General features: G+C 56.0%; 119 protein-coding genes, 1 tRNA gene, 1 other RNA gene and 1 pseudogene (1 of these 122 running past the window's edge). 62 read left to right on the forward strand and 60 right to left on the reverse strand.

What is annotated here, in order from left to right:
- Positions 1–56 precede the first annotated feature (56 nt).
- From GOX66_RS05785 to GOX66_RS05800, 4 genes are all read left to right on the forward strand, one after another.
- Entirely contained in the window at positions 57–809 is a 753-nt protein-coding gene (locus tag GOX66_RS05785) for a cytochrome c biogenesis CcdA family protein (RefSeq protein WP_170760510.1), read from the forward strand.
- 63 nt (positions 810–872) lie between these two features.
- Positions 873–2,087, forward strand: a complete 1,215-nt coding sequence (locus GOX66_RS05790; RefSeq protein WP_170760512.1) for a hypothetical protein — start codon at positions 873–875, stop codon at positions 2,085–2,087.
- Complete coding sequence (locus GOX66_RS05795; RefSeq protein WP_170760514.1) at positions 2,084–3,433, forward strand: cytochrome P450; 1,350 nt, start codon at positions 2,084–2,086, stop codon at positions 3,431–3,433. Before GOX66_RS05790 ends, GOX66_RS05795 begins: the two co-directional genes overlap by 4 nt.
- A gap of 73 nt (positions 3,434–3,506) precedes the next feature.
- Complete coding sequence (locus GOX66_RS05800; RefSeq protein WP_170760516.1) at positions 3,507–4,388, forward strand: fructose bisphosphate aldolase; 882 nt, start codon at positions 3,507–3,509, stop codon at positions 4,386–4,388.
- A gap of 6 nt (positions 4,389–4,394) precedes the next feature.
- Here GOX66_RS05800 and GOX66_RS05805 read toward each other — a convergent pair whose 3' ends face one another.
- From GOX66_RS05805 to fumC, 4 genes are read right to left on the reverse strand one after another with little or no spacing between them, the layout of a single operon-like run.
- Entirely contained in the window at positions 4,395–4,997 is a 603-nt protein-coding gene (locus GOX66_RS05805; RefSeq protein WP_170760518.1) for a DNA-3-methyladenine glycosylase I, read from the reverse strand.
- 60 nt (positions 4,998–5,057) lie between these two features.
- The gene (locus tag GOX66_RS05810; RefSeq protein ID WP_170760520.1) at positions 5,058–5,279 is read right to left on the reverse strand and encodes a ribbon-helix-helix domain-containing protein; all 222 of its coding nucleotides are present in this window, start codon (positions 5,277–5,279) and stop codon (positions 5,058–5,060) included.
- Entirely contained in the window at positions 5,276–5,452 is a 177-nt protein-coding gene (locus tag GOX66_RS05815; protein ID WP_170760522.1) for a DUF4169 family protein, read from the reverse strand. The genes GOX66_RS05810 and GOX66_RS05815 overlap by 4 nt, the downstream gene beginning before the upstream one ends.
- On the reverse strand, positions 5,449–6,846 hold the full coding sequence (gene fumC, locus GOX66_RS05820; RefSeq protein WP_170760524.1) for a class II fumarate hydratase: 1,398 nt from the start codon (positions 6,844–6,846) through the stop codon (positions 5,449–5,451). Before fumC ends, GOX66_RS05815 begins: the two co-directional genes overlap by 4 nt.
- Positions 6,847–7,041: 195 nt before the next feature.
- On the opposite strand from fumC, the gene GOX66_RS05825 reads away from it, so the two are divergent.
- On the forward strand, positions 7,042–7,605 hold the full coding sequence (locus GOX66_RS05825) for a hypothetical protein (RefSeq protein ID WP_419555541.1): 564 nt from the start codon (positions 7,042–7,044) through the stop codon (positions 7,603–7,605).
- A 21-nt stretch (positions 7,606–7,626) separates the two neighbouring features.
- Here the strand turns inward: GOX66_RS05825 and GOX66_RS05830 are convergent, their stop codons facing one another.
- The 7 genes from GOX66_RS05830 to GOX66_RS05860 all read right to left on the reverse strand — a co-directional run bounded on the left by GOX66_RS05830 (position 7,627) and on the right by GOX66_RS05860 (position 12,402).
- A complete protein-coding gene (locus GOX66_RS05830) occupies positions 7,627–8,085 on the reverse strand; it encodes an SspB family protein (protein ID WP_170760526.1) in 459 nt (152 codons plus the stop codon).
- 76 nt (positions 8,086–8,161) lie between these two features.
- On the reverse strand, positions 8,162–9,415 hold the full coding sequence (gene chrA, locus GOX66_RS05835) for a chromate efflux transporter (RefSeq protein WP_170760528.1): 1,254 nt from the start codon (positions 9,413–9,415) through the stop codon (positions 8,162–8,164).
- Positions 9,412–10,227 (reverse strand): chromate resistance protein ChrB domain-containing protein, encoded by an 816-nt coding sequence (locus GOX66_RS05840; RefSeq protein ID WP_170760529.1) that lies wholly within the window; start codon positions 10,225–10,227, stop codon positions 9,412–9,414. The genes chrA and GOX66_RS05840 overlap by 4 nt, the downstream gene beginning before the upstream one ends.
- 130 nt (positions 10,228–10,357) lie before the next feature.
- Positions 10,358–10,789, reverse strand: coding sequence for an ester cyclase (locus GOX66_RS05845; RefSeq protein ID WP_170760531.1), 432 nt, complete (start codon positions 10,787–10,789; stop codon positions 10,358–10,360).
- Between the two features lie 100 nt (positions 10,790–10,889).
- Positions 10,890–11,261, reverse strand: a transfer-messenger RNA (tmRNA) gene (ssrA, locus tag GOX66_RS05850).
- A gap of 36 nt (positions 11,262–11,297) precedes the next feature.
- On the reverse strand, positions 11,298–11,660 hold the full coding sequence (locus GOX66_RS05855) for a DUF4345 family protein (RefSeq protein ID WP_170760533.1): 363 nt from the start codon (positions 11,658–11,660) through the stop codon (positions 11,298–11,300).
- Between the two features lie 10 nt (positions 11,661–11,670).
- A complete protein-coding gene (locus tag GOX66_RS05860; protein ID WP_170760535.1) occupies positions 11,671–12,402 on the reverse strand; it encodes a FadR/GntR family transcriptional regulator in 732 nt (243 codons plus the stop codon).
- 86 nt (positions 12,403–12,488) lie between these two features.
- Between GOX66_RS05860 and GOX66_RS05865 the strand changes: the two genes are divergently transcribed.
- The 18 genes from GOX66_RS05865 (at position 12,489) to GOX66_RS05945 (ending at position 28,660) form a co-directional block, all read left to right on the forward strand.
- Positions 12,489–13,280, forward strand: coding sequence for a DUF2182 domain-containing protein (locus GOX66_RS05865; protein ID WP_336509372.1), 792 nt, complete (start codon positions 12,489–12,491; stop codon positions 13,278–13,280).
- Positions 13,281–13,284: 4 nt separating this feature from the next.
- A complete protein-coding gene (locus GOX66_RS05870; protein ID WP_170760537.1) occupies positions 13,285–13,989 on the forward strand; it encodes a DUF1326 domain-containing protein in 705 nt (234 codons plus the stop codon).
- Positions 13,989–14,495: a DinB family protein gene (locus GOX66_RS05875; protein WP_170760539.1), complete on the forward strand. Its 507-nt coding sequence runs from the start codon at positions 13,989–13,991 to the stop codon at positions 14,493–14,495. Before GOX66_RS05870 ends, GOX66_RS05875 begins: the two co-directional genes overlap by 1 nt.
- The gene (locus tag GOX66_RS05880; RefSeq protein ID WP_170760541.1) at positions 14,496–15,599 is read left to right on the forward strand and encodes a dimethylsulfoniopropionate demethylase; all 1,104 of its coding nucleotides are present in this window, start codon (positions 14,496–14,498) and stop codon (positions 15,597–15,599) included.
- A gap of 102 nt (positions 15,600–15,701) precedes the next feature.
- The gene (gene acuI / locus GOX66_RS05885; protein ID WP_170760544.1) at positions 15,702–16,697 is read left to right on the forward strand and encodes an acryloyl-CoA reductase; all 996 of its coding nucleotides are present in this window, start codon (positions 15,702–15,704) and stop codon (positions 16,695–16,697) included.
- Positions 16,698–16,882: 185 nt separating this feature from the next.
- Positions 16,883–17,446 carry a ribosome recycling factor gene (gene frr, locus GOX66_RS05890; protein WP_170760546.1) on the forward strand — a complete coding sequence of 188 codons (564 nt, stop codon included), beginning with the start codon at positions 16,883–16,885 and terminating at the stop codon, positions 17,444–17,446.
- A 9-nt stretch (positions 17,447–17,455) separates the two neighbouring features.
- Positions 17,456–18,187: a polyprenyl diphosphate synthase gene (gene uppS, locus GOX66_RS05895; protein WP_170760548.1), complete on the forward strand. Its 732-nt coding sequence runs from the start codon at positions 17,456–17,458 to the stop codon at positions 18,185–18,187.
- Positions 18,184–18,966 (forward strand): phosphatidate cytidylyltransferase, encoded by a 783-nt coding sequence (locus tag GOX66_RS05900; protein ID WP_170760550.1) that lies wholly within the window; start codon positions 18,184–18,186, stop codon positions 18,964–18,966. Before uppS ends, GOX66_RS05900 begins: the two co-directional genes overlap by 4 nt.
- The gene (dxr, locus tag GOX66_RS05905; RefSeq protein ID WP_170760551.1) at positions 18,966–20,138 is read left to right on the forward strand and encodes a 1-deoxy-D-xylulose-5-phosphate reductoisomerase; all 1,173 of its coding nucleotides are present in this window, start codon (positions 18,966–18,968) and stop codon (positions 20,136–20,138) included. The genes GOX66_RS05900 and dxr overlap by 1 nt, the downstream gene beginning before the upstream one ends.
- A 4-nt stretch (positions 20,139–20,142) precedes the next feature.
- Positions 20,143–21,495, forward strand: coding sequence for an RIP metalloprotease RseP (gene rseP / locus GOX66_RS05910; protein ID WP_170760554.1), 1,353 nt, complete (start codon positions 20,143–20,145; stop codon positions 21,493–21,495).
- A gap of 93 nt (positions 21,496–21,588) precedes the next feature.
- Positions 21,589–21,717: a hypothetical protein gene (locus tag GOX66_RS26025; RefSeq protein WP_272871494.1), complete on the forward strand. Its 129-nt coding sequence runs from the start codon at positions 21,589–21,591 to the stop codon at positions 21,715–21,717.
- A gap of 126 nt (positions 21,718–21,843) precedes the next feature.
- The gene (bamA, locus tag GOX66_RS05915; protein ID WP_170760556.1) at positions 21,844–24,204 is read left to right on the forward strand and encodes an outer membrane protein assembly factor BamA; all 2,361 of its coding nucleotides are present in this window, start codon (positions 21,844–21,846) and stop codon (positions 24,202–24,204) included.
- Between the two features lie 123 nt (positions 24,205–24,327).
- Entirely contained in the window at positions 24,328–24,795 is a 468-nt protein-coding gene (locus GOX66_RS05920) for an OmpH/Skp family outer membrane protein (RefSeq protein WP_336509380.1), read from the forward strand.
- A gap of 72 nt (positions 24,796–24,867) precedes the next feature.
- Positions 24,868–25,341: a 3-hydroxyacyl-ACP dehydratase FabZ gene (gene fabZ / locus GOX66_RS05925; RefSeq protein WP_170760560.1), complete on the forward strand. Its 474-nt coding sequence runs from the start codon at positions 24,868–24,870 to the stop codon at positions 25,339–25,341.
- Positions 25,338–26,123, forward strand: coding sequence for an acyl-ACP--UDP-N-acetylglucosamine O-acyltransferase (gene lpxA / locus GOX66_RS05930; protein WP_170760562.1), 786 nt, complete (start codon positions 25,338–25,340; stop codon positions 26,121–26,123). Before fabZ ends, lpxA begins: the two co-directional genes overlap by 4 nt.
- Positions 26,124–26,127: 4 nt before the next feature.
- Positions 26,128–26,922 carry an LpxI family protein gene (locus tag GOX66_RS05935; protein ID WP_170760564.1) on the forward strand — a complete coding sequence of 265 codons (795 nt, stop codon included), beginning with the start codon at positions 26,128–26,130 and terminating at the stop codon, positions 26,920–26,922.
- Positions 26,922–28,079 carry a lipid-A-disaccharide synthase gene (gene lpxB / locus GOX66_RS05940; RefSeq protein WP_170760566.1) on the forward strand — a complete coding sequence of 386 codons (1,158 nt, stop codon included), beginning with the start codon at positions 26,922–26,924 and terminating at the stop codon, positions 28,077–28,079. Before GOX66_RS05935 ends, lpxB begins: the two co-directional genes overlap by 1 nt.
- Positions 28,079–28,660, forward strand: a complete 582-nt coding sequence (locus tag GOX66_RS05945) for a cadmium resistance transporter (RefSeq protein WP_170760568.1) — start codon at positions 28,079–28,081, stop codon at positions 28,658–28,660. The genes lpxB and GOX66_RS05945 overlap by 1 nt, the downstream gene beginning before the upstream one ends.
- Here the strand turns inward: GOX66_RS05945 and mnmA are convergent.
- Complete coding sequence (gene mnmA / locus GOX66_RS05950) at positions 28,657–29,802, reverse strand: tRNA 2-thiouridine(34) synthase MnmA (protein ID WP_170760570.1); 1,146 nt, start codon at positions 29,800–29,802, stop codon at positions 28,657–28,659. The genes GOX66_RS05945 and mnmA overlap by 4 nt on opposite strands.
- A gap of 129 nt (positions 29,803–29,931) precedes the next feature.
- On the opposite strand from mnmA, the gene sciP reads away from it, so the two are divergent.
- From sciP to GOX66_RS26030, 5 genes are all read left to right on the forward strand, one after another.
- Positions 29,932–30,225: a CtrA inhibitor SciP gene (gene sciP / locus GOX66_RS05955; protein WP_170760572.1), complete on the forward strand. Its 294-nt coding sequence runs from the start codon at positions 29,932–29,934 to the stop codon at positions 30,223–30,225.
- An 82-nt stretch (positions 30,226–30,307) separates the two neighbouring features.
- Complete coding sequence (gene ctrA, locus GOX66_RS05960; RefSeq protein WP_170760574.1) at positions 30,308–31,024, forward strand: response regulator transcription factor CtrA; 717 nt, start codon at positions 30,308–30,310, stop codon at positions 31,022–31,024.
- A 123-nt stretch (positions 31,025–31,147) separates the two neighbouring features.
- The gene (gene ligA / locus GOX66_RS05965; RefSeq protein ID WP_170760575.1) at positions 31,148–33,274 is read left to right on the forward strand and encodes an NAD-dependent DNA ligase LigA; all 2,127 of its coding nucleotides are present in this window, start codon (positions 31,148–31,150) and stop codon (positions 33,272–33,274) included.
- A complete protein-coding gene (gene recG, locus GOX66_RS05970) occupies positions 33,271–35,361 on the forward strand; it encodes an ATP-dependent DNA helicase RecG (RefSeq protein WP_170760576.1) in 2,091 nt (696 codons plus the stop codon). Before ligA ends, recG begins: the two co-directional genes overlap by 4 nt.
- A gap of 112 nt (positions 35,362–35,473) precedes the next feature.
- Positions 35,474–35,596 (forward strand): hypothetical protein, encoded by a 123-nt coding sequence (locus GOX66_RS26030; RefSeq protein WP_272871495.1) that lies wholly within the window; start codon positions 35,474–35,476, stop codon positions 35,594–35,596.
- Between the two features lie 184 nt (positions 35,597–35,780).
- Here GOX66_RS26030 and GOX66_RS05975 read toward each other — a convergent pair whose 3' ends face one another.
- Together GOX66_RS05975 and GOX66_RS05980 are read right to left on the reverse strand one after the other, a co-directional pair.
- The gene (locus tag GOX66_RS05975) at positions 35,781–36,419 is read right to left on the reverse strand and encodes a MarC family protein (protein WP_170760755.1); all 639 of its coding nucleotides are present in this window, start codon (positions 36,417–36,419) and stop codon (positions 35,781–35,783) included.
- A gap of 59 nt (positions 36,420–36,478) precedes the next feature.
- Positions 36,479–36,931: an iron-sulfur cluster assembly scaffold protein gene (locus tag GOX66_RS05980; RefSeq protein WP_170760577.1), complete on the reverse strand. Its 453-nt coding sequence runs from the start codon at positions 36,929–36,931 to the stop codon at positions 36,479–36,481.
- A gap of 48 nt (positions 36,932–36,979) precedes the next feature.
- On the opposite strand from GOX66_RS05980, the gene hisI reads away from it, so the two are divergent.
- Positions 36,980–37,369: a phosphoribosyl-AMP cyclohydrolase gene (hisI, locus tag GOX66_RS05985; RefSeq protein ID WP_170760578.1), complete on the forward strand. Its 390-nt coding sequence runs from the start codon at positions 36,980–36,982 to the stop codon at positions 37,367–37,369.
- A gap of 5 nt (positions 37,370–37,374) precedes the next feature.
- Here the strand turns inward: hisI and gluQRS are convergent, their stop codons facing one another.
- From gluQRS to GOX66_RS06005, 4 genes are all read right to left on the reverse strand, one after another.
- Complete coding sequence (gene gluQRS, locus GOX66_RS05990; protein WP_170760579.1) at positions 37,375–38,292, reverse strand: tRNA glutamyl-Q(34) synthetase GluQRS; 918 nt, start codon at positions 38,290–38,292, stop codon at positions 37,375–37,377.
- The gene (locus GOX66_RS05995) at positions 38,289–38,909 is read right to left on the reverse strand and encodes a class I SAM-dependent DNA methyltransferase (protein WP_170760580.1); all 621 of its coding nucleotides are present in this window, start codon (positions 38,907–38,909) and stop codon (positions 38,289–38,291) included. Before GOX66_RS05995 ends, gluQRS begins: the two co-directional genes overlap by 4 nt.
- A gap of 37 nt (positions 38,910–38,946) precedes the next feature.
- A complete protein-coding gene (gene trmFO, locus GOX66_RS06000; RefSeq protein WP_170760581.1) occupies positions 38,947–40,287 on the reverse strand; it encodes a methylenetetrahydrofolate--tRNA-(uracil(54)-C(5))-methyltransferase (FADH(2)-oxidizing) TrmFO in 1,341 nt (446 codons plus the stop codon).
- A gap of 262 nt (positions 40,288–40,549) precedes the next feature.
- Positions 40,550–41,335 carry an enoyl-CoA hydratase gene (locus GOX66_RS06005; protein WP_170760582.1) on the reverse strand — a complete coding sequence of 262 codons (786 nt, stop codon included), beginning with the start codon at positions 41,333–41,335 and terminating at the stop codon, positions 40,550–40,552.
- A 58-nt stretch (positions 41,336–41,393) separates the two neighbouring features.
- On the opposite strand from GOX66_RS06005, the gene GOX66_RS06010 reads away from it, so the two are divergent.
- Entirely contained in the window at positions 41,394–41,837 is a 444-nt protein-coding gene (locus tag GOX66_RS06010) for a PaaI family thioesterase (RefSeq protein ID WP_170760583.1), read from the forward strand.
- 60 nt (positions 41,838–41,897) lie between these two features.
- Here the strand turns inward: GOX66_RS06010 and GOX66_RS06015 are convergent, their stop codons facing one another.
- On the reverse strand, positions 41,898–42,125 hold the full coding sequence (locus GOX66_RS06015) for a DUF1127 domain-containing protein (protein ID WP_170760584.1): 228 nt from the start codon (positions 42,123–42,125) through the stop codon (positions 41,898–41,900).
- Positions 42,126–42,224: 99 nt separating this feature from the next.
- On the opposite strand from GOX66_RS06015, the gene GOX66_RS06020 reads away from it, so the two are divergent.
- The gene (locus GOX66_RS06020) at positions 42,225–43,628 is read left to right on the forward strand and encodes an aminotransferase-like domain-containing protein (protein WP_170760586.1); all 1,404 of its coding nucleotides are present in this window, start codon (positions 42,225–42,227) and stop codon (positions 43,626–43,628) included.
- Between the two features lie 4 nt (positions 43,629–43,632).
- Here the strand turns inward: GOX66_RS06020 and GOX66_RS06025 are convergent, their stop codons facing one another.
- Positions 43,633–43,998 carry a nuclear transport factor 2 family protein gene (locus tag GOX66_RS06025; RefSeq protein ID WP_170760588.1) on the reverse strand — a complete coding sequence of 122 codons (366 nt, stop codon included), beginning with the start codon at positions 43,996–43,998 and terminating at the stop codon, positions 43,633–43,635.
- 241 nt (positions 43,999–44,239) lie between these two features.
- Here GOX66_RS06025 and rplM point away from each other — a divergent pair, with 241 nt between their 5' ends.
- A complete protein-coding gene (gene rplM, locus GOX66_RS06030) occupies positions 44,240–44,698 on the forward strand; it encodes a 50S ribosomal protein L13 (protein WP_170748790.1) in 459 nt (152 codons plus the stop codon).
- Positions 44,699–44,704: 6 nt separating this feature from the next.
- The gene (gene rpsI, locus GOX66_RS06035) at positions 44,705–45,190 is read left to right on the forward strand and encodes a 30S ribosomal protein S9 (RefSeq protein WP_039535473.1); all 486 of its coding nucleotides are present in this window, start codon (positions 44,705–44,707) and stop codon (positions 45,188–45,190) included.
- Positions 45,191–45,238: 48 nt separating this feature from the next.
- Here rpsI and GOX66_RS06040 read toward each other — a convergent pair whose 3' ends face one another.
- From GOX66_RS06040 to GOX66_RS06105, 15 genes and pseudogenes are all read right to left on the reverse strand, one after another.
- Positions 45,239–46,399: an ABC transporter substrate-binding protein gene (locus GOX66_RS06040; RefSeq protein WP_170760590.1), complete on the reverse strand. Its 1,161-nt coding sequence runs from the start codon at positions 46,397–46,399 to the stop codon at positions 45,239–45,241.
- A gap of 30 nt (positions 46,400–46,429) precedes the next feature.
- The gene (locus GOX66_RS06045) at positions 46,430–48,316 is read right to left on the reverse strand and encodes an AMP-dependent synthetase/ligase (RefSeq protein WP_170760592.1); all 1,887 of its coding nucleotides are present in this window, start codon (positions 48,314–48,316) and stop codon (positions 46,430–46,432) included.
- 5 nt (positions 48,317–48,321) lie between these two features.
- On the reverse strand, positions 48,322–49,095 hold the full coding sequence (locus GOX66_RS06050) for an ABC transporter ATP-binding protein (RefSeq protein WP_170760594.1): 774 nt from the start codon (positions 49,093–49,095) through the stop codon (positions 48,322–48,324).
- Positions 49,092–49,856 carry an ABC transporter ATP-binding protein gene (locus tag GOX66_RS06055; RefSeq protein ID WP_170760596.1) on the reverse strand — a complete coding sequence of 255 codons (765 nt, stop codon included), beginning with the start codon at positions 49,854–49,856 and terminating at the stop codon, positions 49,092–49,094. Before GOX66_RS06055 ends, GOX66_RS06050 begins: the two co-directional genes overlap by 4 nt.
- Positions 49,853–50,950 carry a branched-chain amino acid ABC transporter permease gene (locus tag GOX66_RS06060; RefSeq protein ID WP_170760598.1) on the reverse strand — a complete coding sequence of 366 codons (1,098 nt, stop codon included), beginning with the start codon at positions 50,948–50,950 and terminating at the stop codon, positions 49,853–49,855. Before GOX66_RS06060 ends, GOX66_RS06055 begins: the two co-directional genes overlap by 4 nt.
- Before the next feature lie 4 nt (positions 50,951–50,954).
- Positions 50,955–51,830, reverse strand: coding sequence for a branched-chain amino acid ABC transporter permease (locus GOX66_RS06065; RefSeq protein ID WP_170760599.1), 876 nt, complete (start codon positions 51,828–51,830; stop codon positions 50,955–50,957).
- A 357-nt stretch (positions 51,831–52,187) separates the two neighbouring features.
- Complete coding sequence (locus GOX66_RS06070) at positions 52,188–52,733, reverse strand: hypothetical protein (RefSeq protein WP_170760601.1); 546 nt, start codon at positions 52,731–52,733, stop codon at positions 52,188–52,190.
- 757 nt (positions 52,734–53,490) lie between these two features.
- Positions 53,491–53,754, reverse strand: a complete 264-nt coding sequence (locus tag GOX66_RS25560) for a hypothetical protein (RefSeq protein WP_214652570.1) — start codon at positions 53,752–53,754, stop codon at positions 53,491–53,493.
- 14 nt (positions 53,755–53,768) lie between these two features.
- Positions 53,769–54,385, reverse strand: a pseudogene (locus tag GOX66_RS25760) (lyase family protein).
- 400 nt (positions 54,386–54,785) lie between these two features.
- Positions 54,786–55,748, reverse strand: coding sequence for a 2-hydroxyacid dehydrogenase (locus GOX66_RS06080; RefSeq protein WP_170760603.1), 963 nt, complete (start codon positions 55,746–55,748; stop codon positions 54,786–54,788).
- A 4-nt stretch (positions 55,749–55,752) separates the two neighbouring features.
- Positions 55,753–55,947, reverse strand: a complete 195-nt coding sequence (locus GOX66_RS06085; RefSeq protein ID WP_170760605.1) for a hypothetical protein — start codon at positions 55,945–55,947, stop codon at positions 55,753–55,755.
- A gap of 4 nt (positions 55,948–55,951) precedes the next feature.
- On the reverse strand, positions 55,952–57,307 hold the full coding sequence (locus tag GOX66_RS06090; RefSeq protein ID WP_170760607.1) for an amidase: 1,356 nt from the start codon (positions 57,305–57,307) through the stop codon (positions 55,952–55,954).
- The gene (locus GOX66_RS06095; RefSeq protein WP_170760609.1) at positions 57,304–58,668 is read right to left on the reverse strand and encodes a TRAP transporter large permease; all 1,365 of its coding nucleotides are present in this window, start codon (positions 58,666–58,668) and stop codon (positions 57,304–57,306) included. The genes GOX66_RS06090 and GOX66_RS06095 overlap by 4 nt, the downstream gene beginning before the upstream one ends.
- A complete protein-coding gene (locus GOX66_RS06100) occupies positions 58,661–59,269 on the reverse strand; it encodes a TRAP transporter small permease subunit (protein ID WP_170760611.1) in 609 nt (202 codons plus the stop codon). The genes GOX66_RS06095 and GOX66_RS06100 overlap by 8 nt, the downstream gene beginning before the upstream one ends.
- A gap of 78 nt (positions 59,270–59,347) precedes the next feature.
- Entirely contained in the window at positions 59,348–60,442 is a 1,095-nt protein-coding gene (locus GOX66_RS06105; RefSeq protein WP_170760613.1) for a TRAP transporter substrate-binding protein, read from the reverse strand.
- 231 nt (positions 60,443–60,673) lie between these two features.
- Between GOX66_RS06105 and GOX66_RS06110 the strand changes: the two genes are divergently transcribed.
- Both GOX66_RS06110 and GOX66_RS06115 read left to right on the forward strand, forming a co-directional pair.
- Entirely contained in the window at positions 60,674–61,522 is an 849-nt protein-coding gene (locus GOX66_RS06110; protein ID WP_170760615.1) for an IclR family transcriptional regulator, read from the forward strand.
- 239 nt (positions 61,523–61,761) lie between these two features.
- Positions 61,762–65,019, forward strand: a complete 3,258-nt coding sequence (locus GOX66_RS06115) for an AAA family ATPase (RefSeq protein WP_170760617.1) — start codon at positions 61,762–61,764, stop codon at positions 65,017–65,019.
- Between the two features lie 1,250 nt (positions 65,020–66,269).
- On the opposite strand, the gene GOX66_RS06120 is transcribed toward GOX66_RS06115, so the two are convergent.
- Positions 66,270–66,359: transfer RNA gene (locus tag GOX66_RS06120), tRNA-Ser, on the reverse strand.
- A gap of 123 nt (positions 66,360–66,482) precedes the next feature.
- On the opposite strand from GOX66_RS06120, the gene GOX66_RS06125 reads away from it, so the two are divergent.
- From GOX66_RS06125 to GOX66_RS06165, 9 genes are all read left to right on the forward strand, one after another.
- Positions 66,483–67,325 carry a DUF2059 domain-containing protein gene (locus tag GOX66_RS06125; protein WP_170760619.1) on the forward strand — a complete coding sequence of 281 codons (843 nt, stop codon included), beginning with the start codon at positions 66,483–66,485 and terminating at the stop codon, positions 67,323–67,325.
- Complete coding sequence (locus tag GOX66_RS06130; protein WP_170760621.1) at positions 67,325–68,125, forward strand: DUF2059 domain-containing protein; 801 nt, start codon at positions 67,325–67,327, stop codon at positions 68,123–68,125. The genes GOX66_RS06125 and GOX66_RS06130 overlap by 1 nt, the downstream gene beginning before the upstream one ends.
- Before the next feature lie 217 nt (positions 68,126–68,342).
- Complete coding sequence (locus tag GOX66_RS06135; RefSeq protein ID WP_170760623.1) at positions 68,343–68,960, forward strand: 50S ribosomal protein L21; 618 nt, start codon at positions 68,343–68,345, stop codon at positions 68,958–68,960.
- Positions 68,961–68,971: 11 nt separating this feature from the next.
- Positions 68,972–69,241 carry a 50S ribosomal protein L27 gene (gene rpmA, locus GOX66_RS06140; protein ID WP_050602452.1) on the forward strand — a complete coding sequence of 90 codons (270 nt, stop codon included), beginning with the start codon at positions 68,972–68,974 and terminating at the stop codon, positions 69,239–69,241.
- A 96-nt stretch (positions 69,242–69,337) separates the two neighbouring features.
- Complete coding sequence (locus GOX66_RS06145) at positions 69,338–69,946, forward strand: LysE family translocator (RefSeq protein WP_170760625.1); 609 nt, start codon at positions 69,338–69,340, stop codon at positions 69,944–69,946.
- A complete protein-coding gene (locus GOX66_RS06150) occupies positions 69,943–70,479 on the forward strand; it encodes a GNAT family N-acetyltransferase (RefSeq protein WP_170760627.1) in 537 nt (178 codons plus the stop codon). Before GOX66_RS06145 ends, GOX66_RS06150 begins: the two co-directional genes overlap by 4 nt.
- Before the next feature lie 37 nt (positions 70,480–70,516).
- Positions 70,517–71,551: a GTPase ObgE gene (gene obgE / locus GOX66_RS06155; RefSeq protein WP_170760629.1), complete on the forward strand. Its 1,035-nt coding sequence runs from the start codon at positions 70,517–70,519 to the stop codon at positions 71,549–71,551.
- On the forward strand, positions 71,539–72,645 hold the full coding sequence (gene proB, locus GOX66_RS06160) for a glutamate 5-kinase (protein WP_170760631.1): 1,107 nt from the start codon (positions 71,539–71,541) through the stop codon (positions 72,643–72,645). The genes obgE and proB overlap by 13 nt, the downstream gene beginning before the upstream one ends.
- Positions 72,646–72,690: 45 nt before the next feature.
- Entirely contained in the window at positions 72,691–73,953 is a 1,263-nt protein-coding gene (locus GOX66_RS06165) for a glutamate-5-semialdehyde dehydrogenase (protein ID WP_170760633.1), read from the forward strand.
- Here the strand turns inward: GOX66_RS06165 and GOX66_RS06170 are convergent.
- Entirely contained in the window at positions 73,950–74,546 is a 597-nt protein-coding gene (locus GOX66_RS06170) for a histidine phosphotransferase family protein (protein ID WP_170760635.1), read from the reverse strand. The genes GOX66_RS06165 and GOX66_RS06170 overlap by 4 nt on opposite strands.
- A 41-nt stretch (positions 74,547–74,587) precedes the next feature.
- Between GOX66_RS06170 and GOX66_RS06175 the strand changes: the two genes are divergently transcribed.
- From GOX66_RS06175 to tsf, 5 genes are all read left to right on the forward strand, one after another.
- Positions 74,588–74,770, forward strand: coding sequence for a DUF3553 domain-containing protein (locus GOX66_RS06175; protein WP_170760637.1), 183 nt, complete (start codon positions 74,588–74,590; stop codon positions 74,768–74,770).
- A gap of 98 nt (positions 74,771–74,868) precedes the next feature.
- A complete protein-coding gene (gene olsB, locus GOX66_RS06180) occupies positions 74,869–75,624 on the forward strand; it encodes an L-ornithine N(alpha)-acyltransferase (protein WP_170760639.1) in 756 nt (251 codons plus the stop codon).
- A complete protein-coding gene (gene olsA, locus GOX66_RS06185) occupies positions 75,611–76,465 on the forward strand; it encodes a lyso-ornithine lipid O-acyltransferase (RefSeq protein ID WP_170760641.1) in 855 nt (284 codons plus the stop codon). Before olsB ends, olsA begins: the two co-directional genes overlap by 14 nt.
- A 166-nt stretch (positions 76,466–76,631) precedes the next feature.
- Positions 76,632–77,435 carry a 30S ribosomal protein S2 gene (gene rpsB / locus GOX66_RS06190; RefSeq protein WP_170760642.1) on the forward strand — a complete coding sequence of 268 codons (804 nt, stop codon included), beginning with the start codon at positions 76,632–76,634 and terminating at the stop codon, positions 77,433–77,435.
- A 76-nt stretch (positions 77,436–77,511) separates the two neighbouring features.
- Positions 77,512–78,387 carry a translation elongation factor Ts gene (tsf, locus tag GOX66_RS06195; RefSeq protein ID WP_170760644.1) on the forward strand — a complete coding sequence of 292 codons (876 nt, stop codon included), beginning with the start codon at positions 77,512–77,514 and terminating at the stop codon, positions 78,385–78,387.
- A 385-nt stretch (positions 78,388–78,772) separates the two neighbouring features.
- On the opposite strand, the gene GOX66_RS06200 is transcribed toward tsf, so the two are convergent.
- The 5 genes from GOX66_RS06200 to GOX66_RS06220 all read right to left on the reverse strand — a co-directional run bounded on the left by GOX66_RS06200 (position 78,773) and on the right by GOX66_RS06220 (position 81,344).
- Positions 78,773–79,528 (reverse strand): helix-turn-helix transcriptional regulator, encoded by a 756-nt coding sequence (locus GOX66_RS06200; RefSeq protein WP_170760646.1) that lies wholly within the window; start codon positions 79,526–79,528, stop codon positions 78,773–78,775.
- A complete protein-coding gene (gene aroQ / locus GOX66_RS06205; RefSeq protein ID WP_170760648.1) occupies positions 79,525–79,974 on the reverse strand; it encodes a type II 3-dehydroquinate dehydratase in 450 nt (149 codons plus the stop codon). Before aroQ ends, GOX66_RS06200 begins: the two co-directional genes overlap by 4 nt.
- A gap of 99 nt (positions 79,975–80,073) precedes the next feature.
- Positions 80,074–80,271 carry a zinc-binding dehydrogenase gene (locus GOX66_RS26280; protein WP_419555543.1) on the reverse strand — a complete coding sequence of 66 codons (198 nt, stop codon included), beginning with the start codon at positions 80,269–80,271 and terminating at the stop codon, positions 80,074–80,076.
- Between the two features lie 112 nt (positions 80,272–80,383).
- Positions 80,384–80,620, reverse strand: coding sequence for a zinc-binding dehydrogenase (locus GOX66_RS06215; protein WP_419555545.1), 237 nt, complete (start codon positions 80,618–80,620; stop codon positions 80,384–80,386).
- A gap of 118 nt (positions 80,621–80,738) precedes the next feature.
- Positions 80,739–81,344, reverse strand: coding sequence for a 2-hydroxychromene-2-carboxylate isomerase (locus GOX66_RS06220; RefSeq protein ID WP_170760654.1), 606 nt, complete (start codon positions 81,342–81,344; stop codon positions 80,739–80,741).
- 196 nt (positions 81,345–81,540) lie between these two features.
- On the opposite strand from GOX66_RS06220, the gene GOX66_RS06225 reads away from it, so the two are divergent.
- Positions 81,541–82,758, forward strand: coding sequence for a serine hydrolase domain-containing protein (locus GOX66_RS06225; RefSeq protein ID WP_336509440.1), 1,218 nt, complete (start codon positions 81,541–81,543; stop codon positions 82,756–82,758).
- 50 nt (positions 82,759–82,808) lie between these two features.
- Positions 82,809–83,672, forward strand: coding sequence for an acyl-CoA thioesterase (locus tag GOX66_RS06230; protein WP_170760658.1), 864 nt, complete (start codon positions 82,809–82,811; stop codon positions 83,670–83,672).
- A gap of 284 nt (positions 83,673–83,956) precedes the next feature.
- Here the strand turns inward: GOX66_RS06230 and GOX66_RS06235 are convergent, their stop codons facing one another.
- The 11 genes from GOX66_RS06235 to GOX66_RS06285 all read right to left on the reverse strand — a co-directional run bounded on the left by GOX66_RS06235 (position 83,957) and on the right by GOX66_RS06285 (position 94,820).
- Positions 83,957–85,186, reverse strand: a complete 1,230-nt coding sequence (locus GOX66_RS06235; RefSeq protein WP_170760660.1) for an acyl-CoA dehydrogenase — start codon at positions 85,184–85,186, stop codon at positions 83,957–83,959.
- A 128-nt stretch (positions 85,187–85,314) separates the two neighbouring features.
- Positions 85,315–86,004, reverse strand: coding sequence for a phosphate regulon transcriptional regulator PhoB (phoB, locus tag GOX66_RS06240; RefSeq protein WP_170760662.1), 690 nt, complete (start codon positions 86,002–86,004; stop codon positions 85,315–85,317).
- A gap of 12 nt (positions 86,005–86,016) precedes the next feature.
- A complete protein-coding gene (gene phoU, locus GOX66_RS06245; RefSeq protein ID WP_170760663.1) occupies positions 86,017–86,718 on the reverse strand; it encodes a phosphate signaling complex protein PhoU in 702 nt (233 codons plus the stop codon).
- A 16-nt stretch (positions 86,719–86,734) separates the two neighbouring features.
- Positions 86,735–87,532: a phosphate ABC transporter ATP-binding protein PstB gene (gene pstB, locus GOX66_RS06250; protein ID WP_272871496.1), complete on the reverse strand. Its 798-nt coding sequence runs from the start codon at positions 87,530–87,532 to the stop codon at positions 86,735–86,737.
- 14 nt (positions 87,533–87,546) lie between these two features.
- Entirely contained in the window at positions 87,547–88,878 is a 1,332-nt protein-coding gene (pstA, locus tag GOX66_RS06255; RefSeq protein ID WP_170760667.1) for a phosphate ABC transporter permease PstA, read from the reverse strand.
- Positions 88,875–90,347, reverse strand: coding sequence for a phosphate ABC transporter permease subunit PstC (gene pstC, locus GOX66_RS06260; protein WP_170760669.1), 1,473 nt, complete (start codon positions 90,345–90,347; stop codon positions 88,875–88,877). Before pstC ends, pstA begins: the two co-directional genes overlap by 4 nt.
- A 91-nt stretch (positions 90,348–90,438) precedes the next feature.
- Positions 90,439–91,479 (reverse strand): substrate-binding domain-containing protein, encoded by a 1,041-nt coding sequence (locus tag GOX66_RS06265; protein ID WP_170760671.1) that lies wholly within the window; start codon positions 91,477–91,479, stop codon positions 90,439–90,441.
- Between the two features lie 204 nt (positions 91,480–91,683).
- Entirely contained in the window at positions 91,684–92,718 is a 1,035-nt protein-coding gene (locus tag GOX66_RS06270) for an ATP-binding protein (RefSeq protein WP_170760673.1), read from the reverse strand.
- Between the two features lie 31 nt (positions 92,719–92,749).
- Positions 92,750–93,274: a gamma carbonic anhydrase family protein gene (locus GOX66_RS06275; RefSeq protein ID WP_170760675.1), complete on the reverse strand. Its 525-nt coding sequence runs from the start codon at positions 93,272–93,274 to the stop codon at positions 92,750–92,752.
- Entirely contained in the window at positions 93,271–93,912 is a 642-nt protein-coding gene (gmk, locus tag GOX66_RS06280; protein ID WP_170760677.1) for a guanylate kinase, read from the reverse strand. Before gmk ends, GOX66_RS06275 begins: the two co-directional genes overlap by 4 nt.
- 17 nt (positions 93,913–93,929) lie before the next feature.
- On the reverse strand, positions 93,930–94,820 hold the full coding sequence (locus GOX66_RS06285; protein WP_170760679.1) for a YicC/YloC family endoribonuclease: 891 nt from the start codon (positions 94,818–94,820) through the stop codon (positions 93,930–93,932).
- 244 nt (positions 94,821–95,064) lie between these two features.
- Between GOX66_RS06285 and GOX66_RS06290 the strand changes: the two genes are divergently transcribed.
- Positions 95,065–95,739 (forward strand): PAS domain-containing protein, encoded by a 675-nt coding sequence (locus GOX66_RS06290; protein WP_170760681.1) that lies wholly within the window; start codon positions 95,065–95,067, stop codon positions 95,737–95,739.
- A gap of 55 nt (positions 95,740–95,794) precedes the next feature.
- On the opposite strand, the gene GOX66_RS06295 is transcribed toward GOX66_RS06290, so the two are convergent.
- Entirely contained in the window at positions 95,795–97,165 is a 1,371-nt protein-coding gene (locus GOX66_RS06295; RefSeq protein ID WP_170760683.1) for a class II 3-deoxy-7-phosphoheptulonate synthase, read from the reverse strand.
- Between the two features lie 169 nt (positions 97,166–97,334).
- Here GOX66_RS06295 and GOX66_RS06300 point away from each other — a divergent pair, with 169 nt between their 5' ends.
- A complete protein-coding gene (locus tag GOX66_RS06300; RefSeq protein WP_170760685.1) occupies positions 97,335–98,339 on the forward strand; it encodes a GlxA family transcriptional regulator in 1,005 nt (334 codons plus the stop codon).
- Positions 98,340–98,346: 7 nt separating this feature from the next.
- Here GOX66_RS06300 and GOX66_RS06305 read toward each other — a convergent pair whose 3' ends face one another.
- Positions 98,347–99,444: a PQQ-dependent sugar dehydrogenase gene (locus GOX66_RS06305; protein ID WP_170760687.1), complete on the reverse strand. Its 1,098-nt coding sequence runs from the start codon at positions 99,442–99,444 to the stop codon at positions 98,347–98,349.
- 167 nt (positions 99,445–99,611) lie between these two features.
- Between GOX66_RS06305 and GOX66_RS06310 the strand changes: the two genes are divergently transcribed.
- The 8 genes from GOX66_RS06310 (at position 99,612) to GOX66_RS06345 (ending at position 106,648) form a co-directional block, all read left to right on the forward strand.
- Entirely contained in the window at positions 99,612–100,793 is a 1,182-nt protein-coding gene (locus GOX66_RS06310) for an ABC transporter substrate-binding protein (RefSeq protein ID WP_170760689.1), read from the forward strand.
- Between the two features lie 131 nt (positions 100,794–100,924).
- Positions 100,925–101,713, forward strand: coding sequence for an ABC transporter ATP-binding protein (locus GOX66_RS06315; RefSeq protein WP_170760691.1), 789 nt, complete (start codon positions 100,925–100,927; stop codon positions 101,711–101,713).
- On the forward strand, positions 101,710–102,540 hold the full coding sequence (locus GOX66_RS06320; RefSeq protein WP_170760693.1) for an ABC transporter ATP-binding protein: 831 nt from the start codon (positions 101,710–101,712) through the stop codon (positions 102,538–102,540). Before GOX66_RS06315 ends, GOX66_RS06320 begins: the two co-directional genes overlap by 4 nt.
- 2 nt (positions 102,541–102,542) lie before the next feature.
- Complete coding sequence (locus tag GOX66_RS06325) at positions 102,543–102,965, forward strand: hypothetical protein (protein WP_170760695.1); 423 nt, start codon at positions 102,543–102,545, stop codon at positions 102,963–102,965.
- Positions 102,966–103,265: 300 nt separating this feature from the next.
- Entirely contained in the window at positions 103,266–103,643 is a 378-nt protein-coding gene (locus tag GOX66_RS06330) for a hypothetical protein (RefSeq protein ID WP_170760697.1), read from the forward strand.
- A 218-nt stretch (positions 103,644–103,861) separates the two neighbouring features.
- Positions 103,862–104,872, forward strand: coding sequence for a branched-chain amino acid ABC transporter permease (locus tag GOX66_RS06335; protein WP_170760698.1), 1,011 nt, complete (start codon positions 103,862–103,864; stop codon positions 104,870–104,872).
- Positions 104,869–106,209: a branched-chain amino acid ABC transporter permease gene (locus GOX66_RS06340; protein ID WP_170760700.1), complete on the forward strand. Its 1,341-nt coding sequence runs from the start codon at positions 104,869–104,871 to the stop codon at positions 106,207–106,209. The genes GOX66_RS06335 and GOX66_RS06340 overlap by 4 nt, the downstream gene beginning before the upstream one ends.
- 187 nt (positions 106,210–106,396) lie before the next feature.
- The gene (locus tag GOX66_RS06345; protein ID WP_170760702.1) at positions 106,397–106,648 is read left to right on the forward strand and encodes a hypothetical protein; all 252 of its coding nucleotides are present in this window, start codon (positions 106,397–106,399) and stop codon (positions 106,646–106,648) included.
- Between the two features lie 45 nt (positions 106,649–106,693).
- Here the strand turns inward: GOX66_RS06345 and GOX66_RS06350 are convergent, their stop codons facing one another.
- Positions 106,694–108,235, reverse strand: coding sequence for a helicase HerA-like domain-containing protein (locus GOX66_RS06350; RefSeq protein ID WP_170760704.1), 1,542 nt, complete (start codon positions 108,233–108,235; stop codon positions 106,694–106,696).
- A 437-nt stretch (positions 108,236–108,672) separates the two neighbouring features.
- On the opposite strand from GOX66_RS06350, the gene GOX66_RS06355 reads away from it, so the two are divergent.
- Positions 108,673–109,281 carry an invasion associated locus B family protein gene (locus tag GOX66_RS06355; RefSeq protein WP_170760705.1) on the forward strand — a complete coding sequence of 203 codons (609 nt, stop codon included), beginning with the start codon at positions 108,673–108,675 and terminating at the stop codon, positions 109,279–109,281.
- Positions 109,282–109,349: 68 nt separating this feature from the next.
- Here GOX66_RS06355 and GOX66_RS06360 read toward each other — a convergent pair whose 3' ends face one another.
- The 4 genes in view from GOX66_RS06360 to GOX66_RS06375 are tightly spaced (at most 35 nt apart) and all read right to left on the reverse strand, a layout consistent with a single transcriptional unit that may run on beyond the window.
- Positions 109,350–110,558 carry a beta-ketoacyl-[acyl-carrier-protein] synthase family protein gene (locus GOX66_RS06360; RefSeq protein ID WP_170760707.1) on the reverse strand — a complete coding sequence of 403 codons (1,209 nt, stop codon included), beginning with the start codon at positions 110,556–110,558 and terminating at the stop codon, positions 109,350–109,352.
- A 9-nt stretch (positions 110,559–110,567) separates the two neighbouring features.
- Entirely contained in the window at positions 110,568–110,825 is a 258-nt protein-coding gene (locus GOX66_RS06365; protein WP_170760709.1) for an acyl carrier protein, read from the reverse strand.
- A gap of 32 nt (positions 110,826–110,857) precedes the next feature.
- The gene (lpxD, locus tag GOX66_RS06370; RefSeq protein WP_170760711.1) at positions 110,858–111,949 is read right to left on the reverse strand and encodes a UDP-3-O-(3-hydroxymyristoyl)glucosamine N-acyltransferase; all 1,092 of its coding nucleotides are present in this window, start codon (positions 111,947–111,949) and stop codon (positions 110,858–110,860) included.
- Positions 111,950–111,984: 35 nt separating this feature from the next.
- On the reverse strand, positions 111,985–112,364 hold the final stretch of the coding sequence (locus GOX66_RS06375) for a L,D-transpeptidase family protein (protein WP_170760757.1). It continues 1,225 nt past the right edge of the window; only the last 380 of its 1,605 coding nucleotides appear in the window; the start codon falls outside the window, past its right edge — the gene reads right to left on this strand; it ends in the stop codon at positions 111,985–111,987.

Genomic DNA, 112,364 nt, shown 5'->3' on the forward strand with positions numbered 1-112,364 from the left:
GGATGTGACCGAATGGCCCGGTGACGCGGCGGGCTTGATACCATATGTGCTGATCCATGTTCGGAATAGAAATCATAGACGCGGGCCTGCTGCCTGCCATGTTCGTCGCGATGCTCGGCGGGTTGATCAGCTTTTTGTCGCCCTGCGTGCTGCCTATCGTTCCACCCTATCTGGCTTATATGAGCGGCGTAACGATAAACGAGATGCAGGATGAGGCACAGGCGCGACGAAAGGCGACTTTGTCGGCGCTGTTTTTCGTTCTGGGCCTTTCGACCGTGTTCTTGTTGCTTGGGTTCACAGCCTCGGCGTTTGGTGCGTTTGTGCTTACAAACCAGGTACTGTTTGCGAAACTGTCCGGCGCTGTCGTTATCGTCTTCGGACTGCATTTTCTGAACGTGTTCCGCATTCCTTTCCTTGATCGCGAGGCACGCATCGATGCGGGGGATTCCGGCGGGTCGGTTTTCGGAGCCTATATCCTTGGTCTGGCCTTCGCATTCGGCTGGACGCCATGCATCGGTCCTCAGTTGGGTGCGATCCTGTCGTTGGCCGCGTCAGAGGCCTCGGTGGCGCGTGGCACCTTGTTGCTGGGCGTGTACGCAGCGGGTCTTGGGATTCCGTTCCTGCTGGCAGCGATGTTCCTGAACCGGTCGATGTCTGTCATGAACCGCATCAAGCCGCATATGGGAATGATCGAAAAGGTCATGGGCGGTCTGCTGCTGTTCGTAGGGATCATGCTGATTACTGGTCTGTTCACCGAGTTCAGCTGGTGGCTGCTGGAAACCTTCCCCGCGCTTGCAAATTTCGGATGATGTGACGATCGGACTTACCATGAGGGTAAGGCTGCGCTAACCTGCGCGGCAGAAGGTAAGGCTATGAGCAGTCACACAAATCAGCCGCAGGTGCGCAGGCGTCGGGTGTTTTACATTCCCGGCTATGATCCGATTCACCCCCGGCGGTATCGTGAGTTGTATCGCAAGGAAAGCCAGGCTCAGGCCGAAATCTCGGGGTATGAGATTTCGATTTCGCCCAAAACGGGTGACGGACCGTACGGGTGGTGCGTTCGGTCGTGTCAGGACGGGGCTGAGGTTGAGGCGGATATCGATGTTTTGGTCTGGTCGGACATCGTGCGCGATAGTATGTCGAATTCGATCGCCGCGACCTATGTTCAGTTCATCCGCACGGCATGGATCTATATTGGCACAGGGACCCTTTGGCGCCTGATGAGACTGCGCAAGGGCCCTGTGATCGCGGCACTCTATCCGGTCGGAATGCTGGTTGTTCAGCTTGCCGTCGCGTTGGCAATCGGCTGGGCGATAGCAGCAATACTGTGGCCAATCGTGATCTGGTTGGCGCTGATGCCGGCAGTGGCCGCCGTATACGCCTTGCTGTATTGGTTTCGAAAGATCGACAACCGCCTGTTTGTCTACTACCTGATGCACGACTACGCTTACACCGCCGCGTTTCACGGCGCCCTTTCAACCGAACTACAAGCGCGGCTGTCCGAGTTCACCGCTCAAATCAGACAGTCTCTTGAGACGGATGTGGACGAGGTATTGGTGGTTGGGCATTCCTCGGGTGCACATCTGGGTGTCACTGTTCTGGCTGATGTACTCCGCGCAGACGCGCTTGTGGGAACCGGTCCAAAACTGTCTTTTTTGACATTGGGGCAGGTGGTGCCCATGGTGTCGTTCCTGCCCAGGGCTAAGGGTTTGCGCAAAGATTTGCAGTTTCTTTCTGAACGTACCGACCTCACCTGGGTCGATGTATCCGCACCGGGGGATGGGTGTGCGTTTGCGTTATGTGACCCGGTTGCAGTCTCCGGCGTTGCTACTGACGAAACGCGCTGGCCTTTGGTCCTGTCTGCCGCCTTTACCCAAACCCTGTCTTCTGATCGCTGGCAGGAGCTGCGCTGGCGCTTTTTCCGGCTTCATTTCCAATATCTTTGCGCGTTTGACCGACCGGGTGGTTACGATTATTTCCGCGTTACGGCCGGGCCTCAGACATTGGGCCAACGTTTCGCAGGGCGCGCTCCGTCAAAGTCCCGCATCGAAACACCTGTCTCGAAATACAGGTCGGTGCAGACATGATCCCGCCAAAGCCGACACCCCGCCCGGATAAAGTGTCTCTGTGGCGGTATTTGAAACTGTTCCGCAAAGATTTACTTTCTGCTCAGCCGCAACGTCTGTACCGAGCCTGGATGGCCGAATTTCGCACGCCGTTCTTCCGGTCTTACATGATCAACCAGCCGGAACTTGTTGATACTGTTCTTAAACAACGCTCGGACGATTTTCCAAAATCCGGCCGTATCAGCGAAGGGCTACGCCCGTTACTCGGGGACTCGGTCTTTTTGACCAATGGTGAAACCTGGAAGCGGCAGCGCAGGATCATTGATCCAGCCTTCGAAGGGGGGCGTCTGAAATCCACATATCCCGCCATGCTGGATGCGGCCAAGGCCTGCGTTGAAAGGCTGCGTGCTCACACCGGGACAGATATCGAGTGTGAAGAACTCACCAGCCACGCGGCAGCAGATGTGATTTTCCGGACTTTGTTCTCGGTCCCGATCGAGAATGAAGTGGCCGCTCAGGTGTTCGAGAAATTCAGGTCGTTCCAGCGCCAACAACCGTTGCTGAATCTGGCGGCGTTCGTGCCCGTGCCACGCTGGGTGCCACGCCTGCATTCCCGAAACACCCAAAGGAACGCGAAGGACATCAGGGCATTGATCGCGCGACTGACTGCTGAACGTGCGGAGTTGATTGCATTGGGGCGGGCACCTGACGATCTGGCCACCAAAATTATGACGACCCGGGATCCCGAAACAGGGCGCTGTTTCGACACGCAAGAGATGGTGGATCAGGTTGCCATCTTTTTCCTCGCTGGCCATGAAACCAGCGCGTCAGCTCTGGCCTGGACGTTGTACCTGATTGCCTTGTATCCCGAATGGCAGGACAAGATCGCATCTGAAGCGCAAGGTCTCGCCGACCCCAGCTTTGCGACGGTTTCCAAACTTAAGTTTAGCCGTGACGTGTTCCGCGAGGCTCTGCGCCTGTATCCTCCGGTGCCTATGATGGTTCGGGAGGCAACCTGTCCGGAAACGTTCCGGGGCAGGGGCATTCCCAAGGGCTCGCAGATTGTCGTCAGCCCCTGGCACCTGCACCGCCACGAGCGTCTTTGGGATCGACCGGATGAATTCGACCCCGAACGTTGGAGTACCGAGAACGGGAAAACCTGCCAACGGCAGGCCTATATCCCGTTTTCCACTGGCCCACGTGTGTGTACCGGAGCAGGGTTTGCCATGGTCGAAGGGCCACTCCTGCTTTCTATGCTGCTGAAAAACTACAGATTTCAGCTTGTAGAGGGTCAGGTGCCGGTACCAGTGGCGCATTTGACGGTCCGGTCCAGGGACGGCATCTGGTTGCGCGTTGTTGAGCGCTAACAACCTACCATCGCCCTTCGCCTTGCTGTATGCGATTGGAAATTGCGGAATCATTGTTGAATGGGAAAGTCTTATGTCCAAAGCAGAACAGCGCGAGCAGATGTCCAACGGCGCGGGTTTCATTGCAGCACTGGATCAAAGCGGCGGCTCGACGCCCAAAGCGCTTGCTCTTTATGGCGTTGAGGAGTCGGATTACAACTCGGACGAGGAGATGTTCGGCGAGATCCAGAAGATGCGTGCGCGTATCATTCTGGCCGACGATTTCACCAAGGCCAAAGTGATCGGCGCGATCCTGTTCGAACGCACACTTGGAGAACAGATCGATGGTCGCAAGGTTGCGGATTACCTTTGGTCCGTCAAGGGCATCGTACCCTTCCTGAAAATCGATAAAGGCTTGGAAGATCAGGCCAATGGCGTTCAGATGATGAAGCCGATCCCGGGCCTCGCTGACACTCTGGCCAAGGCGGATGGCGTTTTCGGCACTAAGGAACGTTCGGTGATCCATGAGGCAAACGCTGAAGGTATCGCCGCCGTTGTTGCTCAACAGTTCGATGTCGCCCGTGAGGTCGTCGCGGCGGGCATGGTTCCGATTGTCGAGCCCGAGGTCAACATCAACTCCGCCACCAAGGTTGAGGCTGAGGACATCCTGAAGGCCGAGATCCTGAAGAACCTCGACCAGCTGGATGAGGGACAGGACGTCATGCTGAAACTGACCATTCCCAGCAAGGCTAATCTGTTTGACGAACTTGCGGATCACCCGCGTGTTCTGCGCGTGGTGGCGCTGTCTGGTGGCTATTCGACCGAGCAGGCCTGCGATCTGCTGGACCAAAATGGCAAAATGATTGCGTCCTTCTCGCGCGCGCTGACCGAGGGGCTGTCCAAGCAGCAATCGGATGCCGAGTTCAATGCCGCGCTGGGTGGCAACATCGAAAAAATCTTCCGCGCCTCGGTTTAAGAGGCGCTATTCCGGCTTGGTGAATTCGCGGCGCAACTGCGCCGCTTTTTCGCGCATGCTGCAACCGACGGCGTGATCATTCACCAGGCCCATGGCCTGCATGAACGCGAACACCGTGGTCGGGCCGACAAACTTCCAGCCACGCTTTTTCAGGTCCTTCGACATGGCCACAGATTCTTCCGAGGTGGATGCGGTCTGCGGTTCCGGCGGGCTGTCCGCCTCAAATCTCCAGACATAAGCCGCCAGAGACCCTTCGGCTGCGACAAGCTCTTGTGCGCGGCAGGCGTTGTTGATGACGGCCTCGATTTTTCCACGGTGGCGCACGATGCCTTCATCCTGCAAAAGCCGCTCAATGTCGGCTTGATCAAACGCGGCTACTGCGTTGAAATCGAAGTGATTAAAGGCTTTCCTGAAGTTCTCGCGCTTGGACAGGATAGTGTGCCAGCTTAAACCCGACTGAAAACTCTCCAGACACAGTTTTTCGAACAGGCGCTGATCGTCGGCCACCGGGTAACCCCATTCCTGATCGTGGTAGTCAAAGAACTCGGGCGCGGCCTGACACCAGGCGCAACGCGGTTTGCCGTCGGGACCGGGAATGGTGTTGCTCATCAAATGTACCCTTTTTGTTCCTGCTCAGAATACGGGTTAACCTACATTCAAGGCAAGGGGTCAGTATTCAGTCTGATACCACTTCAGAATAAACACCCGAATGGCCGAGGCGAGGCCGACCTCGGGGTCGCGTGCAACATCAATTTCGGAGGCTAACGCGTTGATTGGCATATCTTTGGATTGTGCGATTTCCCGAAAGGCGCGCCAGAAATCATCCTCCAGCGACACCGAGGTCCGATGCCCTTTCAGCGTCAGGGAACGCTTTATCGGGCGACCACTCAATCTTCAATCTCGCGATTATCTAAATCGCGCTTCAACTTGTCCCGCTCGAATTTGGCTTCGAATTTTTCGGCCTTAGTGCGCCCGAATTTCACAGCGTTCTGGTCCGCGCGGGCCTTTTTCTCGGCCCGCGCTTTTTCTTTTCTGTACCGGTTCAGGTTGACCGGCTTGCTCATCTGTCCTTGGGACCGATCATATGTTCCGGACGGACGACCGCCTCAAAGGTTTCCTCGTCCACAAAGCCCAATGCGATCGCTTCTTCCTTGAGAGTCGTGCCGTTCTTGTGGGCGGTTTTGGCGACGGTGGTGGCGTTGTCATATCCGATGGTGGGCGCCAGCGCAGTTACAAGCATCAGCGATTCCTTCATCAGCTTGTCAATTCGCGGCTCATTGGCCTGAATGCCCAGCAACATCCGTTCGGTAAAGCTGTCGGTGGCGTCGCCCAGCAGCTGAATGGACTGCAGCAGGTTGTAGGACATCATCGGATTGTAGACGTTCAGCTGGAAATGCCCCTGCGAACCCGCGAACTTGATTGCGGCGTCGTTGCCCATCACATGCGCGGCCACCTGTGTCAGCGCTTCGGCCTGTGTCGGGTTAACTTTGCCGGGCATGATCGACGAGCCGGGCTCGTTTTCCGGCAGAATCAACTCACCCAGGCCCGACCGCGGTCCGGAGCCCAACAACCTGATATCGTTGGCGATCTTGTAACAAGACCCCGCGATGGTCGCCAATGCGCCGGACAGGAACACCATGGCATCATGGGCGGCCAAAGCTTCGAACTTGTTTGGCGCGGTGACAAAGGGCAGCCCGGTGATCTCGGCCATGTTGGCTGCCACGGCCTCATCCCAACCGTGGTGGGTGTTCAGGCCGGTACCAACGGCGGTGCCGCCTTGGGCCAGTTCGTATATGCCCGGCATTGCGGCTTCGACCCGGGCAATGCCCTGGCGGATTTGATGGGCGTAGGCGCCGAATTCCTGTTCCAGCGTCAGGGGTGTGGCGTCTTGTGTATGGGTTCGGCCAATTTTGATGATGCCCGCGAACTCGTCAGCCTTCTTTTCCAATCCCTCGGCCAGCTTGGTCAGGCCGGGCAGCAGGACGTCGCGCACGCTGACCGCTGTGGCGATATGCATGGCAGTGGGGAAAGTGTCATTCGACGACTGACCCATGTTGCAGTGGTCGTTCGGGTGTACGGGGTCTTTCGAGCCGATAACACCCCCCATAATCTCGATGGCGCGGTTCGCGATGACCTCGTTCGAGTTCATGTTCGACTGCGTACCCGATCCGGTTTGCCAGACAACCAGAGGGAAGTTGTCGTCCAGCTTACCTTCGATCACTTCGCCAGCGGCCTGAATAATCGCATCCGCGATTTTCGCGTCCAGCTTGCCGATGGCCTTGTTCTCAATGGCGCAAGCTTTTTTGATCACGCCCAGCGCACGTACGATGGCGACAGGTTGTTTTTCCCAACCAATGGGGAAGTTCATGATCGAACGCTGTGTCTGGGCGCCCCAATACTTGTCAGCAGGGACTTCCAACGGGCCAAAGCTGTCGGATTCGGTGCGGGTCTGAGACATCGGTCACTCCGTCTTGTATACAGTCGCATGCCGTTTACCCGTGACGGCGTCATCGTGCAATCGGCCAGTTGAGCGCACCATAAGCATAAGGCCACCAAAGGTATAGGCGGATGGGTGCGTCATTTTTTTGCGAAGTGCATTGTGCGCGCGTGTGACTGGGCTACAATAAAAACGAATACCGCATTGGAGGTTAAGGTGGGCACACTGGTTTGGACACGTCCCCTGAAATTTGCCGCATTTTCAATTGGCATTCTATTTCTTGTCGTAATTTCAAGCCTTCACGCCTATGCGGGGAATATCGCTCCTTTTGTCGGCGATTATGTCGGTTCCGCAAACCTGGTGGAGGATGATGGCACTGAAACACCACGTGACATGAGCGTTTCCATCCATGAAATAAGGAATGGCTTCAATGTCAGCTGGTCGACGACAACCTATAAGAGTGACGGCCGGGTCAAGGAGCAGAAGTTTTCGATAGATTTCAAACCGACTGAGCGGTCAGATGTGTACTCTGCCGCAATGAAGCGCAATGTGTTCGGACATGAGGTTCCGTTAGACCCGATGCAAGGCGAACCGTTTGTCTGGGGTCGGATCGAGGGTGAGACTTTGACCGTATTCTCCTTGTTTATTGGGGAATCCGGCGACTACGAACTTCAACAGTTCGACCGCACTCTGGCAGAGGGCGGTCTGAATCTTTCTTTCTCACGGTTCCGCGACGGCATGAAGTCGCGATCCGTCAGTACCTTTTTGGAAAAAAGGTAGGCTTCGCGCGAAGCGAGACAGTTATTTTCGGAAACTGTCCAGCGACACGACATCGGCGTCGTGATGGTCTTGTTCCTCTTCAACCTCAATCGATTCCTCGACAATGTGGCCGGACTCTTCCTCGTCTTCGGGGCTTTCAAAGCGCAATCCGAACTCGACGGAAGGGTCTACAAAGGTCTTGATCGATCCGTAGGGGATGTACAGCGGCTCCGGCGCATCTCCGAAGTTCAAAGTGATGGCGAATCCGTCGTCGCCGACCTCGAGATTTTCGAACCAATGCTGCATGACGATCGTCATTTCTTCGGGGTAACGCTCGCGCAACCAGTCAGCCAGCTCGACGCCTTCCTGGCGTGTGTCAAAGGTAATAAAGAAATGATGCGCCCCGGGCAGTCCGTTTTCAGAAACGCTGGTCAGAACGGACTTGATGAGCCCGCGCATGGCAGAGTGCATCAGGTTTCCATAGTCGATGTCTTGCGACATGTGTCATCCTCAAAAGTGGTCACTCTCAGCATAGGGGATTTCGAAGGAAACGAAAGACCGTGTATGCGGGGATTGTTCAAACGTAATGAAAACCCACTCCGATTGCGGCCACGATTACCAACGCTGTAGCCATTCCTAATTTAAATTTAAAAATCAGTATGCTAGCGATCGCAGTGAGGGCCAGCGCAGTCAAATCCAGGGTCGCCAATTCGGGTCGTGGAACCGTCACCGGGCCCCATGATAGCTCAGGAATATTCTTAAAAAGAACGTTAAGACCGAACCACACGGAAAGGTTAAGAATCACACCGACCACGGCGGCAGTAATTCCGTGCAGCGCAGCGGATAATCTGGGGCGGGCAGCGAGCTGGTCCAGATAGGGTGCCGCGAGGAAGATCCATAGAAAACAGGGAACAAAGGTAGCCCACAAGGCAACCGCTCCGGCGGCAATGGACAGCATCGCGCCACCTGTGATCTGGCCGGTCAGCATGGCCACGAATTGCGTCACCAAAATCAACGGCCCCGGAGTCGTCTCGGCCAGTCCAAGCGCATCGATCATCTGATCTGTACTGACCCATTGGTATTTGTCCACGACGGTCTGCGTCATATAGGCCAGAACTGCATAGGCCCCACCAAAAGTAACAACCGCAAGGCGGGCAAAAAACCACCCCAGGTCGCTCAGCAGCTTTTGACCCATCAGTGATAGCGTGAACAGTGGACCAAGCCACAAAACCAGCCACAGCGCGCCAGTTCGAAGTGCGCCGGTTGCTTTTGGGGCAGGGGGAAGCTCTGTCACCGGGGCTTCTCCCTGAAAACTGAAATATCCCCACACGGCGGCTGCCAGTATGATAAATGGGAATGGGAGGTTCAGTGCAAATATGGCAAGGAAACCCAGCCCGGCGATTGCGTGGTGTTCAATATCCGTCAGGGCTTTGCGTGACAGTTTTTTGAGCGCCTGCAGTACAATCACGATGACCGTCGCCTTGACCCCCAGAAAACCGGCCTGAACCAGCGGCAGGTCTCCGAAAGCGGCGTAAAGCCCGACTAGAAACGCGATGATGGCCGCTCCGGGCAGAACAAACAGCGCGCCGGCAATCAAACCGCCAGTGACGCCGCGCAGGCGCCAACCGGCATAAGTGGCCAATTGCATGGCTTCGGGGCCGGGCAGAAGCATGCAGAGCGACAGAGCCCTCAGATAGGTTTGCTCATCCAGCCAGGGGCGATTTTCGACCAGTTCCTGATGCATCAGCGAAATTTGCGCGGCTGGTCCTCCGAAAGAAAGCAGCCCAATACGCCCGAATACCCGGACTAAATCGGGAATCGTGGGCTTCATGATTTGCGATCCGTCGGCCAATCGTGCTGTTCTTCGAATCCGTCCCGAGCCCATCGGTACAGTGCATCATAAAGGTGCAGGCCCGCTGCAAGGTTCTGGTGATCGTCCCGGTATTGCCGCGACAATCCTACCGATACGGCCAATAGACCTGCGGCCTCGGGCGCCAGGCTATGGCGGTTGGTGTCTGCGGCCCGAATAACCGTTGCAAGACGGTCCAGAGCCGGTGTGTGCAGCTCAAATTCATCCAGCATGATATCAAAGGTGCAGCGGTCCTGTCGGTGCGACCAAAAGGTGTTTTCAATGTCAAACGGCGTCGCGCCAAAGACATTGGCAGCGTTTTCGACTTCTGATGGCGCCACGAACAGAAAACGCGCATTGGGGTCTACAAACCGTCGGATCAGCCATGGGCAGGCAATTCGGTCAATTTTTGGCCTGTGGCGTGTGACCCAGACTGAACGGCCGTCAATGAACTCTGGCAGAGCCGAGGCCGGAACGCGCGACGCGTCGGGCAAGTCTCGCCAGGCAAACATGCCACCGTCCAGAAACTCTGCATTACATCCTTCGCTGCGCAGCCATGACACCACGCCCTGACTGAGTTTTTTGCCTTTCTGACAAACAACGACTGCGGAACGGTCAGCGATCAATTTGGTCAGGCCTTCAAAGTCTTTTGCAGGATGTCGCACGGAGCTGGGTATTAGGTAAGGATCGGCGTCGAAATCTGTGTCGATGCAAACGTCAACAATAACCGGAGCCTGTGGCGTTCCAATCAATCGCAACAGTTGCTTTGGGGTAATTGAATTGGGCGCGGGCATGGCATGTCTCCTGGTTTGAACGGATACATGCGAAACTTGGGCTTGCGCCTCACGGGGCGTTCGCAATCTTACCCCATGGCCCTTGATTACGTCTTAGCGCCAAGGGGGTCAAGGTTGCGCGGGCCCTGTTTCAGGCCCAATCCAATCGTTGACCTGTCATGCAAACGGGTAAGGTGTCCTGCGGGAATTGGCCGAGTTGTTCAAACAGCGAGATGAAATCGAACTGATTGTATGCTTCGACCATGCGACCATCCCGAATCCGGGCAATGACGCTGCCAGCAGCCTCCAACGGGGCGCCGTTATCCGCTCGGGTTGTCTTCAGATGAATGATCGCAGACACCCAATCGCCGTCTTCCATGATTTTCGGCAATTCGACATGAATGTCCCCAAGGATATGACGAAATGCCATGACAAGATCGCGGAAATCATCGGCTCCGACCTGCATCTCGGGGATTAAACCCTCGGCCATCGTGTCCGGAGCAAAATACTGGTCAATCGCATCGGTATCCCCGTTTTCCCAAACTTCGGAATACCATTCTCTGAGTACATCGGCGTGTGACATCCCAGCCCTCCTTTTCCTGACAGGTCGAGCATGGAACGAAAGGGTGAAAAAACTCTGAACGTGAACAAGATCAGAGGTAAACCACAGACATTTATGGGGAAATGCAGGTTTCTGTTGCCAGGTACCTGCGAACCCCGCCTTACGCGGCTAGGCGTAAGGGCTTAAGTTTCGGTCTTGTTACTGCTTACGCAGCAACTGCAACCGGAGCACGATTGTCGTTTGCAATTGTACTATTTTCGCCGATAACGGTGGCAGACAGCCGAGACAAAGCTAACCCCTTTAGACGTTCGTCGATCCTATTTCGGCCCCCCGGTTCTGAAAGATTCCCCAAACGAAGGATACCTCCAGAAGGTTTATGGTGGAGCCGCCGGGTACCGCCCCCGGGTCCGATCCGTTTATTACGAGCGCGTTTATGTCCATAGTCCCGAAGGACACTACTTATATAGGTGAGCCAACACCGGGATGCAAACTCAGATTTCTTGATCTCAGATGTATTTAAAACAGATAGTTACGCAGCTCTATTCAAGTTGGCCAATATCAACCACAGCGCAAGAACCAGTTCGATTCCACCGAACGTCACCGCTTTGACCAATGGTGGGTTGTCCAGAATGACCGAGACAAACCGGCCAAGGGCTGCCCCTGCATAGACAATACCCAGCATGGCATAGGCCATCGGGTTGTTCAGCCAAAGCACGGCCAGCCCGGTGACCACGAACAGCCCGCCGACCGAGGCGCGTATCTCACTGAGCCCCATATTGCTGTCGGTCGGAGCCAGATCCAAGGAAGCAGCGGTGAAGTTGGGGGCCAGGAACCCAAACAGACCAAAGCCAATGGTCAGAATTGCGGCGATCACATTCAGGGTGGTCGTCATCATACCCTCCTCAGGCAGGCTTACGCCGCTGTTGGGCCACGTCCTGCGCGAGATTGCGTGTATAGTTTTCCAGCTCTGCCAAATTTGCATCCACCTTGACGGTGTCCCGGGCTTCCAGCGCGTCTGCGATCTGATTGTGCAGACCGATGATCTCTTCGCGCGACCGTGCGGTGAAAGTGATCATGTTCATCAGGGGTTGCATAGCCTCAACGGCACCGGCGAGTTGATAGGACAGGACCGGATTCCCCGCACCGTCAACAAGGGCTCGGTGAAACGCCACATCCGACGCGCAGAATGCCTCATCCGTGAGGCCGGGTTGCGCCTGGCGATGGATTTCAGCCCGCATTGTCGCCAGTTGATCTGCAGTTCGCCGCTTTGCGGACAAGGCGGCACAGGCGCGCTCCAGCGCAAAGCGCGCTTCGCAGGCGGTATCGAAACTGACTGCATTCATCGACAGCAGCAGTGTTGAGGTGGTGATCTGCTGTGAATACGCGTCCTCAAAGCTCAGCCGGTTAACAAATGCTCCGCCGCTGGCCCCGCGCTGCGTGCGGATCAATGATTGTGCTGCAAGCCGCTTTAACGCCTCACGAACGGTGGGGCGAGAGACACCAAACTGATCGGACAGTTCAGCTTCGGACGGCAAACGCTCATCCACGATCAGTTTGCCTGAGATGATGGCGTCGCGAATGGCCTGTGCGATCTGAGCAGACAGATCCGCAGGCTTCTGAGGGCTAATTTTCATAATTCAGAGACCATTGGTGAATTTTTATTTGTCTGACATTTAAAAGTCTGACATTTCAAAAGCAAGAACTGAGTCGGGAGGAACACGTGAGTCGTGCAGTTCTACGCAGCGGAGTGTGGCTGGGATTCTACATCCTGATCCTGTGGTCGTGGTGGATGATGTTCACCATGAGCCGGAACATGGACCTTGACTGGATCGGTCGCCCCGGCCCGATGGGAGAAGCCATGCGCGCCATGGATCCCCGCATGGACATGTATATGCCGATGGCCGAATTTGGCCCACTGTTCTGGATGTGGGCGATCATGATGGCGGCAATGATGCTGCCGACACTGGTGCCGACCCTGCGCAGCTATGACGACCTGATCCGCAGTGCCAACGGCACACGTGCGGGCTGGATTGGTGTTCTGACCGGATATTTCATCGTTTGGGTGGGATTCGCCGCGTTGATTACCGGCGTTCAATTGATTCTGCTTTTTGGCGGGATCGTTGACATGCTGGGCATAGCCAAGTCTGGTTTTGTTGCCGGCGGATTGATGATTGCAGTCGGGGTCTTTCAGTTCACCCGCGCGAAAGAGGTCTGCCACGGTGTCTGCCATGCTCCGATGACCTATTTTCTGGGGCACTGGAAAACCGGTTTTTTGGGCGGGCTGCGCATGGGACTGGGGCTGGGCGCATTCTGTGTTGGGTGCTGCTGGGGTTTCATGGCGCTTGGTTTTGTCGGCGGCGTCATGAGCCTGATGTGGATGGGTTTGGCGACCTTTTTCATGGTTCTGGAAAAACTGCCCCAAGTCGGACACGTGATAACGAGACCGCTTGGGTTTGCACTTATTGCAGGGGGACTCTTCCTGCTCGTCCACCCCTTTACTTTAGGAGGATAAGTAATTGGCGAAGAACAGAAAACCAGAAGCGGACAGGTTACCTATCTCCCAACGCATAGATAGCCGCATGCCAAACCCCAAACGACGCGAGATGAGTCCCACGGATTGGGCCATCAAGGGGGAACTGATCCTGAATTGTTCTTGCGATGTATTCTGCCCATGTGTTGTCTCTCTGGGCGCGCATCCTCCGACTGAGGGGCATTGTCACGCCTGGATGGGCGTCGTCATTGACGAAGGACATTACGAGGGCGAGGACCTGTCTGGCCTGAATGTCGGGCTTCTGGTCGATATCCCAGGGCGCATGGGCGAGGGCCAGTGGAAAGTAGCGGCCTACGTGGACGAACGCGCCAGCGGCAAGGCGTATAACGGTCTGCTGCAGATTTTCAGCGGGCAGGCGGGTGGCACCACTGGTCTGTTTACAATGCTTGTCAGTGAAATCATTGGGGCCGAACGTGCGCCGGTCCAGATTGAACGGGACGGCAACAAGCGCCGCATCGTGATTGGCCGCAAGATTCAGGGCGAGATCGAAATGCTGGCGGGCAAGGACCCTGAGCATCCTGTGATGGTGTCGAATTCGAAATACTGGATGGGACCGGATATCATCGTTGCTCGCGGCACCAAATCCAAGGTGCGCGATTATGGGCGAGTTTGGGATTTCGGCGGCAAATCCGCCGAGATTTGCCCGATCGACTGGCATGGGCCAAAGTGATGATTACCGGAGCATATGCGCGTGAGATGGCGCGCTATAGTCAATGGCAAAACAAACAGTTGTCTGAGTTTCTGAAAGCTCTGACTCCCGAAGAATTAACCCGTGAACGGGGCGCTTTCTTCGGCTCGATCTTGGGAACGGCAAACCATCTGCTTTGGGGCGACTGGATCTGGATGTCGCGGTTCGACAATGGTGAGGGACCCGGTGGCGGAATACCCGAAAGTACGTCCTTGTGCGCTGGATTGGATGAATGGCTGCCGTTGCGCGAGACCGTGGACACGCGGATTCTTGGTTGGGCCGACACACTGGGCGATGATCTCTTGACCGGGTCGTTCACCTGGTATTCGGCCGCGAAACTGGCCGATGTTACTTTGCCCTACGCGCAATGCATCGTACATTTTTTCAACCACCAGACCCATCACCGTGGCCAGTTGCACAAGATGCTGACGGAAACCGGATCGGCGGCTCCGGTCAGCGATCTGGTCTTCATGCCGCAGGAGGTTTGAATGCCGCAAATTTCTCTGTCTCGTCGCCTGCGCCGCACGCCTTTCTCTCAAGGGGTCGAAGCTGCGGGTGTGAAGGCATACACGGTTTATAACCGCATGTTATTGCCTACGGTTTTTGAAAGTGTAGAGGCAGATTACCGACATCTGAAAACCCATGTGCAGGTGTGGGATGTGTCCTGTGAACGGCAGGTGGAACTGCGCGGGCCGGATGCGTCTCGGCTGATGCAGATGCTTACGCCCCGGGACTTGCGGGGCATGCTGGCCGGCCAATGCTATTATGTGCCGATTGTTGATGAGACGGGAGGAATGCTGAACGATCCCGTTGCGGTCAAATTGTCCGACGATCGGTGGTGGATTTCGATTGCGGACAGTGACCTTCTGTTGTGGGTCAAAGGCATCGCCAACGGATACCGGCTGGACGTTTTGGTGGATGAGCCGGATGTATCGCCTCTGGCCGTTCAGGGACCAAAGGCCGACGCCCTGATGGCGCGCGTCTTCGGAGACCGGGTTCGCGACATTCGCTTCTTCAAATTTGATATGTTTGAATTTGAGGGCCGCGATCTGGCGGTGGCACGGTCGGGTTATTCCAAGCAGGGCGGGTTCGAGATTTACGTCGAGGGTTCAGACCTTGGAATGCCTCTGTGGAACGCGCTGTTTGCCGCGGGCGAAGACCTGCAGGTTCGGGCCGGTTGCCCCAACCTGATTGAGAGGATCGAAGGAGGGTTACTGTCCTACGGCAACGACATGACGGATGACAACACTCCGCATGAATGTGGTCTGGGCAAGTTCTGCAACACACATACTGCGATCGGGTGTATCGGTCGGGATGCCCTGCTGCGCGTCGCAAAGGAAGGGCCGGTGCAACAGATTCGCCCGATTGCAATTGATGGAGATGCTGTGCCTGCCTGCGACCGGCTCTGGCCAATCTACGCCTCCGGGAAGCGTGTGGGCCAGGTGACTTCATCCGTTTGGTCTCCGGACTTTGAAACCAATGTCTCTATTGGGATGCTGCGACTGAGCCATTGGGATGCCGGAACCGAAGTTGAGGTTGAAACGCCGGATGGCATGCGGCGCGCAACGGTAAAGGACCGGTTCTGGATTTAAGGTCGGCGAGGGCCTTTCCCCGCCATTCCACCAGACCCTGGGGATTTTTTACGCCGGGTGAAGAGCGGGGCCAAAAAATTGGAAAACGAAAGGAAAGATCAGATGTTCAATGCATTGGTGATGGATAAGGACGAAGAAAGCGGTTTGGCCAGCCCTTCGGTCAAACAGCTCTCCGTGGAAGACCTGCCACACGGCGAAGTCACGGTGGCCGTCGAGTATTCAACTGTGAATTACAAGGACGGTTTGTGCATGTCGCCAAAAGGCGGTGGGCTTGTGCGTAGCTATCCCCATGTCCCGGGCGTCGATTATGCCGGAACGGTCGAGTCTTCTTCGGACGACCGCTACAAGCCGGGCGACAGAGTTGTTCTGACAGGCTGGCGCGTTGGTGAGGCCCATTGGGGTGGATATTCGCAGAAAGCCAGTGCGTTGGCCGATTGGCTGGTTCCGCTGCCTGCGGGTCTGGATGCACGTCAGGCCATGGCTGTGGGTACGGCGGGGTTCACTGCAATGCTGGCGGTGACGGCGCTGGAGGATCACGGGTTGAAACCCGGTAACGGGCCGGTTCTGGTAACCGGGGCAGCCGGTGGCGTCGGGTCGGTTGCAACTGCAATTCTGGCCAATCTCGGGTATGAAGTCGGGGCGGTGACAGGGCGACCCGAAACCGCTGATTACCTGAAATCACTGGGTGCCACGACAATCGTTCCTCGGGAAGAGTTGAATGAAACCACCAAACGCCCGCTTGAAAGCGAATCCTGGGCCGGATGCGTTGACGCCGTTGGTGGTGAGATGCTGGCGCGTGTTCTTGGCCAGATGAAATACGGCAGTTCGGTCGCCGCCGTTGGTCTGGCGGGCGGGGCGGCATTGCCTGCCTCGGTCATTCCGTTCCTGCTGCGCGGTGTCAATCTGCTGGGCATCGACAGCGTGATGCAGCCCTACGACAACCGGGTAAGGGCGTGGCAGCGCATCGCCTCGGACCTACCTATGCAGAAACTTGAGGCCATGGTGCATCCCGCGACCCTCAGCGATCTGCCACAATTAGGGGCGGATATCCTGAACGGTCAGGTCAAAGGACGTGTGGTTGTCGACGTAAACGCTTGATACAAAAGATTTGAAAGCGACCGGCCAGCCGATACAGGGGTCGGTCCTTTTGTCCCGGAAAGTCCCAGAAAATGCCGGATTCACCTCTGGTCATTGGCGCAATTCCCGATCATCATTGCTATACATCCCAATTGCGATGGCTTAAGAGCCATGCAAACAGCACCTGAAGACGGGGAGTGAGCAGAATGTCTGACGATTTCGTATTGGATACCGATGATCTGAAACGGCGCATGGAAGGCGCAATGGCTAACCTCAGAACCGAATTTGCCTCACTGCGAACCGGGCGCGCATCGGCCTCGATGCTGGAGCCGGTCATGGTGGACGCCTATGGTTCGATGACTCCGATCAATCAGGTTGGCACGGTCAATGTACCCGAGCCACGTATGGTGACAGTCAACGTCTGGGATAAAGGTCTGGTCGGAAAGGTTGAAAAAGCGATCCGCGAAAGTGGCTTGGGAATCAACCCTCAGCTAAACGGCACGATCATTATGCTACCGATCCCTGAGTTGAACGAAGAGCGCCGCCGGGAACTGGGGAAAGTGGCTGGTCAATACGCGGAACACGCGCGCGTCTCGATCCGAAACGTACGTCGCGACGGCATGGATCAGATCAAAAAGGCGAAAGCGGACGGCATGTCGGAAGATGATCAGAAGCTCTGGGAAAGCGAAGTTCAGGACCTGACCGACGAGATGATCAAATCCGTAGACACTGCGCTTGAGACCAAGCAGGCAGAGATTATGCAGGTCTGAGAACGTATTATGCTCAACGCCCCACATACCGTGCCCGTTGCCGGGCCGCGCCATGTCGCTATCATTATGGACGGGAATGGTCGCTGGGCGCAGGCGCGCGGCAGGCCAAGGCTGTTTGGGCATCATGCCGGTGCACGCCGGGTGCGCGAGGTGGTCGAGGCGTGCCCGGGCCTGGGTGTCAAGTATTTGACGGTATTTGCGTTTTCGACAGAAAATTGGAAACGCACTCAGGCCGAGGTCGCGGGGCTGATGAGCTTGTTCCGGCGGTACATCATTAAGGAAACCCGGACGCTGAAGGAAAACGGCATCCGGGTTCGGTTCATCGGTGACAGGGTGCGTCTCGACGCCAAGCTGATTGCGCTGATGGACGCGTTGGAAGAGGAAACCAAGAATAACGACCTTGTTCACCTGACGGTCGCTCTGAACTACGGTGGTCGGGACGAGGTCGCGCGGGCAACCAAACGTCTGGCGCGAGATGTGGCCGAAGGGCGACTTCGACCGGAAGATGTGGGTGAAGAAACTCTTCCCAAGTATCTGGATACACGTGTTCTTCCCGATCCGGACCTGGTGATCCGGACAAGTGGTGAGGCCCGAATATCCAACTTTCTGCTCTGGCAATCGGCCTATTCGGAATATGAGTTCATCGACACTCTCTGGCCCGATTTTACGGCCGGTGAATTCGAACGGCTGTGCCGCAACTTTGGAACCCGCGAACGTCGTTTCGGGGCCGTTCTGGCATGAGCGATGGCCGATGGTCTGATCTGACCGCCCGAGTCCTGTCAGCTGCCGTGCTTATTGTAATTGGGGCCGTCGAAGTCTGGCTGGGCGGCTTGTGGTTCGAAACCTTCATCGGGATAGCATGCGGTCTAATGACGTGGGAACTGGTTCGGATGATCGACCCGGGCAGATCCGGCGTAGCCATCCAGCTGGGCATATTGACCGGTGTGGCTGTGATTCTAAGCTATCACCTGCCGCCACTTTATAAACTGCCATTTTTGCTGGCACCGGCTTTAGTCGGGGCAGGGCAGATCAATCGTAACAAAGGGACCTATGCCCTGTTTGCAATTTGGATTGCCGCAGCGGGGCTGGGCTTCATCTCGATCCGCGAAAATATGGGTTTTGGTTGGATGGTGTGGTTGATTTCGGTGGTCGTTGCCACGGATGTGGCTGGGTATTTTGTTGGCAAAACACTTGGCGGCCCTAAGTTCTGGCCTAAAGTCAGCCCGAAGAAAACGTGGTCCGGCACTGCCGGAGGATGGGTAGCAGCAGCCGTTGTCGGAGCCGTGTTTGCAGCGATGGCAGGTTTTGGCGTTTTGTTCGTCCTGATTTCCGTGTTGGCGTCGATGGCCAGTCAGGCGGGCGACATAGTGGAAAGCGCGACCAAGCGAAAATTCGGGGTCAAGGACAGCTCGAACCTGATACCGGGTCACGGCGGTTTTCTGGATCGCTTTGACGGCATGATGGGGGCGTCTCTATTCGTCCTCATCGCGGGGTTGCTCTACTCCCCTGGGGCCATGTGATGCGCAGAGTTTCAATTTTTGGCGCGACAGGATCGATCGGTCAGAACACCATTGATCTGATCGACCGCAATCCTTCGGCCTACAACGTAGTCGCGCTGACCGGCGGAGCGAATATTGAGAAGCTGGCCGAGGATGCCCGCCGCCTGAACGCAGATCTGGCCGTCACGGCGCACGAGGACCGGTTAGATGACCTTCGGAGTGCGCTGTGTGGCAGCAATGTCGAGGCCGCAGCAGGGCAGACCGCATTGACCGAAGCTGCTGCGCGGCCAGCGGATTGGGTTATGTCGGCCATTGTCGGTGCCGCCGGTCTGCCGCCCGGTATCGAGGCCTTGAAACAAGGTGCGACGCTGGCTTTGGCAAACAAGGAAACTCTGGTCTGTGCCGGTTCCTTGGTGTTGGAGACCGCGAGCGCGCATAATGCGCGACTGTTACCGGTGGACAGTGAACATTCAGCGGTGTTTCAGGCCTTGGTCGGTGAGGATATGGAAGCCGTCGAGCGCATCATAATTACCGCCAGTGGCGGCGCCTTCCGCGATTGGCCTATCGGCGATCTGGCTAACGCCACGGTTGAACAAGCGTCGAACCACCCAAACTGGAACATGGGTCAGCGGATCACTATCGATAGCGCATCGATGTTTAACAAGGCTCTTGAGGTTATTGAAACCAAAGAATTCTTCGGTGTCGATGCGGACCAGATCGAAGTCCTCGTGCACCCCGAGTCCATTGTGCACGCTCTGGTTGGCTTCAACGACGGGGCGGTCATGGCCCATATGGGTGCGCCGGACATGCGCCATGCAATTGGATTTGCATTGCATTGGCCAGACCGGCGCGATCTGCCGGTTGACCGTCTGAATTTGGCCAGGTTGGGCCAGCTTCGGTTTCATGAACCCGATGAGGCCCGTTATCCGGCTCTGCGCCTGGCGCGCAACGTGATGGAACGCGGAGGTCTCTCGGGCGCTGTTTTTAACGCTGCGAAAGAGCGTGCGCTGGATCACTTCATAAACCGTCAGATCGGATTTCTCGAAATGGCCGACATTGTCGAGGCCGTATTGGACAGGTTTGAGGCCGCGGACGGCCTAATTGATGCTCCGATGAACCTTGATAACGTGCTCCAAACAGACCATCTGGCACGTAAGTGGGCCGACGCTGCCGTAATCCAAAAAGCAGGATGAAAACTTGGACGTACTCTCTCTGATCCCTCAATTCGGCAACCTGCTTTACACTATTGTTGCCTTTGTGATCGCACTTTCCGCCATTGTCGCGGTGCATGAATACGGCCACTACATCGTTGGGCGCTGGTCCGGCATTCATGCCGAGGTTTTCTCGATCGGATTTGGCCCGGTTTTATGGAGCCGGGTCGACAAACACGGAACACGCTGGCAGGTCGCTGCTTTGCCGTTTGGTGGGTACGTCAAATTTCTGGGCGACGCCAACGCCGCCTCGGGCAAAGACGAAGCCGCCATGAACGAAATAACTGAGCAAAGCCCCGAAGAACTGCGCCGCACCATGCATGGCGCACCTCTTTGGGCGCGGGCCGCCACCGTAGCCGCGGGACCCGTTTTCAATTTCGTGATGTCCATTCTGATATTTGGTCTGATCTTCCTGTCTCAGGGCGTGACCAAGGATCCCCTGACAGTGGGAAAACTGTTTCCGTTGCCGGGTACTGTTCAGGAACTGCAGGACGGGGATGAGATCGTCGCCATTGCGGGCGTTCCCGTGCCGGAATTCGATCAGGCCGGCGCGTGGACTGACTTTACCGACGCTCTGCCCGTCGAGCCCGAACTGGACTATAGGGTGGTCCGGGACGGGCAAACGATGGACGTCACCGGGCCCTGGCTTTTTCCTCCGCTGATTCAGCAGGTTGCACCGCGCAGCGCTGCAATGGATATCGATCTACAGTCAGGCGATGTTATTACTTCTGTAAATGGCGAGCCGATTTTTGCCTTTGAGCAACTCAAAGACCATGTTGAAGGATCTGACGGTAAAGTCCTGCTGCTGAATGTCTGGCGGGACGGGGCCGAGTTGGATTTTGCACTGGCACCGCGCCGCACCGATGAGCCCCAGCCAGACGGCGGTTTCGTGACCCATTGGCGCATCGGAATTGTGGGTGGCATGCTGCTGGAACCGGCAACTGAACCGGCGGGACTTATGACGTCGCTATCCGGCGGCGTTCGGCAGACCCTTCGCATCATCGATGGGTCACTTTCGGGTATTTGGCATATGGTGACGGGCGCAATCAGCACCTGCAACATGTCGGGACCCATTGGAATTGCGGAAACTTCAGGTGCCATGGCCAGCCAGGGAGCTCAGAGTTTCATTTTCTTTATCGCGGTCTTGTCCACGGCGGTCGGTCTGCTGAACCTGTTCCCGATCCCAGCGTTGGATGGCGGGCATCTGGTTTTCTATGCCTACGAAGCGGTCACCGGTAGACCACCCAGCGACGCTGCATTGCGCATTTTGATGGGGGTGGGTGTGTCGCTCATCCTCGGGTTGATGATATTTTCTGTCACCAACGATCTGTTCTGTTAATTGTGGCGACCTTCTCACAGGGTCGCCGCATTTCCGCCGCAATTGAAGCGTAGTTTTATCGGGTAAAATTTTTCTACCGTGACAGAGGTTGCGATGACTAAGGCGCTGCGAAAATCCGTTAAAAGCTTTGGCTTCCTTTTCGTGTTGAACTGGGATTCGATCCTGTTCTTCGGCGCGACGGCTTTGGCAATGGCCGGATGGGCTTATCTCATCAGTATGTGATTCTGCTCTGTAATTGAAAACCGAAACTGGCGGTCCTCTGGGCCGCTTTGTTATTTGGTCTTTTGACAAGGGTAAATATTCTCGCTACTCAACGATAAAGTCCAAATTCATTGGGTAGAGCAGAATATGACTGATAGGCGAGGCGCGGGCACATCCTGCGGGGGACAAAAGCCGGAAAACAAGATTTTGTGGCGGTCACTAACGTTTTTTTTCCTTCTAACTCTCGTGAGTTTAGTGCCGTGGCCCCAGTCGGCATGGGCCCAGACTTATGTGATTAATTCGTTCGATGTCGAGGGAAACCGACGCATCGAAACCTCGACAATCATCGCGCGCACCGGAATCGAACCGGGCCAGACCGTAACGGCCGGTCAGCTAAACGATGCCTTTCAGCGTTTGCTTGACAGTGGTGTTTTTGAGACAGTCGAACTGACGCCGCGCGGCAACACCCTGCTGATCGAAGTTGAAGAATATCCGACAATCAACCAGATCAGCGTCGAGGGTAATCGCCGGGTAAAGGACGACGTCCTGCTCGACGCGATCTCATCCGAACCGCGGCGCGTCTTTACTCCGCAGGTTGCCGAAGCGGACGCGGATCTGATCGCTGAAATCTACTCCTCGCAGGGCCGTGTTTCGGCGACTGTCATTCCGCGTATCATCCGCCGCAGCGACAACCGCGTCGATCTGGTGTTCGAAGTCGCCGAAGGCACCACCATCGAGGTTGAGCGTGTCAGTTTTGTCGGCAACCGTGCGTATTCCGACCGTCGCCTGCGACGTGTTCTCCAGACCAAACAGGCGAACTTCCTGCGCACATTCCTGCGGAGTGATACTTTCATCGCGGACCGCATCGAATTCGACAAACAGGTCATCCGGGATTTTTATCTGTCCCGCGGTTACGTTGATTTCCGCGTCAACAGCGCAAATGTCGAATTCACCCGTGAGCGTGACGCGTTTTTCCTGGTGATGAACATCACCGAGGGGCAAAAGTTCTCGTTTGGCAAAATCTCTACTGTCAGCGAAATCCCCGGCGTGAACGCAGCGGACTATCAGGACGCGCTGAAGATCAGGCCGGGCGTAACGTATTCGCCGACGCTGGTCGAAAACTCGATCGCGCGGATGGAGCGCTTGGGCGTGAAGCAGGGCGTCGATTTCCTTCGGGTTGAGCCCCGGGTTACCCGTAACCCGCGTGACCTGACTCTGGATGTTCAGTTTGTTCTGACCCGGGGTCCCCGGATCTTTGTCGAACGGATTGACATCGAAGGGAACACAACAACACTGGACCGGGTGATCCGCCGTCAGTTTGACACCGTGGAAGGCGATCCGTTCAATCCGCGCGAAATCCGACAGGCCGCTGAACGTATTCGGGCTCTTGGGTTCTTTGCCGTGGCAGATGTCGAACCTCGCGAAGGGTCTTCGCCAAGTCAGGTTATTGTCGACGTGGACGTCGAAGAGCAACCTACCGGTTCGCTTAGCCTCGGTGGTAGCTACTCGGTGTCTGATGGTTTCGGGATCGCAATTGGTCTGAGCGAATCCAACTTCCTGGGCCGCGGTCAGACTGTCGGGCTTACGCTCTCGACTGCACAGGACGCGGAAGAATACTCGCTTAGTTTTACGGAACCATATCTGCTGGGCCGCAAACTGCGCTTTGATCTGGGACTGGGTCTTGCATCGACCAACTCGAGCTTTGCCAGCTATGACACACAGACTGTTTTCTTCAATCCTCAACTGAGCTACGCAATTGGAGAATTGTCTTCGCTGCGGTTGCGCTATGGCTGGAATCGAAGTGAGATGACCCAGCAGGACGATGAAATCAACGGCGCGGTCATTTCTTCGGAAATTGCTCAGGGCAAACGTACGACCAGTTCACTCGGCGTTTCCTATGTCTATGATAGCCGGATTGGGGGCCTGAACCCGAATGCCGGTGTTCTGTTCGAAGTCGGTGTAGATGCGGCTGGCCTTGGCGGCGATAACGAATACTACAAGTCGACCGCCCGTGGTATTGCTCAGACCAGAGTGTGGAACGAAGAAGTCGTACTGCGCGCGACCCTGGAACTGGGGGCACTGCATTGGCGCGGCGATGACTTTAGCCGCACCCTTGATCGTTTCGTTCTGGGCCCCAACACCTTCCGCGGGTTCGAGCCTGCCGGCATCGGCCCCCGCGACCTGTCGAATAATCAGGATGACGCAATTGGTGGTAACTATTACTGGGTAGCCCGGTTAGAGTCAGACTTCCCGCTGGGCTTGCCTGAGGAACTTGGTCTGCGCGGCGGCGTGTTCTACGACTTCGGCAACTTGTACAACATCGATAACGTAAACACGGCCGGGGCGAATATCGTTGGCGCCGACGGCTCGATTCGCCACGTCATCGGGGTATCGGTACTGTGGGAAACGCCATTTGGTCCTCTGCGCTTCAACTTCTCGCAAGCCTTGAAAAAAGAGGATTTCGACAAAGAGCAGAATTTCGACCTGACAGTTCAGGCTCGGTTCTGATCCTGAATGGCGAAACGTGTTTTAATGAAACTGCAGGGCCCCATTCGGGCCCTGTGTGTTTTTTTCCTTCTGGCGTTTGCAGTTCCAGTGGCAGCCCAACAGCTCGGCGTCCCGCAGAGCAGCGTGTTGACGTTGTCCAGTGAACGGCTGTTCGCAGAATCCGCTTTCGGTCAACGTATCCTGCGCGAGATTGAAGCAGAGGGCATATTGTTGGGCGAAGAAAATGAGCGGATCGTCGACGAACTGAGCAAAGAAGAAAAGGACCTGACAGAAAAGCGCGCGAATATGGCGGCTGATGAGTTCCGCCCCCTTGCCGAAGCCTTCGACAGAAAGGTTCAATCTCATCGGGAAGGGCAACGCGCTAAGCTGGACGCTCTGGCGCGACGTAGTGAAGAGGCACAACAGAAATTCTTTGAGCTTGTTCAGCCGGTATTGATTGATCTGCTGCGCGAAACTGGCGCCTCGGTGATCATCGAACGATCCAGCGTGTTCCTCAGTTCCGACCGAACCGATATTACTGACGCTGCCATTGCCCGGATCAACACGGCCATCGGTGATGGCGGCGAACTTGAGAACGGGGCCAGCGAATAGGTTTGCTTGCCCTTGGGGCGCGGTATTGCTAACCACGCGGCAAACAGAAATCCAGGACAGGACTACATCATCATGAGCACGGAAACCAAGAGCGCCGACATTCAGCTGATTCAGCGGATATTGCCGCATCGTTATCCGTTTCTGTTGGTCGACAAGGTTGTGGATATCTCGGGCTATGAGTCTGCGGTCGGCATCAAGAACGTCACCATGAACGAGCCCCATTTCCAGGGACATTTTCCGGGCACTCCGATCATGCCGGGCGTGACCATTGTCGAAGCTATGGCGCAGACGGCGGGTGTCATGCTGGGCGTGGGTATGGACGTGATTGACAGCGAATTGCTGATCTACTTCATGAACATCGACAAGTGTAAATTCCGCCGCAAAGTGGTTCCTGGCGACGTCCTGGAAATGCACGTTGAAACTGTACGCGGCAAAAAGGGCGGCAAGATTTTCAAGTTCAGCGGTCGCGCGACGGTAGAAGGTGAGGTCGCGGCCGAAGCCGAATTCTCGGCCTATGTTGACTGGGATATGGAAAAAACGACATGAGCGGTATCCACCCCAGCGCAATAATCGAAGATGGCGCCCAAATCGGTGAGGGCTGTGTCATCGGGCCATTTTGCTATGTGGGCGCTCAGGTTACATTGGGTGATCGGGTAGAGCTGAAATCGCATGTTGTCGTAACGGGCGATACTTCGGTCGGCGACGAAACCGTGATCTTCAACTTTTCGGTCATCGGTGAAATTCCGCAGGATTTGAAATTCGGCGGCGAAAATACCCGGCTGGAAATCGGCAAACGCAACCGAATTCGTGAACATGTCACGGTAAATACTGGCACGGAAGGTGGCGGCGGTGTCACTCGGATCGGTGATGATTGCCTTCTGATGGCCGGGGTGCATGTGGCGCATGACGTTCAGATCGGCAACCGTGTGATCATGGTAAACCATGCAGGGGCTGCAGGGCATTGTATCATCGAAGACGACGTAATCGTGGGCGGCATTTCCGGGTTGCACCAATGGGTCCGGGTGGGCCGCGGTGCCATAATCGGAGCACTGACCATGGTTCCCAACGACGTCATACCCTATGGGCTGGTTCAGGCACCTCGGGGTGAACTGGACGGGCTAAACCTGGTTGGCTTGAAACGTAAGGGCGTATCGCGCCAGGATATCTCGGCCCTGCGTGCTGCGTTCCGGGAGCTGTCGACAGGAGACGGCACTTTCATGGAGCGTGCTCATCGACTGAACGCCGATAACGAAAGCGAATACGTTCAGCGGATCATCGATTTTGTCACGGGCCATTCGGACCGTTCCTTCCTGACACCGGGGAAGTAAACTTATGTTGGCGCTGATAGCTGGAACGGGGGCTTTGCCTAACGAAGTCGTTGAGCATCTGCCGCAACGCCCCGTGGTCTGCGCCCTGGAGGGGTTTGTGCCCGATACACTGACAGCGGATGTTGTGTTTCCGCTGGAACAGCTTGGCACGTTTATTGCCGATTTGCAGGAGCGTGGCGTAACCGAGATTTGCATGGCCGGTGCGGTCCGGCGTCCGGCCATTGATCCTTCCCGGATCGATGCGGCCACAATGCCTTTGGTTCCGGTTCTGCAACGGGCCCTTATGTCCGGAGATGACGGGGCTCTGCGGGCGGTGATCGGAATTCTTGAAAATGCCGGCTTGTCGGTTCGCGCGGCGCATGAAATCGCTCCGTCTTTGCTGCCGCAACTTGGATGCCTGACAGACGCGCAACCTTCTGAGGGTGACCTTGCCGACGCAGACCGGGCGACCGGTATTCTTCATGCCATGGGTGCGGCGGATATCGGTCAGGCCTGTGTTGTTTCAAAAGGTCAGGCTTTGGCGGTCGAAAGCATATTTGGCACCGATTGGATGTTGCAGTCTCTGACCCAAAGGCCAGATGCTGGTGGCGGTGTTCTATTCAAGGCCCCGAAACCCAATCAGGATCGCCGAGCGGACCTGCCAACGATTGGTCCAAGCACCGTCTCAAGCGCGGTAGCCGCCGGGCTGAGCGGCATCGTGATCGAAAAAGGCGGTGTGATCGTACTTCAGCAAGAGCGTGTTATTGAAGAGTGTGACCGTCTGGGCCTGTTTCTCCAAGTCCGTGAGCGGGCCAGCTGATGCGAGTTTTTGTGGTCGCCGGAGAACCTTCGGGCGACCGCTTGGGCGGGGCGTTGATGGCCGGGCTGTGCAGCCTTGTGCCTGATGTAACGTTTGACGGGGTCGGCGGGCCTCTGATGCAGGCGCAAGGGTTGGAAAGCCGGTTTCCCATGGCCGAGCTGTCAGTGATGGGGCTGGTCGAGGTTCTGCCCAAGTTCTTTCACCTTAAACGCCGCATCGCCGAGACAGCGAAGGCGGTACTAGACACGCAGCCTGATGTTTTGATCACGATCGACAGTCCCGACTTTTCCCTGCGCGTTGCCAAGCTGGTGAAGGCGCAAAGCACGATCAGAACCGTACACTACGTCGCCCCCAGCGTCTGGGCATGGCGGCCGGGACGGGCGGACAAGATGGCGAAAGTCATCGACCACGTTCTGGCGCTGTTGCCGTTTGAGCCGCCCTACATGGAGCGCGCTGGTATGGAGTGCGATTTCGTCGGTCATCCTGTCGCAACCGAGCCGGAGACGAGTGAACAGGAAATAGCGGAATTCCGTTCGGCCTATGATCTCGGAGAGTCTCCGCTCGTTCTGGCTTTGCCAGGATCGCGTCGAGGCGAGATCGACCGTCTGGCCCCGGTTTTTGGTGAGGCGCTGCGCCTCTACCTGAACGACAAACCGGACGCGCGGGTAGTGGTTCCCGCTGTGGCGCATATGGTCGATACCGTGACCGAACATGTTCGAACCTGGCCAAGCAACGCAGTCGTGATAGACCCGCGCGATATACCGTCCGATCAGGCGGCCCGGCAAAAACGGGCGGCGTTTGCGACGGCTGAGCTGGCTCTGGCTGCTTCGGGGACGGTCTCTCTGGAGTTGGCTGCGCAATCCACGCCGATGGTGATCGCCTACAGGCTTAGTTGGCTGACCCAGAAGATGGCCGAGCGGATGGTCAAACTGGACACGGTAACACTGGTCAATCTGGTTTCGGAAACCCGTGCTGTGCCCGAATGCCTTTTGGATGACTGCCAACCCGACAAGATCGCAGCTGCGCTCAGGCAGGTCTCGGACACGCCGGATGCGCAGCGCGACGCGATGGCTGTGACGATGGAACGACTTGGACGCGGCGGTGAAGCGCCCGGTTTGCGTGCGGCCAAAGCGGTACTGGCACGGATGACCGCCTGATGCTCGATGTTGTTGTTTTCGGCCTGTCGGCGTTCATGGCTCAGATTCTGACCAACCTGGACAATCTGGCGGCCTTGCTGGCGCTCATGCTGGTCTCGGGGCCGAAACGTTCGATCTTTGGTTTCCTGTTGGCGCAATTTGCCATAATCGGCGCTTCACTTTTCGTGGCATTGGGCGTGGATGACGTCGTTCCTCATTGGGCCGGCTATTTGGGTGTCATACCGCTGGGCCTTGGCGTGCTTGCGCTTATCAGACGAAGGAAAGGCGCTGACGTCGAGGCAGACCCCCATCTGGAAACCGGAGCTTCCATAATAGTGGTCACGTTGCTTTTCATCAGCCTGTCGATGGACACGTTTGCGGTGCTTGCCCCGCTGCTGGCCGACTCGGCACCCGGGTTCAGAACCGCAGGCATCGTTGGCGCTTCGCTTGCCGCAGCAAGTTTGGCAACCGTGGCCATGTTCGGTTCAAAAGCGCCTTTCATGAGCGGCACTCTGGCCCGCAGGCTGGAGACGCTTGTGCCTTATGTGATGATTTGCGCCGGGCTGTATATCCTCAGCAATTCCTGGACTGACGCGATTTAATACCCGCGCCAGATCCAGCCACCGCCATAGATGCGGCTGCCTTCGGAAGCGTAGAACACGCAGGCCTGACCGGGCGAAACGCCTTCTTCCGGCGTTAGCAATTCGACCTCGGCTGTGGTTTCGGTCAACGGACGAATGATCGCCTCGCGCGGCGGGCGGGTCGAACGCACCTTGACCGATACAAGCCATTCTTTCCGGGACGTGAGGGGTTCATCCCCCAGCCAGTTGATTTCCCGAACCGGGATGGTCCGGGTGGCCAGCATCTCTTTCGGACCGACGACGACCTGTTTCTTATCGACGTCCAGCTTTACGACATACAAAGGCTCGCTGAGGCCACCGATCCCCAGTCCACGGCGCTGCCCGATTGTGTAGTGAATGACGCCATCATGCTGTGCCAGCACGCGGCCATCTGCATGAACGATCTCACCTGGTTCGGCGGCACCTGGCCGAAGCTTCTCGATGACGCTGGCGTAATTGCCGTTCGGCACGAAGCAGATGTCCTGACTGTCAGGCTTGTCCGCCACCGACAGACCATACTGCGCCGCCATTTCACGGGTCGCGTCCTTGGATGGCAGGTGACCCAAAGGAAAGCGCAGGAAGTTCAGTTGCTCGGGCGTGGTGGAGAACAGGAAATAGGACTGATCCCGGTTCGCATCCTCGGCACTGTGAAGTTCCGGGCCGTTCGGACCCATTTTGCGCTGGATATAATGACCGGTCGCCATGCAGTCGGCTTCAAGATCCTTGGCCGTTTCCAGCAGGTCCTTGAACTTTACTCGCTCATTGCAGCGAATGCAGGGCACAGGGGTCGCGCCGGCAAGATAGCTGTCGGCAAACTCGTCTATGACCGCATCTTTGAAGATGTTTTCGTAGTCCAGAACGTAATGCGGAAAGCCACGCTCTTCCGCCACGCGGCGCGCGTCATGGATGTCGATGCCCGCACAGCAGGCACCTTTCTTGGCCAGCGCCGCGCCGTGATCATATAGCTGCAGCGTCACGCCGACCACGTCATACCCCTGATCGGCCAGATAGGCGGCCACAACCGAGCTGTCCACGCCACCGGACATGGCAACGACCACCCGCGTTTCCGAGGGCGGTTTGGCGAAACCAAGTGAGTTTAGCGGGGTCTCGGTATCGAGGGCCATGACAGTTCCAGTGCGGGTTAAGAAAGACCGGCAGAATATAGGAAAATTCTACACACTCTCAAGAGGCGGTTTCACTCTGCATTAAGTAGGCTGGTGTCAGCTTTGTCGCAGCACGAAGAGGGTCGAAAAATGTTTTTGCACAAAGTTGAGGGTCCGAGGTCCGTAACCCTGCCGGATGGAACGGTTTTATCGCGCGCCGACCTACCGCCGGAGGAAACGACCAGATGGGTGGCGTCTCGCAAAGCGATTGTGGTGCGTGGTGTGGTTTATGGATTGATCACGCTGTCAGACGCCAAGAAACGTTATGGATTGAGCGATGAGGAATTCAATTCGTGGGTTTCGGCAGTTGCTGAACACGGAATGGACGCGTTGAAGGTCACCGCGTTAAAAAAATATCGACAACTTAAAGGAGAAAGTGAATAAATAATTCAACGGTAACGTCAGATTAACCATTTTTGAGCAGGTTCAATTTGAATTGGTAAATTGACCCGAATTGGAGCAGTAAATGCGTATACTTCTTGTCGAGGATGATCCGACCACGTCGAAAAGCATCGAACTGATGCTGACGCACGCAAACCTAAACGTCTACGCGACGGATCTTGGCGAAGAAGGCATCGATCTGGCAAAGCTGTATGACTATGACCTGATCCTGCTCGACCTGAACCTGCCGGACATGAACGGGCATGAGGTTCTGCGGCTGCTTCGGATTGCGCGGGTGGAAACGCCCATCCTGATCCTGTCGGGTGCGGATGATACCGAAAGCAAGATCAAGGGGTTTGGTTTCGGTGCAGATGACTACATGACCAAACCTTTCCACCGCGAGGAGCTGGTGGCGCGCATTCACGCCATCATTCGCCGGTCGAAAGGGCATTCGCAATCCATTATCCATACCGGTCGCGTGGCTGTTAATCTTGATGCCAAAACGGTCGAGGTCGAAGGCAAAGCGGTTCACCTGACTGGCAAGGAATACCAGATGCTTGAGCTTCTGAGCCTGCGCAAGGGAACAACTCTGACCAAGGAAATGTTCCTGAACCATCTTTATGGCGGCATGGACGAGCCGGAGCTGAAAATCATTGATGTTTTCATCTGCAAACTTCGCAAGAAACTCAGCAATGCGACCGGTGGCGAAAACTACATCGAGACCGTCTGGGGCAGGGGTTATGTCCTGCGAGACCCGCAAAGCAACAGTCTTGATGAGACGCGAATGGCAATTGGCGCCTGAACAGATCTGAAAACGGTCGCCGCTGGTCCGGGGCGACCCCCTTACTCACTGAACAGCACATCTGGACCTGGCCATGACCTCGCCCTATCACTGAAGCCCAAGAATACGTGACAGGGCGAGGCCATGAGCAAATCAATTCCGGTATCAGAGCTGACAGAAGACGCCGCGCGGGCAGAGCTGGCACGGCTTACAGAACAGCTTTCCCGGGCAAACAAACTGTATCACGTTGAAGACGCACCAGAGATTTCGGATGCGGATTACGATGCGCTCAAGCGTAGGAACGCCGAAATCGAAGAGCGTTTCCCGCATCTCAAGCGTGCGGACAGCCCCTCGGAGCAGGTCGGTGCACGTCCTGGCGACGGTTTTTCAAAAGTTACCCATGGCGTTCGCATGATGTCGTTGGGCAACGCGTTTGACGACGAAGATGTTCAGGACTTTGACCGCTCAATCCGAAAATACCTGGGGTTGGACAGCAATGCGCCGCTGTCCTTCACAGCGGAACCCAAGATCGACGGCTTGTCGCTTTCACTGCGGTATGAACAAGGCAAACTGGTTCAGGCTGCGACCCGCGGAGATGGCGAGGTTGGCGAGAATGTGACGGCGAACGCGCTGACAATCTCAGATATCCCGCAAACCATAGAAAACGCGCCGGATATTCTGGAGGTCCGCGGCGAAGTCTACATGTCCCATGACGACTTTGAAAAGCTGAACGCGCGGCAGGCGGACTCCGGTGACAAGACTTTTGCCAACCCGCGAAACGCGGCCGCTGGATCGCTTCGACAATTGGATTCCACAATTACTCGTTCGCGCCCGCTCAGGTTTTTTGCTTATGCTTGGGGGGAATTGTCGGAGGCCTTGGCAACCTCACAAATGGGCGCGATTGAACGGCTGAGTGCGTTTGGGTTTGCGACCAACCCGCTGACCCGGCTTTGCGAATCGACTAAGCAGATGCTAGCACACTACCGGGGGATTGAAGTCCAACGGTCGACCTTGGGCTACGATATCGACGGCGTCGTTTACAAAGTGAACGATCTTTCGCTGCAGGCGCGTCTGGGGTTCCGCTCCACGACGCCTCGATGGGCGATTGCGCACAAGTTCCCGGCAGAGCTGGCCTGGACGCGGCTTGAGGCGATCGACATACAGGTGGGCCGCACCGGCGCGCTCAGCCCGGTTGCTCGTCTGCATCCGGTGACCGTGGGTGGTGTCGTGGTGTCAAACGCGACTCTGCACAACGAGGACTATATCGCCGGTCTTGATGCCAAGGGGGGAACGATCCGAGACGGCAAGGATATCCGTGTAGGTGACTGGGTGCAGGTCTATCGTGCAGGCGATGTAATCCCCAAAATCGCAGATGTCGATCTTTCGAAACGTCCCGAAGGTGCGGAAACGTATGAGTTCCCCAAGACCTGCCCGGAATGCCAAAGCGACGCCGTGCGCGAAGAGGGCGATGCTGTCCGACGCTGTACCGGCGGGGTGATCTGTCCTGCTCAAGCGGTGGAAAAGCTGAAGCATTTTGTGTCTCGTAAAGCCTTCGACATTGAAGGTCTGGGCGCGAAGCAGATCGAGATGTTCTACGATGATCCCGATCTACCGGTCAGAACCCCGGTTGACATATTCACTCTGCAGGACCGCGACGCTGCGAACTTGAATAAACTGGCGAACCGCAAAGGGTGGGGTGCCCAAAGTGCAAGCAACCTGTGGGCTGCCGTTGACGAGAAACGTCAAATTCCCTTCGGCCGTCTTTTGTTCGCACTTGGGATCCGGCACATGGGTGAGGCCGCGTCGAACCTGATTGCGAACCACTATGGTACCTGGCCTGAATTCGAGAGCGCCGTTACCTCGGCGGCAACTTTTGAAGGACCCGAGTGGGAAGACCTGCTGGGTGTTGACGGCGTGGGTGAGGTTATGGCCCGTGCGCTTGTATCTGCCTTCGCTCAGGACGCTGAAAGGGCCAGCATAGACGCACTCGTGGCGCAGTTGGACGTTCAGGAGGCCAAGCGCCCGGACACTTCCGGCAGCCCGGTGGCGGGGAAAACCGTTGTCTTCACGGGGACATTGGAGAAGATGACCCGCGCAGAGGCCAAGGCCCGAGCCGAGGCTTTGGGGGCAAAAGTGTCAGGTTCGGTGAGTAAAAAGACCGATATCCTGGTCGCTGGACCGGGGGCAGGATCAAAGGCCAAGAAGGCCGCTGAACTTGGTATCGAAACACTGGATGAAGATGGCTGGCTTCAGCTAATTGGCAACACATGAGCGGCCGACCCGAAGTTCTGTTTCCGCTTTTCGCGGGTCTGGAAACGCTTGAGGGCGTAGGGCCGAAGACGGCTCAGGTCCTGACGCAGTCGGGCACGGAATCTCCGCGCGACGTGTTGTTCAGCCTACCTTATGCCGTCATTGACCGAAGGCGCCGCGATACGATTAAGGGCGTGGACCTGCCCGCGACTTTGACAGTCGAGGTTACAGTTGGTGCCCACAGGCCGCCGCGCAATAAGGGCGGTGCGTATCGGGTTCATGTCGAGGACAGTCAGGCTGATTTTCAGTTGGTCTTCTTTCACGCACGAGGAGACTATTTGAAACGGATTCTGCCTGAAGGCTCGCGCAGAGTGATTTCCGGAAAGCTCGAGCTGTTCGATGGAATGGCGCAGATGGTTCATCCCGATCACATGCTGCCGCCGGAGGACGCAAAGGAAATACCAGAATTTGAGCCGGTGTATCATCTGACGCAGGGGATCACCCAAAAGACCGCCTTTAAGGCAGCCCGCAGCGCTTTGACCAGAACTCCGGATCTAGCCGAATGGATCGACCCGGCGCTGATTGCCAGGCAAGACTGGCCGAATTGGGCAGTGGGTATTGCAACAGCTCATAATCCGCAGGGTGCGGATGATGTCGCGGCGCACGCACCGGCTAGGGAGCGTCTGGCCTATGATGAACTGTTTGCGCATCAGTTGACCTTGGCTCTGGCACGGCAGCGGGAGCGGAAAGCCAGAGGTGTCGTGAGTGTCGGAACCGGTAAGTTGCAGGTAAAAGTCCTAGCGAGCCTGCCATACAAGCCAACCAGCGCACAAATCCGAGCCATTGATGAGATCGCCGCTGACATGGGTTCTGACGCACGCATGAACCGTTTGCTTCAGGGGGATGTCGGCGCCGGTAAAACGCTTGTGGCCTTTATGGCTTTACTGATCGCAGTGGAGGCGGGCGGGCAGGGCGTCATGATGGCCCCGACCGAGATTCTGGCTAGGCAACATCTGGAGGGATTGCGCCCGCTGGCAGAAGAGGCCGGGGTCGTTCTGGAAATCCTGACCGGCCGGGACAAGGGCGCTGAACGGCGTGCAAAGCTGGCAGCGCTGAAAAATGGGGACATTCAAATTCTGGTCGGCACGCATGCGGTGTTCCAAAGCGACGTGGAATTCAAGGCACTTCGGCTTGCGATTGTAGACGAACAGCACCGGTTTGGCGTGCGACAACGGATGGAACTGTCGGAAAAAGGGCGGGGAGCGGATGTTTTGGTTATGACCGCCACACCGATCCCGCGCAGTCTGGCGCTGGCGCAATACGGTGACATGGATGTGTCTGTTCTGGATGAGAAGCCTCCCGGAAGAAAGCCCATCAAAACAGCCGTCATCAGCACCGAACGCATGGACGAGGTTATCGCCCATCTGCGCCGCGCGATTGAAGAAGGTCGCCAGTGCTATTGGGTGTGTCCACTGGTGGATGAATCCGAAGTCTCAGACCTTACTGCCGCCGAAGAACGATTCAAACGACTGCGCGCGATCTTGGGGGAAGGGACTGTGGGGCTGGTTCACGGTCAGATGCCGCCGTCGGACAAAGATGCTGCTATGAAGGCGTTCCAGGAGGGCCAAACAAAGGTTCTGGTGGCAACTACGGTCATCGAGGTTGGGGTCAACGTTCCCAACGCCTCCATCATGGTTATCGAGCGGGCTGAGATTTTTGGGCTGGCCCAATTGCACCAGCTTCGCGGCAGGGTCGGGCGCGGCGATGCGGATTCGACTTGCCTGCTGATGTATCAGCCGCCGCTCAGTGAAGGTGGACGAAAACGGCTGGAGGTGCTGCGTGAAACCGAGGACGGTTTTCGTATATCCGAGACTGATCTGCAAATGCGAGGCGCCGGAGATCTGATCGGTACAGCACAATCCGGGCTACCGAAATTCCGAATTGCAGATCTGGAATGGCAGGCCGGGCTGATGGCTATCGCTCAATCCGATGCGCGTGCTTTGCTGTCCGTCGACCCGCAACTCAGCTCGGATCGGGGGCAGGCAGCGCGGGTGCTATTGTGGCTGATGAAACAGGATCAGGCAATTCGTTTGATTTCAGTGGGTTAGTCTATTTGTTCCATTAAGTTCACAAATGTTCTCAAAAAGTTCTTTACCGACTCGACGAAATATGAGAACAAAAGGTCAACAAAGGATTAAAACCCTGACCGGAGGTGAGACCATGCTGACCCAGATCAAGACCGCCATTAGCCGCTCGCAATCAACGCTTTTGCAGGATGCAGTGGGCGCGGTGTCTCTGATCGTCATGCTGATGGTTGCCCTTCACCTGCCAGGGGCGTTCTGACCCTTTCTGCCTGCGATCTCGTGCCGATCATACCGCGCTGTCATCCCCATTTCAGTCAAGGGTGACCTGCCTGTCCCAATTCCCTTGAGGGGCCTTGCCTCGGCCCCGTGCGGCTATCCGGACCCCACACGAGAAACGCAATGCCTGCCGCCGCCCTTTCCGCCCGGAAGGTGCGGCGGCTTTTTTACAACTGACCGGTTTTCATTATCTCAAGCATGGCCGACAGAACGGAATTCACCGCGACAGAGGCCAGGATCATCCCCATGATGCGGCTGATAATCGCCGCCCCGGAATGTCCGATCAGCCGGATAATGGGCTCGGCCAGCAGCATCAAGACAAAGGCGATGGCAACAACAGACAGCATGACCAAGGCGGTGATCCCCTGATCTGCGGCACTGAAGCGGTTGTTATCAGTCAGAATGACAATCGCCAGCATTGCACCGGGCGACGCGAGTGAGGGCACGGCCAGAGGGAATATCGCTGGATTGTGAGTGTGAAACTTGTCTTCCTGATCGTCCTCGGCTGCACGCTGTTCAATGTCTTGCTTGCTTTCGCCAAAGATCATCGTCAGCGCGAAAAGGAACAGGATGATGCCTCCGGCGACCTGAAATGAATTGAGGCCAATATCCAGCGCCTCAATCAGCAACTGACCGAAAACCAGAAAGAACAGCAAAATCCCGGCACTAATCACCGAAGCCAGAAGTGCCATCTTGCGCCGGGCCGCAACCTGCATTCCTGCAGTCACGGCGATAAATACGGGGATTGTACCAATTGGATCAATTACGACCCACAGGGTCACGAAATGCTCGAGCAGGTTATCCAAACCAATCATTCCCCCCATTTTTCCCTGAGGCTAGACTGGTTTGCGTTGGAAAGCCACGCTCAGGCGCAATTGGCCCGTTCGGCTTGCTCCATTGCCTCGGCAGCGGCATCCAGCACCAGCATGATCGAGGCATGGCGGTTCTTGTAATCCCGTGCCGGTATCAGGACTTCCAAACCGTCAAACGGTGCCCCGGGTGCGGGTCCGTCCTTTTTCAGCATGGCCGAAAGTTGATCCCGCGCGGTTTCTACCTGAGCGCGGGTGGCGCCGACAATGGCGTTTCCGACAACCGAAGCCGACGCCTGACCCAGCGCGCAGGCTTTGACATCCTGCCCGAACCCTGTGACCTTTCCGTCTTGCATCTTGACGTCCACGGTCACGGTCGAACCGCATAGCGGCGAGCGCTTTTTCACCGTGGCGTCGGGGTTTTCAAGCCGGTCCAGATGCGGAATATCTGCCGCCAGCGCCAGAATGCGGCCGGAATAGAGCTTAATCAGATCGTTCTCGCCGGACATGGCTTTCCCTCGTTGTCTGTTCCCCATACATAGTGAGCATCCACAGGGATGCAAAAGGTTTTTCTCATGTCCGCAACGGCCGCGTTTGATCCGTCAGAACTGAAATACAATGAGGCCGGCCTGATCCCGGCTATTGCCCAGGATGAGGCGTCCGGCGAGGTTCTAATGATGGCCTGGATGAATGTCGAAGCCATTAAAAAGACACTTGAAACTGGCCGCGTCACCTATTGGTCGCGTTCACGGCAGTCGTTTTGGATAAAGGGCGAAAGCTCGGGCCATGTTCAGGAATTGGTGGATTTTCGTTTCGATTGTGACCGTGATTGTCTTCTGGTCCTGGTTCGGCAGACCGGTGCGGCGTGCCACACGAACCGGCGCAGTTGTTTTTACACCGCAGTACGGGATGGGAATGAGATCGAACTGATGTCACCTATGGAGTGACGCGGTCAGAGGCCCACCATCGACCTGACATCAGCCGTTGTGACCCCATCAGCCCGGTATTTGGCTATTGCACGCGCATCATCTCGTTTGGCGAGGCGCTTGCCAGCCTCGTCCCGTACTAGCTGGTGGTGGTAGTAAAGCGGCGTAGGAAGACCCAACAGAGCCTGCAACAACACATGTATGCGCGTCGCCTCGAACAAATCCTGTCCCCGAACAACATGGGTTATCTTCTGCGCGGCGTCATCCAAAACAACTGACAGGTGATAGGACGTTCCCATATTGCGCCGGGACAAAACGACATCGCCTATGGTGCTTTCAAGTTCTTCAGCCGTGAACTGGATGATACCCGTCTCACCATCTGGGCCTTGGCCGAGTTCTTGAAATCTGGCGACGCTTGAATTCGGTGCATCGGGGATAACTGCCGGATGAAACAGGCCTTGTGCCTGACGGGCGGCGGCTGCGATATCCAGCCTTAGCGGGATGTCCTTGGGTCTGGAATACCGGTCCGAACATATTTGTTCCCAACGACGCCGGCACGTACCTGGATAAATTATGCCATCCGGACCATGCAGGGGCGCGCCTTCTTGCGGTGCACTTGCCGCGACCGCGATATCCCTGCGGTTACAGGTGCATGGGTAAAGAAGGCCCTGTTCCCACAAAGTGTCGAGGGCTTTATCATAAACGGCCAAACGCTCTGATTGGCGCATAACAGGGACGGGCCACCGAAGGCCCAACCAGTTCAGATCGTCGTAAATCTGTTGCTCCCAATGCGATCGGGACCGCGAACGGTCGATGTCTTCTATCCGCAACAGGAATTGCCCATTTTCAGATACAGCAAGATCATGGGCAAACATCGCAGAATAAGCGTGCCCTAGATGCAGTGGACCGGTCGGGGAAGGAGCAAATCGAGTTCTGAAAATCACGCTTTTTCAACGATATATACGTCAGACTTCAGGTCCATGCCGGGCAAATGCGGCCCATGTTCGCGAAATAGCAGCCGGGCCGCTCCCATGTCCAGCCAATCATTTAGACGTGAAGTATAAGAGATTTCCGCAAGAGTGTGATCATTGAAGGAAAAACCCAGAAGGCCCCCCTTGGGCAATGCGTTCATCACCAAATCAAAAACTTCGGGCGGGGCTGCGCCGGTGCCGATGACGCCGATGGCGGTAATCGCTTTGTATGCGCCTTGCTCCAATGGATCGGGATCGGTGATTTCGAAGGTCGACAGCTTACGGTAAATCCCTTTAGCTTCGGCGCGTTCCAACATCTTGGGTGTTGGGTCAACCCCATCGATTACCTCGAAACCCGCCGCGCGAAGGGCCACACCGGACAGCCCGGTACCGCAACCATAGTCAAGGATCGGTGTCTGAGGTTCGGGCAATTTCGACCACAATGCATCGGCCACACGACCCGGCGAGGCATAGCCATGCGCACCGACCTCGGCATCATAAGACGAGGCCCATTTTTGGTAATGCGCGTGGGTGGCCTGAGGCGAGCCCAGGCCCAGACCGTAGGCGTCTTTAAGGAATTTTTCGCTCATATTCCGATGTTACGCCGCATCGCCCCAAGGCGTCCAGTCAGCACCGCGCCAACCAGCTCGTCCATTCGGCTTTGGCCCGGTCGGTGTAGGCTTTGTAGCGATCCTTCCGACCCCGGCGACCGCCTTTCAGACCATCAACCGGGCGGAACAGGCCGAAATTGACGTTCATCGGCTGGAAAGTTTTCGCCTCGGCGCCGCCGGTGATGTGGTGAATCAGAGCGCCCATGGCGCTGTCCTGCGGAACCTCGGGCAGTGTATGGCCCTGAACTTCAGCAGCGGCCAGGCGACCGGCCAGCAGCCCCATGGCTGCGCTTTCGACATAGCCCTCAACCCCGGTGATCTGACCGGCAAAGCGGATGTTCGGTTTAGATTTCAAACGCATCTGCGAGTCCAGCAATGTGGGTGAATTGATGAATGTGTTACGGTGAATACCGCCCAGCCGCGCGAAACTGGCGTTTTCCAGGCCGGGGATCATCCGGAACACTTCGGTCTGCGCGCCGTATTTCATCTTGGTCTGAAAGCCCACGATGTTGAACAACGTGCCCAGGGCGTTGTCGCGGCGCAATTGCACAACCGCATGCGACTTAACTTCCGGCTGATGCGGGTTGGTCAGTCCAACCGGTTTCATCGGGCCGTGACGCAGTGTCTCGCGCCCGCGTTCCGCCATCACCTCGATCGGCAGGCAACCATCGAAATAACCCGCGGTTTCGCCTTCGTGAAACTCGGTCTTGTCGGCAGCCAGCAGAGCGTCGATGAACGCCTCATACTGATCCCGGTCCATCGGGCAGTTCAGATAGGCGGTACGCTCTTCCTCAGTCTCGCCTTTGTCATAGCGCGACTGCATCCACGCTTTGCTCATGTCGATGCTGTCGGCGTAAACGATTGGGGCTATGGCATCGAAGAAGGCCAGAGACTCGGCGCCGGTCTCGATGCGAATGGCCTCACCCAGTGCCGCGGAGGTCAGCGGGCCGGTCGCAAAGATCCAGTGGCCGTCATCGGGCAGAGTGGAAACCTCTTCGCCGGTGATCTCAACACGCGGATGTGCATGCAGTTTTGCCGTAACAGATTCGGCGAACGGGTCGCGGTCCACGGCCAGTGCGCCACCGGCGGGCAGTCGGTGCGCGTCCGCGGTCGTCATAATCAGTCCATTGGCCGCACGCATTTCCCAGTGCAGCAGGCCGACCGCATTCTGCTCGTCATCGTCCGAACGGAATGAGTTCGAGCATACCATCTCGGCCAGACTCCCGGTCTGGTGCGCAAACGTGCCCACTTTGGGCCGCATTTCGTGGATCACGACATCCACGCCCATTTCCGCCGCCTGCCAGGCTGCCTCGGACCCGGCCATGCCGCCGCCCACGATATGCAATTTCTGTGTCATGCGCTGCCACATAGGGCAGAGCACCGCACAACGCAACACAGCCGCGCCATCGCAGCCTGGTTTAGTATTTCAAGGGAAACTTGGGGTCGCCGCTGCGGGAATGTCAACGCCGGTGAGAGAAACCAGCTTGGAGGGACCTTCCGCCCACGGCGACCCAAAAGTATGTTCAGGGCCTTTGCCCTGTCCCAGCTTTGCCACAGTGTTGCCCTTTTGAAAAGTGCAAAAATGAGAACAGTGGCGAAAAATGTTGATTACCTTCGCCTTATTGGTGCCAATTTGGCGATCTTTTTTCGATAAACGCAGATATTCCTTCTTCGGTATCCCGATGCAGCATATTCTGAGCCATTACTTCGCCGGTGTATTCGTAGGCCTGTTCAACCGGCAATTCCAGTTGTCTGTAAAACGCTTCTTTGCCAGTCTTAACAGCTGAGCCAAGCTTTCCTGCCAGTTGTTCGGCAAGTGCCATCGTCTCATGTTCCAACAGCATTTCAGGTACAGCGCGGTTGATCAGCCCAATCTCAGCTGCTTTCTCGGCAGAAATGAACTCTCCTGTTGTCAGCATCTCGAACGCCAGTTTGCGGGGGATATTCCGGCTTAGCGCGACCATGGGCGTAGAGCAGAACAACCCGATATTCACTCCGTTAACGCCAAACCGAGTGCCTTCGGCAGCAACGGCCAGATCGCAGGTCGCTACCAACTGACAGCCTGCAGCCGTCGCAATACCGTGCACCTGAGCGATCACAGGCTGGGGCAGGGACTGTATCGACAGCATCATCCTGGCGCATCTGGCAAACAAATCCTGGAAATAGGCCTTGCCGCCGTCGTCCGACTGACGCCCCGCAGTCATTTGTTTCAGGTCGTGTCCCGCACAGAATGCCTTGCCTTCGCCCGACAGAATCACCGCGCGGATCGAATTGTCGTCACGCAGCGCTTCAAGTTCGGTCTGAAGGGATGCCAGCATCTCATCGCTCAGGGCATTCAACCGCTCGGGCGTATTCATTATTAGGGTGGCAACTGCACCTGTGTCGTTACGTTCCAGAATTGCCATCTTGCCCTCCGATATGATGTTGGGCCAACTCTAGGTCGGCAAATCGAGGAGGGGAAGCATGACATTAGCGATGAACCGGGAAGAGCTGATGGAATACATGAAACAGATCTTTCCGCAGGTGCATCGGGACTTTGTTGTCGAAGAACTGGATGAAAACGAAATCGTCATGCGGCTGGTCGTTGAAGACAGGCATCTGCGTCCCGGCGGAACCGTGTCGGGGCCGTCGATGTTCGGGCTGGCTGACGTCTGTGTCTATGCGATCATTCTGGCGCGGAGAGGCCGGCAATCTCTTGCAGTGACAACCGGCTGCTCGATGGACTTCATGCGAAAACCCGAAGGGGGCAAGGACATGATTGCAAAATGCAGGTTGTTGAAACTTGGAAGATCGCTGGCCGTCGGGGACGTCCTGATGTTCTCTGAGGGCTCTGACAAACCCGCCGCGCGGGCAACGATGACATATTCTCTGCCGCCCGAGGGATCGGCTGCTGCGGCATTCGGATAAAAAATGGCCGGGCAAAAAACCCGGCCAAGGAAGAGGTCCCGTCAAGGGACTGGGGAATGGTTAGTCCTGCCAAAACCGACGGTGGATTTCCCTGTTGGCTTGATGGCGGGTCAGACCAACATCCTCCAAAAGTCTGTCATCCAGCTTTGACAAATTAATACGACTGCGGCGTTGACGCTCCCATTTTGTGACAATCGCCGCAAACCGCACGGCCAGCGCGGCGATCAGCGGCAGCCGGGGGCTGTCGTTCAGCAGCATGAGGGCGGGGTTGTGCATTGCGCGTGTCATCTTAGGTATCCTTTCAAATTGTATTGACACAAACGTAATATGTTCGGTATATAGGCTTGATACATTCAGGATTGTGTCAAAATCAAAGAAAGAATTGTAATGGATACAATTTGGCCGGAGGCGCTGCCGAAATCCAAGGGACCTAAGTACACCCTGGTTGCAGACACAATACGAAAAGCGATTGATAACAAGATGCTGGAGGTAGGAACGAAACTACCTCCAGTGCGTGAACTTGCGTATCGATTACAAATCACTCCGGGCACCGTTGCAAGGGCGTATACGATTCTCACAGACGAAGGCTTGCTACAAGCAGAGGTCGGACGTGGTACATTTGTAGCCCCGCCCAAATCACCCATTCTGGATGATGTCTGGGCAAGGCAGCTGCACCTGAGGGACGACAAGTACAACGCCAATGTCAGCTTGTTCAGCCCGCGTTTGGCTGATGTGGGGCAGGTAGCCCTGATCCGGGAATGCCTGCAGAAGGTTTCTCAGTCCGATCCGGGCATGTTTATGAACTATCCAACGCGTGACGCATACCAACCGACACGACAAGTTGTGGTCGATTGGCTTTCCGATCTGCCTCTGGGGGCACTGTCGCATGATGATATTGTACTGACACATGGTGGTCAGAACGGGCTTTGCCTTGTGTTTCAAACGATATTGCGGGGGGCTAAGCCGGTCGTACTGGTCGAAGACCTGTCTTACGCAGGCTTTCGCCGTGCCGGAGAGTTGATGCGCGCCGATGTGGTTGGCGTGAAGATGGACAAGTGGGGAGTCGATCCGGCTGCCATGGAACACGTCCTGCGCCAGACCCCCGCTCAAGCTGTCTGCGTCTCACCCGAAGTGCAAAACCCAACCGGATCGCATACACCTCTTGAGCGCCGAAAAGAGATCGTCGATGTCGCCCGCCGTTATGACGTCCAAATCATCGAAGACGATTGCTATCGCATGGGGGATGCTCGCGAACCCAGCTATCGTGCTCTGGCACCCGAAAGAGGGTGGCATGTGTCTTCGATTTCAAAAGTCCTGACGCCTGCATTGCGTATCGGTTTTGCCATCGCGCCAAGAGAAAGAAGCGGGGATCTGCGGCGTTCCGCTGAATATGGGTATTTCGGGTTGGCTCAGCCGCTGGCCGAACTGACCCGTTTGCTGCTTTCTGACCGAAGAACCCGGCAAATTGCCAAGGATGTCCGGGTGCGGATGGGTGAATATGTGCGGGTCGCCGTAAATGCATTGGGCGGGTTCGATCTGAACTGGGCGCCGGATGTGCCATTTGTCTGGCTGAACCTGCCGTCTGGCTGGCGCGCCGCGGCATTCAGCCGTGCAGCCGAGCGTGAGGGCATACAGTTGCGATCGGCCGATGAATTTGCGCTGCGCGACGGGCGTGCGCCAAACGCGGTGCGCATCGCGATGAACGGGCATGTGTCGCTGGAGCGGTTTGAGGACGCGATGCAGAGGCTGCGGACATTGCTGGACAATCCGCCCGAACAAATCAGTGTTTAATATTCTATGTAAGTGGCGCCGGATCTCCGAAGAACCCAGCCAGATGTGCTATCTTTCCCTGATCGTCCAGGCGAATGAAGTCATGACCGGCAACCATGATCGACCCATCTGGCGCGACCATACGCCAGGTAAAGTGAACCACATCATGGTGAGAGACAGGCGTGCTGGTGATATCAACGCGTCCGTTTGAGGTTTTCAAAATCTCTCCGATATGCTCGCTAAGCTGCGCTATGCCGCTGACATCTGCAGTAGGATCGACATACCGTCCGTTTTCCGAAAAGCACCGCGTCAGTTGTTCTTTTCGTTTATCAGGGTCCATTTCCTGCCACGCTGCGCCGTAATCTGAAATGACCTGATGTAAATCGTGCATGCGATCCTCCGGGCTCAACAAGTTCAGAATGGCAATGACGATAACAGAACAGGGATGCAGGCGCGAATTGCATGCTGAAATATGGGGTAAAATAATACCTAATTTGTAAGTATTTGGTTTTGCTACATTAAAACTAATTCACTGCGCTTGACCTGCGCGCGCGTGCCCCATAAAACCCGTCCATCGAATTCGGGCCGCTCCGTCGGGGGCGGTCTTTCACATCAAACAGGACTATCCTGCCATGAAAACCTTTTCTGCAACACCTGCAGACATCGACAAGAAGTGGATCCTGATCGACGCCGAGGGCGTTGTTCTGGGCCGTCTTGCCTCGATCGTCGCCATGCGCCTGCGTGGCAAGCACAAAGCGTCGTTTACCCCGAACATGGACATGGGCGACAATGTCATCGTGATCAACGCTGACAAAATCCAGATGACCGGCAAGAAGCGCGAAGAGAACTTCTACTGGCACACTGGCCACCCGGGCGGAATCAAATCGCGCACCAAGCAGCAGATTCTCGAGGGTGCACACCCCGAGCGCGTCGTGACCCAGGCGGTCAAGCGCATGCTGCCGGGCAACCGCCTGTCGCGTCAGGTTATGACCAACTTGCGCGTTTATGCAGGTGCCGAGCACCCGCATGAAGCCCAGTCGCCCGAAGTTCTGGACGTTAAGTCCATGAACAAGAAAAACACCCGGAGCTAATAACCGATGGCTGATCAGATCAATACTCTCGAAGAGCTGAGCGCCGTCGCAGGCGTTGAAACCGTGGCCGAAGAAGTCATCGTGCGTGAACCCGTACGTGACGAGCTGGGCCGCTCCTACGCCACCGGCAAGCGTAAAGACGCTGTTGCCCGCGTTTGGATCAAGCCGGGTTCCGGCAAAGTCACCGTGAACGGCAAAGATCAGGACAAGTACTTCGCTCGTCCCGTTCTGCAGTTGATCCTGCGCCAGCCGTTCCAGGTTGCTGGTGTTGAAGGTGAATTCGACGTTGTCGCAACCGTCAAAGGTGGTGGCCTGACCGGTCAGGCCGGTGCGGTCAAGCACGGCATCTCGAAAGCGCTGCAGCTGTACGATCCGTCGCTGCGTGGTGCTCTGAAAGCTGCAGGCTTCCTGACCCGCGACAGCCGCGTTGTGGAACGTAAGAAATACGGTAAGCGCAAAGCGCGTCGTTCGTTCCAGTTCTCGAAGCGTTAATCGCAGCGGATCGCAAAAGACAAAGGGCTCGCATCAGCGAGCCCTTTTTTATTCTTCGTAAACCAGTTTCCAGGCTCCGTTCTCGACCACATTGACATAAACCGCGTCCGCGCCCTGATGGTCGTCGGGACCGAACGTCATGTGGTTGCCGATAAGGTCGTCCTGGTAATCCAGCGACTCCATCGCGGCGATAAAACTTTCGTGGGTCAAATCCGGGCCGGCGGCGTCCAGCGCTTTGACCATCATCTCAGCTGCCGAATATCCCAGCATGGCAAAGCCGACAGGGTCTTCTCCGGTGGCGGCTTTGTATTCCTCGATAAAGGCGGCAGGGGCGGGTTCATCTGCACGGGCCCACAGGTCCTGCCATGAAGCGGCGGCATAGAACCCGTCGGTCACCCCGCCAGGCACCTGTGCCACAACGGTCAGGAAGCTGGCTGAGGTCCCAAGGAATTTCATATCCTCCAGTCCCATCTTTTTGGCGGTACCGACCACGGTGATCGCCTGACGCACGCCCAGAGCTATTGTGACGATGTCACAGCCTTCTTCCTTAAGCTTGCTTAACGAACCGACAAAGTCCGTCTCATCCGGCTTGTGCGTCGTCTCGGAGACAAATGCGATTCCTGCTTCTTCTGCGCCTGCTTTGCTGCCTTCCAGAATCTCTTCTCCGAAATCCGTGGGCAGATACATTGTGCAGACGCTCTGCGATCCGAACTCTCCAGCCAGGTATTTCACCCCGACGCGGCTCTGATCAAAATAGCTTGAGAAGGAGGTGAACTTATTGTCGATCGGTTCCTGCAACATCTGCCGCGCGGCGGACAGAGGGGCGACGTTTGGGATACCCTTGGGGTCCAAAAGTTTGAACCCAGCCAGGTTCATCGGCGTGCCCAACGACTGCAGCATGGCAAACACCTTGTCGCGGTTCAGCAGCTTGTTGTAGCCCTGCATCGCGCGCGGCATCTGATAGCCATTATCTTCGACCACATAACGGATGGTGCGACCATGTACGCCACCATCGGCATTGACACGGTCAAAGACGACGTTGGCCCCTTTGGTGGCCGGAACGCCAACGGCGGCGAAAATTCCACTCAGGTCGTTGACCGAGCCGATGACAATTTCGTCGTCGGTGACACCCTGTGTCTGCGCGCTGGCAATACTGGTTGTTACCGTCAACGCGGAGGCTGTCGCCAGCCGTTTGAATACGTTCCTCATAATTCTCCTCCCTTTGGGTAGCCCCATTAACTATTTGTACATGTCTTCAATGAGATGTCCGTGTTTCTTTTCGACAAAGCTGCGCCTTAATTTCATTGTCGCGGTCAGTTCGTCATCGTCGGCGGTCAGCAACACGTCAATCAAGCGGAAATCCTTGATCTGTTCCACGCGGGCGAATTCCTTGTTGGCGGCATCGACATCAGCCTGAATCTGGTCCCGGACTTCGGGCGCGGCACAGAGCGACGCAAAATTCGAGAACGGGATTTTTCTGTCCTGCGCAAATTTCTCGACATTATCCTGGTCGATCATGATCAGCGCGGTCAGGTATTTCCGCTTGTCGCCGATGAGGACGGCATCCGAGATATACTGGCTGACTTTCAACCGGCTTTCGAATTCGGCCGGGGTGATGTTCTTTCCGCCAGCGGTAATGATGATGTCCTTCAGGCGCCCGGTGATGGTTACATAGCCCTGATCGTCGATATGCCCCATGTCTCCGGTCCGCAGCCAGCCGTCGGCAGTAAAGGTGTCGGCGGTTTTGGCATTGTTGCGCCAATAGCCCTGAAAAATGTTCAGACCCTTAAGCTGAATTTCACCGTCTTCGGAAATACGGATGTCGTTGCTGGGAACCGCGCGTCCTATGGACCCGACTTTGTTGCATTCTGTGCTGTTCGCAGCCGCGAGACCAGAGGTTTCCGTCATACCGAACCCTTCGACCAGAGGCACACCGATAGCCCAGTACCATTTCAACAACTCAGCCGAGATTGGGGCGGCTCCGGTGCCGCCCCGGCGCAGCTTGTCCATACCCAGCATCCGGCGAAGATTGCGCAATACAAATCGGTCCCACAGCCAGAATTTTGCTGCAATGCCCACAGGTACAGGTTTTCCGGCAAGGATGAATTCGGCCCGCGCAAATCCCGCTTTCAACGCCATCCCGAACGCGGCGCGGCCCGTTGGCGTCGCCTCTTGCGCCATGACTTGCACATGGGAATAGATCTTTTCCCAAACCCGGGGCACGGCTGTGAAGGTGGTAGGAGAGACCTCTTGCAGGTTTGCAAAAACGGTCTCGGGACTTTCTGCGAAGTTCACAACGCACTTGGCGGCCAACGGGAAGTAAACCGAAACATCCCGTTCCAGGATGTGGCAGAGCGGCAGAAAGCAAAGTTGCTCGTCAGTTTCGTACGTGGGCAGGGCGTGCGCTCCGGCTTCAATGGTGGCCAAAATATTCTCGTGACTCAGCATGGCGCCCTTGGGCATGCCGGTCGTGCCTGACGTATAGACCAGCAGCGCCGTGTCCTGCGGAGCTGCCAGCGCTATTTCCGCATCGAACCGCCCCGGCTCCTCTGCGTCGGCCCGTTGCCCCAACGCATATAGGTCCTCGATCATCACACACTGTGGGTGGCTTAGATCGTGCAGGCCCTCGTCCTCAAGAATAACGACTTTCAGCAGGCCGGGAACCTCAGCTTCGATCTCAAGAAACTTGTCCAGTTGCTCTTCGTTCTCGACAATGAGAAATCGACTGTCGCTGTCATTGATCTGGTATTTCAACTGACTGGCCGAATCCGTGGTGTAGACGCCCGATGCGATACCCCCAACGCTCTGAATCGCCGTGTCGAACCAGGCCCATTCCTTGCGATCTTCGGACAGGATCGAAACGACCTCACCCCGTTGCAATCCCAACTTGCGCAAAGCGAGGCCAATCCATTTGGCGTGCTGCCAGTAGTCGGACCATGAATAGGACTTCCAGATTCCAAGCTCTTTTTCGCGGTGCGCGGTGCGCTCTCCAAGATCCGTGCAGCGTTTCTGAAACAGCTCGCAAATGGTGACGCAACCATCGACGCGCAGAGGCCGCTGGCCGGGGTTAGCATTGAAGCGGACGCCGTTGATCCTGGTCTGAGGGGGCAGGGAACTGATGTTCATCTGACTCACCTCCACGTTTTCTTGCGCTTCCAGCGGCGATTTTCACGTGCGCCTTCATCCTGAATGCCCAGGTAGAAGTTCTGAATATCCTCGGTTTTAATCAGCACATCCGCCGCATCATCCATCACAATGCGCCCGACCTCCATCACATACCCATGGTGAGCGAGTTCAAGGGCCGCGTTTGCGTTCTGTTCGACCAGCATCATGGTCATGTTCTGCTCGTCGTTCAGCCGTTTCAGAATATCGAAGATTTCCTGCACCAACATCGGCGACAGGCCCAGAGACGGCTCGTCCAGCAGCATGATCCTGGGGTTGGCCATCAGACCCCGACCGATTGCCAGCATCTGCTGTTGCCCACCGGAAAGGGTCCCGGCCTCCTGCGTGCGGCGCTCTTTGAGGATGGGGAAGTAGGAAAACACTAGATCACGGTCATGGTCGATCTGGCCCTTATCGTTCGAGGTAAAGGCCCCGAGGCTGAGATTTTCATCAACCGTCAGCAACGGAAATACTTCACGGCCTTCAGGCACGTGGACAATACCTTTTAGCACGATCTTGTGCGGCTCACTCCCTTGTATGTCATCACCGTCAAAAGTGATCTTACCCTTTTCGGGATCCATCACGCCCGAGATGGTTTTCAGCAGAGTTGTCTTGCCTGCGCCATTAGCCCCGAGGATTGAGACAATCTGACCCGGGATTACGTCAAGCGAAACGCCGCGAATGGCCATGATGGGGCCATAGAAACTCTCGACATTTCGGATGGTCAGAATGGGGTCACTCATGAAGCTTTCCCCAGATAAGCCGCGACCACCGCCGGGTGGGACTGCACATGAGAGGGTGTGCCAAGCGTCAGCTTTGCGCCGTCAGCCATAGCCAGAACCCGGTCGGAGACGCGCGTGACCAGCCCCATGTCGTGTTCGACCATCACCACCGTGATCCCCATCTGCCGCCGGATATCGTCGATCCACCAGCGCATATCGGTCGTTTCCTCGACCGAAAGCCCCGAGGCCGGTTCGTCCAACAGCAGCAATTTTGGATCGGTGGCGAGCGCACGCGCGACTTCGACGACTTTGCGGACGCCATAAGGCAGCCCGGAAATCAACTTGTCGCGGAAGGCTTGCAGGTCGAGAAAGTCGATGATCTCTTCCACCTTCTCGCGACTATCGATCTCTTGCCGACGGGTGGACGGCAAGAACAGGATTTCCGACAGGAGGTTTGTCCGGCGATGACGATGCCGTCCGACCAGCAGGTTTTGCAATACGGTGGCATGCTCAAACAGTTCGATATTTTGGAATGTCCGCGCTACGCCATATGCTGCCACGCCGGAAGGTTTGACCTGCAACAGATCATGCCCGTCAAATCGGATCATCCCGGCGAAGGGATCGTAGAACCGAGAAATCAAGTTGAAAACTGTGGATTTGCCCGCGCCGTTCGGCCCAACTATGGCGAAAACTTCACCTTTTTCGACAGTGAAGGACAGGTCATTCACTGCCGTCAAACCGCCGAATTTCAGCGTGACGCTCTCGAACTCAAGCAGGCTCATCTCAGCCGCTCCGTCTTGAGGTAGGATTTCTGCCGCTTGAACATGTCCTTGCGATAGAAGGGAAACAGCTCGAACCAGGTACGGATTTTCAGCCACCGACCGTACATTCCCATCGGCTCGAACAGGATGAAAGCAATCAGGATCATGCCGAAGACGCCAAACTCGAGGCCGGGAATTGCAACTGTATTACTGCCAAACAGTGCGCCCACATATTCCTTTGAGATCGACAGGAACTGCGGCAAGAACCCGATGATGATGGCGCCCAGAAACGCGCCATGGATCGAGCCCAGCCCGCCGATCACGATCATCATCAGCAACTGAATTGAGATTACAACGCTGAAAGTTTCGTTGTTGAACGCCCCGGCATACATCCCCATCAGCGCGCCGGCCCAGCCGGTCACTGCACAAGACAAAGCAAAAGAGATCATCTTGGTCCGCGCGATATCGACACCCATCGCTTGCGCCGAAACCTCGGAATCGCGCACGGCGATAAAGCTACGCCCCAGTGGCGCGCGCAGCAGGTTGATGTAGCCCAACGTAACCAGGACGGCCACGACCAATACAAGCCAGAAGAACTGATCCGGTGTCGCCCAGCGGTCGACCAGATGGCCGAATATCTCAATGCCGCCCAGGTATTTGCCCGCCACGCCGCCGGTGATGGGCTCGGCCAGTACGATGACGTCATCCATCAGAATCGACAGCGCCAGCGTAAAGATAGCCAGGTAAATACCATGCAGGCGCAGGGCAGGGACGGCGACCGTTACCCCGGCAACCCCGGTCAGGATGCCGGCCAGTGGGAAAGCGATCAGAAAGGGCACGCCAGCCTCTATCAGGATAACGTTGGCATAACAGCCAAAAGCCAGAAACGCCGCGTGACCCAGGCTGACCTGACCTGTATGGCCGGTCAGCACCATCAGGCCCAACCCGGCAATGGCCCAGATCAGAACGTTCGTAAGTTCGCCCAGATAGAAGTCGTCCAGCCACCAGGGGGCAGTGGCTACCACGACTAACAGGATCAGGTAGAAACACAGTTGGTACCTATCCTTCCAGGGCCGGATGTCCTGCATGTAGTCGGTTTTGAACACGATCCGCATGGGCCTAGACCTTCTTGACCAGAACCTGACTGAACAGCCCGTTTGGGCAGAAGATCAACACCGCGAGCAACAGGGCATAAGGCGCGATCTGGCTGTAACCTGCAGCGATATAGCGGCTGGCGAAAGGTTCGATCACGCCGACAATCAACCCTCCGGCCAACGCACCCGGTAAGCTGCCGAACCCTCCAATGACCGCAGCCGCGAATGCTTTGATCCCCAGCAGGCCGGTGGTCGGGTCAACAGTTCCCTTCGCCGCAAACAGGATCCCGGCTATGCCCGCAACAACACCGGCCAAAGCCCAGATAAACCCCTGAACGCGTTTGACCGGGATACCCATATAATAGGCCGCCAACTGGTTCTGAGACGCGCCTTGCATGGCAAGACCCAACTTTGTCCGGCTGAAAAAGACGTAAAGCCCCCAGGTCAGCAGCACGGTAACGACAATCACTGCCACATCCTCCATCCCCAGCACCAGCCCGCCGAAACGGACCTCTTTTCCCGCCAGAGGGTTCTGCAGCGTTTGCGGTTCATGCCCCCAGATCAGCCCGGCCGCGAACCGGATCACAAAGCCCAGAGCAATCGTCAGGATCACTACAGCAGTTTGGCTTTCTCCAAACAGCCGACGGATGATCAGGCGGTCCAGTAAATACCCAAGTGCCCCCATGATCCCCAGTGAAATGGGTAAAGCGAGCCAGAACGGGAGGCCCATATACTCAGTGTTCGTGAGACCGATAGAGACAAAGGCGCCCAACATCATGAAATCGCCTTGCGCGAAGTTCACCGCCTCAGTCGCCTTGTAAATCAATACAAATCCAAGAGCGATCAGGCCGTAGACACAGCCATTCGCCAGCCCGCTGATCAGCAGCTGCGCGTTATCCAAATCCACCCTCCCATGCCGGTAAACCCGGCTTTCAGCGCCCCCGGTGACCTCCGAACTCCGGGGCTTTGTTCTACTATGGCGCGATTAGCACCCGGTCGTCACTGTTTTTCGGCACCTCTGCCGGCTGCTCAGGGTATGGCGGACAAAGGAGCAATAGCTATCCCGAAACATTGTTTCGCATAAGAAGGCCCCGACCATGATTCGGGCAAAGCGGTAATTGACAAGATTTGTTGCTCTCAGTCCGTTAACTGAGAGACAAATTGGCAGAGACATAATCCGGTGACCGAAAATACTAATGGGACGGACCTTGCGGTACATGGATAGAGCGGGCCACCCAAAGCGGGCAGCCCGATTGACTTATTGCCCGGTCATCAGGTCCCGAAGTTCCTGAATTTTAACTGCAATCGTTTCCGGGGACGCCTTGATGTCATCCAGAATCTGAATGGCCTGAGTTTTCAGATCCTGCGCCAACGTGCTTTCCTGAACCGCAGCAACCATCGTGTCGTAGTCGAAGTTGTCCAGAGTCAGTGCTCCGTCCGCGATCCATGAATTGAACAAATCCTGACCCTGGTTTGCTAGTGAGGCGACTTCTTCACCAGCCTGGTTTGTCAGATCAGTTGCCGTTTGACCGGCCTGCTCAGCGGCGTCAGAGGCCTGATCGGCCAGGTCGGTCGCTGCCTGCCCGGCTTGCTCTGCAACATCGGATGCCTGTTCAGAGATCGACGAGGCCGCTTCGGCGGCCTGATCGGTTGCGGCATCAGCCGCTTCGCTCACGGCATCACCAGCGTCCTGCGCTGCCGACTGCAATTGTTCGGCCGGTGTGGGTTCGGGTTGACTAACGTAATAATATATACCGGCGCCAACGGCGGCGATGACTACAGCTAATAAGATAGTACGCGACATGTGTCTCTCCTTTGGGAATGTGTCGCCGAGATGGGTTAAGGCTAGCGGGATTCAAAGGGGAAATCGCGGAAGTTCTTTTCAAAACGGGGCATTGAGCCATGCTATGCCTATCCGCCGCAGGTAGATGGCAATATCACGCCGTCAGGTATCGGGCGTTAAGGCAATGCCTGTATCCTGCCCGACAAAACGTCAGTTTAAGGAAGCAACTTTGGAAAAATGTGGCGAAGAGACAGGGATTCGAACGCTGTGTGGGCTTGCATCTACATCGGTTCTCGAGACCGTTTTTAGCAGATTTTCAGAGAGCTTGACTCCTATAAAGCATGGGGTGGGGCGACTCTCTCAAAAGCAAATTCGACCTAGTTCCCAGCATGGGTTGGCATAGAAAGGAGTCATAATTTTTGGCTTAATCTGGTGTGCACTTTTTTGATATCCCGAGGATTCTTAACTTAGTATTCAAGCGTAGAGTGCCTTTGCATTTCACGAGGTTGCTTGCATCTAATAGTGAAGAACACCGCAACACCATCATTCTACAATGATGGTCGTGCAAAATGCTCTCAGGGCACCTGCTGGATTGGAGCAAACTTCGATCTTCGCTACGAGTTAGCACCCTGGACTCTAACTTCCCCAACGATTTAATTTGACCATTTTTTCAGGGTTTGATCACTTCCTCTTTGGACAGCAAATCCACCTCGATCAGGACGTCGACAAACTATTGTCCTTTCGCCTCGGATTCCTTGGCAATTTTCAGGAGTTTTTCCTAGCCGAATTTTGGCACGAAGACTATTGCGAGCGCCGAAGGCCCGATCGGATTTTCCAAACCCCGCTCTGCCAGAGCGACAATGCCCATGATCCATATGTCCGCAAAGACCAAGCTGCCGCGGGTCAAAAGCTTCATGCTATCGAACATACGCGAGGCGATCACCGGCTTAAAATGGTCTATCTCAAGCTTTCCGCCAAATGAGGCAAGCGACACGGCTGCATCCTTGCCTACCACAGCATAGGCTACCTGTTGCATCATCATCGGAAGGACCGGATTCACCTTGCCGGCATGAAAGAAGAACCGGGTTGGACAGCTGGCAATTTGATCTCACAAATGCCCGGTTTTGTTCCGGAAGACAGAATTATCAGATCAAGGCAGATATTTCCGATTACTTCGGCTGCAATGCGGAATTCCGATGAAACGCGCGCAATACTGTCTGAATTTTACATCCCGTCAAACATGTTCACTGCCGGGCGTAGCTCTTTTCCGATCTCGATTGAAAGATATTGGTAGACAGCTTTTTGTAGCCTGGCTGTCACCAACCCTGTGCCTATCGCCGTGCCTCCCAAAATCAGAACCTGCAAGTCTCTCACTGCAGCCTCAAGTTTGTCCTGCGCGCGTCTCACGGCTGCCGCGTAGCCACTAAACTCTTTTCCTAATGTCATCGGCTGAACCGCCTGCATCAGGTGTGGCCGATCTTCAGCACGAAAGCAAATTCATCCGCCTTCGCTTGCAGCACATCGGCCAAATGGCCAAGAGCCGCCACGAGGGCAGGGGCCTTCTCCAAAACCGCCAGTTTCACGACGGCTGGCACAACGTCGTTAGTGCTTTGCCCTGTGTTGACGTGGTCATTGGGACTTACGTGCTTACATTGTCCTGCTGTATGCCCCATGATCTGAAGGGCACGGGTGGCGCTGACTCCCAATAATCTCAACGCAAACGTGGGTGATGACCTCAGAGCGCCTGGGCGATACGAAGCCAATCTCGCCGTTGGCTTTTGCGGCAACCTTTTTGATTGTGGTCAACGCTCGAATAAAGACGGGTTCACTTCCGATCTTGAGAGGCGAGATGTCAATATTCTCGGTCGCACGTAACGTATTTTCACCATAGAGCACATTTTCGAGAAGCTCGCGCGGTCCAATGCTATCGATTTCTATACGGGGCACGTTTCAGGCTTCCTCAAATGTCAGGATTTCACAGTCCTTGTGCACTTGGGGAAGCGCGAGGAGCCGTTGGATACCCCACTACACCAAGGCCAAGAAATGCAACTTTTGCCATTTAAGGGTCCTTTTCTACAAAAGGTCCCTTGGTGTCTTACCAGCGAAGAACGCGTCTAAGTTGTCCAGTGCGCGAAAGCCCATGGCATCGCGGGTTTTGGACGTGGCGCTGCCGATGTGCGGAAGCATAAAGATGTTTTCGTGCGTCGCGAAATTGGGATTACCACCCGGTTCCGTCTTGAAACAATCAAGGCCGGCCGCAGCCAATTTCCTGGTTTCGATGGCGTGTAGCAACGCGTTCTCGTTCACAAGAGCGCCCCGGGCGGAGTTCACCAACACCGCCCCGTCGGGCAGTGCCGCGATCCGTTCGGCATTCATCAAATCCACAGTTTCCGGCGTTGCCGGGCAATGAAGCGACAAGAATTCAGCCAAAGGCAACAGACTGTCGATGCTTTCGTGGTAAATCGCGCCATTTTCCTGATCCGGCGACAAACGGGTCCGGTTGAAATAATGGACTTCCATATCGAAACCGCGCGCCTTTGCAGCAAATGCTTGACCCACGCGGCCCATGCCGACAATCCCAAGACGGGCACCCGTAACTTGCGTGCCGACCATGAAAGAGGGGCTCCAGCTATCCCATTCGCCCGTTCGCATAAGACGGTCGCCCCTGACAGCATGCCGCGCGGCGCCCAGCATCAACAGCATCGCCAGCTCTGCAGTGGCATCAGACAGGACATCTGGTGTATTCGTCACGGCAATGCCCTTGGCTGACAGAGCGGGCAAGTCGCAATGATCTACACCGACCGAGTGGTTTGCGACGATTTTCAGACGCGGATCGAGGCGTGAAACCACTTCAGCCGTGAAATGCTCGGAATGGCACGGCATCATCGCGTCGACACTGGCGCTCATCAAGATGATCTCATCCGCGGTGCCGGGCGTGTCCGCTTCGTTCAGGATAACCTCATAGTCCCGTCGTGCACGGGCGACAGTTGCGTCAGAGACCCGACGCGGGAGCCACAGGACTGGTTTCTCGGCCATGATGTCAGTCCTTTTTGATGGCGTCTTCCCAGAGGTTGTATAACGCCAAAGCAATCACGAAGACTGCGATCAACACGAACGGCAACCCGCCCCAGAAGCCGGCAAATCCGGTCGAAATGCTGTGCGCCAGACCCAGAACAAATACCATCATCAGGCCGGTGCCAATAATTCCCATGAGAATGTTTGTAAGTCGTGACATACGTTTACTCTCCTTTTTGTTCATGTGCGACAAGGCTGCGCTGGACCCATGACGCAGTGCGCAGAAGGCGGTCATCTTCTTCAATCGCGCCAATCATTTGCACACCAATTGGCAAGGCGTTCTTTCCAACCAACAAGGGCAGCGTCAGACACGGCAGGCCCGCCAGCGTCCATGGCAAACAAAAGACCGAGTCCCCGGTGTGCCCGGCGCTGAGCGGCACGGCCTCGCCAGTGGCGGCTGGGGCCAGGACTGCGTCGAAATCGTTGAAATAGCCTGCAAAAAAGCTTTGCGCGGAGGCCATGACCGCCAAAGCATCGTCATATTGCATCTCACTAATCTCCGCCCCACGAGTGATCGCGGATTGCATTTCCTGGCTGAGCTCGGCCCAATGCGTCGTCGATAAATCGGCCATGTTCTGACGCATTTCGTAATCGTAAATCGTTTTGTGAACGTTGATGAGATCAGCCAGTTGAGGTGACGCAGAAAAGCGTTCAACCCGTCCGTTCAAGCCTTCAATAACTGCATTGATCCCGTCAATTGTTTCCGCGTCCAGCCGGTCGTGAAACGGGAAATCCAACCATGCGATATTGGGTTCGATGGGAATCTCGGCCTGCGCGCCACTTAGCATGTTTGCTCGGGGCCTTGAAAAGCTGGCCGGGTCGGTTTGGTCGTAGCCAGATACAACGTCTGTCAACAACGCGATGTCTTCCAACGTATTTGCAAAACCGCCAACATGATCCAACGAGACAGATGTCCTGAAAACGCCGCTGCGCGATATCGTGCCGCGCGTAGGTTTGAAACCGTACACCCCGCAAAACGACGCCGGGCGGATGACCGATCCACCTGTCTGTGTCCCAATCGCAAGAGGGACATGCCGCGCCGCCACAGCCGCCGCCGAGCCACTGGATGACCCGCCCGGAGTTCGGTTTGGATCAAAAGGATTGGTGGTGTCGGTCGGATGCATGAAGGCAAACTCGGTGGTCTTGGTTTTGCCCATGATCACTGCACCAGCTTCGCGAAGGTGTTCGACCAATCTTGCATCCGAGGCTGGCTGCCGACCAGCAAAGATCGACGTTCCACATTGCGTCGGCATGTCTTTTGTATCGACAATGTCCTTGAGGCCGACAGGCACCCCATGCAGCGCCCCGGTTGCACGCCCGGCGTTGCGAATGCGGTCCATTTCACGGGCCTGGTCAAGCGCTACGCCGGCATCCAGATAGGTCCAGGCGTGTATGATGCTGTCGGTCCCTTCTATCCGTTTCAGACATGCCTCTACCAACGCCTCGGATGTGATGCGGCCTGTGCGGATGGCATCGGCGGATTGGACCGCCGAGAGTAAGGACAAATCATGTTTCGTCATGGGACCCACACTCCGAACAGATAATCAGGAAACCACAGCGCGATTCCCGGGAACTGGTACATCAGCACCATGCACAGGATCACAATGGCCAGATAAGGCATCAGACCTCTGAAAATTTCCATCAGTTGGATCTGATCTTTGAGAACCCCTTTCAGGTAATAGGCTGACATCGCCATGGGTGGTGTCAGGAAAGAGGTCTGCAGGTTCAGCGCCACCAGCATCGCGAAGAAGTACGGGTTCACTGAGAATGTATCCAGCATCGGCAAAAAGATGGGCACGAAGATGATCAGGATCTCAGACCATTCCAACGGCCAGCCCAGCAGGAAGATAATCAGCTGCGCAAGGATCAGGAACTGCCAGGGTTGCAGGTTCATACCCACCACCCAATGCTCGATCACATCATGTCCCCCAAGGTACGAAAAGACCGATGCAAAGGTCCATGAACCAACGAACAACCAACACACCATGGCAGTGGCCTTGGCCGTCAGAAAGACACTTTGCTTGACCTTGTCCCAGGTCAGCGACCGATAGAGCATTGCAAGCACCAGACCGCCCAAGGCCCCCATTGCCGCCGCTTCGGCAGGGGTCGCCAAGCCGCCCAGGATTGAGCCGAGAACCAACATGATCAACACGGTCAACGGCACAAAGGACACCAGCAGATCCATGTAAATTTGCCGTTTGGGCGGGATATCCTCCTCTTGCGGTTTGGGAGCCAGCGATGGGTTCAACCAGACGCGTATCATCACATAGACGATGTAGAGACCTGCCAACAGTAACCCGGGAAACACCGCCGCTGCGTACAGCCGGAGGGGCGAAAGCTCGGCAATCGCAGCGTAGACAATTAGCATGATCGACGGAGGAATGAGAATCCCCAAGGTTCCGCCAGCGCAGATAACTCCCGCGGCAAAGCTGCGCTGATACCCGGCATTCGCCATGGCCGGATACGCCAACAGACCCATCAAAGTGACAACCGCTCCGACAATTCCGGACGCAGTAGAAAACACTGCGCACGTCAGTAGTGCCGCAATGGCGAGCGAGCCCGGCAAGTTACGCGCTGCCATATAGAGAGAGAAGAAAAGCCGATCGACGATGTTGGCTCTTTCTACGACGTATCCCATGAACAAGAACAACGGGATAGCGACGAGCGTATCGTTCTCCATCACCGAATAAGTGTTCTGGTTCAGCAGGTAGAAGATGTTGTTGTTGAAAATGTCCGCGATGCTTTCCGGCGCGGACTGGTAGTAGGCGTAATACCCAAAGCCAACACCCATGGCCAACAGCGTGAACGCAATCGGAAATCCAAGAAGTACAAGGACAATGAAGAGGCTGAGCATCAAGATGGCGACTTGAGGATCAGTCATCGTTGCGGCCTCCATCGTCGGTACCGGTGGACCGGATCTTGTCGATGGTTTCTCCCATCAGCATGTCTTCGGTTTCGCGCACGTCGTCCAGGCGTTGCAGCCAGACACCGTCACGCATAGCCAGCCAGCATCGGGCCATTTCCGCAAAACCCTGTAACATCAGCAGAAAACCTGCGACCGGGATCAGAGTTTTGAAAAAGTAGATCTGAATGCGTGCGGGGCTGTTCCAGCTGACCTCTTCGTAACGCCAGCTGTCTTGGGCGATTTCCCACCCATACCAGAACAGGGCGAACATGCCCGGAAAGAAGAATAGAATGTAGAGGACAAAGTCCACGCGCGCCTGCCAACGAACAGAAAACAACCGATACAGCACATCCCCTCTGACATGCGCGTCTTGCGCCAGCGCATAGGCTCCGGCCATCAGGAACAATGCGCCATACATCTGAACCATCATATCGAACGCCCAGACGGTCGGCTTATTCAGCACGTAGCGGACGAACACTTCGTAGGACACGGATAGTGTCAGTATAAGGATGCACCAACCGAAGGCTTTGCCGACCCATTGGCTTAGCCCTTCGATGGCGTGAATTGTCTTGATCAAGGCCAGTTCCTCGCCTGTTCCGCCCGGAATTCAGGAAGCCGCGCCACGCGCGACTCCCCCTTTTGAAAACAGCAGACCTCAGCCGAAATAGTGCTTGTAAGCCAGCTTGTAGTCAGGCTGGTTCAGGTTGAGGTAGTTCATCACGGTCTTCGCATAGGCCTTCTGACTTTCGATAACCTTGGCGAAGAAGGGATCTTCGTTTGCGATCCGCCCGATCACAACGTCCCAGGCATCAAGCTGTGCCTGCATTACGCTGTCCGGCGTGCGATAAACATTGACGCCTTGCTCTTCCTCGAGCGTTACCAGGTCTTCGGAATAACGCTTGGTGTTGTTCCAGTAGAAGTTGGAGTTCTCGGCCTCGGACGCGTATTTCAGAATTGCCTGAAGTTCAGGGGCCAGCGCGTTATACTTGTCCTTGTTGAAGGTGACCTCAAAGAACTCCTGACTTTGGTGGAATGAGGCCAGATGATAATGTTTGGACACATCCTGCATGCCAAAGTCGCGGTCTGACGTTGGGTTGTTGAATTCGGCCGCGTCAATCAGACCTGATTTCATCGCTGGCTGGATTTCACCCCCCGGCAATTGCACGACCGACATACCCATCTCAAGCAGAACATCCGCGGCAAGACCGACAGTGCGATACTTCAGACCGTTCATCTGATCCGCGCTTGTGATCTGTTCCTTGAACCAACCAAGCGGCTGCGCCGGCATAGGCGAGTTAAAGAACGAAACAACGTTCAGGCCGAGTATCCCCATCAGCTCGTCGAACAGCTCCTGACCGCCGCCATAGTTCACCCAGCCCAGAACTTCCTGACTGGACCACCCAAAGCAGGGACCAGTGCCAAACAAAGACGCAGTCTTGGACTTGGAATACCAATAAGCCGGAACGTAATGCGCAGCATCCAGGACACCGCGATGAACCGCGTCCTGCATCTGACTTGTTTTTACGACCGAGTTGACAGGCAAAAGTTCAATCGTCAGTTTGCCGCCCGACATCTCGTTCACGCGGTTCACATATGACTGCGCATTCTCGAGAAAGATGCCCCCACCCCAAGCAGCCTGCATCTTCAGATTGGTTCCTTCCTGCGCATGGACTGCGGGTGCGGCAAGTGCCCCGGCACCCACAACGGCCGATCCACGCAGAAAACTTCTGCGGTTCAATGATTTTGTCATGTTTCCTCCCGTTTCTGGGCCGTCTCCGATATCGTTTCGGTATTGGCACCAATCCGCCCTCCAGCGGATAGGATTAACGATAAGTCAGAATTCCAAATTCTCAAAATTTTTTGGAATCGCCTTCGAATGAGGGGGCGAATTTCTGATAACATACTGAAAATATGACATTTATTAATTTTCATTTTTTCAAAGATACAGACAAGATAGAGTTTCAAAATAAGAAACTGAGCAATGGTTGCCCTGATTATGACCGAACAATCCACCACTGCACACCGGGGGCGCCCACGGCAGAAAAAGAGCGCTGCGAGGCCCGGCAACTCACCGGTTGTTGCACTTGATCGTGGAATTCGTGTCCTGATTTTTCTAGCGGATACCCGAGCTGCAAGCCTCGCTGAGATCGTTAAAGTCACGGCAATTCCAGCTGCAACTGCGCATAGAATACTTAGCACATTGCAGCGGCGTGGCATGGTCGTGCATGACGCGGATCGTGGCAAATGGCGGATTGGGCCTCAAGCCTACCGGGTCGGTTGCGCTTTTGAAGAAGGGTCAAGTCTGCTCGATGTCGCGCCATCCGTGATGAGAGCGCTTTCGAAAGAAACCGGCGAGACAGTAAATCTGGCCACCGAAGAAAATGGCAAGCTTCTGTACCTAATGCAGGTTGAGTCCGAAAACCCGATCAGAGCTTCTTTCAAGAACGGGACCGATGCTTTTTTTCATACATCCGGTGTCGGAAAGGCCATCATGGCATTTATGGAAGAAGCCGTGCTTGACAAATTCTTAGTTCCTCTGACGTTAGTTCGTCAGACGTCAAACTCCATTACAGACAAACAGCTACTGAAGGCGGAACTGAGAGTATCCCGGCAACGAGGATGGGCGCTGGACAATGAAGAGCGCTTTCCCGGCATGAGATGTATTGCGGCACCCGTCTTTGATACGTTGGAAAATGTGATTGCGGGTGTTTCAATTTCGGGTCCCACCAACAGGTTTCCCGATAACAAGCTTGAACGCCTTGCCGCGTCAGTCGTCAAAGCTGCGAATGAGATTACGGAACGACTTAGAAACACATCCGTCGGGATTTGATTGTTCCCAAGAAACGACGGGTTTCAATCTTCAAAGAAAGCTGTGCGCTACCTTGTTTCGAGCCCGTATCGACCTCGAAGAATTTGACGCAAAAAGTCCAATGGAGATTTTCTACCGCCGATCCTGAGGAACTTGTGCATGTGCGACACAATCCAAGCCAATGGATTGATCAACGAAAACGCCAGACAAATTACGAAGTTGTGATACAGTATTAGAGCAGATTTTGGCGGGAGGGCGTCGTGGATCAACGATTGCACGACTGGTTAAGCGCTATCGGCCTGGAGCGCTACGCGGTGTTGTTGGATGAAAATGACGTCGATCTGGAGACTCTGCGCCATCTGAACGACGAGGACCTGAGAGAGCTAGGTTTTAGCCTTGGCCACCGGCGTCGTTTGCTTGCAGCCTTATCGCCATCTGCGCAAGCGTTTGACAAAGGCTCAGTAACGGAGGCCGAGCCTGAGCGTCGTCTTCTCACTGTTCTGTTTGTGGACATTGTAGATTCCGTTGTTCTTTCCAGACAGCTCGATCCCGAAGAGATGCGGGACCTGATAAAGCGGTATCAATCGGCGATTGTGTCCGCTGTGCTGCGGTATCAAGGCTATGTAGCCAAGTTTCTCGGCGATGGGGTTTTGGCATATTTTGGTTGGCCCGAGGCGCACGAAGACGAAGCCGAGCGCGCGGTACGGGCAGCTAAGGACGCTTTTGCGGCTATTCAGGAAATTCGTTCGCGGGATGGACGGCAACTCCAGGCACGTGCCGGCGCGGCCAGTGGGGAAGTTGTAATTGGCACAATTGTGGGCGATGTCATGAATGACGATGCCGCTGTTATTGGTGCGACTCCTGGACTGGCCGACCGGCTTCAACGCCTGGCGCGGCCCAATGAGATTGTAGTCGGTCCATTGACGCGCCAACTCTTGGGGCGTCGTTTTGAAGTTGAAGACATTGGCCTGAATGAGTTGAAAGGGTTTGACGAGCCGGTACAAGCATGGCGTGTTGGAGAAGAGTCGGCAGCCGAAACGCGCTTCGAAGCTTCCCAGTTCGAAGGTTTCACACCATTGGTAGGCCGGTCCTCTGAGTTGCAGCTTATCCGCGACACATGGAGCCTCTCAAAAACGGGATCGGGACAGGTTATTACTTTGTCCGGAGACCCGGGAATCGGCAAATCCAGATTGGTCGAAGAATTGCGACACGAAATCGCCGGAGATCGGCGCTTTGGTTACCGTTATCAATGCTCCCCTCACCATACCAACAGCGCTCTTTTTCCAGTGATCACCGGTATGCGAAGGGCGGCGGGAATCGCAGATCAGGATTCTGATGCGGTACAGCTCGAAAAACTGGAGAATATCCTGGGGCTCACGGACTGCCCGCTTGTAAAAAGCATGCCTCTGATCTCATCACTGTTAAGAATTCCCACACAAGGGCGCTACAACGAACTGGATCTTCCACCAGTTCAGTTACGCCAGGCGACAATTGGTTGCTTGATAGACCAGGTGCTGCAAATGAGCCGTCAGCACCCTATCATCATTGTCTTTGAAGATGTTCATTGGGCTGATCCCACAACACTCGAACTGCTTCGCAATTTGATTGAGGCAATCGCCGAGGTGCCGATCATGTTGTTGTTGACACACCGCCCGGAGTTTTCACCTGACTGGCAGGACTGCAGCTATTGGCATGAAATATCATTGAGCCGGATCGGTCGCCGACAATCCCTGAGGATCATCAATGCCGTTTCGGGGGATGCCCTGAATGCAAAAGCGGCCAAACAAATCGTCGAACGCGCTGATGGAGTCCCCCTATTTGTCGAGGAGTTGACCAAGGCCTTTCAGGAAGCAGGTTCGGATGGTGGAAAAGCGCCTCCTGCCACGCTTCAGACGTCGCTTTCAGCGCGCTTGGACAGGCTTGGTGCGGCCAAGGCGATTGCACAGGTCGGATCTGTGATCGGGCGCGAATTTGACCATGAGGAAATTGTAGGCCTATCCAAAGAGATCAATCTCGACTGCAACCTTGAACTTGAGAACGTTGTGAATTCTGGTCTGGTCCTGCGGCGGGGAATTCCACCTGAGGCAAGCTACATGTTCAAGCACGCACTGGTCCAGGATGCTGCCTATTCGACAATGCTAAAAAGCCGACGTCAGGAATTGCATTGTGCATTTGCGGATTTACTTGAAAGCAAGCACTCCAATAGGAAAGGCGAGATTGCAGCTATCGTGGCTCATCACGCGTCTATGGGTGAAGACTGGCCACGTGCATTCAGAGAATTTCGGCGAGCTGGTGAAGATGCGGTGGGCCGTTCAGCCCTTCGAGAGGCGGCTGGCCAATTCCGAAGCGCGCTGGACGCGAGCAAAAATCTCGACATGGACGCCGAAGCAGCTATTGCCGCTATAGAAGTGAGATTTTCGTTACGGAACGTACTTTGGGCGCTTGGCCAATTCGGAGCCATTCTTGGGCCCCTCGACGAAGCCGAGAAACTGGCCATCGCGTTTGAAGACAATTTGTGTCTTGGTTGGGTTTCCGTTTACCGCGGAGCCAGTCTTTGGCAAGTTGGCCGCTCGGCCGAGTCGAAGGCGGCTGCCGAACGCGGGCGGGACATTGCGCAACACTTGGGTGACCGACCCCTCGAAGTAGCAGCCAACTTCTATCTGGGATGTGCTTACGTAACCTCCGGTGAACTTCGTACGGCCGAGAACTATTTCGAACGAGTTGTTTCCGCGCTACCTGGTGAGGCCGCCCTTGAGAAATGCGGTCTTCCGTTTGCACCCGCAATAATCGCCCGGTCGTGGCTGGTCTGGTCTTACGCCGAGCGTGGTGATTTCGGACAGGCCGCTCAACTCGCTGAACAAGCCGAGGCACTTGCCGACCGCCAAGACAACCCGTTCAACCGGGCACATATCGGCTATGACATTGGCTACTATCAGATTGTGCGCGGTGACATAGACGGTGCTATTGAAACGCTCAGCAATGCCAGCTCTGTCATTAATACCTGGGGGCTGACTTATCTTTCCCCATTCACAAACGGCTTTCTTGGATTTGCTGAGGTTCTATCTGGTAAGATCGACGAAGGCATAGCGCGCCTCGAACAGGCTTGCGATTTGTATAATGACATTGGTCTCGGGCTGTTTAAGTCGCTTGTGTTCATGCAACTGGCATTGGGATACCTGAAGGCAGGGCGCCCCGAAGATGCTTCGAGACGGTTGGCGCAAGCGCTGGATATCGCGCAAAGTCGTGGTGAACGCGGTCACGAAGCCTTCGGCTTGTTTGTTATGGGTGAAATCTCGAACGGTACGGGTGAAGGCGGAGATTTCGACGCAAGGAAGTGCTATGAGAGTGCTTTGAGGCTTTCGAAAAATCTTGAAATGCGTCCGCTTGCAGCACAATGCCACCTCAGGCTTGGCCACCTCAGCGCGAAATGGGATAACACAGAAGCTGCAGATCATCTGAATTTGGCTCGCCAGTTATTTGGTGAGCTTGGCATTCGGGGAAACGAGCAAACTCGATAGAGCGTGAGCTCTGCGGTTATTTTGAAATTTCGGTGGCAAGCAGTAACTAGATGCTAATTAAAGAAGAAGTTTGAAAAACCCGTTACACTGTCATTAATGGCCTTGTCTCGCCAAGCAGACCTTCGATGGAACTAAACAAGCTTCCGAATTGAGCGTATGTTCGGCTTTCAAAAAATTTTAGTCTGACAATTAATTTTGAGGCACGTGGGCAAATGACCCGGACGCGACGTTCTCAAAAAAATGGGAACCGTCAGCAGACCCAAGTCAGGAAGGCCTTGTCAGAATAACTTTGCTTGAGCGGGGTGGGGCGGTTGCGTAGTGTTCGGCCCTGACCAAGGGCGTTGCCACCCTATAGTAACGAACGAATACGACGTCACGCGGCCCTGGCTCATTCTGTTCACGGAAGAGGCCCGCGACCGCCTTGATACGTTACGTCGCTATGTAAGAGATTTGGAAGCCAAGGCAGACAAGCTGCTGCTCTCATATATAGGTGCTGTTCGGATCGGACGAGAGTTCATTCTTCCGACCGAATACAAGAAACCTCGACTAGACACCTTGAAGAGACTTGCCGAAAAAAGGGGCTGGTATTTGGCTTCGCGGAAAACGAGTTACTCCTTTACAACGAGTTTTCTGCGTGCTGCAACGCAGCCGACATATTCTTGAGAGACGCAAACCACATCAATTTCAACATCGTTGGTGTACTTAGAAATCGATTACACTCGAAGGACTTCAGGTTTACGGTTTCGGATGATGAATGGCTTCCGTCACACTCTGCCTTCAGTCACCTGAATTCAAAATCGAGATTGCACACTGCTAACCGAACGAACCGAGACGTGTGGGTGGAATTTCTAAAAGAAAAGTGGAGTGCAGGGCCATGGCGTGGCGGTCCTGCTAGCTTTGAAGGAATCGTCGATACAGGTACCCGAGCCTAGAAAGGAAACAAAATTTTTCGCACCGAAAGCTAGCAGTGTACTTCAATCGTATTGGAGTCAACAACAATTCCTACACCGCCACCAATAGTTAAGTCCCAACGTTAATTTCCATGTGAACCGCTGCATGGCATAAGCATTCGAGTGAGGCTGCAGCTATTGGCAGTATCAGAGACGCTTAAGCTCATAGTCGATAACCGCTCGCATCTTCCTAACTGAATTTGCATAGATAGCTTGCTCTATGGGGCGGGCTAAAATGGGGGAGTAAACCATTTTTTCGCAAAAATATTCAAATATATTCAATATACTAATGGAAAATAGTGGCGGAGAGACAGGGATTCGAACCCTGGGTGGGCTTGCACCCACAACGGTTTTCGAGACCGCCCCGTTCGACCACTCCGGCACCTCTCCGCGGGGGTCTGTGAGGGGGGGATTTAGTGAGGAACGGGCAGGGGTGCAAGCAGAAAATTCCGGAAATTCACCAAGACGGGATTTTCCGTTGCCTGTCGGCGCAAAACGCCTAGGCTTCTAAACATGACATATCTTGTTCACCGCATCGCTCTGCCTTGTTCACTGTTGCTACTGGCGCTTTCCGCGTGGTCCTCGCCGTCCGCTGCCGCCGGTCGCGAACGTATTGAGGCTTTTTTGACCACGACCGGTTTTGATGTGGCTCTTGAAAGCATCGCTCTTGCATCGGCCTCTGCGCCTCAAATGCTCGGAATCGACCCGGGCGGGTTCGGCTCTGACTGGGCCCGTTTGACCGAAGAAGTGTTCGATACCGAAGACATGCACGAGACCGCGGTTTCAATTCTGGAACAGACGCTCAGTGATGAAGCGCTGGCGCATGCCGTGGAATTTTATGCCTCTGATCTGGGCCAGCGACTGGTAGAGGCCGAGAATGACTCTCACATGATCGAGGACGAAGATGCGAAGCAGCTGGAAGGGCAGGAGATTGTGGCCGAGCTGATTCAGCAGGGGTCAAAACGAGTTGAAAGTCTCAAGCGAATGAACAGGGCTATCGATTCCAGTGGGACGGCTTTGCGGGCACTGCAAGAGATTCAGCTGCGGTTTCTTCTGGCCGCCAGTGCCTCGGGAGTGATCGAACTGCAATTGAATGCGGATGAACTTCGGCAGATGATGAAACAGAACGAAGCCGGAATGCGGCAAGCGTTGCAGCTGTCTGCGCTGGCCGGAGCGGCCTATACCTATCAGGATTTCTCAGATGCGGATGTGATCGCCTATGCCGAAGCGCTGGAGGAGCCGCTGATGCAGGAAGTTTACGAGTTGCTGAACGCAATCCAATACGAAATCATGGCGATGAAATTCGAAGTTCTGGCCGCTCGGATGGCTGACCTGCACCCCGCTCAGGACATCTGATGCGGCTGGTTGCAGCACTCTTTTTTCTTTTCGTCTGGGCTTTGCCCTTACGGGCAGAAGACAAGGTTGAACGCCTGATACTGGCCATGCAGCTGGATCAGGTCATAGATATCCTGCGAGACGAAGGCACCACACTGGGGCAGGACCTCCAGGGCTCCTTCCTGAACAACTCTGGCGGGCCTTTGTTCGACGCTCAGGTTGAGCGAATTTATGACGCCGAAATGATGCGAAGCCAGTTCGTCGAAACGTTTCGCCAGAATCTGACCGACAGCCAGTTGGACCGCGCGATTGTGTTCTTTGAAAGCGACTTGGGGCAAACCATCGTAACGCTTGAAAACTCTGCCCGTGTTGCTATTGCCGATGAAGCGATCGAAGAAATGGCGCGTGACACCTATAATTTCGGTGATCGCGATACTGAGTTGTTCCGGCTTGTTGACGAGTTCATTCAGGTCAATGACCTGATTGAACAGAATGTTCGCAATGCCATCAGTGCCGATTACAACTTTTTTCGCGGGTTGAGCGATAGCACCGGAACCTTTGACGTTGATCTGTTGGCCGAGCTTCTGTACGAAAAGGAAAGCATGACCAAGGAGACAGAGACCTGGATCTACTCTTTTCTTCTGCTAGCCTATCAACCCCTTAACGATGCCCAGATGCGCGAGAATATCGCGTTCTCACGCACGGAAACGGGCAGGGCAATCAATAGCGCCGTATTTGAAAGCTTTGACCTGATGTATGACGAGATCTATTTTCGGTTGGGTCTGGCGGTATCTCAGGTCCTGAAGGGATCGGATCTTTAGGTCTGCATTTCATGTTGACTTCCCCCGGTATTCTATGGATAAGCGCGCATCCCGGCCGGTTCTTCCGCGCCGGGTCTCGTTATTATTGACCCAATGGGCAAGCCCCGGGTCTTCACACAGCCCGAAAAGGGCGCGCTGTTCGAGGTGGCTTTCAAGCAATTGAGGCCAAAACACCCGAAAGGGGACCACAGAACGCGGGTTTGAAAAGGAAAGACGCATGTTTGCGGTCCTCAAGACTGGCGGCAAGCAGTACAAGGTTCAGGCGGGCGATGTGCTCCGTGTTGAAAAACTGGCTGCCGACGCAGGTGAAAAAGTTCAATTCAACGATGTTCTGATGCTGGGCGGTGACGCTCCGGTTGTTGGCGCACCGTTTGTCGAAGGCGCAGGCGTACAGGCCGAAGTGATCGAACAGATCAAAGGTGACAAGGTCATCAAGTTCGTCAAACGCCGTCGTAAGCACAGCTCGAAGCGTACCGTTGGCCACCGTCAGAAACTGACTCTGGTCAAGATCACCGACATCCTGTCGTCGGGCGCTGACAAGTCTGGCATCAAAGCTGCAACCGGTTCGGCTCCGGCTGGCGAAGTTGCTCCGGCGGCAAAAAAGCCTGCCAAGAAAGCTGAAGCCAAAGCAGAGGCACCTGCCGCTGCTGCTGCCGCCGATGATCTGACAGCGCTGACTGGTGTAGGCCCCGCCGCTGCCAAAAAGCTGAATGAGGCCGGTATCGAGAGCTTTGCCGCTCTGGCCGCCTTGTCGGACGAGCAGATTGCTGCTATCGAAACGGTCAAAGTGAAACCCGAATGGGTTGAGCAGGCCAAAGAGCTGGCCAAAGGCTAAGGAGAGAGAGAATGGCACATAAGAAAGCTGGCGGTTCCTCCCGTAACGGTCGCGACTCAGCTGGTCGCCGCCTTGGCGTGAAACTGTACGGTGGCCAAGCAGCCATCGCAGGCAACATCATCGTGCGTCAGCGCGGCACCAAGTTCTGGCCGGGCGAAGGCGTAGGCATTGGCAAAGATCATACCATCTTTGCAACTGTCGATGGCGCCGTGAAGTTCCACAAGGGACTGAAAAACCGCACCTTTATTTCGGTCCTGCCAGTGGCGGAGGCCGCAGAGTAAGCCGAAACCCAGAAGGTTTAAGAAAAATTCATGGGGGACCGGCACAAAGTGCCGGTCCCCTTTCTCGTTTTAACGCAGTCTTGATCAAACCCACCGATGGCAGTCGCAACCACCAGTTTCCTTATCTTTGCCGCCAGCCAGGTCGGCACGCCGGGACCAGCCAACATGGTTCTGCTGGGTACGGGTGCGCGATACGGTTTTCGGGCAGCACTGCCATTTGTGGCGGGCGTGATTTTGGGCAAGCAGTTGATCATCTGGCCTGTAGGCTTTGGCCTGTTGCAATTGGCGGATCAGGCGCCGATGGCCTTCACCATTCTGAAATACGCGTCAGCCGCCTATATCTGTTGGCTTGCGTGGAAAATTGCCAACCTTCGACTTTCTCTGCAGGACACGGCCAGTGAAGTTCCCGGGTTCTGGGCGGGGCTGATTGTGCATCCGCTTAATCCCAAGGCGTGGGCGATGATCATTGCTGGCTTTACGGGCTTTGTTGCCACGGGGACATCCAGCTTTGACGCAACGCTCACGATCGCTCTCTGTTTGTTGATCTGTCAGGTGATATTGCATCCGATCTGGACATTTGCCGGAGATAGAATTGCCCACGTGGTTGAAGGACGGCCTGTTGAAAAATATCTGATGTGGACGTTAGCGAGTCTCACCGTTGCGTCCGTACTTTTTGTGTTGTTCGGAGGAGGAACGCACTCATGAAACTTGAGGCAATAATAAATCAGCCGGTCATTGAAACCGAGCGCTTCGATCTGCGCCCTTTGCGCCGTTCGGATCTGGGACTTATCGAACATTATGCGGGCGATGAGCGTGTTGCACGCATGACCACCAGCATCGCACATCCACTGGCACCGGGTTCCACCGAGGCCTTTATCACCCGTTCGATGGCGGATGATCGTGATGAGGACGTCTGGGTCATGGATGCCACCAAGGACGGTGGTCCCGAACTGATCGGCCTGATCTCGCTGAAGCGGCTGGACCGCAACCAGTCCGAGGTAGGATACTGGGTCGCGCCGCTTTATTGGAACACGGGCATAGCCTCGCTGGCGGTTGAGGCGCTGGTTCTGGCCAACCCGCTGGAAAACGCGACAATGTTTGCCAGCGTGTTTCAGGACAATCCGGCGTCGGCCCGGGTACTGACCCATTGCGGGTTTGAATACCTTGGTGATGCCGAAAGCTATTCGGTGGCGCGCGATGCAAACGTGCCCACCTGGACATACAGCAAAAAACTCTGACTTGTGGCCGATGGGGCCTTTGCAGTAGGGGACACACATGAAATTTCTCGATCTTGCAAAGGTCTACATCCGGTCCGGGGCCGGCGGTGGCGGGTGCGTCAGCTTTCGGCGCGAAAAGTACATTGAATACGGCGGTCCCGATGGCGGTGACGGCGGTAAGGGCGGGTCTGTCTGGGCCGAGGTCGTGGATGGGCTGAACACCCTGATCGACTTCCGCTATCAGCAGCATTTCTTTGCCAAGAACGGTCAGCCCGGTCGCGGTCAACAGCGGACCGGCAAGGATGGCGATGACATTATCCTGCGCGTCCCTGTGGGCACAGAGATTCTGGACGAAGACGAAGAGACTGTTATCTGCGACCTGACCGAGGTCGGCCAGCGGGTATTGCTGGCCAAGGGCGGCAACGGCGGTTTCGGCAACCTGCACTTCAAATCGGCCACCAACCAGGCACCCCGCCGCGCCAATCCGGGGCAGGCGGGCATCGACCGGACCATCTGGCTGCGACTCAAGCTGATTGCGGATGTGGGTCTGCTGGGCATGCCCAACGCGGGCAAATCCACATTTCTGGCGGCCACATCGAACGCGCGTCCCAAGATTGCCGATTACCCGTTTACCACTCTGCACCCCAATCTGGGCGTTGTGGGCGTTGACAACGTCGAATTCGTCGTTGCCGACATTCCCGGTTTGATCGAGGGCGCGCATGAAGGGCGGGGGATCGGAGATCGTTTTCTGGGCCATGTTGAACGCTGTGCGGTTCTGCTGCATCTGGTCGACGGAACGTCTGAGACCGTTGCCGATGATTACCGCACGATCATTCACGAGCTGGAGGCGTATGGCGGCGAATTGGCCGAAAAGCCTCGGATTACTGTGTTGAACAAGGCCGACGCACTGGACGAAGAAGAACTGGCGTTGAAGAAGGCTGAACTGGAAGAGGCTGTTGGCGGTGCGGTCATGACCATGTCCGGCGTTGCTCATCTGGGTGTGACCGAGGTGCTGCGTGCCCTGCGGACACAGATTGACGAAAATCGTCTGCGGCAAAAGCCCGTTGAGGAGACGAAGACTTGGCAACCCTGACCTCGGCCAAACGACTGGTGGTCAAAATCGGATCCGCCTTGCTGGTGGATCGGAACACTGGTTTGCTGCGGTCGGACTGGTTGCATTCTCTGGCTCAGGACGTGGCGTGGCTCAAAGGGCAGGGGACAGATGTAATTCTGGTCTCGTCGGGCTCGATTGCACTGGGTCGCGGAGTTCTGGATTTGCCAATGGCGACATTGCCGCTTGAGCAATCACAGGCCGCTGCTGCGGTGGGTCAAATCCGGTTGGCGCGCGCCTATGAAGAGGCTTTGACGCCTCACAAGATCACCACGGCGCAAGTTCTCGTCACTCTGGAAGACAGCGCGAACCGTCGCCGTTACCTCAATTCACGTGCGACTTTGGAAACCCTGCTGGGGCTCGGCGTCGTTCCAATCGTCAATGAAAACGACACAGTTGCCACCGACGAAATCCGATACGGCGACAATGACCGCCTTGCAGCCCAGATCGCTGTGACGGTCGGTGCGGATCAACTGATCCTGTTATCGGATGTAGACGGGTTCTATACCGGCAACCCGAACGAAGATGCTTCGGCGACGCGTTATGACGTGATCAGTGAGATCACACCTGAGATCGAAGAAATGGCAGGTGATGCTGGATCGGGCCTGTCCAAGGGCGGCATGAAGACCAAGCTGCTGGCTGCCAAGATGGCCACGGCAGCCGGGTGTGATATGGCGATTACCGAAGGTTCGCCTCTGAACCCTTTGAAACTGCTGGAAGAAGGTGCGAATTGCACTTGGTTCACCGCTACCCTTGACCCACATGCTGCCCGCAAACGCTGGATTTCGGCGATGAAGCCCAGGGGCGAGATCGTCGTGGACGAAGGAGCCGCACAGGCGCTTGGAAACGGCAAAAGCCTGCTGCCTGCCGGGATCGTCGAAGTGACCGGGGATTTCGGTCGCGGCGATCCGGTGGCCATTCTGGACCTCTCCGCGCGCCGATTGGCGCAAGGGCTCAGCCGGTATACCGCGCAGGAAGCAGACGCGATCAAAGGCCGCAAATCGTCAGAAATCGAGGCGACGCTGGGCTATCCGGGCCGGGCCGTATTGATCCACCGGGACGATTTGGCGCTGTAGTGGCGCGATGGTAGAACAGAAAAGACTGACTGAAAGGCACATGAGATGAAGGATTTCGACAGCATTCCCACACTGATGGCCGATCTTGGAAAACGCGCCAAGGCGGCCTCGGCTGATTTGGCCTTTGCCACCGCCGAACGCAAGCACGCCGCTCTGATTGCGGCGGCGGATGCGGTCTGGGCCAATCGCGCGAAAATCATCGAAGCCAACCAGAAAGACCTGGAGTTTGGTCGCGAGAAAGGCCTGAGCCCAGCGATGATGGACCGTCTGATGCTGGATGAGACGCGCGTTCAGGGTATGGTTGATGGACTGCGCACAGTGGCCGATCAGGCCGATCCCGTAGGCGAAGTACTTACCGAATGGGATATGCCCTCGGGCCTTAACATCCAGCGTGTGCGTACGCCCTTGGGTGTGATCGGCGTGATCTATGAAAGCCGTCCGAATGTAACCGCGGATGCAGGCGCGCTGTGCCTGAAATCCGGCAATGCGGTGATCCTGCGGGGCGGATCCGAAAGCTTCCATTCCTCTGGCGCCATTCATGCCTGTCTGGTTGAAGGGCTTAGGGCTGCGAACCTGCCCGAAGATGCCATCCAGCTGGTGCCCACGCGGGATCGCGCGGCGGTTCAGGAACTGCTGACCCTGACCGATTATGTGGACGTCATTGTTCCGCGCGGCGGCAAGGGTCTGGTTGGGCTGGTACAACGCGAAGCCCGCGTGCCGGTATTTGCCCATCTCGAAGGCATCGTTCATGTCTATATCGACAAAGATGCCGACCCTCAAAAAACGCTGGATGTCGTGCTGAACGCCAAGACCCGCCGTACCGGGATTTGCGGGGCGGCGGAGTGCCTTCTGGTCCATCAGGATGTGGCTGACACGCTGGGTCGGGATGTCATCGCCGCTCTGCAAGCCGCAGGTGTTGAGGTTCATGCCGAAGGTTCGCTGGCAAATGATGGCACCGTCACTGCCACGCAAGACGACTGGGGCAAGGAGTTCCTCGACAGCGTCATCGCCGCCAAACCGGTTGCGGACATCGACGCGGCCATTGCCCATATCCGCCAATATGGCTCAAACCACACCGACTGCATCATGACCGAGGATGCGGAAGCCGCCGACCGGTTCTTTGAACGGCTCGACAGTGCGATCCTGATGCACAATGCCTCGACTCAGTTTGCTGATGGTGGTGAGTTTGGCATGGGCGCTGAGATCGGTATCGCGACCGGCAAGATGCACGCGCGCGGCCCGGTGGGCGCAGCACAGCTGACCAGCTTCAAATACCTCGTGCGTGGAAACGGAACGACCCGATCCTAGAACCGGATCGCTACGCGGGTTGAGGTGGTTTCCACAGCGACCCGCCGTCCCATCGACGCGGCCGTGTCGGGCAGCAATGCAAACTGAACCTGCGCAGGCTTCACGGCGTTGGCGAACCGGCCCGTCGGCAGGTTTTTCCACAGATCGTTGTCCAAATTCAGCTTGTCAGCTGTGCCTTTGACCATCCAGCTGTCACCGAGATTCTCGATGGTTACCTCGCCACCAAACGGCATCGCGCCTTCGCAACACATCATCGCCAGAAAAGCCAGCTTTACCTGATTACGCGGCACCGCTTCGGTCAGATGCCAATTGATGCGCACACGGCCAGCGCGCTCGACATCCTTCAGCAATTCCGCCACTTCAGCCCGCCCGAGTGGCTGATCACTGGCCGAGCCGAAGGCAACACGGAAGAACCGGATTCTGGCACCGGCACTGCCGACACTGCCCGAGATTAAGTCCATCTCAGGTCCCTGAACCGAGCCAACCATTTCGAGCAGTTCCAGACCATTGGTGATCGCGCCGATCGGGCTGATCAGATCGTGACAGATCCGCGAGCCGATCAGCTCGGCCAGGTTGACGTTTGTGTTGCTCATGCGTACCTCCTGCTGATCTGCCGTCGGACCGGAGCCCCTGAATGACAGACCTCAATGCTATTCTTGCACCGGGCATGTATGTCCGCCACCCCGATTTCCCGGAATGGGGCGTTGGACAGGTTCAGTCCAACATCGGGGGCAAGATCACCGTCAACTTTCGCGAGCAGGGGAAAGTGGTGATTGACGGAACACGCATCGCCCTGGTGCCGGTCTTTGATCCGTGAAACTGGTTTAGGAAAGGTTAACGTCGCCGCACATCTGCCCTTGTTGCCATCCCCCCGGGAACTGCGGTATCAGCGCGCAAACAAGAACGGAACCACCGATGCCGGATGCAGGCCCTTCCTTTACCGTCAAACTTGCCGAGACCGAAGCGGAACTGCGTGCCGCCCAACGGCTGCGGTATGACGTGTTCGTCCGCGAGCTGGGCGGTGGCGGAGAGATGGTCGATCACGAGGCCGGGCTGGAACTGGACAAGTTCGACAAATACTTTGACCATATGCTGGCGATTGATGACCTGACAGGTGAAGTTGTTGGTGTTTACAGGCTGTTACCGGGCGAACGTGCAGCGGAACTGGGCCAGTTTTATTCTGAAGATGAGTACGATCTGACCGTGCTCAAGCAAAGCGGTCGCAAGCTGCTGGAACTTGGCCGTTCTTGCCTGCATCCCGACTACCGGGGCGGGACCGCCATGTATCACCTGTGGAATGGTTTGGCAGCTTACGTCACCGAGCGCGAGATCGAAGTGCTGTTCGGAGTGGCCAGTTTCCACGGCACGGATGTACGGGCACTGGCGCAACCTCTGTCGATGCTGCACCACAACCACCTTGCGCCACCGGACCTGCGGGTGCGCGCCCAGCCGAAGGTGTTTGAATCGATGGATCTGGTCGCACCTGAAATGTTAGATCGCCGCGCAGCGATGGTGCAGGTGCCCGCGCTGATCAAAGCGTATCTGCGGCTTGGGGGGTTCGTGGGCGAAGGTGCGTTTATCGACCACGCCTTCAATACTACCGATGTGTGCCTGATCCTTGACACAGCCCGCATGAACGACCGCCAGCGGCGCATCTATGGCGGAGCCTGAACTGGTGAGCGATTCCTCCTGGCACAGTGAAGATGCACCCGACCCGATTGAATTGGGTTTTCTCGGCTGGGTCCTCGTCCTTTTGCGCGGCCTCCCGTTGGCCGTTCTGGTTTTTGGCGGTCTGATCATCCTTCTGACAGTGCGATTGATCGAACGGCCGCTATTTGGCGTGCGTCGGCCGATCACACCATTCATCAGCCAGTTTGTTTGCCGGAATGCCTTTCGCATTCTGGGCATCGGGTTTCGCACTTCCGGAGAATTGATGAAACAGCACGGGGCTGTGGTGGCGAACCATTCCTCCTGGCTGGATATTTTCGCGTTGAACGCCCGTAAAAGGGTTTATTTCGTTTCGAAGGCCGAAGTGGCAAAATGGCCCGCCATAGGTTGGCTGGCCCGCTCAACCGGCACCGTGTTCATCGAGAGGGATCGAAAGAAAGCCCGCGAACAGACGAAGCTGTTCGAAGAGCGCCTCTCAGCCGGGCATAAATTGCTGTTTTTTCCGGAAGGGACTTCGACGGATAACCTGCGCGTTTTGCCATTTAAAACAACGCTTTTCGCCGCGTTTTTCACCGAAGAACTGCGCGACTTTATGTATGTGCAACCTGTATCGGTCATTTTCCACGCGCCAAAAGGGCAACCCGACAGATTCTATGGCTGGTGGGGCGATATGGAGTTTGGCCCGCATTTGCTGAAAACGCTTGGTGCGCGCGGGCAAGGTTCGGTCGAATTGATTTATCACGCGCCGTCCAAGGTCAGCGACTTCGCCGACCGCAAGGAACTGGCCCTTCACTGCGAGCAGGCTGTGCGCCACGCGCATTCGCTCGCGCGGCTTGAAAAATAAGGTCGAAAGACCCTTGCGCCGCATTCAAACCTGCCGTATACGCGCGCCATTCAAACCCGCAGGCGGGGTTTGGCCTTTTTGAGGGAGACATCCTCATCAAGACCGCCGGTTGGAGCATCCGCTTCTTTCACCCCCGCCCAGGCGTAAACCGGAAAAGGAAAATAGCATGGCTCTTCCCGAGTTCACCATGCGTCAGCTGCTGGAAGCTGGCGTTCACTTTGGTCACCAGACACAGCGTTGGAATCCCCGCATGGGCCCGTTCATCTACGGCTCGCGCAATGGCATCCACATCATGGACCTGACCCAGACCGTTCCGATGCTGGATCAGGCTCTGCAGGCCGTTCGTGACACGGTTGCAAAAGGTGGCCGCGTTCTGTTCGTTGGTACCAAGCGTCAGGCTGCTCAGCCGATCGCAGACGCCGCTGAAAAGTCGGCGCAGTACTACATGAACCACCGCTGGCTGGGCGGCACCCTGACCAACTGGAAAACCGTTTCCCAGTCGATCAACCGTCTGAACCAGATCGACGAAGCGATGGAATCTGGCGCTGAAGGCCTGACCAAGAAAGAGCGTCTGGGCATGGAGCGTGACCAGGCCAAGCTGCAGGCTTCGCTGGGTGGTATCCGCGAGATGGGCGGCGTTCCTGACCTGCTGTTCGTTATCGACGTCAAGAAAGAAGCACTGGCTATCGCCGAGGCCAACAAACTGGGCATCCCGGTTGTGGCCGTTGTCGATACCAACTGCTCGCCTGACGGCGTAGACTACATCATCCCCGGCAACGACGACGCAGCCCGTGCAATCGCACTGTACTGCGATCTGGCCGCACGTGCCGCTCTGGACGGCATGACCGCTCAGATGGGTGCAGCAGGCGTTGACCTGGGCGCGTTCGAAGAAGCACCGGTTGAAGAAGCTGTTGCGGAAGAAGCGCCCGCTGCAGAAGAAGCAGCGCCGGAAGTCAAAGCCGAAGCGTAAGCTGCCCGTTACCTAAATGACATATGGGGCAGGGTAGACCTGCCCCAATTCCGTTTGAATTGAGGAGAGCCAAAAGATGGCAATCACAGCAGCAATGGTTAAAGAACTGCGCGACTCGACCGGCGCAGGCATGATGGACGCAAAAAAAGCGCTGACCGAAACCGGCGGCAACATGGACGAAGCCGTTGACTGGCTGCGCACCAAAGGTCTGGCCAAAGCGGCCAAGAAATCCGGCCGTACCGCAGCAGAAGGTCTGGTTGCAGTCCACGTTGCCGGTGGCAACGGTGTAGCTGTCGAAGTGAACTCGGAAACTGACTTTGTCGCGAAAAACGCTGAGTTCCAGGAAATGGTTGGCAAGATCGCATATGCCGCAGAGGGCGTCGATAACGTCGAAGCTCTGCTGGCCGCTGACCTGGGCGGCAAGTCAGTTGCTGACACCCTGACCGACAAGATCGCCACCATCGGTGAAAACATGTCGGTTCGCCGCATGTCCAAGCTGTCAGGCGATACCGTTGTGTCTTATGTCCACAATGCAGCCACCAACGGCATGGGTAAGATCGGCGTTCTGGTTGCTTTGTCGGGCGGTGACGAAGCCATCGGCAAACAGGTTGCGATGCACATCGCCGCCGTGAACCCGGCGGCCCTGTCCGAAGCGGACATGGACCCGGCGATTGTCGAGAAGGAAAAGCAGGTTCAGATGGACATCGCCCGCGAATCCGGCAAGCCGGAGCAGGTGATCGAAAAGATGATCGAAGGCCGCATGAAGAAATTCGTTGCGGAAGCGACTCTGCTGAACCAGCAGTTCGTCGTGAACCCTGACCTGACCATTGAAGCTGCGGCCAAAGAAGCTGGTGCGACTATCACTGGTTTCATCCGTCTGGAAGTTGGCGAAGGCATCGTTGTCGAAAAAGAAGATTTCGCAGCCGAAGTTGCCAAGGCCGCTCAAGGCTAAACAAGATAAGTTCCGGCCCAATAGGGGCCTGACATCCTGCAAAGACCGGTTTCGCGACGCGAAGCCGGTCTTTTTTTTGTTCAGACACAAAAAAGAGCGCCAGAGCGCCCGTCGACAAACTGATAAAAATTGAATTGAGGGGCCCCGCATGATGGGGATGGTCGAGGCCCCCCAAAATTTCCGACAAAGGTACGTGGACGAATAGACGCCCCTGTGTCAGAGCGACCGGAGAGCTTTGGTATTACAAAGGTCCGACCAAATGTTCCCTGGCTAAAGCCACCACTCACGGAACAATATCACTTTGCAACTAAGGTCCCAGATTCGGAAAGTCATGTTTTCCTTACCTAGCGTAAATTGACGCATTTTAGCGTCAGTCATTCAGGCGCTATGCCTCCATTATGAACATCTGATTCTGGAGAGCAGCCTTCAAGACAGCCTGCGCGGTCGTCTCAACCGACAGGGCCTCACGTGCAAGTCTCAGGTGCTTTTCGACAGTTGCTGCCGTAAGCCCCATCAACAGCGCAATATCCTGAGTTGTCTTTCCGTCTCCGACCCATTGCAACGCCTCACGCTGCCGCTTGGTCAAAGCGCGGTTTGGCGCGTGGTAGGGCAGGGTAAGGATCTTAAGATGCGCGACATTGTTCATCAGCAGGATGTCGTCGCCATGTTCTTCCCAAAGGGAATCTACCTCGTCCTGACTGGTTGCACCACCAGCAGACAGAGAAATCGCACCTTTCGACCGCATGGACACTGACGTAAAGCTGACCGTGTAACCTGCGACAACGCCCTGTGATTTATTGAACTCTAGGACCGCACGCTCCTGCGCTGTCATGGTGCCGTCGGTGACCGTCTCCTGGGCGATGTTCCAGCTCGCCGCACCCTCATTGTGCAAAGCCCACTTCAACATCGGCGCGTGGAAATACAAACCGTCGCGCAGGAAACCATCCAGATAGGGTTTTTCATGATTGGTCAGAATCACAAAATCCTCTGGGTCACCCAGAGATGTTTCCGTGCGATATTTGGTATGCCCGTAGAGCAGACGGTCGAACCCATACTCCGCCATCTGGCGGCAATGGGCATCCCAAAGCTCTTCCAATGTCTTTGTATAGCTCAGGAAATGTAGGTATTCGGCCAGCTTCATGCAGGCCCTCCACCATTCAGATGTGCCGCCAGGGCATCCAGTGCAAGCACATATCCCTGAGCACCAAACCCGCAGATCATCCCAACAGCGACCTTAGAGATATAGGATGTGCGCCGGAATTCTTCGCGCGCATGGATATTTGACAGGTGGACTTCAATGACCGGAAGCCCGACCGATGCTATCGCATCCATCAGGGCGATGGAGGTATGCGTATAGGCGCCGGCATTCAGAACGATCCCGTCCTGCGCGCCTTTGGCTGTATGGATGGCATCGATGAGCTCACCTTCGTGGTTGGATTGAAAACACGAAACCTCAAACCCAATGGATCTTCCATGGGTCAGGCACAAATCCTCGACCATCTTCAGTGTTGTGCTGCCGTAAACCTCAGGCTGGCGAGTGCCCAGCAGGTTGAGGTTCGGTCCGTTCAAAATCAGAGCTTTACGCATTATTTCACTGTTCCCATAACAAGTTCTTAAACGCGATTTGGTGTGGATGTCCACCGGGAACACTTTTTACGGGAATGCGACAAAATATCGGCTTGGGTCTCAGTTGGTCGTCACCACTATTTTCCCAAGTGTCGAGCTTTCGGACAGGTGCGTCAGCACTTCAGCTGCGCCGACTAGGGGGTACCTTTGGCCGATATGTGGTTTGATCTGATTATCGGAAAATAACCTGAGCAATTCATTGACATTTTCCGCAGTTCCCCGGGACTCGAAACAGCTAAGAACCCCATGATCCGGCACCCTTTAAGCAATGTCAGATTGAACGGGATATTGAGGATGCCGCGATGAAGCCAAACAACAGGGTAGCGGCCATTCCGGGCAATGCTGTGCAGCGCGGGCACGGTATAGTCGTCTACAATAGCATCAGAGCGCCACTTGGACCTTCCAGAACTTTGATTTCACGCGAAAATACCTTTTGCAAAGCCTTGTCCAACCCCCATGGTTTTTTGATCGTTTCCTCCACGCCGATGCTTCGGCAGAATTCCGCCTTGGCTTGTGACGATACCGCAGCGATCACGCGCGCGCCCATGGCCTTGCCGATCTCGACGACGGCCGATCCAGTTCCTCCTGCAGCGCCCAGAGCCAGCAGTGCTCATCAGGCCGGATTGCGACTTGGTCCCTTAGTTCCTGCCAGGGCGTTCCATAGCTGAACCGGGCCATCCCGATATTTGCGTAATACGAAATCGCGGCGCTGAAGAAACTGACTATTAAGAAGAACGCGACAATTCCAGTTCAAGGTTACTAAGACTGTTTTTGCCAAAAAACATCTCGGACCCGGCAAACATGCTGGGCACGCCAAAAACGCCATTTTTTACGGCAGCCTTGGTCTTTTCCTTCAGACTCTGCTTTACGTCAGCATTTGTCATGGCTTCCCGTATTTTTCGGACCGGCAGTTCGTTGTCGTGTAATATTTCAGACAGAACTCCAAGTTCATCAGCTTTTTGACCGTGCACCCAGATCGCATCAAAAATTGCATCTACGTATTTGGATTCCCAAGGCTTCCCGGACGCGAAAATCGCGCCACGCATGGCAAATTTTGTATTTATTGGAAAGTGCGGGCTCATATGAAAGCTCAACCCGCGCGAACGTGCAAATCGATGCAGGTCGTAAGTGAGATAGGCGGTTTTCTGACGGTTCTCGGAAAACGCCTGAAAAGGGCTTTGATTGTTGGTCGCTTTGAAAATGGTTGTCAGCAATACAGGTACATAGTTCAAACGGGCACTGTGCTTTGCCGCCAGATCTGGCAATACCTTGTGTGCGAGGTAGGCGTTGGGACTGCAGAAATCGTACACAAAATCGATATGTTGCGCCATGTTTCTCCTCCGGAATGTGGCCAAGATATTGAACCCACCCGTACTCAGCGAATCTGTTGAAACATCAGTGTAACAGGCTGGCAGGCCAACACGTACCGTCGACATTCAACAGAAATGGCCTAGAGTCGATTTCCCTGTCAATTCAGTGCGTAAGTCCGCAAACTCCCCAAGTGAACCAGAGGCCCGACCACCCATGATAAAGTTCGACCCGAAGCGGTTAAACCGTATCCCAGACTGGATGCAGCGATATGTGGACCAGCGGAAATATGCTGGCAGTTCGCTGCTGCTGAAACACTGCGGAACGGAGGTATTTTTCCACTCATGCGGGTTACGAAACGTTGAAATGGGTTTGCCATTCCAAAGGGACACAATCGCTCGCATCTATTCGATGACAAAGCCCGTGACATCAGTGGCGCTGATGATGTTAGTCGAGCGTGGATTGATTCATTTGGACGCGGCGCTTTCTGATTTCATTCCCGACTTTCAGAACATGCAGGCCTTGATTCCGGGTGCCGAAAGTTTGGATCAGACAGAAAGTGCGCCAACGCCGACCCTGCACCATTTGCTGACACATACAAGTGGGCTCAGTTACCCGTTCAATCCAGGGGTTCTTCCTGAGGCGATGGACGAACAAGACCTCATATTCGCACCCGATCAAGGCCTTCTGGCGGATCGCGTCGCTGCTCTTGCAAATCTCCCGTTGGCGTTTCAACCCGGAACCAGGTGGGAGTATTCCGTAGGCATAGACGTCATTGGCCGCGTCATCGAAGTGGTGACGGGCCAGCCTTTGGACCAGTTCTTTGCGCGGGAAATCTTTGAACCTCTTGGAATGCAGGAAACCGGTTTTTCGGTACCATCGGGGGCAGGGGATCGATTTGCGTCGCTTTACACTCCGTTGGCCGGGGACGCGATGGATCTGAATTCGGCCGAAACCGGTGGCAACACCCTGCGACTTGTGGATCAGGCAGGCGCGTCGCCCTTTGAAGCCGCCACCACGTTCTCGGGCGGAGGTGGTCTGGTCGGTACGATCGAAGACTATTCACGCTTTGCCGAAATGCTGCGTAACCGCGGGCAGGGTGACGGGCACCGCTTGCTTGGCCCCAAGACTGTAGATTTCATGATGCGCAACCACTTACCGGGTGACATTGCATCAATGGGACCACAGAGTTTTGCAGAGCAGCCCATGGAAGGAACAGGTTTCGGGATAGGCGGCGCGGTCGTCACCAACCCGGGCAGAACCCGCGTTCCGGGTTCAATGGGAGATTTCAGTTGGGGCGGCATGGCGTCGACTTTTTTCTGGATCGACCGGCTCAACGATCTGACTGCCATTTTCTTTACACAGCTGTCCCCATCAAGTTCTTACCCGTCGCGTGCTGAGTTAAAGGCGCTTATCCTAGGGGCAATAATTGAATGACCATCTGAGCGCTGATACCCAGGCATTGAATTTCGAATGGAGACCCGGACATGACCGAAGCAGAACGTATTCTTCTGGAGCTTTTGGACATCGAAAGACTGGAAGTCGACCTGTTTCGGGGTACCGGATCCGGCGGCGAAACGCCTACGCGGATATTTGGTGGGCAAGTCATCGCACAAGCGCTGGCCGCAGCCTATCGAACTGTGGAAGACCGTATGTGCCACTCACTTCACGCCTATTTCATTCGAGCCGGAGATCCATCTATTCCCGTTATTTATCAAGTTGATAGAGCTCGAGATGGAGGCTCTTTGACAACCCGGCGTGTCGTTGCGATTCAACATGGCAAGCAAATTCTAAACATGTCGGCATCGTTTCACGTTGAGGACGAAGGCTGGGATCACCACCATGCAATGCCGCAGGTCGAAGCGCCCGAGCATTATCCGTCGCGAACAGAATTGCGGCAGAGATACCTCGATCAGGTTCCTGAAAAATTGCGTGGAGAGTTGATGCGCGAGCGTCCCATCGAAGTTCGTGAGGTCAACCACCTGAATCCGTTCACTCCGGAAATATCCGACGACCGTAATCAGACGTGGTTTCGCATGCGGGCCGCTGTCAGTGCGGATCCTGTAACTCAACACCTTGTTCTGGCTTACGCCTCTGACATGCACCTGATGAGCTCGGGAACGCGGCCACATGGGTTGAGCTGGTTTTCCGGAGAAGTAAATGGTGCAAGCCTTGACCACGCTTTATGGTTCCATGCCCCGGTTCATTTTGAAAACTGGCATCTTTACTCGATGGATTCCCCGTGGAGCGGGCATGGGCGGAACTTTAATCGAGGATCGATTTACGCTGAAGATGGCACTCTGGTTGCATCCGTCGCTCAAGAAGGTCTGATGCGAAAAGCCAGAAAGTGACAAGAAGAAACATCTCTAAACTGTTGTTTTAAAAGTTTTATGAGACTCAATTGAAGCCTAGCGCGTTACCACCAATGGCCTGAAAACAGCTCGCTCACCACGGGCCAGCCTTTACCAACACCTCGTGCAGTATTGATAGCAAGTACAGTTTCCCGCTCAACACAATCAGGTCTTCGATTCTTCATTTAAGAAGATCCTTTTACGCATTGATTTATTTAGAAAAGTTGTACTTTCGTGTAATCGATATTTTACCATAATACCGATTACACGAACTTCGAATTACTTTAATAGAAGGCCTGCAAACCGGTTTGAGCCCGCCCCAGGATCAGAGCATGCACGTCGTGCGTGCCTTCATACGTGTTCACGGTCTCAAGGTTGACCATGTGACGAATAACCTGGAACTCAAGCGAGATTCCGTTGCCGCCATGCATGTCCCGCGCCATGCGCGCGATATCCAATGCCTTGCCGCAGTTGTTACGCTTGACGATCGAGATCATCTCGGGCGCAGCTTCGGCCTGATCCATCAGACGTCCAACGCGCAGGCTTGCCTGAAGCGCCAACGCAATTTCGGTCTGCATATCTGCCAGTTTGCGTTGGAACAATTGTGTCTGCGCCAACGGACGGTTGAACTGTTTGCGATCCAAACCGTATTGGCGCGCAGCGTGCCAGCAGCATTCGGCCGCGCCCATAACGCCCCAGCTGATGCCATAACGCGCCCGGTTCAGGCAACCAAACGGACCTTTCAGACCCTGAACATGCGGCAGCAACGCATCCTCGCCAACTTCAACACCATCCAGAACGATTTCCCCGGTGATCGACGCACGCAGGCTCAATTTGTTCTGGATTTTTGGCGCGCTCAGCCCCTTAAGACCTTTTTCAAGGACAAAGCCGCGGATTTTACCGTCATGCGCATCCGATTTGGCCCAGACCACAAAGACATCCGCAATCGGCGAATTCGAAATCCACATTTTGCTGCCGGTCAGACGATAACCACCTTCAATCTTCTCCGCCCGCGTTTTCATGCCTGCCGGATCAGAGCCGGCATCGGCTTCGGTCAGGCCGAAACATCCAATCCATTCGCCGCTGGCCAGTTTGGGCAGGTATTTCCGCCGCTGCTCCTCGGTGCCATATGCGTAAATCGGGTACATGACCAAAGAGCTTTGAACGGACATCATGGATCGATAGCCCGAGTCGACACGCTCAACCTCACGCGCGACCAGCCCGTAGGATACATACCCTGCCCCCAAGCCGCCGTACTCTTCGGGAATCGTGGTACCCAGCAGGCCCATTTCACCCATCTCGCGAAAGATTTCGGGGTCGGTTTCTTCGTTTTGAAACGCGTCCGTCACTCGTGGCTGAAGATTTTCCTGCGCGTATGCGTTCGCGCTGGCGGCGATCATGCGTTCGTCTTCGTTCAGCTGATCCGACAGTCGAAACGGGTCATCCCATGCGAAATTGCCCATGTCAGGTGCATCTTTAGCGCGTAATGCAGGCTTGGTGTCAGGGGCGTTCATATTGCTTCTCCGCTCAATCAACTTTGACGCAAACTACCCCGACCCACCGACAAAAAACAGCAAGAGTTTTGCATCTGCCTATGAGCATTACTCATAGCATTATGCCACTCCCCCTGCCCCGCATCGAATTACCCTAATGCGTAGCCAGCCCCCCGGACCGTACGCACCGGGTCATCTCCGCCATATTGGGTCAATGCCTTGCGCAGACGGCCGATGTGGACATCGACGGTGCGTGTATCGACATAAATATCGCGCCCCCACACCCGGTCGAGCAATTGTTCACGGCTCCAGACACGACCAGGTTTCTCCATGAAAGTGCTGAGCAGCCGGAACTCGGTCGGACCCAGTTTCAGGGGTTTGCTGTCGCGGCTGACTTTGTGCGTCTCAGAATCCAACACGATATCATCATATTCAAGTCGCAGCCCGACCGTAGCGGGCCGTACCCGGCGCAATTGGGTACGCACACGTGCCATAAGCTCGACGACCGAATACGGTTTGACCACATAGTCATCCGCACCGGTTTCCAGCCCACGCACCTTATCGACCTCTTCGGTACGGGCCGATAGCATGATGATTGGGATAGATCGCGTATCCGTACGGGATTTCAGGCGGCGGCAGACTTCGATACCGCTCAGGTTCGGCATCATCCAGTCCAGTACGATGATGTCCGGGTACTCCTCATCAACCAACAGCATGGCTTCGTCGCCGCTGGCGGCCTTGAACACTCGGAACCCTTCAGCTTCGAGGTTGTAGCCCAGCACTTCGCGCTGGGCCAGTTCATCCTCGACAACAAGAACTGTTGGCTGATCGGCGGACATTCTTCAGTTCTCCTAGACGGATTGCGAGGTAATATCAGCTTTCGGCCGCGCCTCAGTCGGGCGTTCACCTGTGACAAGGTAGACAACCTGCTCGGCGATGGCCGTAACATGGTCGCCCATGCGTTCGATGTTCTTGGCGATGAAATGCAGGTGCATGCAGGACGAAATGTTCCTCGGATCCTCGGCCATGAAGGTCAGGAATTCACGGAAAAGACCGTTATACATCTGGTCCACTTCCTCGTCGCGTTCGATGACATCTGCGGCCAATTCGGCGTCGCGCTGAATATAAGCGTCCAGCGCGTCCCGCAACATACGCTCAACCTCACGCGCCATGCGGCGCAGGGCGGCGGCACTGCCGTTGATCTCACCTGCGTTCACCAGAACGGTTGTACGCTTGGCGATGTTCTTGGAATAGTCGCCGATACGTTCCAGGTTGGCCGAAACCTTCAGTACCGAGAGTACCAGCCTCAAGTCGCCTGCGGTCGGCGCGCGCAATGCGATCAGCCGCGCCGTTTCTTCGTTAATCAGATCTTCCAGCGCGTCGATGGCTTTGTCGCCCTGACGGACTTCCTGCGCCAGTTCTTCGTCTCGTGTCTCGAGAGACCGCGCCGAGTTCACGATAGCGGCTTCGACCAGACCACCCATTTTCATGATATGGGCCTGAATTGCTTCGAGATCGCGGTCAAAAGCGGATGCAATATGTTGTTCGGTCATCAGAAAATACCTGTCTTCAGCCAATACGGCCGGTGATGTAGCTTTCGGTGCGGGGATCTTCGGGGTTGGTAAAGATCTGACCGGTCTCACCGAATTCAACCAGATTGCCCAAATAGAAAAACGCTGTTTTCTGGCTGACACGCGCGGCCTGCTGCATCGAGTGGGTCACGATCACCACCGAATAACGCGAGCGCAGTTCATCAATCAGTTCTTCCACCTGAGCTGTTGCGATGGGGTCCAACGCCGAGCATGGCTCGTCCATCAACAGAACTTCAGGCTCGGTCGCCACGGCACGAGCGATGCACAGACGCTGCTGCTGACCGCCGGAAAGCCCGGTTCCGGGCGCATCCAGACGGTCCTTGACCTCATCCCAGATTGCGCCGCGCCGCAGGGACTTCTCAACGATTTCATCCAGTTCGGCCTTGTTCTTGGCAAGGCCGTGGATGCGTGGGCCATAGGCAACATTGTCATAAATGGACTTTGGGAACGGATTCGGCTTCTGGAACACCATGCCCACCTTGGCGCGCAGCTGGACCGGGTCGACACGCTTGTCATAGATGTCTTCACCATCCAGTTTGAATGACCCTTCGACGCGTGCGATATCGATGGTGTCGTTCATCCGGTTCAGACAACGTAGAAACGTAGACTTACCGCAGCCGGACGGCCCAATAAACGCGGTAACGGTCTTGTCCTCGATATCGACACTCACATCTTTGATGGCGTGAGTGTCACCGTAGTAAACTTGGCAGTCACGGCAGTCCAGCTTGATATCCTTGGTGTCCACTTGTTTCTCCACTCGCGACATGTCGTTCATTGTCGTGCCCTTCATTACCAGCGGCGTTCAAAACGGCGGCGCAGGATGATTGCGATGATATTCATTGTCAGCAGGAACATCAGTAGGATGATAATCCCGCCCCATGCCTTTTCATAGAACCCGGCGTCAGCACGTGCAGCCCAGGTGTAAATTTGGGCCGGCATGGCCGAGTTCGGTTCGGTAAAGCCAGCCAGGAAACCATCCGGATATCCGCGCGCAACAAAGCCAACCATCCCGATCAACAGCAGCGGCGCCGTTTCTCCGAGAGCCTGTGCCAGACCGATGATTGTACCTGTCAGAATACCCGGCGCAGCCAGCGGCAATACATGGTGGAACACCGCCTGCATTTTTGAGGCCCCTACCCCCAGCGCGGCATCGCGTATCGAAGGCGGAACCGCCTTCAGCGACGCACGGGTCGAGATGATGATCGTTGGCAACGTCATCAGCGTTAGGACAAGACCACCAACCAGCGGGGCCGATTGCGGCAGGTGCATGAACTGGATGAACACTGCCAGACCCAGAATACCGAACACTATGGACGGCACGGCGGCAAGGTTTGAGATGTTGACTTCAATCAGGTCGGTGAACCTGTTCCGCGGCGCAAATTCTTCGAGGTAGATCGATGCAGCCACACCAATTGGCAATGACAGCCCCAATACCACCAACATCATGAAGAACGATCCAATCACCGAGGCACCTATTCCTGCCCCGCCCGGATTGTCCACACCAGAGTCAGCACCGGTGATGAAGGGCCAGTTGAAAGCCTGCTTGATGATGCCGGCTTCTTCCAGAGCATCCACGAGTTCGAGGTCACTCTTCTGCAGGAAGCGGCTGTCCTGAATGGTATCACGAGACACACGGCCTTTAAAATACCCGTCCACCCGGCTGGAGGCCGCCAAATCGAACTCTATCTGTTCACCAATTTTGTCCGGGTTTTGAGTGTAGAACGTTCGGATTGTTCCACCGACCTTACCGAGAAGACGTTCGATAGCCACCTCATCCACTTCGGTGTTCAACCCACGTTCATCCAGCTTGCTTTTGAGTGCCGTGATAAACAGGTCCGAGTATGCTTTTGTTTTTAACAATACGCCTTCGGATTCTTCACGTTGTTGTTCGGTCAACGTGAAATCCACACTCACCACAGTGCGGGTAAATGCGGGAATTCCCTCTTTGAGGATCGATGTGAACAGCACCACCAGGAAGAAAAGCCCTGTTGCGATTGCTACGATTCCATAGGCGCGAAAGCGCTTTTCAGCTCTGGCCCGTTTGCGGGTATGCTCGTCTGTGGCCATTAGCGAGACGGAGTGACGACCCGGTTCAGCGTTCTGCATGCTTGCGTCGGTCATTCGTACTGCTCCCGATACTTACGCACGATGTAGAGGGCAAAGACATTGAGGCCCAGCGTGAGGATGAAAAGGGTCATGCCAAGCGCGAAAGCGACCAGCGCCTCGGGCGATGCGAAGTCAGCGTCACCCGTCAGCTGGCTGACGATTTTTGCAGTGACTGTTGTCATGGCTTCGAACGGGTTGAGGCTGAGCCGCGCCGCAGCCCCTGCCCCAAGCACCACGATCATGGTTTCACCAATCGCGCGCGATGCCGCCAGAAGGATCGCGCCGACGATCCCCGGCAAAGCCGCAGGCAGGACAACCTGGCGGATCGTCTCGGACTGAGTCGCGCCCAGGCCATAAGAACCGTCCCGCATGGCTTGGGGCACGGCATTGATGATGTCGTCCGACAGCGATGACACAAACGGGATGAGCATGACGCCCATGACAAGACCGGCTGTCATCACGGCCGTACCTGCTTTCATCCAGCCCAGACCATCGTCGCCAAATACGCTCAGCAACAGTGGCCCGACAGTCAGCAGGGCAAACAGGCCGTACACGATGGTCGGAATACCGGCCAGAATCTCCAGCAGTGGCTTGGCAACGGCACGCACTCGCGGCGACGCGTACTCACTGAGGTAGATCGCAGCGAACAAGCCGATCGGAACAGCCACCAAAAGCGCGACAAGCGAAATGTAGAACGTACCCCAGAGCAACGGCAAAATGCCAAGCGCAGAAGAACCGCCGCGACCTGAAAAGCTTGGCGACCAGGTCAGGCCAAAAAAGAATTCGGACGCAGGATAAAGCTTGAAGAACTCCCACGTATTAAAGACCAGCGACAGAACGATCCCGACAGTGGTGAGAACGGCGATTGATGCCGCTGCAAGGAGAAGTACACTGACACCTTTCTCAACGACATTGCGGGCGCGGTAATCGGAACGGGTTTGCCGCCAACTTACGACAGCCCCAGCCAGTGCAAGTAAAACCAGGACAATGGACATTACCCAGTGACCCTTGGCATTCATGCTCCGATAACTTTGCGCAGCGTTCAGAATTGGCTGAGTAATCTCTGATGTGACAACCTGCCCGGCGTCCTTCAGACCTTGCGTTATTTCCGCAATATCGGCATTCGCGTTGCGCGCGACCTGTTCGGTCATTTGCCCCTGCGCCACGGCGGCATCCAGACCGGCGGCGGTGCGCCGTACCTCGGCCATGACGAGACTGCGCGAAGACCCATCCTTGATGGCGGTATCCGGGATCATGCCGGAAACCTGAGAATTCACAAATAGCGGCTGTGCCAGCAGCCACAAAACCAACAGACCAAAGGCGGGTATTGCGGCTTTCAGAGCAACATTCGCTCCGTAGAAATTTGGCAGCGAGTGCAGGTTACGTATTTCGCCACCAGCGCTTTGCATCGCGCGCGACCGCCCCGACACAAATCCGACCGCCGAGATCGCGATGACAATCAGAATGAGCCAAAGTACTGGCATGACACCCCCAAATGGTCTCGTTTGAGAATTCCGGAAACAAGCATGGGAGCGGCACCAAATGCCGCCCCCTGCAATCCGAACAAAGCCGGGATCAGCTGCCCGAACCCAAGGTTACTTCGTTGGCGATTTCGTCCTGAGTTTCCTTCAGTTCGGGATCGGCAACCAGACCATAGTTGGCCAGCGGGCCCGAACCACCGGCGATTTCGTCAGCAGTGAAGAACTGAGCGTATTCCTTCAGGCCGGGGATCACTCCGATGTGGGCTTTCTTGACGTAGAAGAACAGCGGGCGCGACACAGGGTATTCACCCGATGCAATGGTCTCGGTCGAAGGAGCGACACCGCCCATCGTGGCGACTTTCAGCTTGTCGGTGTTGTTCTCGTAAAACGCCAGACCGAATACGCCGATGCCGTTCTTGTTGGTGTCGATACGAGCCAGGGTCTCGGTGTAGTCACCGTCGATGTCGACCGACTTACCGTCCGTGCGTACGTCCAGGCATGCGTCTTCCGCGTCATCTTCGCTCATGCCACCAGCAATCATGGCTTCCATTGCGCCAGTAGATTCGCAACCGGCAAGCAGAACTTTGTCTTCAAAGACTTCGCGGGTGCCGTGCTTGGTACCGGGGATGAACATCGCGATTTCAACGTCCGGCAGTTCACCGTTGAATTCAGCCCAGCTGTTGTAGCTGTTATCTGCCAGTGCGCCATCTTTCATGACTTTCGCGCCGATGGCGTTGTAGATGTCTGCTGGTTGGAACGCGGTGAACTCAGGACCCGACTGCTGGCTTGCAAAAACGATCCCGTCATAGCCAATGCGGACTTCCATGATGTCGGTCACGCCATTTTCGGCACAGGCTTTGACTTCTTTTTCGCGGATCGCGCGCGATGCGTTTGCAACGTCAATGGTGTTTTCGCCAACACCTTCGCAAAAACGTTTCAGACCGGCGGACGAACCACCCGATTCAACGACCGGCGTCGGGAAATCGGTGTTTTCTCCAAACAGTTCTGCGACGATCGATGCATAAGGCAGCACAGTCGACGAACCTGCAACCTGAACGTTGTCACGCGCCGCAGCGGTGGTGGCCGAAACGGCAGCGATGGCCAGTGCAGAAGCCGACAGTTTTACAAAGGACATTTCAGTCTCCTTGAGAAATATTTTTGCGATCATCCCCATGATGATCCTGCGCGAACCTCTACGAGTCGTGCGTAAGCCTTTTGTGACACCCGTGTAACAGCTTTATGACAGCAGCTAAGAAATCGGGCTGTCGCAACGCAAAGCTGCCATGCTGTGTTCACATACCAGCGGCCCGCCGGACAATAGGAGACGCCGTCTGAGGGTTCAGCGAGGCAGGATAACGGTAAATGTTGCGCCCTTGCCCAGGTTGCTTTCAACACGCAAGCGTCCGCGGTGTCGATTGATAATGTGTTTTACAATTGCCAGGCCCAATCCCGTACCACCCAATTGCCGGGATCGGTGGCTGTCGGCACGGTAAAACCGCTCGGTCAATCGCGGAAGATGGACTGTTTCTATTCCGGGACCTTTGTCGATAATCTGGACCCGAACCGCAGGACCGCGCATGGCGGTGTCGCGCTCGGACGAGATGACATTGACTTCGACACTGCCTCCGCTGCCACCGTATTTGATGCCGTTTTCGATCAGGTTGGTAAAAACCTGACGCAACTGATCGCTGTCCCCGATCAAGGACATCGGGTCCTGAGGCGCATTCAGCATCAGTTCCACGCCCGCATCTTCGGCCAAAGGACGCAAAGAATTCAGTGTAGACTCCAGCAAACCCGTCAGCTCAAGCTGTTCCTTTGGCCGGACACGCTCTTCGCTTTCCACCCGGTTCAGGGACAGAAGATCGCCTACCAGCCTGTTCATGCGGTTTGCTTCCTCTGTCATGATCATGAGAAAGCGGTCTTGGGCCGCGACATCATTGCGCGCGGGTCCGCGCAGCGTTTCGATGAAGCCCATCAAAGCCGTCAGCGGGGTGCGCAATTCATGGCTGACATTCGCCACGAAATCACGACGCATCTGGCTGGCCTGCTCAATATGCGTGACGTCATAAAACGTAGCCAGCACCGCCCCACCCACAGCGTTCACATAGCGGCACTCGACCTCGAAGGTTGTATCCTGCGCCCCATCATTCGACAGATGGCGCGTCTTTGACGGACCCTTGGAGCGCAAGCATTGTTCCATCGCCTCAATGACCTGCGGCTGCCTGAGAATTGTCGCGAAATGCCTGCCGACGATATTCTGACCCACCAATGTCCTGCCATCGGCATTCGCCGCGATGATCCGCTCGTTCTGGTCGACCATTAGGGCCGGTATCGGAATGGCCGAGACGATTTCGGCAAGCAGGTCGTCGGACATGATCTCGATCTCGTGACGCAACCGGGTCGTTCTAGGAAACAGGCTTCATCGTGTCGCGGAACTTGCGCATGTTTTCCTGATAGTGCAGTGCGCTGAGCGTGATCCGATGTGCCGTCGACTCGTCTACCTGCCGCACGACCTTTCCAGGAGATCCCATGACAAGAGCGTTATCCGGGATTTCCTTGTTCTCGGTAATCAGCGCCCCTGCCCCGATAAGACAATTCTTCCCGATCTTCGCCCCGTTCAGAACGATGGCCCCCATCCCGATCAGCGTATTTTCCCCGATCGTACATCCGTGCAGCATGACCTTGTGCCCGATGGTGCAGTTCCTGCCGATAGTCAGTGGGAACCCAGCATCGATATGCATGACGCAGTTTTCCTGAACATTGCTGCCTTCGCATACGCGGATTTCTTCGTGATCTGCGCGGATGGTGCAGCCGAACCAGACCGAGGCACCCTGCTCCAACACCACCTTGCCAATAAGGTTGGCGTCCGGTGCGACCCAGGAATCCTCGTGGATTTGCGGCGCGTGTTCGCCCAGAGCGTAAATGGTCATGACAACCCCTCAAATTCGCTTTGCAGGGTTCGAACATGGTTTTGCAGTTTGGGCTGCTGAATACGGCGCATCCGCTCGGCGCTGACGATGGTTTTCAGTTTATCTTCAGTGGCGTCCAGGTCGTCGTTAATCAGGACATAGTCGTAGTAGCCCCAGTGGCTGATCTCATCCCAGCTTTTGAGCATCCGCTTGGAGATCACTTCGGCACTATCCTGTCCCCGGCCTTCCAGCCTGCGGCGCAGCTCGGGGATCGACGGCGGTAGGATAAAGATCGACAAAGCATGTTTGCCAAGATCAGAATTACGGATCTGAACCTCGCCCTGCCAGTCGACATCGAAAAGGACGTCCTTGCCGCTGTTGATAGACTCGCGAACAGGCCCGGCCGGCGAGCCATAGAAGTTTCCGAATACGTGGGCGTGTTCCAGCATCTGACCCTCGGAAACCTGCTGTCTGAAGGCGTCTTCACTGAGAAAAAAGTAATCGCGCCCATGCTCTTCGCCCGGTCGCGGCGCGCGGGTCGTGGCCGACACCGAGAATTGCAACCCTGTGTCCCACTGCATCAGCCGTTTCGCCAGAGTGGATTTGCCGGCCCCCGAAGGCGAGGACAGAATGATTAAAAGGCCGCGTCTATCCGCCATTTCGGGCGCTCCTGTCATTATTCTATGTTCTGCACTTGCTCGCGCATCTGGTCTATTACGGCCTTCAACTCAAGCCCTGCCGAAGTCAGATCGGCACTTTGAGCTTTCGAACACAGCGTGTTGGCCTCGCGGTTGAACTCCTGCATCAGGAAATCCAGCTTGCGTCCGACCGCAGCATCCTGAGTCAGCAGATCGCGCGCTGCCGCAATGTGGGCTTTCAGGCGGTCAATCTCTTCGGTGATGTCCGCTTTGACCACAAGCAAAGCAAGCTCCTGCGCCACCCGGTCGGGATCAGCGCCCTGAGCGTTGTCCAGAACGCGCGCCAGATTCTCGCGCAGCGCCTCGGCCATCTTGTCCTTGCGTTGTTCGGCCAACTTTGCGGCTTTCGCTGTCAGGTCTGCAACCTGGCTGAGTTGTCCATCAAGAATTTCTGCCAACGCCTGCCCTTCGGACTCGCGCATCTCGATAAAAGCCGCCAAAAGGTCCGCGAACTCAGCCGTCAATTGGGCAGTTAACGGCCCAGGATCATCCACGTCACTTCCCGCATCCAACATCCCTTTGATGGCAATCAGATCCGCCGCCGAGGATGGCACCAGCGTCACTCCGGACGCCGCGGCCAGTTCCTGCGTGCGGGCCAGAGCTTTGAGCGCGGCCTCCATCGCCCCTTCGTTCAGAACGAGATCCGGCGCGGCTTCATCCCGGCTCAGCCGCAGTGACAAAGTAACGTTTCCGCGGCTCAGGGATTTGGACATCTGAGAGCGCAGGGCACCCTCCAACCCGGTCAGCCACTCGGGGACGCGCAGTCGCATGTCCAGCCCTTTGCCGTTCACACTGCGCAGTTCCCACGCCCAGCTATGCGGCCCGAACGCCCCCTTGCCCGAGGCGAAACCGGTCATGGATCTGATCATGCCTGCCCTTTCTATGGCTACCCGTTTAAGCTTGCTTGCCGCACCTAATGCTATCGGCAGGCGCAGGGCAAGTGTTTGCTGAGTTTGGCAAAGCACGCCAGAAGTTAACCATTCATTAAAGAATTCCTCCAAAATTGATTTAACCCGTGTCAATCTGGCCAAACCGGGGGCTGGTCAGGCATGAATGGCCCCGATATCTGGCATTTTAAGAAAATGACGGTCGATTGGCGTTAGGGTGATGAAAATGAAAACCTTTTTCGGGAACGGTTCCGGGTCAAATTTTGGAAAGATCGTCGCAATGGATCGTTTTGACAGTGGGCGCAGCCTCTCGCCCATCCGGCAGGCCGAGGCGTACTGGACTGCGTTGCTGACGGGCGACAGTGTTCCGATGCGGTCGCAGATCGATCCGCGCGGGCTCGAGAACATTCTGGAATACACATTCATTTTAGAACGTATCGCGCCCGGCCTGGCCCGGTTTCGTCTGGCTGGTAGCCATTTGAACAATCTGGCAGGAATGGAAGTACGCGGAATGCCTCTGACGGCTTTCTTTGAACCCAGCGCACGCGGCCAGATCACTGACATTCTGGAACAGGTTTTCGCCAAACCCGCAATTGCTGAACTGGGGCTTGCATCCACGGGAAAGCTGGGACGGACACAGATGCAGGCGCGGATGATCCTGCTGCCCTTGAAAAGCGATCTTGGCGATGTCAGCCGCGTTCTGGGCGTGATGGTCAGTGACGGCGTGATTGGAACAACACCCCGCCGGTTCACCATTCCGGACAACCGGGTGCGTGCGGTCTCTGACGTTCAGGCTCCGAACAATGTAGCGCAACAAACCGCACCTGAATTTGCCGAGGATCAGGCAGAATTTAAGCCAACCGGGTCGCATCTTCGATTGGTCGCGTCGCGGGACGATTAAACGAAAAAAAGCGGGCCAGCCGGCCCGCCTTTCCCATTTCTAAGCACCTTGGTTCTTAGCTGACGGCACGCTTGCTGCCGTTGCGACGCAGGTTGGTCAACTCTTCCGCGACCAGGAAAGCCAGTTCCAGAGATTGCGTTGCATTCAGACGCGGATCGCAAGCGGTATGGTAGCGGTCCGAAAGGTCCTCTTCGGTCACGGCACGGACGCCACCGGTGCATTCGGTTACATCCAGACCCGTCATCTCGAAATGCACACCGCCGGGGATGGTGCCCTCGGCCTCGTGCACGCCGAAGAAGTCACGCACTTCGCGAAGAACCGAGTCAAACGGACGGGTCTTGTACCCGGTCGCCGACTTGATCGTATTGCCATGCATCGGGTCGCAGACCCAAGTGACTTTGGCACCCTCTTCCTTGACCGCTTTGATCAGACGCGGCAGATGCTCGCCCGCCTTGCCCGCGCCGAAGCGTGCGATCAGGGTCAGGCGACCCTCTTCGTTTTCCGGGTTTAGCTTGGACATCAGAACCTTAAGGTCATCGGCAGTTGTCGTCGGACCACATTTCAGACCAATCGGGTTCAGAACTCCGCTGCAGAATTCCACATGTGCACCGTCGGGTTGACGGGTACGGTCACCAATCCAGATCATGTGGCCGGAACCGGCCAGCCAATTTCCGGAGGTCGAATCAAGACGCGTCAGTGCCTCTTCATATTCCAGCAGCAGGCTTTCATGGCTGGTGTAGAACTCGACCGTTGAGAATTCATGTGTAGTGTCAGCCGTGATCCCCGCCGCATTCATGAAGTCGATCGTATCCTGAATTCGATCGGCGATTTCCGAGTATTTCTGAACGTCCTGCTCATCCGTGAAACCAAGAGTCCAGGAATGCACCATGCTCATATCCGCGAAACCACCGGTCGAGAACGCGCGCAGCAGGTTCAGCGTCGCGGCGGCCTGCGTATAAGCCTGCAGCATCTTGTTGGGATTCGGAATTCGCGCCTCAGGCGTGAAGGCCAATTCGTTAATGATGTCACCGCGGTAGCTGGGCAGCTCCACGCCATCCACGACCTCGGTCGGGGCGCTGCGCGGTTTGGCAAACTGGCCCGCCATGCGGCCCACTTTAACCACAGGCACTTTGGCGCCGTAGGTCAGCACCATCGCCATCTGCAACATCACTTTGAACGTATCACGGATCGCATCCGCGCTGAACTGTTCGAAGCTTTCAGCACAATCCCCACCCTGTAGCAGGAAGGCCTCGCCGCGACCGGCGGCACCCAGATGTTGCTTGAGACGCCGCGCCTCGCCGGCAAAGACCAGCGGGGGATACTGTGAAAGCTGGCCCTCGACCTTGGCCAAAGCGGCCTCGTCGGTATAGTCTGGCATCTGAACCCGGGGCTTGTTGCGCCAGTTCGTTTTTTGCCATTCGGTCATAGCTTTGATCTCCGCTGAAATAGTCAGGTCGTCTCTATACAAAATGCATTGAAGACTGACCATATACGATTTGGACCTCTTGACGCGGGAAACAAGCTTTGATCATGGTGACTGTCAAACCTGTGCCCGGGTAAGACACTGCCACGCGCCGAATCAAGGACGCCTCGCCATGAAAGAGCAACGCCAAGTTGTCACGGTGGAAGACACTGCGGCCAACCCCCGCAATTTCGTATTTGTCCTTCTGGACAAATTCTCTTTGCTGTCGTTTGCGTCAGCTTTGGACAGCCTTCGGATCGCGAACCGTATGGCGGACAAACCGTTATACACTTGGACACTTGCCGGTGAAGGCGGTGAGACGGTCAGCTGCTCGGCCGGGACCACTTTTGCGCTGGACTCCGATCTGATCGAGCTTCAGCGCGACGAGGTCGTTCTGATTTGTGGCGGCGTGGACGTGCAGGCAGCGACCACAAAGAAAGTATTGAACTGGGTGCGCCGCGAGGCGCGCCGTGGATTGCGCATCGGTGGTCTTTGCACAGCCGCCTATACGCTGGCCAAAGCGGGGCTGCTGGATGGCAAACGAGCCACGATTCATTGGGAAAATTCGGACAGTTTCGTCGAGGAATTTGACGAGGTCGAACTAACCAAGTCTGTCTTTATCGTCGACGGCAACCGGATGACCACGGCAGGTGGAACGTCTTCTATTGACCTGATGCTTAAAATCATTGCCGACGACTATGGCGAAGACCTGGCCAACGCGGTGGCGGACCAGATGATCTATTCCTCGATCCGCACCGATCAGGACACGCAGCGTCTGTCCACTCCGACCCGGATCGGTGTGCGACACCCCAAGCTGAGCCAGGTCATCCTGATGATGGAAAAGAACATCGAAGAGCCGATCTCGCCCTCTATCCTGGCCAAAGATGTCGGAATGTCGACACGGCAGCTGGAACGGCTGTTCCGCCGTTATCTGAGCAGGTCGCCCAAACGGTACTACATGGAGCTTCGGCTGCACAAAGCACGCAATCTTCTGATGCAGACAGACATGAGCGTCATCAACGTTGCGCTGGCCTGTGGCTTCGCCAGCCCGTCCCATTTCTCGAAATGCTACAGGGCGCATTACAACACCACGCCCTATCGTGAGCGTGGTGCGCAGAGTGGTCGTTTATCGGTCTGATTCAGACTTAAACTCCCGGGGTCATGCGATAGACAGCCCCCTCACCAACAGAAATGAACCAGATAGACCCGTCAGGTGCCTCTACGATATCCCGAACACGCCCGGTCTCGGGCCCTTTGATCTGTTCGACCTCGCGCAGAGGTGATCCCTCAAGCCGCGCGATATAGTCGAACTTGAGTGATCCGACGAAGATATCGCCCTTCCATTCCGGCCAGAGCTTGCCGGAATAAACCATCAGCCCGGACGGTGCTATGGACGGGTCCCAATAGTGCCTGGGCTGTTCCATGCCGGGTTTTGAGGTACCCTCACCGATCTTCTGACCGGAATAATGCACGCCGTAGGAAATTACCGGCCAGCCGTAGTTCTTTCCCGGCTGAACCAGATTGACCTCATCCCCGCCCTTTGCCCCATGCTCCGAAATCCAGAGGCGGCCTTGTGCGTCCAGCCCCGCCCCTTGCGGGTTCCGATGGCCAAATGACCAGATTTCAGGGCGAACACCGGCTTCCCCGACAAAAGGGTTGTTGGCGGGCACTGTCCCATCACGGTTTACACGGATGACTGACCCCATATGATTGGATTTGTTCTGCGCATTTGGCCGATCTCCCCGATCGCCTATCGTCAGGAAAAGCGTGCCGTCATTGGCCTCAACCACCCGAGAACCAAAATGACGCCCCCCTGATCCTCCCGGCGTTGCTTCAAATATCACGCGGAGGTTGCTCAACCGATCGCCACTTTCTGACAGGCGCGCGACGGCTAGCGCAGTTCCGGCCCCGCCCCGTTGGCGTTTTGAGAAGGTCAGAAATATCTCTCGGGTCTGCAAAAAGTCGCGCGCCACGGTTACATCCAAAAGGCCACCCTGCCCTTTCGCGGCAACCTTGGGCACACCCTTCACCCGTTTCGCCTGCCCGTCCGCCACATAAAGAATGTCACCGTCACGTTCCGTAACCAGAAAAGCGCCCCCGGGCAAAATTCCGATGGCCCATGGTGTATCCAGCCCTTCAACCATAGTGTTGAGCTGGACCGGACCAGCCGAAGTCTGCAATACGTCAGCGCTGACCAGACCAGCCTTTACGGACAGCAGTAGAATCGCGAAAGCCCTTAACATTTTGCTCTCCTGTCTCAGAACGCAGGCTACCCTGCAAAACGACAAACCCAACAAAACAAATAGGATTGTGCAGAGCAAAAACACAATTTCGTTAGGACTTTTCTTTTCCGGACGGCTTGCCTAGGGTCGTGCCCAGAACGAAAACGTTCCAATATGGGAGTAACCTAATGAAAAAGCTGCTTACTGCAACTGCAGCAACTGTTCTGCTGGCTGGCACCGCCATGGCCGAAGATGTGACTCTGGGCGTGTTGTTTGGCTTCACAGGCCCGATTGAATCGCTGGCACCGGCGATGGGCTCGGGCGCGGAACTGGCAATGGCCGAAGTCACCGAGTCCGGCAAACTGCTAGATGGTTCTAAAGTCAGCGCGTCCCGCGCCGATACCGGCTGTATCGACAACGGTCTGGCAACCTCGAACGGCGAACGCATGATCGCGGACGGCGTTGCCGGCATCATCGGCGGCGACTGCTCGGGCGTGACCGGCGCGATCCTGCAGAACGTTGCGATCCCGAACGGCATGGTCATGATTTCACCGTCGGCAACCTCGCCCGGTCTTTCGACCATGGAAGACAACGGCCTGTTCTTCCGCACCGCCCCGTCGGACGCGCGTGAAGGTCAGGTTATGGCTGACATCCTGAAGGACCGCGGAATCAACTCGATCGCTCTGACCTATACCAACAATGACTACGGCAAAGGTCTGGCCGACGCGATCCAGTCCTCGTTCGAGGAAGCAGGTGGTGAGGTCACCATCGTAGCCGCGCACGAGGACGGTAAGGCAGACTATTCGGCTGAAGTCGGAGCGCTGGCATCGGCCGGCGGCGACATTCTGGTCGTCGCGGGCTATCTGGACCAGGGCGGTCTGGGCATCATCCAGTCGTCGCTGGACAGCGGCGCCTTTGACACCTTCGGTCTGCCAGGCGGCATGATCGGCGACTCGCTGCCGTCCAACGTCGGCCCCGACCTGAACGGCTCGTTCGGCCAGATCGCCGGTTCGGGTGGTGAAGGTGCTGAAAAGTACTTTGCCATGGCCGAGGCCGCAGGTTTTGACGGCTCGTCGCCCTACTCGCCTGAATCCTACGACGCCGCTGCGCTGTTCATGCTGGCCATGCAAGCTGCCGGGTCGACCAACCCTGCCGAGTATGGCGCAAAGATCATGGACGTGGCCAACGAACCGGGTGAGAAAATCTATCCGGGTGAACTGGCCAAGGGTCTGGAACTGCTGGCCGCAGGCCAGGACATCGACTATGTCGGCGCCTCCGGCGTTGAGCTGATCGGCCCCGGCGAAAGCGCGGGGTCCTACCGCGAGATCGAAGTCACCGACGGCGAGAACAAGACCGTCAACTTCCGTTGATCCCGCATCTATCGTCATAAAAACAAGCAGCCCGGGCCTTGTGTCCGGGCTGTTTCAGTGAAAAAAGGCCGCACCTCTCATTTGGGAGTGAGGAAACAAAAGAACGCCGAAAACGGCGGCTAGGGGAAAAGATGATCGTCGTCGAAGACGTGCACAAGCATTTCGGCGGTTTTCACGCGGTGGATGGGGCGTCGCTGGAAATCGAAAAGGGTTCGATCACAGGCCTGATCGGGCCGAACGGGGCCGGAAAAACCACTCTGTTCAACGTGATCGCGGGCGTGCTGCCACCGACCAGTGGCAAGGTGTTCATGGATGGTGAGAACATCACCGGCCTGCCGCCGCATGATCTCTTTCACAAGGGCCTGCTGCGCACGTTCCAGATCGCGCACGAGTTTTCCTCGATGAGCTGCCGCGAAAACCTGATGATGGTGCCCGGTGCCCAATCCGGGGAATCGCTGTGGAACACTTGGTTTGGCCGCAAGCGCATCGCCGATGAAGAACGCGCCCTTAAAGCCAAGGCCGATGAGGTTTTGGAGTTCCTGACCATCGAACATCTGGCCGACCACAAGGCGGGTCAGGTCTCGGGCGGTCAGAAGAAATTGCTCGAACTCGGCCGCACCATGATGGTCGACGCCAAGATCGTGTTTCTGGATGAAGTCGGCGCAGGCGTAAACCGTACCCTGCTGATGACCATCGCCGACACAATCCTGCGCCTGAACAAAGAACGCGGTTACACGTTCGTCGTCATCGAGCACGACATGGATTTCATCGGCAAGATCTGCGACCCGGTTATCTGCATGGCCGAAGGCAAGGTTCTGGCCGAAGGCACCTTAGACGAGATCAAGGCCAACGAGCACGTGATCGAGGCCTATCTGGGCACCGGCCTGAAGAACAAAGACAAGCTGGAGGCCGGGGCATGAGCGACAATCCCTATCAGGATGACAAGGGCAACAAGGACGCGTCGATCACCAACACTCATGGTGTCGGCACGATGACGCCAGCGCATTCCAAAAGCGGCGAGACGCATTATGTCGGCGGCGGCCCCTTCCTGATCGGTGACACGATGACCGGCGGCTATGGCAAAGGACCCGACATCCTGCATGACTGTACCATCGCCGTGGACAAGGGCGAGATCGCCGTGATCGTCGGCCCCAACGGTGCCGGGAAATCCACCGCGATGAAGGCCGTATTCGGGATGCTTGACGTCCGCGCGGGTTCGGTGCGTCTGGACGGAGAGGACATCACCAACCTGTCCCCGCAGGATCGCGTGATCCGGGGCATGGGTTTCGTTCCGCAAACGCAGAACATCTTCACCTCGATGACGGTCGAGGAAAACCTTGAGATGGGAGCGTTTATCCGACGCGATGACATCAGCCAGACGATAGAGCAGGTCTATGACCTCTTCCCCATCCTGCGCGATAAACGCAATCAGGCGGCCGGAGAGCTGTCGGGCGGTCAGCGCCAACAGGTCGCCGTCGGTCGCGCGCTGATGACCCAACCGAAGGTGCTGATGCTGGACGAACCGACTGCCGGTGTTTCACCCATCGTAATGGATGAACTGTTCGACCGGATTATCGAAGTCTCGCGGACCGGGTTGCCGATCCTGATGGTGGAACAGAATGCCCGTCAGGCGCTGGAGATCGCGGACAAGGGATATGTTTTGGTTCAGGGGCGCAACGCCTATTCCGGCACGGGCAAGGAACTGCTGGCAGACCCCGAGGTACGGAAGAGTTTCTTGGGGGGGTGAAGATGAGAGCTAGTTTTTTGGTTTTTGCTCTTGCGATTACTCAGGCCAATGTCAGTTTGGCCGACGTGGTTTTTCCACCGCTCAAAGTTCTAGAATGTCAGGCAACAAGGCTTTGTGAACTAGGTCAAAATTGCATCGATGTTTCTAGGGCTGGAACTATCGCGATAATCGGTCCTGATGATCCGTCCTTGAAAAGTGATGCTCGGCATTTTGCGAATTTCTCGTCAACATCCGATGCGATTGGCCGGGAATATCTGACCGCATATCAATACATGTTTCGCGAACGAGTGAAACTGTCTGATCCGGACATTCAATCTCTCCAGTTTTCTTGGATAATAGAAGTCGGTATGAACGGAGACTTCGTCGTCGTCGATCGGGAACAACGTTTGATCGTAAAATGTGATCAGAATTCGAAGTTTAACTAACTGACTTCCACAACGCCCTTGTGGCGCTCTCCAACTTTGTCCTTGTTCCCACAAACGTCTAATGTCGCCCGTTCAACAGGATTGAGGCCAAACTGTGATCATGCTTAGCGATAATAATACTGCGACCCACTAAAATTATTCATTTACAACGCCCTGAAACCTTTTCAACGACCTCCTGATCACTCTTTCCGCGGCTAAAGTTTCGCCACGTTCCCCCCTTACTCACGGCCTGCGAACAGCGGGAATCGGGCGTCCGATTCTCAACACTTTCGGGCAATCGCCCCTTTCAGGAGACATACTATGAAATATCTGGCAGCCCTTGCCGCCGTCGTTCTGCCCGCCGCCGCGCAGGCCGTGACGCAAACCCCCGCGCAAGGTGAATTTGTTTACGAGTGCCAGATTACCGAGACATGCAAAGCCAGCGGTTGCACTCCGCTCGACCCCGTGCAGCTGGTTACGCTAAAACGGGTGGATGGCCAATCCAAAGGTGTGCTTGTGGTTGACGGCCAGGAACATGAGGTACTTGTGTATCCCAGCCTTGGCGCGCAGGAATTCCTTCAGGTTCTTACCGGCGGCAGCGTCGGTTACACGGTGGATTCCGACTCTGGCGAACTTGCTATACGGGCGTCAGGTGCGAAACAGCGGAACGAACGCGGCACCTGTTCAATGCCTCACTGAGACCACCGTAACGACCCTTTCCGCAGAATCAGTTAACCGCCCCCCCGGAGGATTTTGACATATCTCCGGGGTTCTTCTTTTCAACCCGGCTTGGCGACTGCCGTCACCGCGTTTTGTTCGTTTTTTTCTGGTGTTTTGAACCATCTTGCGCAGCGGAATTGTTGTGTTTTCACTCGGCCGCATGCCATAAGGTCGCACTCGGACAGTGAGAAGAATTCATGGACTTACTCAACGCGCTTGTTGCGCTTGCGAATTTTGTGTTGGTGCCCGCAATCGCCTATGGCAGTCAGTTGGCACTCGGAGCGCTGGGGGTCACTCTGATCTACGGCATTTTGCGGTTTTCGAACTTTGCCCATGGCGACACGATGGCCTTTGGCGCAATGATCGCCGTGCTGGTCACATGGGGGCTGCAGGCCGTCGGAGTCAGCTTTGGTCCGCTGCCGACCGCTCTGCTGGCCCTGCCCTTTGCCATTCTGGGCTGTATCGTTCTGGTGCTGATCACAGATCGGTTGGTTTATCGGTTCTACAGGGAACAAAAGGCCAAACCGGTTATTCTGGTGATCGTCTCGATGGGCGTCATGTTCATCATGAACGGGCTTGTGCGATTCATAATCGGGCCGGATGATCAGCGTTTCTCGGACGGGGCGCGGTTCCTGATTTCCGCACGCGATTTTAGGGCCATGACCGGTCTGAACGAAGGGCTTGCGATCCGAACGTCTCAGGCGCTTACTGTGGTCGTTGCCGTCGTTGCGGTGGCGCTGCTGTTCTGGTTTCTCAACAAAACACGGACCGGCAAATCGATGCGCGCCTATTCCGACAATGAGGATCTGGCACTGTTGTCCGGTATCAACCCGGAACGTGTGGTGATGATCACCTGGATCATTGTTGCGGCGCTGGCGACAACCGCTGGAGTCCTTTACGGGTTGGACAAGAGTTTCAAACCGTTCGTCTATTTCCAGCTTCTGCTGCCGATCTTTGCGTCGGCCATCGTGGGCGGCCTCGGCAACCCGTTGGGTGCCATCGCAGGCGGGTTCATCATCGCCTTTTCCGAAGTCACGATCACCTATGCCTGGAAAAAGGTGCTGACCTATATAGCACCGGAAAGCCTTGCTCCGTCTGGCTTGGTGCAGTTCCTGTCCACCGATTACAAATTTGCCGTCAGCTTTGTCATCCTGCTGATCGTGCTTCTGTTCAAACCTACGGGTCTGTTTAAGGGGAAAGTGGTATGACCGAGTCCGTCAAAAACACGCTGCTTTTCGTAGTCGTTGCCGGGTTAATCCTGTTAAGCGGGTTCACGCAGAGCTGGAACACCGCGATCCTGATTCTGAACATGGGGCTGATCTCGGCCATCATGGCGATCGGGGTGAACCTGCAATGGGGCTTTGCAGGCCTGTTCAACGTCGGTGTCATGGGCTTTGTCGCGCTGGGTGGGCTGGCGGTTGTGCTGGTGTCTACGCCTCCGACGCCAGGGGCCTGGTCCTCGGGCGGATATGGGATCGTACTGTCGTTGCTGCTGGGCGCGGCAACTGTTGTGGCTTGTGTGCTGGTTGCACAGAAATTGCCAAAAGGCCGGGTACAGACGCTGTCGATCATCGGCATTCTGGTTGTCGGTTTCTTCATCTATCGCGCTGTATTTGATCCCAGCGCGGCGGCGGTCGAGGCGATCAACCCTGCCGTGGCTGGAAACCTCGGTGGATTGAACTTCTGCACCGAGGCCCGATATTGCGGCTGGTTGGTTGTTCTGGCTTGGTTTGCCGGCGGTCTGTTAGCAGCAGGTGCGGCTTGGCTAATCGGGAAAACAGCTTTGGGATTGCGCTCGGATTATTTGGCGATTGCAACGCTAGGTATTGCCGAAATTATCATTGCGATCATGAAAAACGAAGACTGGCTGGCCAGAGGGGTCAAGAACGTCTACGGCATTCCTCGCCCGTACCCGGTCGTGGGCTATGAAGTAGAGCTGCAAAACGATCCTGGTTTTCTTACGCGCGCCGATTGGTTTGGGCTTGATCCGGTCACAGCCTCGACTCTCTCCGTCAAACTCGGATACTCGCTTCTGTTTACGATCGTCTTGCTGGCGCTGCTCTGGATGGCGCAGATGGCGCTCAAAAGCCCATGGGGCCGCATGATGCGCGCGATCCGAGATAACGAAGTCGCGGCCGAGGCGATGGGTAAGGATGTAACACGCCGCCACCTCCAGATCTTTGTTCTGGGGTCCGCAATTTGCGGAATCGCCGGCGCGATGATGACCACACTGGACGGGCAGCTTACGCCAGGCACGTATAACCCCCTGCGCTTTACCTTTCTGGTTTGGGTCATGGTGATCGTCGGCGGGTCGGGAAACAATTTTGGAGCGGTTCTGGGCGCTTTCCTGATCTGGTTCCTGTGGATTCAGGTTGAACCCATTGGGCTGTGGCTGATGAACCTGATAACCTTGGGTCTGCCCGATGGCAGTGCACTCAAGTCGCACCTGATTGACAGCGCAGCACATATGCGCCTGTTCACTATGGGTCTGATCCTGCTGATTGTTCTCAGATTCAGTCCCAGAGGCCTGATCCCTGAGAAGTAGGTCTATTTTCTCCCAAATACCTGAACCGCGCCGATTATTCGGCGCGGTTTCTTGATTCCTGACCTAATCTTTATTAGAGGCAACCATCGTTAGACTAATTCTGAATTTATAAAGGTCGACGTTCACGCCAAATTAGCTAATCGACGTTACTGGTTCAGGCTAACTCTTGAGAATAAGAAGACGACACATGAAAGCCACTCTTGTTACCAAAATCCTTATGTTGCTGCTTGTTGCAAGTCTGGCCGCATGTATCCCTTCGCCGGAAGATCTGGAAACCACGCCGGTAAAGGTTCAGACCCCCAAAGGTGAAGTGACATGTCAGCTTTACCGCCAGGACCGTGTGACGTGGGATCGGGCCATCAACTTCCCTGCAACCAAAATGTCGGTACCTGAGGCGGATGCATATTGTCGGCAGGAAGGGCAACGTCGTCTTAAGTAGTGCTATGGGCGACGGGCAACAGACCGGTTGCTCGACGCCCGAACGTCACCGGTTCTTGAACAGACCGCCAAGGATACCGCGGACAATCCGGCGCCCGGTGGTTCCCTTAAGTTCCTTGATGACAGCTTCGGTCATAGCGGTGGCAAACGTATCTTTCTGGCGGGTCACCCGCGACGACGAGCGCCCGACCCGGCTGCCGGAAAACCGGCGCGCGGTAGCGAATTCACGCTCGGCCACGGATTGTGTTTCTTCCTGCTCTTCCGCCACGGCGGCAGCCTGTGCTGCCGCGTCCGCGCGGGCTTGAAGAATTTCAAAGGCCGATTTCCGATCCGTCAACGTGCCATATTTGGCATTCATTTCAGACGCATCTATCAAAGCCTGGCGTTCTGAATCCGTAATCGGTCCAAGCTGTGATCCTGGTGGCCGAATGAGTGTGCGCTCAACAATCCCGGGCACACCCTTTTTCTGCAGCATGGATGTCACCGCTTCTCCCACGCCAACCTCGCGGATCACCGCTTCTGTATCGAAGGCAGGGTTCTCGCGATAGGTTTCGGCTGCAAGGCGCAGGTTCTTTCGGTCGCGCGCTGTAAACGCACGCAGCGCGTGCTGAACGCGATTGCCGAGCTGACCCAGAATATCTTCGGGAATATCCGCTGGGTTTTGCGAAATGAAATATACACCAACGCCTTTGGACCGGATCAGCCGCGCAACTTGCTCGACCTTGTCTACAAGAACCTTCGGCGCATCCTCGAACAACAGATGTGCCTCGTCAAAAAAGAAGACCAGTTTGGGTTTTTCCGGGTCGCCGACTTCGGGCAGTTCCTCGAACAATTCGCTCAGCAGCCACAATAAGAACGTCGCGTACAGACGCGGAGATCCCATCAACTTATCGGACGCCAGGATATTCACTATTCCCTGCCCGTTTTCGTCGGTTCGCATCAAATCGGCCAATTCCAGAGCCGGTTCACCGAACAGGTTTGTTCCACCCTGGTTTTCCAGCACCAGCAAGCGCCGCTGAATTGCTCCGATCGAGGCCGTGGACACATTCCCATAGCGCAAAGACAACTGCGCCCGGTTTTCTCCAATCCAGACCAACAGGGACTGCAGGTCCTTAAGATCCAGCAGCGGCATACCCTCTTCGTCTGCCACGCGGAAAGCGATATTCAGAATGCCTTCCTGCGCCTCGCTAAGGTCCATGAGACGTGACAACAGCAAGGGGCCCATTTCGGTAACGGTCGTTCGGACCGGATGCCCCTGCTCCCCGAACAAATCCCAGAACGTAACCGGGCATGCGACGTATGAATAATCCGCAAATCCAATGCGCTGGGCCCGGTCCTGAAACGCCTGGTGCAGTTTGTGAGTTTCACTGCCTGCCTTTGCCAACCCGGACAAATCCCCTTTGACGTCAGACAGAAAAACCGGGACACCGGCCTGCGAGAATCCTTCAGCCAGGATCTGCAGCGTCACTGTTTTACCTGTTCCCGTCGCCCCGGCAATCAAACCGTGCCGATTGGCATATTTCAGCGTCAGGGTTTGAGGCTGGCTATAGTCTTCACCTGCGCCGCCCAGAAAGATAGTTTTGTCCATGAATGTAAGGCCTTAATTTCCACCGATCTGCCCCCAGCATACAAACTTAACCTTTAACTGCGATAGTCCAATCGCAGCCTTCGCCTTCACAGGTGCACGGTTGCAAACTTCCTCCCTGTCGACTGGCCGCGCCTCCGGGCGCGGCTTTTTTTAACGAATCCTTGTTTAGGCATTAAAATTTCAGGTTTGCAGTTGACCAGTGCGTTCCCCTTTCGTAACGTCTGCGCATAACTAAGTCGGCCAGTCCGACGGGGAGAAAAGTCTTTGGAAGGGAGCCGCTCCACCGGCTCCCTTTTTCATTGGACACAGCGGGCGATCTGCCTGACGTTATGGCAAGAATCCGTCTACATCCAACGAATGACACACCTTACTGCCTGACAGTATCGCCCAAGGGTGATAGACGGGATCAAAAGCTCAATCACATTGCCGAGGCATCCATGATCAAGAACACCCTATCTCTCAGCTTTGTTGCCGCTGCCCTCTGGTGTGGTGCCGCTTATGCTCAGGAAGCAACTCAGGAGGCTGAGACATCGGCTGAAACTCCGCAAACCGAAGTTGGGTCCGATTTGGATCTGGGCGAAGCCGGACCCCGTGTTGGCGAGCAATATGTCAAAGAAGAGGTGGGGAGCTGGGCGATAACCTGTCTCAAGACCGAAACCGATACAGATCCCTGCCTGATGAGGCAGGTGCTGTCGGGGCCGGAAGGCCAACCCATCGCTGATATCACGATAACCAAACTACCCGAGTCTGCGCCGGCCGTTGCTGGCGCTACCGTTATCGTGCCCCTCGAAGTTTTTTTGCAAGCCCAACTGGCGCTGTCGATCGACGGGGCACCGGGCAAGCGCTATAATTTTCACCACTGCAACCCGGTTGGTTGTATTGTGCAATTGGGCTTTACCCAGGGCGACGTAGACGCAATGAAAGCCGGAACCAAAGCGAACATTTCGGTAGTGTCCGTTCTGGCTCCTAATCAACTTTTGGATATTGAAGTGTCGCTGGCAGGGTTCACCGCCGGGTTCGACGGGCTGAGTGTCAACCAAAACTAAGCCCGAACCAAACCAAAATTGCCGCCCGATTACACTGGCGGCGTTTTCATGTTCAATTGAAATTTTTGTCAGATCCGTTTTAGCGCCAGAACCGCATTCAGCCCGCCAAAGGCGAATGCGTTGCTGAGCGCTACATCGACCTTAGCTTCTCGGGCGTCGTTGGGCACCACGTCCAATGCGCATTCCGGGTCGGGCTCTTCATAACCAATCGTCGGAGCGATTACGCCATCGCGCAGCGCCATAATGCACGCCAGCAATTCCACTGCGCCAGTACCACCAATCAGGTGGCCGTGCATGGATTTCGTCGACGAGATCATAAGGTCATCTGCATGCGGGCCAAAAACGTCGGCGACCGCCGCGCATTCGGTTTTGTCATTTGCCGCTGTGCCGGTGCCATGCGCATTGATATAGCCGACCTGATCCGCGTTCAGACTCGCATCCGCCAAAGCGCCGGACATCGCCCGCGCAGCGCCCTGCTTACTGGGCATCACGATATCAGAGGCGTCCGAGGTCATCGCAAATCCGACAACCTCGCACAATATGTCTGCACCGCGCGCGCGGGCATGTTCGTATTCTTCGAATACGAAGACGCCTGCGCCCTCGCCCTGAACCATTCCGTTGCGATTGGCGCTGAAGGGGCGGCAAGCGTCCTTGGACATGACGCGCAACCCTTCCCAGGCTTTCACGCCGCCAAAGCACAACATGGATTCCGACCCACCGGTGATCATCGCCGGAGCCGCTCCACTGCGCACCATTTGAAAGGCAAGCGCCATCGCATGGTTCGAAGACGCGCATGCCGTCGACACCGTAAAACTAGGACCTTTGAGGTTATGCTCCATCGAAACGTGGCTGGCTGCCGCGTTGTTCATCAATTTGGGAACAACAAAGGGGTGAACGCGGTTCTTGCCGTCCTCGTACACCGATCGGTAATTGTCATCCCAGGTTGAAACACCGCCACCGGCGGTGCCCAAGACGACACCGGATCGCGCCGCAAGATCACCGTGGAACTCGATCCCCGACTGATCAATTGCTTCTTTCGTTGCCGTCAAAGTAAATTGGGTGAACCGGTCATACAGGGTCATCTGCTGACGGTTGAAACGCCCTTCTGCCTCGAACCCGCGCACCTGACCACCGATCTTGATCGCCAGACGATCGACATCGCGGAACTCCAGCTCGGAAATACCGCAGCGACCTTCGCGCATGGCCTCCAGAGTATCGGGAACGGAGTGGCCCAGCGAGTTGATCGTCCCGGCCCCGGTAATGACAACGCGTTTCATGGTCTTATGTCAGACCTTTTCCGACACAAGCTTTTCGATACCGGCAATGATTGCGGCGACGTTCGAGATGTCGAAATCACTGGCCGTCGGTTCGTTGGCATTAAACGGTACCGAGATGTCGAATTCTTCCTCAATTGCAAAAATGCTCTCGACAAGGCCCAGGCTGTCGATTCCCAGATCCTCGAGCGTACTTTCGGGCGTCACATCCGAAGGCTCCAACACGGCCTGCTCAGCAATGATGGCGATGACGCGGTCGGTGATGCTCATGTCGATCCTCTGATTATCACGTTGATTGTGACTTAATCGCTCGGAGGCTGTTTGAAAACAGCCTTTTTCAACGCCTCAACGTCACGTGCCATGCGGGGCAAACGGCGCTGCGCCTTGTAAATATCTGTATGGGTTTCCATTTTTATTCCCGGATAGCCCATAATTACACGGCCGGCCGGCACGTTCGACAGGATTTTGGTCCCCCCGCCAGCGATAACGCCATCGCCGATAAATATATTATCGACGACACCTGTCTGACCACCCAGAACAACGTTGTTGCCGATCTCGACCGAACCCGAAACACCGGTCTGGCCGCAGAGCAGGCAATCCTCCCCGACACGGGTGTTGTGGCCAACATGTACAAGGTTATCCAATTTTGATCCGTTGCCGACACTGGTATTGCGAATGGTTCCGTTGTCGACGGTACAGTTCGCCCCAACCTCAACGTCATCGCCAATTTCGACAGCACCGAGCGAGTGGATACGAAGCCAGCTTTGCGCCCTTGCGCCGCCCTGATCGCCCATGGTTTTGCGGGCGTTTTCGGCCCCCGAAACCTCAGGCGTGACAAAGCTGAAACCGTCACCACCGATCCGGGCACCGGGTTGAGCAATGAACCGATCGCCGATCCGCGCCCGCGCGCCAATGCTGACCATCTCGCGCAGCAACGCATTTTCACCCAGCACGGCATCCATACCGATCACACAATGCGCTCCGATGATCGCACCCTTTCCGATGCGGGCCCGGGCACCAATGACCGTCAGCGGGCCAATTGCCACGTCTTCGGCCAGTTCAGCAGTTGGATCGATCACAGCCGAGGTGTGAATACCAGGCTCAACACCCTGCCCGCCATCCAGCATGGACGTGATCCCCGCCATAGCCATACGTGGACGAGGCACGAAGATCGCGGCTGCCAGACCCAGAGCTTGCCAGTCAGCGCCTTCCCACAGAACTGCTGCACGGGCAGAGCCATTGCTCAGCGCCTCAGCGTATTTCGGTGACATTGCCATAGCCAGATCAGACGCGCCTGCGTCGGACGGTTCAGCAGCGCGCTCGATCATCAGGCTTGTTTCACCCTGACATTCCGCTCCAAGAGCTTCGGCGATTTGCTGAATGGTATATTGCATAATGGGCTTCCCGTTTTAAGGACCTGCCCTGGTGATTACCCCTGAACGTCCGGCAGGGCCACCCCTGCTTTCTGCAGAGCCTCCCAGATTTTCTGATCCCGTCCATAGACATCCCGGCGGTACTGAACCTGCCCCTTCGGCCCGATATAGGCCGTGCGATAGATCAGGTGGACAGGAACATGCTGTTCCAGTTGGACATTAGTTTCTTTGCCGGTGGCCAGAACACGATGGAAGAATGCTTTCGGATCTTCTTCCTGCCGGGCCAGTAGCGCATAGGCAAAATCGAATGGTTGCGCCAACCGGATACAGCCGTGCGAGAATGCCCGCACCTCACGCGCGAACAAACTTTTCTGAGGCGTATCATGCAGATAGATGTTGTACTTATTGGGGAACATGAACTTCACTAGCCCCAAAG

Source organism: Ruegeria lacuscaerulensis, from assembly GCF_013031245.1.
GTDB lineage: Bacteria > Pseudomonadota > Alphaproteobacteria > Rhodobacterales > Rhodobacteraceae > Ruegeria > Ruegeria lacuscaerulensis_C.

What these genes read in the sequence shown, in the direction of transcription:
- GOX66_RS05785 (WP_170760510.1), top strand. Translation starts at nt 57, where the DNA reads ATGTTCGGAATAGAAATCATAGACGCGGGCCTGCTGCCTGCCATGTTC.
- GOX66_RS05790 (WP_170760512.1), top strand. Translation starts at nt 873, where the DNA reads ATGAGCAGTCACACAAATCAGCCGCAGGTGCGCAGGCGTCGGGTGTTT.
- GOX66_RS05795 (WP_170760514.1), top strand. Translation starts at nt 2,084, where the DNA reads ATGATCCCGCCAAAGCCGACACCCCGCCCGGATAAAGTGTCTCTGTGG.
- GOX66_RS05800 (WP_170760516.1), top strand. Translation starts at nt 3,507, where the DNA reads ATGTCCAAAGCAGAACAGCGCGAGCAGATGTCCAACGGCGCGGGTTTC.
- GOX66_RS05805 (WP_170760518.1), bottom strand. Translation starts at nt 4,997, where the DNA reads ATGAGCAACACCATTCCCGGTCCCGACGGCAAACCGCGTTGCGCCTGG.
- GOX66_RS05815 (WP_170760522.1), bottom strand. Translation starts at nt 5,452, where the DNA reads ATGAGCAAGCCGGTCAACCTGAACCGGTACAGAAAAGAAAAAGCGCGG.
- fumC (WP_170760524.1), bottom strand. Translation starts at nt 6,846, where the DNA reads ATGTCTCAGACCCGCACCGAATCCGACAGCTTTGGCCCGTTGGAAGTC.
- GOX66_RS05830 (WP_170760526.1), bottom strand. Translation starts at nt 8,085, where the DNA reads ATGTCGCAAGACATCGACTATGGAAACCTGATGCACTCTGCCATGCGC.
- chrA (WP_170760528.1), bottom strand. Translation starts at nt 9,415, where the DNA reads ATGAAGCCCACGATTCCCGATTTAGTCCGGGTATTCGGGCGTATTGGG.
- GOX66_RS05840 (WP_170760529.1), bottom strand. Translation starts at nt 10,227, where the DNA reads ATGCCCGCGCCCAATTCAATTACCCCAAAGCAACTGTTGCGATTGATT.
- GOX66_RS05845 (WP_170760531.1), bottom strand. Translation starts at nt 10,789, where the DNA reads ATGTCACACGCCGATGTACTCAGAGAATGGTATTCCGAAGTTTGGGAA.
- GOX66_RS05855 (WP_170760533.1), bottom strand. Translation starts at nt 11,660, where the DNA reads ATGACGACCACCCTGAATGTGATCGCCGCAATTCTGACCATTGGCTTT.
- GOX66_RS05860 (WP_170760535.1), bottom strand. Translation starts at nt 12,402, where the DNA reads ATGAAAATTAGCCCTCAGAAGCCTGCGGATCTGTCTGCTCAGATCGCA.
- GOX66_RS05875 (WP_170760539.1), top strand. Translation starts at nt 13,989, where the DNA reads ATGATTACCGGAGCATATGCGCGTGAGATGGCGCGCTATAGTCAATGG.
- GOX66_RS05880 (WP_170760541.1), top strand. Translation starts at nt 14,496, where the DNA reads ATGCCGCAAATTTCTCTGTCTCGTCGCCTGCGCCGCACGCCTTTCTCT.
- acuI (WP_170760544.1), top strand. Translation starts at nt 15,702, where the DNA reads ATGTTCAATGCATTGGTGATGGATAAGGACGAAGAAAGCGGTTTGGCC.
- frr (WP_170760546.1), top strand. Translation starts at nt 16,883, where the DNA reads ATGTCTGACGATTTCGTATTGGATACCGATGATCTGAAACGGCGCATG.
- uppS (WP_170760548.1), top strand. Translation starts at nt 17,456, where the DNA reads ATGCTCAACGCCCCACATACCGTGCCCGTTGCCGGGCCGCGCCATGTC.
- GOX66_RS05900 (WP_170760550.1), top strand. Translation starts at nt 18,184, where the DNA reads ATGAGCGATGGCCGATGGTCTGATCTGACCGCCCGAGTCCTGTCAGCT.
- dxr (WP_170760551.1), top strand. Translation starts at nt 18,966, where the DNA reads ATGCGCAGAGTTTCAATTTTTGGCGCGACAGGATCGATCGGTCAGAAC.
- GOX66_RS26025 (WP_272871494.1), top strand. Translation starts at nt 21,589, where the DNA reads ATGACTAAGGCGCTGCGAAAATCCGTTAAAAGCTTTGGCTTCCTTTTC.
- bamA (WP_170760556.1), top strand. Translation starts at nt 21,844, where the DNA reads ATGACTGATAGGCGAGGCGCGGGCACATCCTGCGGGGGACAAAAGCCG.
- fabZ (WP_170760560.1), top strand. Translation starts at nt 24,868, where the DNA reads ATGAGCACGGAAACCAAGAGCGCCGACATTCAGCTGATTCAGCGGATA.
- lpxA (WP_170760562.1), top strand. Translation starts at nt 25,338, where the DNA reads ATGAGCGGTATCCACCCCAGCGCAATAATCGAAGATGGCGCCCAAATC.
- GOX66_RS05935 (WP_170760564.1), top strand. Translation starts at nt 26,128, where the DNA reads ATGTTGGCGCTGATAGCTGGAACGGGGGCTTTGCCTAACGAAGTCGTT.
- lpxB (WP_170760566.1), top strand. Translation starts at nt 26,922, where the DNA reads ATGCGAGTTTTTGTGGTCGCCGGAGAACCTTCGGGCGACCGCTTGGGC.
- GOX66_RS05945 (WP_170760568.1), top strand. Translation starts at nt 28,079, where the DNA reads ATGCTCGATGTTGTTGTTTTCGGCCTGTCGGCGTTCATGGCTCAGATT.
- mnmA (WP_170760570.1), bottom strand. Translation starts at nt 29,802, where the DNA reads ATGGCCCTCGATACCGAGACCCCGCTAAACTCACTTGGTTTCGCCAAA.
- sciP (WP_170760572.1), top strand. Translation starts at nt 29,932, where the DNA reads ATGTTTTTGCACAAAGTTGAGGGTCCGAGGTCCGTAACCCTGCCGGAT.
- ctrA (WP_170760574.1), top strand. Translation starts at nt 30,308, where the DNA reads ATGCGTATACTTCTTGTCGAGGATGATCCGACCACGTCGAAAAGCATC.
- ligA (WP_170760575.1), top strand. Translation starts at nt 31,148, where the DNA reads ATGAGCAAATCAATTCCGGTATCAGAGCTGACAGAAGACGCCGCGCGG.
- recG (WP_170760576.1), top strand. Translation starts at nt 33,271, where the DNA reads ATGAGCGGCCGACCCGAAGTTCTGTTTCCGCTTTTCGCGGGTCTGGAA.
- GOX66_RS26030 (WP_272871495.1), top strand. Translation starts at nt 35,474, where the DNA reads ATGCTGACCCAGATCAAGACCGCCATTAGCCGCTCGCAATCAACGCTT.
- GOX66_RS05980 (WP_170760577.1), bottom strand. Translation starts at nt 36,931, where the DNA reads ATGTCCGGCGAGAACGATCTGATTAAGCTCTATTCCGGCCGCATTCTG.
- hisI (WP_170760578.1), top strand. Translation starts at nt 36,980, where the DNA reads ATGCAAAAGGTTTTTCTCATGTCCGCAACGGCCGCGTTTGATCCGTCA.
- GOX66_RS05995 (WP_170760580.1), bottom strand. Translation starts at nt 38,909, where the DNA reads ATGAGCGAAAAATTCCTTAAAGACGCCTACGGTCTGGGCCTGGGCTCG.
- trmFO (WP_170760581.1), bottom strand. Translation starts at nt 40,287, where the DNA reads ATGACACAGAAATTGCATATCGTGGGCGGCGGCATGGCCGGGTCCGAG.
- GOX66_RS06005 (WP_170760582.1), bottom strand. Translation starts at nt 41,335, where the DNA reads ATGGCAATTCTGGAACGTAACGACACAGGTGCAGTTGCCACCCTAATA.
- GOX66_RS06010 (WP_170760583.1), top strand. Translation starts at nt 41,394, where the DNA reads ATGACATTAGCGATGAACCGGGAAGAGCTGATGGAATACATGAAACAG.
- GOX66_RS06015 (WP_170760584.1), bottom strand. Translation starts at nt 42,125, where the DNA reads ATGACACGCGCAATGCACAACCCCGCCCTCATGCTGCTGAACGACAGC.
- GOX66_RS06020 (WP_170760586.1), top strand. Translation starts at nt 42,225, where the DNA reads ATGGATACAATTTGGCCGGAGGCGCTGCCGAAATCCAAGGGACCTAAG.
- GOX66_RS06025 (WP_170760588.1), bottom strand. Translation starts at nt 43,998, where the DNA reads ATGCACGATTTACATCAGGTCATTTCAGATTACGGCGCAGCGTGGCAG.
- rplM (WP_170748790.1), top strand. Translation starts at nt 44,240, where the DNA reads ATGAAAACCTTTTCTGCAACACCTGCAGACATCGACAAGAAGTGGATC.
- rpsI (WP_039535473.1), top strand. Translation starts at nt 44,705, where the DNA reads ATGGCTGATCAGATCAATACTCTCGAAGAGCTGAGCGCCGTCGCAGGC.
- GOX66_RS06040 (WP_170760590.1), bottom strand. Translation starts at nt 46,399, where the DNA reads ATGAGGAACGTATTCAAACGGCTGGCGACAGCCTCCGCGTTGACGGTA.
- GOX66_RS06045 (WP_170760592.1), bottom strand. Translation starts at nt 48,316, where the DNA reads ATGAACATCAGTTCCCTGCCCCCTCAGACCAGGATCAACGGCGTCCGC.
- GOX66_RS06050 (WP_170760594.1), bottom strand. Translation starts at nt 49,095, where the DNA reads ATGAGTGACCCCATTCTGACCATCCGAAATGTCGAGAGTTTCTATGGC.
- GOX66_RS06055 (WP_170760596.1), bottom strand. Translation starts at nt 49,856, where the DNA reads ATGAGCCTGCTTGAGTTCGAGAGCGTCACGCTGAAATTCGGCGGTTTG.
- GOX66_RS06060 (WP_170760598.1), bottom strand. Translation starts at nt 50,950, where the DNA reads ATGCGGATCGTGTTCAAAACCGACTACATGCAGGACATCCGGCCCTGG.
- GOX66_RS06070 (WP_170760601.1), bottom strand. Translation starts at nt 52,733, where the DNA reads ATGTCGCGTACTATCTTATTAGCTGTAGTCATCGCCGCCGTTGGCGCC.
- GOX66_RS25560 (WP_214652570.1), bottom strand. Translation starts at nt 53,754, where the DNA reads ATGATGATGCAACAGGTAGCCTATGCTGTGGTAGGCAAGGATGCAGCC.
- GOX66_RS06080 (WP_170760603.1), bottom strand. Translation starts at nt 55,748, where the DNA reads ATGGCCGAGAAACCAGTCCTGTGGCTCCCGCGTCGGGTCTCTGACGCA.
- GOX66_RS06085 (WP_170760605.1), bottom strand. Translation starts at nt 55,947, where the DNA reads ATGTCACGACTTACAAACATTCTCATGGGAATTATTGGCACCGGCCTG.
- GOX66_RS06090 (WP_170760607.1), bottom strand. Translation starts at nt 57,307, where the DNA reads ATGACGAAACATGATTTGTCCTTACTCTCGGCGGTCCAATCCGCCGAT.
- GOX66_RS06095 (WP_170760609.1), bottom strand. Translation starts at nt 58,668, where the DNA reads ATGACTGATCCTCAAGTCGCCATCTTGATGCTCAGCCTCTTCATTGTC.
- GOX66_RS06105 (WP_170760613.1), bottom strand. Translation starts at nt 60,442, where the DNA reads ATGACAAAATCATTGAACCGCAGAAGTTTTCTGCGTGGATCGGCCGTT.
- GOX66_RS06110 (WP_170760615.1), top strand. Translation starts at nt 60,674, where the DNA reads ATGGTTGCCCTGATTATGACCGAACAATCCACCACTGCACACCGGGGG.
- GOX66_RS06125 (WP_170760619.1), top strand. Translation starts at nt 66,483, where the DNA reads ATGACATATCTTGTTCACCGCATCGCTCTGCCTTGTTCACTGTTGCTA.
- GOX66_RS06130 (WP_170760621.1), top strand. Translation starts at nt 67,325, where the DNA reads ATGCGGCTGGTTGCAGCACTCTTTTTTCTTTTCGTCTGGGCTTTGCCC.
- GOX66_RS06135 (WP_170760623.1), top strand. Translation starts at nt 68,343, where the DNA reads ATGTTTGCGGTCCTCAAGACTGGCGGCAAGCAGTACAAGGTTCAGGCG.
- rpmA (WP_050602452.1), top strand. Translation starts at nt 68,972, where the DNA reads ATGGCACATAAGAAAGCTGGCGGTTCCTCCCGTAACGGTCGCGACTCA.
- GOX66_RS06145 (WP_170760625.1), top strand. Translation starts at nt 69,338, where the DNA reads ATGGCAGTCGCAACCACCAGTTTCCTTATCTTTGCCGCCAGCCAGGTC.
- GOX66_RS06150 (WP_170760627.1), top strand. Translation starts at nt 69,943, where the DNA reads ATGAAACTTGAGGCAATAATAAATCAGCCGGTCATTGAAACCGAGCGC.
- obgE (WP_170760629.1), top strand. Translation starts at nt 70,517, where the DNA reads ATGAAATTTCTCGATCTTGCAAAGGTCTACATCCGGTCCGGGGCCGGC.
- GOX66_RS06165 (WP_170760633.1), top strand. Translation starts at nt 72,691, where the DNA reads ATGAAGGATTTCGACAGCATTCCCACACTGATGGCCGATCTTGGAAAA.
- GOX66_RS06170 (WP_170760635.1), bottom strand. Translation starts at nt 74,546, where the DNA reads ATGAGCAACACAAACGTCAACCTGGCCGAGCTGATCGGCTCGCGGATC.
- GOX66_RS06175 (WP_170760637.1), top strand. Translation starts at nt 74,588, where the DNA reads ATGACAGACCTCAATGCTATTCTTGCACCGGGCATGTATGTCCGCCAC.
- olsB (WP_170760639.1), top strand. Translation starts at nt 74,869, where the DNA reads ATGCCGGATGCAGGCCCTTCCTTTACCGTCAAACTTGCCGAGACCGAA.
- olsA (WP_170760641.1), top strand. Translation starts at nt 75,611, where the DNA reads ATGGCGGAGCCTGAACTGGTGAGCGATTCCTCCTGGCACAGTGAAGAT.
- rpsB (WP_170760642.1), top strand. Translation starts at nt 76,632, where the DNA reads ATGGCTCTTCCCGAGTTCACCATGCGTCAGCTGCTGGAAGCTGGCGTT.
- tsf (WP_170760644.1), top strand. Translation starts at nt 77,512, where the DNA reads ATGGCAATCACAGCAGCAATGGTTAAAGAACTGCGCGACTCGACCGGC.
- GOX66_RS06200 (WP_170760646.1), bottom strand. Translation starts at nt 79,528, where the DNA reads ATGAAGCTGGCCGAATACCTACATTTCCTGAGCTATACAAAGACATTG.
- aroQ (WP_170760648.1), bottom strand. Translation starts at nt 79,974, where the DNA reads ATGCGTAAAGCTCTGATTTTGAACGGACCGAACCTCAACCTGCTGGGC.
- GOX66_RS06220 (WP_170760654.1), bottom strand. Translation starts at nt 81,344, where the DNA reads ATGGCGCAACATATCGATTTTGTGTACGATTTCTGCAGTCCCAACGCC.
- GOX66_RS06230 (WP_170760658.1), top strand. Translation starts at nt 82,809, where the DNA reads ATGACCGAAGCAGAACGTATTCTTCTGGAGCTTTTGGACATCGAAAGA.
- GOX66_RS06235 (WP_170760660.1), bottom strand. Translation starts at nt 85,186, where the DNA reads ATGAACGCCCCTGACACCAAGCCTGCATTACGCGCTAAAGATGCACCT.
- phoB (WP_170760662.1), bottom strand. Translation starts at nt 86,004, where the DNA reads ATGTCCGCCGATCAGCCAACAGTTCTTGTTGTCGAGGATGAACTGGCC.
- phoU (WP_170760663.1), bottom strand. Translation starts at nt 86,718, where the DNA reads ATGACCGAACAACATATTGCATCCGCTTTTGACCGCGATCTCGAAGCA.
- pstB (WP_272871496.1), bottom strand. Translation starts at nt 87,532, where the DNA reads ATGAACGACATGTCGCGAGTGGAGAAACAAGTGGACACCAAGGATATC.
- pstA (WP_170760667.1), bottom strand. Translation starts at nt 88,878, where the DNA reads ATGACCGACGCAAGCATGCAGAACGCTGAACCGGGTCGTCACTCCGTC.
- pstC (WP_170760669.1), bottom strand. Translation starts at nt 90,347, where the DNA reads ATGCCAGTACTTTGGCTCATTCTGATTGTCATCGCGATCTCGGCGGTC.
- GOX66_RS06265 (WP_170760671.1), bottom strand. Translation starts at nt 91,479, where the DNA reads ATGTCCTTTGTAAAACTGTCGGCTTCTGCACTGGCCATCGCTGCCGTT.
- GOX66_RS06270 (WP_170760673.1), bottom strand. Translation starts at nt 92,718, where the DNA reads ATGTCCGACGACCTGCTTGCCGAAATCGTCTCGGCCATTCCGATACCG.
- GOX66_RS06275 (WP_170760675.1), bottom strand. Translation starts at nt 93,274, where the DNA reads ATGACCATTTACGCTCTGGGCGAACACGCGCCGCAAATCCACGAGGAT.
- gmk (WP_170760677.1), bottom strand. Translation starts at nt 93,912, where the DNA reads ATGGCGGATAGACGCGGCCTTTTAATCATTCTGTCCTCGCCTTCGGGG.
- GOX66_RS06285 (WP_170760679.1), bottom strand. Translation starts at nt 94,820, where the DNA reads ATGATCAGATCCATGACCGGTTTCGCCTCGGGCAAGGGGGCGTTCGGG.
- GOX66_RS06290 (WP_170760681.1), top strand. Translation starts at nt 95,065, where the DNA reads ATGAAAACCTTTTTCGGGAACGGTTCCGGGTCAAATTTTGGAAAGATC.
- GOX66_RS06295 (WP_170760683.1), bottom strand. Translation starts at nt 97,165, where the DNA reads ATGACCGAATGGCAAAAAACGAACTGGCGCAACAAGCCCCGGGTTCAG.
- GOX66_RS06300 (WP_170760685.1), top strand. Translation starts at nt 97,335, where the DNA reads ATGAAAGAGCAACGCCAAGTTGTCACGGTGGAAGACACTGCGGCCAAC.
- GOX66_RS06305 (WP_170760687.1), bottom strand. Translation starts at nt 99,444, where the DNA reads ATGTTAAGGGCTTTCGCGATTCTACTGCTGTCCGTAAAGGCTGGTCTG.
- GOX66_RS06310 (WP_170760689.1), top strand. Translation starts at nt 99,612, where the DNA reads ATGAAAAAGCTGCTTACTGCAACTGCAGCAACTGTTCTGCTGGCTGGC.
- GOX66_RS06315 (WP_170760691.1), top strand. Translation starts at nt 100,925, where the DNA reads ATGATCGTCGTCGAAGACGTGCACAAGCATTTCGGCGGTTTTCACGCG.
- GOX66_RS06320 (WP_170760693.1), top strand. Translation starts at nt 101,710, where the DNA reads ATGAGCGACAATCCCTATCAGGATGACAAGGGCAACAAGGACGCGTCG.
- GOX66_RS06325 (WP_170760695.1), top strand. Translation starts at nt 102,543, where the DNA reads ATGAGAGCTAGTTTTTTGGTTTTTGCTCTTGCGATTACTCAGGCCAAT.
- GOX66_RS06330 (WP_170760697.1), top strand. Translation starts at nt 103,266, where the DNA reads ATGAAATATCTGGCAGCCCTTGCCGCCGTCGTTCTGCCCGCCGCCGCG.
- GOX66_RS06335 (WP_170760698.1), top strand. Translation starts at nt 103,862, where the DNA reads ATGGACTTACTCAACGCGCTTGTTGCGCTTGCGAATTTTGTGTTGGTG.
- GOX66_RS06340 (WP_170760700.1), top strand. Translation starts at nt 104,869, where the DNA reads ATGACCGAGTCCGTCAAAAACACGCTGCTTTTCGTAGTCGTTGCCGGG.
- GOX66_RS06345 (WP_170760702.1), top strand. Translation starts at nt 106,397, where the DNA reads ATGAAAGCCACTCTTGTTACCAAAATCCTTATGTTGCTGCTTGTTGCA.
- GOX66_RS06350 (WP_170760704.1), bottom strand. Translation starts at nt 108,235, where the DNA reads ATGGACAAAACTATCTTTCTGGGCGGCGCAGGTGAAGACTATAGCCAG.
- GOX66_RS06355 (WP_170760705.1), top strand. Translation starts at nt 108,673, where the DNA reads ATGATCAAGAACACCCTATCTCTCAGCTTTGTTGCCGCTGCCCTCTGG.
- GOX66_RS06360 (WP_170760707.1), bottom strand. Translation starts at nt 110,558, where the DNA reads ATGAAACGCGTTGTCATTACCGGGGCCGGGACGATCAACTCGCTGGGC.
- GOX66_RS06365 (WP_170760709.1), bottom strand. Translation starts at nt 110,825, where the DNA reads ATGAGCATCACCGACCGCGTCATCGCCATCATTGCTGAGCAGGCCGTG.
- lpxD (WP_170760711.1), bottom strand. Translation starts at nt 111,949, where the DNA reads ATGCAATATACCATTCAGCAAATCGCCGAAGCTCTTGGAGCGGAATGT.